This window comes from Trueperaceae bacterium (assembly GCA_002707365.1).
Taxonomy (GTDB): Bacteria; Deinococcota; Deinococci; order Deinococcales; family Trueperaceae; genus UBA6957.
On record PAMQ01000015.1, the window covers coordinates 57,672 to 173,014 of the forward strand.

Annotated in this window: 105 protein-coding genes and 2 tRNA genes (2 of these 107 cut by a window edge); 53 read left to right on the plus strand and 54 right to left on the minus strand. The window is 46.5% G+C overall.

Annotated features, from left to right (window positions below; genetic code table 11):
• From CMO31_07220 to CMO31_07230, 3 genes are all read right to left on the minus strand, one after another.
• On the minus strand, window positions 1-1,133 hold the 5' portion of the coding sequence (locus CMO31_07220) for a cysteine desulfurase NifS (protein ID MAZ53784.1). The gene continues 7 nt to the left of window position 1, outside the view; only the first 1,133 of its 1,140 coding nucleotides appear in the window; it begins with the start codon at window positions 1,131-1,133; its stop codon lies off the left edge, out of view.
• Window positions 1,130-1,579 carry an Rrf2 family transcriptional regulator gene (locus CMO31_07225; GenBank protein MAZ53785.1) on the minus strand — a complete coding sequence of 150 codons (450 nt, stop codon included), beginning with the start codon at window positions 1,577-1,579 and terminating at the stop codon, window positions 1,130-1,132. The genes CMO31_07220 and CMO31_07225 overlap by 4 nt, the downstream gene beginning before the upstream one ends.
• 207 nt (window positions 1,580-1,786) lie before the next feature.
• The gene (locus tag CMO31_07230) at window positions 1,787-3,034 is read right to left on the minus strand and encodes a transcription termination factor Rho (GenBank protein MAZ53786.1); all 1,248 of its coding nucleotides are present in this window, start codon (window positions 3,032-3,034) and stop codon (window positions 1,787-1,789) included.
• Between the two features lie 1,067 nt (window positions 3,035-4,101).
• Between CMO31_07230 and gap the strand changes: the two genes are divergently transcribed.
• Both gap and pgk read left to right on the plus strand, forming a co-directional pair.
• Entirely contained in the window at window positions 4,102-5,097 is a 996-nt protein-coding gene (gap, locus tag CMO31_07235; protein MAZ53787.1) for a type I glyceraldehyde-3-phosphate dehydrogenase, read from the plus strand.
• A 16-nt stretch (window positions 5,098-5,113) separates the two neighbouring features.
• Window positions 5,114-6,310: a phosphoglycerate kinase gene (pgk, locus tag CMO31_07240; GenBank protein MAZ53788.1), complete on the plus strand. Its 1,197-nt coding sequence runs from the start codon at window positions 5,114-5,116 to the stop codon at window positions 6,308-6,310.
• 79 nt (window positions 6,311-6,389) lie between these two features.
• Here the strand turns inward: pgk and CMO31_07245 are convergent, their stop codons facing one another.
• On the minus strand, window positions 6,390-6,683 hold the full coding sequence (locus CMO31_07245) for a hypothetical protein (GenBank protein MAZ53789.1): 294 nt from the start codon (window positions 6,681-6,683) through the stop codon (window positions 6,390-6,392).
• A gap of 58 nt (window positions 6,684-6,741) precedes the next feature.
• The gene (locus CMO31_07250; protein ID MAZ53790.1) at window positions 6,742-8,010 is read right to left on the minus strand and encodes an aspartate kinase; all 1,269 of its coding nucleotides are present in this window, start codon (window positions 8,008-8,010) and stop codon (window positions 6,742-6,744) included.
• Between the two features lie 60 nt (window positions 8,011-8,070).
• Between CMO31_07250 and CMO31_07255 the strand changes: the two genes are divergently transcribed.
• The 6 genes from CMO31_07255 (at window position 8,071) to CMO31_07280 (ending at window position 13,733) form a co-directional block, all read left to right on the plus strand.
• Complete coding sequence (locus CMO31_07255) at window positions 8,071-9,447, plus strand: NADP oxidoreductase (protein ID MAZ53791.1); 1,377 nt, start codon at window positions 8,071-8,073, stop codon at window positions 9,445-9,447.
• A gap of 135 nt (window positions 9,448-9,582) precedes the next feature.
• Window positions 9,583-10,923: a type I glutamate--ammonia ligase gene (locus CMO31_07260; GenBank protein ID MAZ53792.1), complete on the plus strand. Its 1,341-nt coding sequence runs from the start codon at window positions 9,583-9,585 to the stop codon at window positions 10,921-10,923.
• A 27-nt stretch (window positions 10,924-10,950) separates the two neighbouring features.
• The gene (gene ruvC / locus CMO31_07265) at window positions 10,951-11,460 is read left to right on the plus strand and encodes a crossover junction endodeoxyribonuclease RuvC (GenBank protein ID MAZ53793.1); all 510 of its coding nucleotides are present in this window, start codon (window positions 10,951-10,953) and stop codon (window positions 11,458-11,460) included.
• Between the two features lie 263 nt (window positions 11,461-11,723).
• A complete protein-coding gene (locus tag CMO31_07270; GenBank protein ID MAZ53794.1) occupies window positions 11,724-12,554 on the plus strand; it encodes a hypothetical protein in 831 nt (276 codons plus the stop codon).
• A 4-nt stretch (window positions 12,555-12,558) separates the two neighbouring features.
• A complete protein-coding gene (locus tag CMO31_07275) occupies window positions 12,559-13,113 on the plus strand; it encodes a hypothetical protein (protein MAZ53795.1) in 555 nt (184 codons plus the stop codon).
• The gene (locus tag CMO31_07280; GenBank protein MAZ53796.1) at window positions 13,110-13,733 is read left to right on the plus strand and encodes a hypothetical protein; all 624 of its coding nucleotides are present in this window, start codon (window positions 13,110-13,112) and stop codon (window positions 13,731-13,733) included. The genes CMO31_07275 and CMO31_07280 overlap by 4 nt, the downstream gene beginning before the upstream one ends.
• Before the next feature lie 185 nt (window positions 13,734-13,918).
• Here the strand turns inward: CMO31_07280 and CMO31_07285 are convergent, their stop codons facing one another.
• From CMO31_07285 to CMO31_07325, 9 genes are all read right to left on the minus strand, one after another.
• A complete protein-coding gene (locus CMO31_07285) occupies window positions 13,919-14,209 on the minus strand; it encodes a 4a-hydroxytetrahydrobiopterin dehydratase (GenBank protein ID MAZ53797.1) in 291 nt (96 codons plus the stop codon).
• Window positions 14,210-14,678: 469 nt separating this feature from the next.
• On the minus strand, window positions 14,679-15,755 hold the full coding sequence (locus tag CMO31_07290) for an acetyl-lysine deacetylase (protein ID MAZ53798.1): 1,077 nt from the start codon (window positions 15,753-15,755) through the stop codon (window positions 14,679-14,681).
• A complete protein-coding gene (locus CMO31_07295; GenBank protein MAZ53799.1) occupies window positions 15,752-16,900 on the minus strand; it encodes an acetylornithine aminotransferase in 1,149 nt (382 codons plus the stop codon). Before CMO31_07295 ends, CMO31_07290 begins: the two co-directional genes overlap by 4 nt.
• A 7-nt stretch (window positions 16,901-16,907) precedes the next feature.
• Window positions 16,908-17,741 carry an acetylglutamate kinase gene (argB, locus tag CMO31_07300; GenBank protein MAZ53800.1) on the minus strand — a complete coding sequence of 278 codons (834 nt, stop codon included), beginning with the start codon at window positions 17,739-17,741 and terminating at the stop codon, window positions 16,908-16,910.
• Window positions 17,738-18,928 carry a hypothetical protein gene (locus CMO31_07305; protein MAZ53801.1) on the minus strand — a complete coding sequence of 397 codons (1,191 nt, stop codon included), beginning with the start codon at window positions 18,926-18,928 and terminating at the stop codon, window positions 17,738-17,740. The genes argB (CMO31_07300) and CMO31_07305 overlap by 4 nt, the downstream gene beginning before the upstream one ends.
• A 19-nt stretch (window positions 18,929-18,947) precedes the next feature.
• Window positions 18,948-19,988 (minus strand): N-acetyl-gamma-glutamyl-phosphate reductase, encoded by a 1,041-nt coding sequence (locus tag CMO31_07310; GenBank protein ID MAZ53802.1) that lies wholly within the window; start codon window positions 19,986-19,988, stop codon window positions 18,948-18,950.
• Window positions 19,985-20,848: a lysine biosynthesis protein LysX gene (lysX, locus tag CMO31_07315; protein MAZ53803.1), complete on the minus strand. Its 864-nt coding sequence runs from the start codon at window positions 20,846-20,848 to the stop codon at window positions 19,985-19,987. The genes CMO31_07310 and lysX overlap by 4 nt, the downstream gene beginning before the upstream one ends.
• 13 nt (window positions 20,849-20,861) lie before the next feature.
• On the minus strand, window positions 20,862-21,026 hold the full coding sequence (gene lysW / locus CMO31_07320) for a lysine biosynthesis protein LysW (protein MAZ53804.1): 165 nt from the start codon (window positions 21,024-21,026) through the stop codon (window positions 20,862-20,864).
• A gap of 749 nt (window positions 21,027-21,775) precedes the next feature.
• Complete coding sequence (locus CMO31_07325) at window positions 21,776-22,528, minus strand: hypothetical protein (protein MAZ53805.1); 753 nt, start codon at window positions 22,526-22,528, stop codon at window positions 21,776-21,778.
• Window positions 22,529-22,755: 227 nt separating this feature from the next.
• On the opposite strand from CMO31_07325, the gene CMO31_07330 reads away from it, so the two are divergent.
• Window positions 22,756-23,184 carry a hypothetical protein gene (locus tag CMO31_07330; GenBank protein MAZ53806.1) on the plus strand — a complete coding sequence of 143 codons (429 nt, stop codon included), beginning with the start codon at window positions 22,756-22,758 and terminating at the stop codon, window positions 23,182-23,184.
• 75 nt (window positions 23,185-23,259) lie between these two features.
• Window positions 23,260-24,765 (plus strand): IMP dehydrogenase, encoded by a 1,506-nt coding sequence (locus CMO31_07335; GenBank protein ID MAZ53807.1) that lies wholly within the window; start codon window positions 23,260-23,262, stop codon window positions 24,763-24,765.
• A gap of 134 nt (window positions 24,766-24,899) precedes the next feature.
• Here the strand turns inward: CMO31_07335 and bshC are convergent, their stop codons facing one another.
• Window positions 24,900-26,474, minus strand: coding sequence for a bacillithiol biosynthesis cysteine-adding enzyme BshC (gene bshC / locus CMO31_07340; GenBank protein ID MAZ53808.1), 1,575 nt, complete (start codon window positions 26,472-26,474; stop codon window positions 24,900-24,902).
• Between the two features lie 168 nt (window positions 26,475-26,642).
• Here bshC and CMO31_07345 point away from each other — a divergent pair, with 168 nt between their 5' ends.
• Complete coding sequence (locus tag CMO31_07345; GenBank protein MAZ53809.1) at window positions 26,643-27,350, plus strand: 2-phosphosulfolactate phosphatase; 708 nt, start codon at window positions 26,643-26,645, stop codon at window positions 27,348-27,350.
• Between the two features lie 9 nt (window positions 27,351-27,359).
• Window positions 27,360-28,088 carry a glycosyltransferase gene (locus CMO31_07350; GenBank protein ID MAZ53810.1) on the plus strand — a complete coding sequence of 243 codons (729 nt, stop codon included), beginning with the start codon at window positions 27,360-27,362 and terminating at the stop codon, window positions 28,086-28,088.
• Window positions 28,089-28,092: 4 nt separating this feature from the next.
• Here CMO31_07350 and CMO31_07355 read toward each other — a convergent pair whose 3' ends face one another.
• From CMO31_07355 to CMO31_07365, 3 genes are read right to left on the minus strand one after another with little or no spacing between them, the layout of a single operon-like run.
• Window positions 28,093-29,526: an amidophosphoribosyltransferase gene (locus CMO31_07355; protein ID MAZ53811.1), complete on the minus strand. Its 1,434-nt coding sequence runs from the start codon at window positions 29,524-29,526 to the stop codon at window positions 28,093-28,095.
• A complete protein-coding gene (locus CMO31_07360) occupies window positions 29,526-31,808 on the minus strand; it encodes a phosphoribosylformylglycinamidine synthase II (protein ID MAZ53812.1) in 2,283 nt (760 codons plus the stop codon). The genes CMO31_07355 and CMO31_07360 overlap by 1 nt, the downstream gene beginning before the upstream one ends.
• The gene (locus CMO31_07365; protein ID MAZ53813.1) at window positions 31,762-32,451 is read right to left on the minus strand and encodes a phosphoribosylformylglycinamidine synthase I; all 690 of its coding nucleotides are present in this window, start codon (window positions 32,449-32,451) and stop codon (window positions 31,762-31,764) included. The genes CMO31_07360 and CMO31_07365 overlap by 47 nt, the downstream gene beginning before the upstream one ends.
• Before the next feature lie 135 nt (window positions 32,452-32,586).
• Between CMO31_07365 and CMO31_07370 the strand changes: the two genes are divergently transcribed.
• From CMO31_07370 to CMO31_07390, 5 genes are all read left to right on the plus strand, one after another.
• Window positions 32,587-32,671: transfer RNA gene (locus tag CMO31_07370), tRNA-Leu, on the plus strand.
• Window positions 32,672-32,739: 68 nt separating this feature from the next.
• Entirely contained in the window at window positions 32,740-32,961 is a 222-nt protein-coding gene (secG, locus tag CMO31_07375; protein ID MAZ53814.1) for a preprotein translocase subunit SecG, read from the plus strand.
• Window positions 32,962-33,358: 397 nt separating this feature from the next.
• Complete coding sequence (dppD, locus tag CMO31_07380) at window positions 33,359-34,369, plus strand: dipeptide ABC transporter ATP-binding protein DppD (GenBank protein ID MAZ53815.1); 1,011 nt, start codon at window positions 33,359-33,361, stop codon at window positions 34,367-34,369.
• Entirely contained in the window at window positions 34,369-35,382 is a 1,014-nt protein-coding gene (locus CMO31_07385) for a peptide ABC transporter ATP-binding protein (protein MAZ53816.1), read from the plus strand. The genes dppD and CMO31_07385 overlap by 1 nt, the downstream gene beginning before the upstream one ends.
• A 177-nt stretch (window positions 35,383-35,559) precedes the next feature.
• Window positions 35,560-36,558 carry a geranylgeranyl diphosphate synthase gene (locus CMO31_07390; GenBank protein MAZ53817.1) on the plus strand — a complete coding sequence of 333 codons (999 nt, stop codon included), beginning with the start codon at window positions 35,560-35,562 and terminating at the stop codon, window positions 36,556-36,558.
• Between the two features lie 156 nt (window positions 36,559-36,714).
• Here the strand turns inward: CMO31_07390 and CMO31_07395 are convergent, their stop codons facing one another.
• The 6 genes from CMO31_07395 to efp form a co-directional block, all read right to left on the minus strand.
• On the minus strand, window positions 36,715-37,158 hold the full coding sequence (locus tag CMO31_07395) for an acid phosphatase (protein ID MAZ53818.1): 444 nt from the start codon (window positions 37,156-37,158) through the stop codon (window positions 36,715-36,717).
• Window positions 37,151-38,008, minus strand: a complete 858-nt coding sequence (locus tag CMO31_07400) for a bifunctional 5,10-methylene-tetrahydrofolate dehydrogenase/5,10-methylene-tetrahydrofolate cyclohydrolase (protein ID MAZ53819.1) — start codon at window positions 38,006-38,008, stop codon at window positions 37,151-37,153. Before CMO31_07400 ends, CMO31_07395 begins: the two co-directional genes overlap by 8 nt.
• Window positions 38,008-38,457 carry a transcription antitermination factor NusB gene (gene nusB, locus CMO31_07405; GenBank protein MAZ53820.1) on the minus strand — a complete coding sequence of 150 codons (450 nt, stop codon included), beginning with the start codon at window positions 38,455-38,457 and terminating at the stop codon, window positions 38,008-38,010. Before nusB ends, CMO31_07400 begins: the two co-directional genes overlap by 1 nt.
• A 63-nt stretch (window positions 38,458-38,520) precedes the next feature.
• A complete protein-coding gene (accC, locus tag CMO31_07410) occupies window positions 38,521-39,855 on the minus strand; it encodes an acetyl-CoA carboxylase biotin carboxylase subunit (GenBank protein ID MAZ53821.1) in 1,335 nt (444 codons plus the stop codon).
• Window positions 39,856-39,871: 16 nt separating this feature from the next.
• A complete protein-coding gene (accB, locus tag CMO31_07415; protein MAZ53822.1) occupies window positions 39,872-40,366 on the minus strand; it encodes an acetyl-CoA carboxylase, biotin carboxyl carrier protein in 495 nt (164 codons plus the stop codon).
• Complete coding sequence (efp, locus tag CMO31_07420) at window positions 40,366-40,923, minus strand: elongation factor P (protein MAZ53823.1); 558 nt, start codon at window positions 40,921-40,923, stop codon at window positions 40,366-40,368. The genes accB and efp overlap by 1 nt, the downstream gene beginning before the upstream one ends.
• A gap of 457 nt (window positions 40,924-41,380) precedes the next feature.
• On the opposite strand from efp, the gene CMO31_07425 reads away from it, so the two are divergent.
• The 14 genes from CMO31_07425 to pyrF all read left to right on the plus strand — a co-directional run bounded on the left by CMO31_07425 (window position 41,381) and on the right by pyrF (window position 58,729).
• The gene (locus CMO31_07425; GenBank protein MAZ53824.1) at window positions 41,381-42,337 is read left to right on the plus strand and encodes a dihydrouridine synthase; all 957 of its coding nucleotides are present in this window, start codon (window positions 41,381-41,383) and stop codon (window positions 42,335-42,337) included.
• A gap of 57 nt (window positions 42,338-42,394) precedes the next feature.
• Window positions 42,395-43,699, plus strand: coding sequence for an 8-amino-7-oxononanoate synthase (locus CMO31_07430; protein ID MAZ53825.1), 1,305 nt, complete (start codon window positions 42,395-42,397; stop codon window positions 43,697-43,699).
• Window positions 43,700-43,764: 65 nt separating this feature from the next.
• Window positions 43,765-44,820, plus strand: a complete 1,056-nt coding sequence (locus CMO31_07435; protein MAZ53826.1) for an N-acetyltransferase — start codon at window positions 43,765-43,767, stop codon at window positions 44,818-44,820.
• Between the two features lies 1 nt (window position 44,821).
• Window positions 44,822-45,544 carry a hypothetical protein gene (locus CMO31_07440; protein MAZ53827.1) on the plus strand — a complete coding sequence of 241 codons (723 nt, stop codon included), beginning with the start codon at window positions 44,822-44,824 and terminating at the stop codon, window positions 45,542-45,544.
• A complete protein-coding gene (locus tag CMO31_07445) occupies window positions 45,541-46,518 on the plus strand; it encodes a hypothetical protein (protein MAZ53828.1) in 978 nt (325 codons plus the stop codon). The genes CMO31_07440 and CMO31_07445 overlap by 4 nt, the downstream gene beginning before the upstream one ends.
• A 112-nt stretch (window positions 46,519-46,630) precedes the next feature.
• On the plus strand, window positions 46,631-47,812 hold the full coding sequence (locus CMO31_07450) for a hypothetical protein (GenBank protein ID MAZ53829.1): 1,182 nt from the start codon (window positions 46,631-46,633) through the stop codon (window positions 47,810-47,812).
• A gap of 3 nt (window positions 47,813-47,815) precedes the next feature.
• Window positions 47,816-48,823, plus strand: a complete 1,008-nt coding sequence (locus CMO31_07455) for a hypothetical protein (GenBank protein ID MAZ53830.1) — start codon at window positions 47,816-47,818, stop codon at window positions 48,821-48,823.
• Window positions 48,824-48,873: 50 nt separating this feature from the next.
• On the plus strand, window positions 48,874-51,438 hold the full coding sequence (locus CMO31_07460; protein MAZ53831.1) for a hypothetical protein: 2,565 nt from the start codon (window positions 48,874-48,876) through the stop codon (window positions 51,436-51,438).
• Window positions 51,439-51,441: 3 nt separating this feature from the next.
• Window positions 51,442-52,224 (plus strand): ABC transporter ATP-binding protein, encoded by a 783-nt coding sequence (locus CMO31_07465; GenBank protein MAZ53832.1) that lies wholly within the window; start codon window positions 51,442-51,444, stop codon window positions 52,222-52,224.
• Window positions 52,225-52,496: 272 nt separating this feature from the next.
• Window positions 52,497-53,525, plus strand: a complete 1,029-nt coding sequence (locus CMO31_07470; protein ID MAZ53833.1) for a D-alanine--D-alanine ligase — start codon at window positions 52,497-52,499, stop codon at window positions 53,523-53,525.
• A gap of 210 nt (window positions 53,526-53,735) precedes the next feature.
• Window positions 53,736-54,161, plus strand: coding sequence for an HNH endonuclease (locus tag CMO31_07475; protein MAZ53834.1), 426 nt, complete (start codon window positions 53,736-53,738; stop codon window positions 54,159-54,161).
• 195 nt (window positions 54,162-54,356) lie between these two features.
• Window positions 54,357-54,896, plus strand: a complete 540-nt coding sequence (locus tag CMO31_07480; protein MAZ53835.1) for an N-6 DNA methylase — start codon at window positions 54,357-54,359, stop codon at window positions 54,894-54,896.
• A gap of 111 nt (window positions 54,897-55,007) precedes the next feature.
• Complete coding sequence (locus CMO31_07485) at window positions 55,008-57,797, plus strand: preprotein translocase subunit SecA (GenBank protein MAZ53836.1); 2,790 nt, start codon at window positions 55,008-55,010, stop codon at window positions 57,795-57,797.
• A 44-nt stretch (window positions 57,798-57,841) separates the two neighbouring features.
• Window positions 57,842-58,729 (plus strand): orotidine-5'-phosphate decarboxylase, encoded by an 888-nt coding sequence (pyrF, locus tag CMO31_07490; GenBank protein ID MAZ53837.1) that lies wholly within the window; start codon window positions 57,842-57,844, stop codon window positions 58,727-58,729.
• On the opposite strand, the gene CMO31_07495 is transcribed toward pyrF, so the two are convergent.
• From CMO31_07495 to CMO31_07525, 7 genes are all read right to left on the minus strand, one after another.
• A complete protein-coding gene (locus CMO31_07495) occupies window positions 58,713-59,645 on the minus strand; it encodes a hypothetical protein (protein ID MAZ53838.1) in 933 nt (310 codons plus the stop codon). The two genes, pyrF and CMO31_07495, sit on opposite strands and share 17 nt — an antisense overlap.
• A 68-nt stretch (window positions 59,646-59,713) precedes the next feature.
• A complete protein-coding gene (locus CMO31_07500; GenBank protein ID MAZ53839.1) occupies window positions 59,714-61,303 on the minus strand; it encodes a kinase in 1,590 nt (529 codons plus the stop codon).
• 148 nt (window positions 61,304-61,451) lie between these two features.
• Window positions 61,452-61,730 (minus strand): hypothetical protein, encoded by a 279-nt coding sequence (locus tag CMO31_07505; protein ID MAZ53840.1) that lies wholly within the window; start codon window positions 61,728-61,730, stop codon window positions 61,452-61,454.
• A gap of 225 nt (window positions 61,731-61,955) precedes the next feature.
• Entirely contained in the window at window positions 61,956-62,393 is a 438-nt protein-coding gene (locus CMO31_07510) for a (Fe-S)-binding protein (protein ID MAZ53841.1), read from the minus strand.
• Complete coding sequence (gene moaC, locus CMO31_07515) at window positions 62,378-62,839, minus strand: cyclic pyranopterin monophosphate synthase MoaC (protein MAZ53842.1); 462 nt, start codon at window positions 62,837-62,839, stop codon at window positions 62,378-62,380. The genes CMO31_07510 and moaC overlap by 16 nt, the downstream gene beginning before the upstream one ends.
• Window positions 62,840-62,861: 22 nt before the next feature.
• A complete protein-coding gene (locus CMO31_07520) occupies window positions 62,862-63,665 on the minus strand; it encodes a tRNA pseudouridine(38-40) synthase TruA (GenBank protein MAZ53843.1) in 804 nt (267 codons plus the stop codon).
• 3 nt (window positions 63,666-63,668) lie between these two features.
• Window positions 63,669-64,523 carry a hypothetical protein gene (locus CMO31_07525; protein MAZ53844.1) on the minus strand — a complete coding sequence of 285 codons (855 nt, stop codon included), beginning with the start codon at window positions 64,521-64,523 and terminating at the stop codon, window positions 63,669-63,671.
• A gap of 152 nt (window positions 64,524-64,675) precedes the next feature.
• Between CMO31_07525 and trmE the strand changes: the two genes are divergently transcribed.
• Window positions 64,676-66,022 carry a tRNA uridine-5-carboxymethylaminomethyl(34) synthesis GTPase MnmE gene (trmE, locus tag CMO31_07530; protein ID MAZ53845.1) on the plus strand — a complete coding sequence of 449 codons (1,347 nt, stop codon included), beginning with the start codon at window positions 64,676-64,678 and terminating at the stop codon, window positions 66,020-66,022.
• A gap of 216 nt (window positions 66,023-66,238) precedes the next feature.
• Here trmE and CMO31_07535 read toward each other — a convergent pair whose 3' ends face one another.
• Window positions 66,239-66,472 (minus strand): hypothetical protein, encoded by a 234-nt coding sequence (locus CMO31_07535; GenBank protein MAZ53846.1) that lies wholly within the window; start codon window positions 66,470-66,472, stop codon window positions 66,239-66,241.
• 138 nt (window positions 66,473-66,610) lie between these two features.
• Between CMO31_07535 and CMO31_07540 the strand changes: the two genes are divergently transcribed.
• Window positions 66,611-67,498 carry a DUF368 domain-containing protein gene (locus CMO31_07540; GenBank protein MAZ53847.1) on the plus strand — a complete coding sequence of 296 codons (888 nt, stop codon included), beginning with the start codon at window positions 66,611-66,613 and terminating at the stop codon, window positions 67,496-67,498.
• 90 nt (window positions 67,499-67,588) lie between these two features.
• Here CMO31_07540 and CMO31_07545 read toward each other — a convergent pair whose 3' ends face one another.
• Window positions 67,589-68,656 carry a hypothetical protein gene (locus tag CMO31_07545; protein ID MAZ53848.1) on the minus strand — a complete coding sequence of 356 codons (1,068 nt, stop codon included), beginning with the start codon at window positions 68,654-68,656 and terminating at the stop codon, window positions 67,589-67,591.
• A 332-nt stretch (window positions 68,657-68,988) separates the two neighbouring features.
• Here CMO31_07545 and lepB (CMO31_07550) point away from each other — a divergent pair, with 332 nt between their 5' ends.
• Entirely contained in the window at window positions 68,989-69,957 is a 969-nt protein-coding gene (gene lepB / locus CMO31_07550; protein ID MAZ53849.1) for a signal peptidase I, read from the plus strand.
• Window positions 69,954-70,532: a signal peptidase I gene (gene lepB, locus CMO31_07555; GenBank protein MAZ53850.1), complete on the plus strand. Its 579-nt coding sequence runs from the start codon at window positions 69,954-69,956 to the stop codon at window positions 70,530-70,532. The genes lepB (CMO31_07550) and lepB (CMO31_07555) overlap by 4 nt, the downstream gene beginning before the upstream one ends.
• 12 nt (window positions 70,533-70,544) lie before the next feature.
• Here the strand turns inward: lepB (CMO31_07555) and CMO31_07560 are convergent, their stop codons facing one another.
• On the minus strand, window positions 70,545-71,138 hold the full coding sequence (locus CMO31_07560; protein MAZ53851.1) for an HAD family hydrolase: 594 nt from the start codon (window positions 71,136-71,138) through the stop codon (window positions 70,545-70,547).
• Between the two features lie 62 nt (window positions 71,139-71,200).
• Between CMO31_07560 and pgl the strand changes: the two genes are divergently transcribed.
• Entirely contained in the window at window positions 71,201-71,893 is a 693-nt protein-coding gene (pgl, locus tag CMO31_07565) for a 6-phosphogluconolactonase (protein MAZ53852.1), read from the plus strand.
• A gap of 525 nt (window positions 71,894-72,418) precedes the next feature.
• Window positions 72,419-74,530 carry a 30S ribosomal protein S1 gene (locus tag CMO31_07570; GenBank protein MAZ53853.1) on the plus strand — a complete coding sequence of 704 codons (2,112 nt, stop codon included), beginning with the start codon at window positions 72,419-72,421 and terminating at the stop codon, window positions 74,528-74,530.
• Window positions 74,531-74,843: 313 nt separating this feature from the next.
• Here CMO31_07570 and CMO31_07575 read toward each other — a convergent pair whose 3' ends face one another.
• Both CMO31_07575 and CMO31_07580 read right to left on the minus strand, forming a co-directional pair.
• On the minus strand, window positions 74,844-75,386 hold the full coding sequence (locus CMO31_07575; GenBank protein ID MAZ53854.1) for a hypothetical protein: 543 nt from the start codon (window positions 75,384-75,386) through the stop codon (window positions 74,844-74,846).
• 9 nt (window positions 75,387-75,395) lie between these two features.
• The gene (locus tag CMO31_07580) at window positions 75,396-76,460 is read right to left on the minus strand and encodes a tRNA 2-thiouridine(34) synthase MnmA (GenBank protein MAZ53855.1); all 1,065 of its coding nucleotides are present in this window, start codon (window positions 76,458-76,460) and stop codon (window positions 75,396-75,398) included.
• Window positions 76,461-76,651: 191 nt separating this feature from the next.
• On the opposite strand from CMO31_07580, the gene CMO31_07585 reads away from it, so the two are divergent.
• From CMO31_07585 to CMO31_07595, 3 genes are read left to right on the plus strand one after another with little or no spacing between them, the layout of a single operon-like run.
• Entirely contained in the window at window positions 76,652-77,014 is a 363-nt protein-coding gene (locus CMO31_07585; protein MAZ53856.1) for a hypothetical protein, read from the plus strand.
• Window positions 77,015-79,210 (plus strand): single-stranded-DNA-specific exonuclease RecJ, encoded by a 2,196-nt coding sequence (gene recJ, locus CMO31_07590; GenBank protein MAZ53857.1) that lies wholly within the window; start codon window positions 77,015-77,017, stop codon window positions 79,208-79,210. It abuts the gene before it with no gap.
• 23 nt (window positions 79,211-79,233) lie between these two features.
• Window positions 79,234-82,107 carry a hypothetical protein gene (locus tag CMO31_07595; GenBank protein ID MAZ53858.1) on the plus strand — a complete coding sequence of 958 codons (2,874 nt, stop codon included), beginning with the start codon at window positions 79,234-79,236 and terminating at the stop codon, window positions 82,105-82,107.
• A gap of 55 nt (window positions 82,108-82,162) precedes the next feature.
• Here CMO31_07595 and CMO31_07600 read toward each other — a convergent pair whose 3' ends face one another.
• Entirely contained in the window at window positions 82,163-84,001 is a 1,839-nt protein-coding gene (locus CMO31_07600) for an arginine--tRNA ligase (protein MAZ53859.1), read from the minus strand.
• Window positions 84,002-84,204: 203 nt separating this feature from the next.
• Between CMO31_07600 and lon the strand changes: the two genes are divergently transcribed.
• The 3 genes from lon (at window position 84,205) to CMO31_07615 (ending at window position 88,563) form a co-directional block, all read left to right on the plus strand.
• Window positions 84,205-86,661 (plus strand): endopeptidase La, encoded by a 2,457-nt coding sequence (lon, locus tag CMO31_07605; GenBank protein ID MAZ53860.1) that lies wholly within the window; start codon window positions 84,205-84,207, stop codon window positions 86,659-86,661.
• 103 nt (window positions 86,662-86,764) lie between these two features.
• On the plus strand, window positions 86,765-87,520 hold the full coding sequence (locus tag CMO31_07610; protein ID MAZ53861.1) for a triose-phosphate isomerase: 756 nt from the start codon (window positions 86,765-86,767) through the stop codon (window positions 87,518-87,520).
• Window positions 87,521-87,534: 14 nt separating this feature from the next.
• Window positions 87,535-88,563: an aminopeptidase gene (locus CMO31_07615; GenBank protein MAZ53862.1), complete on the plus strand. Its 1,029-nt coding sequence runs from the start codon at window positions 87,535-87,537 to the stop codon at window positions 88,561-88,563.
• Here the strand turns inward: CMO31_07615 and CMO31_07620 are convergent.
• On the minus strand, window positions 88,560-89,987 hold the full coding sequence (locus CMO31_07620) for a phosphohexose mutase (protein MAZ53863.1): 1,428 nt from the start codon (window positions 89,985-89,987) through the stop codon (window positions 88,560-88,562). The genes CMO31_07615 and CMO31_07620 overlap by 4 nt on opposite strands.
• 93 nt (window positions 89,988-90,080) lie before the next feature.
• Between CMO31_07620 and argB (CMO31_07625) the strand changes: the two genes are divergently transcribed.
• The 3 genes from argB (CMO31_07625) (at window position 90,081) to CMO31_07635 (ending at window position 93,795) form a co-directional block, all read left to right on the plus strand.
• Window positions 90,081-90,842 (plus strand): acetylglutamate kinase, encoded by a 762-nt coding sequence (gene argB, locus CMO31_07625; protein MAZ53864.1) that lies wholly within the window; start codon window positions 90,081-90,083, stop codon window positions 90,840-90,842.
• Between the two features lie 90 nt (window positions 90,843-90,932).
• Window positions 90,933-92,816, plus strand: a complete 1,884-nt coding sequence (locus CMO31_07630; GenBank protein ID MAZ53865.1) for a hypothetical protein — start codon at window positions 90,933-90,935, stop codon at window positions 92,814-92,816.
• Between the two features lie 199 nt (window positions 92,817-93,015).
• A complete protein-coding gene (locus tag CMO31_07635) occupies window positions 93,016-93,795 on the plus strand; it encodes a hypothetical protein (protein ID MAZ53866.1) in 780 nt (259 codons plus the stop codon).
• A gap of 24 nt (window positions 93,796-93,819) precedes the next feature.
• On the opposite strand, the gene CMO31_07640 is transcribed toward CMO31_07635, so the two are convergent.
• The 7 genes from CMO31_07640 to CMO31_07670 all read right to left on the minus strand — a co-directional run bounded on the left by CMO31_07640 (window position 93,820) and on the right by CMO31_07670 (window position 100,308).
• The gene (locus CMO31_07640) at window positions 93,820-95,940 is read right to left on the minus strand and encodes a hypothetical protein (protein ID MAZ53867.1); all 2,121 of its coding nucleotides are present in this window, start codon (window positions 95,938-95,940) and stop codon (window positions 93,820-93,822) included.
• An 8-nt stretch (window positions 95,941-95,948) separates the two neighbouring features.
• Window positions 95,949-96,356 carry a biopolymer transporter ExbD gene (locus tag CMO31_07645; protein ID MAZ53868.1) on the minus strand — a complete coding sequence of 136 codons (408 nt, stop codon included), beginning with the start codon at window positions 96,354-96,356 and terminating at the stop codon, window positions 95,949-95,951.
• Window positions 96,353-97,027, minus strand: coding sequence for a flagellar motor protein MotA (locus CMO31_07650; GenBank protein MAZ53869.1), 675 nt, complete (start codon window positions 97,025-97,027; stop codon window positions 96,353-96,355). Before CMO31_07650 ends, CMO31_07645 begins: the two co-directional genes overlap by 4 nt.
• A gap of 233 nt (window positions 97,028-97,260) precedes the next feature.
• On the minus strand, window positions 97,261-98,058 hold the full coding sequence (locus CMO31_07655; GenBank protein MAZ53870.1) for a metallophosphoesterase: 798 nt from the start codon (window positions 98,056-98,058) through the stop codon (window positions 97,261-97,263).
• A gap of 83 nt (window positions 98,059-98,141) precedes the next feature.
• Window positions 98,142-98,504: an arsenate reductase gene (locus CMO31_07660; GenBank protein MAZ53871.1), complete on the minus strand. Its 363-nt coding sequence runs from the start codon at window positions 98,502-98,504 to the stop codon at window positions 98,142-98,144.
• An 83-nt stretch (window positions 98,505-98,587) separates the two neighbouring features.
• Window positions 98,588-100,153 (minus strand): hypothetical protein, encoded by a 1,566-nt coding sequence (locus CMO31_07665; protein MAZ53872.1) that lies wholly within the window; start codon window positions 100,151-100,153, stop codon window positions 98,588-98,590.
• Between the two features lie 67 nt (window positions 100,154-100,220).
• A tRNA-Leu gene (locus CMO31_07670) sits at window positions 100,221-100,308 on the minus strand.
• A 102-nt stretch (window positions 100,309-100,410) separates the two neighbouring features.
• On the opposite strand from CMO31_07670, the gene CMO31_07675 reads away from it, so the two are divergent.
• The 4 genes from CMO31_07675 (at window position 100,411) to crcB (ending at window position 103,596) form a co-directional block, all read left to right on the plus strand.
• Window positions 100,411-101,055 (plus strand): tRNA (guanosine(18)-2'-O)-methyltransferase TrmH, encoded by a 645-nt coding sequence (locus CMO31_07675; protein MAZ53873.1) that lies wholly within the window; start codon window positions 100,411-100,413, stop codon window positions 101,053-101,055.
• Between the two features lie 232 nt (window positions 101,056-101,287).
• A complete protein-coding gene (locus CMO31_07680; GenBank protein MAZ53874.1) occupies window positions 101,288-101,944 on the plus strand; it encodes a lipoyl(octanoyl) transferase in 657 nt (218 codons plus the stop codon).
• Window positions 101,934-102,911, plus strand: a complete 978-nt coding sequence (gene lipA / locus CMO31_07685; GenBank protein MAZ53875.1) for a lipoyl synthase — start codon at window positions 101,934-101,936, stop codon at window positions 102,909-102,911. The genes CMO31_07680 and lipA overlap by 11 nt, the downstream gene beginning before the upstream one ends.
• A gap of 307 nt (window positions 102,912-103,218) precedes the next feature.
• Window positions 103,219-103,596 carry a fluoride efflux transporter CrcB gene (gene crcB / locus CMO31_07690; protein ID MAZ53876.1) on the plus strand — a complete coding sequence of 126 codons (378 nt, stop codon included), beginning with the start codon at window positions 103,219-103,221 and terminating at the stop codon, window positions 103,594-103,596.
• Here the strand turns inward: crcB and CMO31_07695 are convergent.
• The 9 genes from CMO31_07695 to CMO31_07735 all read right to left on the minus strand — a co-directional run bounded on the left by CMO31_07695 (window position 103,586) and on the right by CMO31_07735 (window position 113,373).
• Window positions 103,586-104,170 carry a pyridoxal 5'-phosphate synthase glutaminase subunit PdxT gene (locus CMO31_07695; GenBank protein ID MAZ53877.1) on the minus strand — a complete coding sequence of 195 codons (585 nt, stop codon included), beginning with the start codon at window positions 104,168-104,170 and terminating at the stop codon, window positions 103,586-103,588. The two genes, crcB and CMO31_07695, sit on opposite strands and share 11 nt — an antisense overlap.
• Before the next feature lie 45 nt (window positions 104,171-104,215).
• The gene (locus CMO31_07700; GenBank protein ID MAZ53878.1) at window positions 104,216-105,109 is read right to left on the minus strand and encodes an esterase; all 894 of its coding nucleotides are present in this window, start codon (window positions 105,107-105,109) and stop codon (window positions 104,216-104,218) included.
• On the minus strand, window positions 105,106-107,319 hold the full coding sequence (locus CMO31_07705) for a penicillin-binding protein (GenBank protein ID MAZ53879.1): 2,214 nt from the start codon (window positions 107,317-107,319) through the stop codon (window positions 105,106-105,108). The genes CMO31_07700 and CMO31_07705 overlap by 4 nt, the downstream gene beginning before the upstream one ends.
• An 81-nt stretch (window positions 107,320-107,400) precedes the next feature.
• A complete protein-coding gene (locus CMO31_07710) occupies window positions 107,401-108,336 on the minus strand; it encodes a pyridoxal 5'-phosphate synthase lyase subunit PdxS (GenBank protein ID MAZ53880.1) in 936 nt (311 codons plus the stop codon).
• A 102-nt stretch (window positions 108,337-108,438) separates the two neighbouring features.
• On the minus strand, window positions 108,439-109,410 hold the full coding sequence (trpD, locus tag CMO31_07715) for an anthranilate phosphoribosyltransferase (GenBank protein MAZ53881.1): 972 nt from the start codon (window positions 109,408-109,410) through the stop codon (window positions 108,439-108,441).
• 52 nt (window positions 109,411-109,462) lie between these two features.
• Window positions 109,463-110,311: a hypothetical protein gene (locus tag CMO31_07720; GenBank protein ID MAZ53882.1), complete on the minus strand. Its 849-nt coding sequence runs from the start codon at window positions 110,309-110,311 to the stop codon at window positions 109,463-109,465.
• 3 nt (window positions 110,312-110,314) lie between these two features.
• Window positions 110,315-110,890, minus strand: coding sequence for an aminodeoxychorismate/anthranilate synthase component II (locus CMO31_07725; GenBank protein ID MAZ53883.1), 576 nt, complete (start codon window positions 110,888-110,890; stop codon window positions 110,315-110,317).
• Window positions 110,887-112,311: an anthranilate synthase component I gene (gene trpE / locus CMO31_07730; protein ID MAZ53884.1), complete on the minus strand. Its 1,425-nt coding sequence runs from the start codon at window positions 112,309-112,311 to the stop codon at window positions 110,887-110,889. The genes CMO31_07725 and trpE overlap by 4 nt, the downstream gene beginning before the upstream one ends.
• A 261-nt stretch (window positions 112,312-112,572) precedes the next feature.
• Window positions 112,573-113,373 carry an enoyl-[acyl-carrier-protein] reductase FabI gene (locus CMO31_07735; protein ID MAZ53885.1) on the minus strand — a complete coding sequence of 267 codons (801 nt, stop codon included), beginning with the start codon at window positions 113,371-113,373 and terminating at the stop codon, window positions 112,573-112,575.
• Between the two features lie 367 nt (window positions 113,374-113,740).
• Here CMO31_07735 and CMO31_07740 point away from each other — a divergent pair, with 367 nt between their 5' ends.
• The 3 genes in view from CMO31_07740 to CMO31_07750 are tightly spaced (each overlapping or abutting the next) and all read left to right on the plus strand, a layout consistent with a single transcriptional unit that may run on beyond the window.
• A complete protein-coding gene (locus CMO31_07740) occupies window positions 113,741-114,163 on the plus strand; it encodes a hypothetical protein (protein ID MAZ53886.1) in 423 nt (140 codons plus the stop codon).
• The gene (locus CMO31_07745) at window positions 114,160-114,876 is read left to right on the plus strand and encodes a bifunctional dihydropteridine reductase/dihydrofolate reductase TmpR (GenBank protein MAZ53887.1); all 717 of its coding nucleotides are present in this window, start codon (window positions 114,160-114,162) and stop codon (window positions 114,874-114,876) included. Before CMO31_07740 ends, CMO31_07745 begins: the two co-directional genes overlap by 4 nt.
• Window positions 114,857-115,343, plus strand: partial view of a hypothetical protein gene (locus CMO31_07750; protein MAZ53888.1) — the 5' portion only. Its footprint extends 236 nt past the window's final position; 487 of the gene's 723 nt are visible here — the first part of the coding sequence; its start codon is at window positions 114,857-114,859; the stop codon falls past the right edge of the window. Before CMO31_07745 ends, CMO31_07750 begins: the two co-directional genes overlap by 20 nt.

Below are 115,343 nucleotides of genomic sequence, written 5' to 3' on the forward strand. Positions count from 1 at the left end.
CTCTTAGATCTATTTACAGCCGTCACCACCCTCTCCACCGCCCGGTCTACATCAACTTCTGTAATTCCTCGACCGAATGAAAAGCGGACGCTTGACATCGCTTCGTCAGGAGTCATTCCCATATCGGTTAGAACCTGACTAGGCTTAAAACTGCCGGCGGAGCATGCTGAACCAATACTAGCCGATATACCTTCTAAATCTAGATTCATTAGTAGTGATTGTCCATCTACATTGCGAAAGTATAGGTTCGAGTGTTTAGGACTTCTCACTCCACCCCGACCATTAATCACTGGGGAAACGGCTTTTGAAACATTATTCTCGAATCGATCCCGCAATCTGCGAATCTTGTCAGCCTCGGAATGCACATCTTGGGATGCAAATAACGCTGCTGAACCCATCCCTACTACCGCGGGAGTATTTATAGTACCCGGTCTTATCCCTTGTTCCTGTGACCCTCCGAATAGGATAGGGTCTATCTCGACATCCTCACGAAAATACAATACGCCAACACCCTTTGGACCATAAATTTTGTGTCCAGAAAGACTGAGAATATCGACCCCTAGTTCCACTACGTTGAGATCCAGAGAGCCAAATGCTTGGACCGCGTCACAAAAAAGCAAAATTCCCTGCTTGCGCGTTATTTCTGATATCTTAGCGATGTCTGTCACGACACCTGTTTCACTGTTTACATACATCAAGGCAACTAGAGACGTGTCCGGCTTTAATGCTCTCTGGACAGCCTCAGCAGTAATGGTTCCTGTACTGTCCGGTTTTACATAATCTAGCTGAAAGCCCTTATTCTTAAGCTGCCTGGTGGCCTCTAAAACAGATGGGTGCTCCAACTTTGTTGTCAGGACCCTCCCTGGCGGCCCTTGATGCATCACCGATCGAATTGCGAGGTTATTAGCTTCAGTTGCTCCTGATGTGAATACCACTTGACCACCAAGAGCTCCTATCGCCCTTAAGACGTTTTCTCGGGAATCTTCTACTGCCCGTCTGGCTACCTGTCCCAATCTATGAACTGATGAAGGATTAGCAAAACATTCAGTCCAGAAAGGAGACATAACCTTTCCAACGCGACGGTCCAAGGGGGTTGTGGCCGCAAAGTCTAGATAAATATTGTCTGGTGTCAGGTGACTCTAGCAAACTGCTCAGGTAAGGGACCGAGCTGTAAAAGTGAACCATCGTCCAAAAGGTCAGAAATTTTGGTTTCTGAAAGAACAGACCTTACCGCTGCATCAACCTGATGCCAGAGATCCTCTGTCGAACACTGTCCTACCCGGTCACAAGCCTCTTTATCTTCTATGCAAATGACAGGGGCAAGAGTACCCTCAAGTAATTCTACGACTTCAAGAGCCTCCAATTCTAACGGGGATCTCTTCATTCTGTAACCACCACGTGCACCTCGTACAGATTCTACAAGGCCAGCCTTTCGCAAGACGGAGAAAATTTGCTCCAAGTATTGGTGACTCAACCCCTGGCGCACTGAAACCACTTTCAGGCTCGTTGGACGTTCGCCGCCTTTAGCGATTTCGACGAGAGCCCGCATTCCATATTGAGCACGAGTTGAAATCCACATAGAACCCTCCAATCGCCTAAGGGTTAGGAAAACACCGGACAGTATATCGAGAGCGAGCCGGTTGGGTCAAACAACAGGGGAATCATCTTTTTTCCCTTTAGGCCTTGGCTACGTAATTGTGTCAGGTGGAATTTGTCAAAGAATCTCCTGGATTAAGCAGCTCTTTGTTCCCTTATCCACAGAACTCAACACAAGATACAGAGTTTCTTATCCCTGTCCCAAAGTTGAGAGAAATTCGGCATTAGTATCAGTACGCTCAAGTCTTGATAACAGCATTTCCATGGCTTCTGATACCCCCATATCGCTAATCACTTTACGGAGTAACCACATCTTTGCGAGTATATCTTCACTAAGCAAAAGATCCTCTCTTCTAGTCCCAGACTTCAGAATATCAATGGCGGGGAAAATCCTGCGTTCCTCAAGTCGCCTGGAAAGATGCAGTTCCATATTTCCTGTACCCTTAAACTCCTCAAAGATGACATCATCCATGCGCGAACCTGTTTCCACTAACGCTGTGGCAAGGATAGAAAGAGAGCCACCACCACGAATATTTCTTGCAGCCCCAAGAAATCTCTTTGGCCAATGTAGTGCGTTAGAATCTAAACCACCAGAAAGGGTCCTACCTGTCGCTGGAATCACAAGGTTGTTAGCCCTTGCTAGGCGTGTTATTGAATCGAGCAGAACCATAACATGGCCACCCTCTTCTACTATTCTTCTCGATCTTTCGTGCACAAATTCAGCAACCCGGATGTGATTAGAAGGGGGCTCATCAAAGGTGCTAGCTATCACCTCGACACCATCAACAGATTCCCGAAAATCCGTTACTTCCTCCGGACGCTCATCTACGAGCAAAACAATTACCTTAATATCATCTTCATTGGTAACCACCGAATTAGCTATCTGCTTAAGGAGAGTTGTTTTCCCTGCCTTCGGTGGAGCGACTATTAATCCTCGCTGACCTCGCCCGATCGGAGCAAGTAGGTCTATAACGCGGGCAGAAAGTTCCTTCGGTTCTGTTTCGAGAACAACTCTGTGCTCTGGAAAAGTCGGAATCAGATCGTCAAATCGAGGTCTCTTTGAAGCCTTAAAGGGGTCAACCCCGTTAACCGCTTCAACGCGAATAAGCGTTCCGTACCGTTCATTGTCACGTGGTCGCCGCGATTTTCCAAGAATAAAATCGCCAGTTCGCAACTTAAATTGTTTAATTAGTCCTGCTGAAACAATTACTGAGCGAGTATTATTCTGAAGCAAAGATTCTTGAAGAAACCCGTAACCATCAGAAGAAATCTCTAAATACCCCTTCACTAATTTAAGGCCTTCACCCTCTACGCTTAGCTCCAGGATGCTAATCACAAGCTCATCAGTATCCATTTTTCGGTAGTCTTTAAGATCCATTTCCTTAGCTAAAATGTGCAGCTCTGGGAGAATCTTTGATTGCAGGTCCTTAAAATTCAGACTTTGCTTACGGTTACCACGACCCCGTCTATTACGTGACCGCTCAGACGTTTTCTTATCTTGAGCCTCGCCTTCAACAGTACCTTCAGGCGATTCAGCCTTAATACCTACATCTTCCTTTTCTTGTTCCACTGTTTCTGAAAGCACTTTTTTCTTCTCTGTCGCGCCAGTACCCTCAACTTCAACCTTTGTCCGGTTACGGGACCGTCGCTTGGGCTTTTCCTCACCAACCTCATCGTTTATCGTAGCCGAGGGCCCATCAGTCTTACCACGAGGACTCATTGCAACTTCCTTTCTCACTGTTTGCCTGCTTCATTGCAGCTTCAGATGAACCGAAGTTATCGGTTAAACGCCTGGCTTCCCTTCATGGGACTTGAAGCGGAGGCAGCCCCTTTAATCTATTTTTCTCAGCCAAAAACCCAACAAAATACTTTAGGCATGGCAATTAAAACTGTGGGACTGGTATAGTCTGGAAAACAGGGGATAATTAAAACTATCCATAACTGTTATATGTTGATTATACAGGAAGCCAGGTTCCTGTAAAGCCTTCCGGCCAACAAAGTTATAATTCCGCAGATAAAAGACCTTTCACGCCAGCTATAAGGCCGATTTAACTATCAATCAAAATATGTCTTTACGAGAGCCGTTACCCTTCTATCCAATGATTTTCAAAAACCACACTGTTTGAATCAAGTTGGGTGCGGAGGCGCTCAACAGCTTGCGACCTCGACTTATTGTTTCTGATGTTACATATTTGAGCCAATAAATGTTACTCAGTTTCTTATCTCTAAATTTTAACTTTGGCGTTTCAACCAAGCCTGCTACAGGTACATAGGTTTTGTTTTTGAACTCACTCAATTACGTAGTGCCTTACAAACTTAATTTAGTTCCTGCGGTTAATTGCCATTATCAATACTACTGAATAAATCTTTCGCAAAGAATGATAATCCGCTAGCACTTATAACTTCCCAGTATCTAGCACCTTTGACCAGGGGCAGTATAGAATGTCCAAGGCTCGTTAATCATTAACCAACACGAGACTTCCGAAACCCCTTCAGGAGGAATTTATGCGAATCGGAATTAACGGTTTCGGCCGGATAGGGCGCCAGATTTTTCGCCTTGCTCATGGGCGAGGCCTGAATATAACTATGATAAATGACCTAACGGACATTGACACTCTAGCTACCTTACTGAAATACGACTCCAACTATGGTCGCTTTCCCGGCGAAATTACAGTGGAGGATAAGACCTATATTGTCGTGGACGGTAAACGCATTAAGGCAACCGCCTGTCGTAATCCAAGTGATATCCCGTGGCAAGACGTGGAAACTGACGTAGTAGTAGAATCCACTGGGTTTTTCTCAAAGCGAGATCAGGCTGCCATGCACCTTCAAGCAGGAGCTAGAAAGGTTTTGATTAGTGCTCCTTCTGGAGATGCAGATTTCGATATTATGATGGGTGTAAACGAAACCGAATACAACAGCGATTCAGGAGATGTAATTTCAAACGCCTCTTGCACCACTAATTCCCTTGCACCAATCATGGCTATTCTTGACACCGCTTTCGGGATAGAACGAGCGATGATGACAACGATACATAGTTACACCAACGATCAAAATATCCTGGATAGCCCCCACAGTGACCTTAGAAGGGCCCGTAATGCTGCTTCTAACATCATCCCAACCACGACTGGTGCTGCAAAAGCTGTTGGCAAAGTCCTTCCGCAACTGAACGGCGTCTTTGATGGTGTTGCTGTTAGGGTCCCGACATCAACCGGCTCAATATCTGACGTCACCACCCTTCTGCGTCGCGAAGTTACCGCTGACGAACTCAACGCCACCGTTCATCAAGCTTCGCAAGGTGACTACAAAGGAATCATAGAGTACACAGAAGATCCGATAGTTTCATCAGACATAGTACAGAATCCGGCATCCGCGATTTTTGATTCTCAACTCACAAAAACAATGGGGAACATGGCAAAGTTCTTTGTGTGGTACGACAACGAGTGGGGTTATGCCAATCGCATGGTGGATGTCTTAGAGGTTCTCGGAGATAACCTCTAAGACATCCACCAATAAAGTGCATTACACTGGCAATCTCCGCACGCTAGATGATATAGATCCTTCAGGAAAACGGATATTATGTCGGGTTGACTTTAACGTCCCGCTTTCCAATGGATTAGTTTTGGATGAAACCCGTATTCAGGCTGCACTACCGACTATTCGGGAACTACTTTCTCGAGGAGCTACCCTTATCCTACTTAGTCACTTAGGTAGGCCCACTAAAGTAACTGCTGATCTTCGACTGAAACCGATTGCCCTTCTCCTCAGCAAGTTTCTTGGGCAGGAAGTACGTTACGCCCCTACCGATGGACCTGGATCACCTGAACAGCAAACTTTTGTGGCAAACGCGTCCCCAGGTAGCGTGACCCTCCTTGAAAATACTAGGTTTGATAACCGAGAAATACATAATGATCAAGCACTGTCCCGGATCCTAGCTAGTTATGCTTCGTTCTTTGTGAATGATGCATTTGGGACAGCTCATCGGGCACATGCTAGCACTGAAGGCGTTGCCCATCTATTACCCTCGACAGCTGGTCGACTTTTAGAACTAGAACTGACCAATCTAGGGGGCTTACTTGATTCTCCTCAAAGGCCATTCAAAATGATAATGGGCGGAGCGAAAGTATCTGACAAAATTGATGTTATGGCCAATCTACTCTCACACATCGACGAATTATTTATTGGCGGCGCTATGGCCTATACCCTAATCTTGGCCCAGGGGGGACAGATCGGCAAATCATTAGCCGAGAAAGACAAAATAGATATCGCAAACAAACTTTTACTCCAAGCCAAAAGGAAATCCGTAACGATTCACCTCCCTGAAGATTCTGTTTGTGCTCGTCACATTACTCCGGACGTTACGACAGAAACTTACTCTTCTAATGACATTCCAAGCAACATGATGGGCTTAGATGCTGGGCCAAAGGCAGTAGCTTCTTTTAAAAAGAATTTATTTGGGGCAGGGACTGTCCTCTGGAATGGTCCTTTAGGCGCCTTCGAAACCTCCCCATTTGATAATGGTACCCGGGCCGTAGCAAGAACCGTTGCAGAATTAGATGCATTCACTGTCGTTGGCGGTGGCGACAGTATCGCAGCAATTCGTGCTGCTGGCGTATCCCACAAAATTGATCACATCTCAACCGGCGGTGGGGCCTCTCTAGAATTTCTTGAAGGTAAGATCCTACCTGGCATAGCCACTCTCACCATCAGATAAACCAGTAGCTAGTTAGAAGTACTTGTCACAATGAGAGATCAACCTAACATCAAGTGCGAATGATTCTACTGTCTTCTTTTCACTGCTGTCTTATCTTTAAGAATGCTGCGCTTAAAATTTCCCGAAGAGACTTTTCATCCTCTAGGCCCCTAGTTGTTTCAACACGAACTCTAGCTTTGTGAGCAGAAACAACATCGTGGCGACCTGCTAACCATCTACCCAGCTTAAGAGCAGCTTCTTTTAGATCCAGCGTAGGTATCGGATACACCTCACGGACTGGCAAACCTGATACTGAAACGAAAACCAGTCTAGCTTCAATAACCCCACCACGTGCACTAAGTATTACTTGGTCTAGATCGTGATCGGTTACCATCAGTTAGCAAATCCCAGTCACTAATACTTCGATCTAATATTATAAATATCGACACATTTCACGCAGATTCGTCTCCCAATTCGAAAGCATCATGGACCACCCGAAGCGCTTGAACGGCAAAAGCCTCCGGAATCACAACTGAGACGCGGACCTCGCTGGTAGAAATCATCTCGATATTGGCACCAACAGAGGAAACGGCATCGAACATCTTAGCTGGGATACCGGGCGTAGAACCAACCGCTATACCAACTATGGATAACTTGGCAATTCCAAGATCTACTTCTGCTCTACCCCCAAGACGATGAAGCACGGGAGTAATCGCTTCCATAGCTGCATCAACGTTGTCCTCTCTGACCGTAAATGACATCTGCTGTCGGCTACTATCGGCTCCTGGAACACCCTGGATAATCATATCCACCCCGATACTTGCCGCCCCAAGAGCCGAGAATAGTTCCGCAGCAACACCGGGCTGATCTGGAACTTCTACTACATTTATCCTGGCGTGCTTCTGATCTAATGCAACCCCAGTAACAGACTTATCGGTTTTCACGTTTCCCTCCGCATCGTTACCTAGAACAAGAGTTCCTGGGTTATAACTGAATGATGACCTGACATGTACGGTAACGCCGTATCTTCTGGCATACCACACGCTAACTGGATGGAGCACATCAGCTCCCAAAGCAGCCATCTCTAGCATTTCCTGATAATCAATTCGGTCTAGCTTCTTGGCGCCCGGGACAATATGAGGATCAGTAGTGTAAACCCCTTCAGTATCTGTATAGATTTCACAAACTCTTGCCCCTAAAGCTGCCGCCAGCGCCACAGCTGTTGTATCAGAACCTCCCCGTCCAAACGTAGTTATGTCGCCTTTCTCAGTCACACCCTGAAACCCAGCTACTACAACCGCATCGTATTTCTTGAGGGCTTCTCTCACATACTTAGGGCTAACCTCAATTATCTGAGCTCTACCATGGTTGCTATTAGTCAAAAACCCAGCTTGACCCCCTGTAAACGATCTAGCCGAAATGCCAAGTTCAGATAACGCCAAGACCAAAAGAGCCATGGATTGTTGCTCACCAGAAGCCAGAAGAACATCCAGCTCTCTCAACGTTGGCCGTAACGAAATCTCGAGGGCCATACCCATTAGCTGGTCAGTGCTATGTCCCATCGCTGAGACTGTCACTACTACCTTCTGGCCTTTTTCAACCTCATGAGCAATGCGGCCTGCCACCTTTGTGATACGTTCTATATCACCAACGCTAGTGCCGCCGTATTTTTGCACAACTAACGGAGGAGTAGCGTTTGGTAACTCTTCGGCACGTTCCATAGAGAATGAGGATACCCTCACTCAGTCCTGCCGTAAAGGTGTCCCCATGGAAGGAACAAGATGGTAGCGAGACGAACTTCATCATTACGAGTCGCCGTTATAGGGGCCGGACCCTCGGGGTTTTATGCTACCGAATCACTCCTAAGGCACCATGAGTCGGTAGAAATTGACTTAATCGAACGACTGCCAACCCCGTATGGCCTAGTCCGCTACGGTGTAGCACCAGACCATCAAAAGATAAAATCGGTTACTAAGCTGTATGATCGAACCGCTAACAACCCAAGGGTCCGTTTTCTCGGAAACGTCGAATATGGGAAAGACTTGGATCATATCGACCTAGAACGCTACTACCACGCTACCGTTTTCGCAGTAGGATCCCCGGCTGATCGAAGATTGGGCATCGACGGAGAAGATCTTCAAGGGAGTCTTTCAGCTACCGAATTTGTAGCCTGGTACAATGGTCATCCAGACTATATTAATTTACAACCAAACATGCATGCTTCTTCCGTAGCAATAATAGGCATGGGCAATGTGGCGGTCGACGTAGCTAGAATACTTGCAAAATCGGTAGACGAGCTCAGGGAAACCGACATGGCAAACCACGCCCTCGAAGCTTTAGCTGAAAGCAAAATAAAGCGCATTTACATGATTGGACGTAGAGGTCCAGTTCAAGGGAAATTCACTTCGCAAGAGTTACGGGAACTGGGTAATCTCAAAAACGCAAACCTAATTCTTGATCCAAAACAACTCGAACTTGACCTCGCTAGTACCCAAACAGTCGAAACAAGTCCCTTGGCAAAACGTAACCTCGCTATCTTAAATGAATTGAGTACTTCCTCACAAGAAACAAAATCTCGGGAGCTACACCTAACTTTTCTTGCTTCGCCACAAAAGATTGTAGGTACCAATAACGTCGAAGCTATCAATTTAGAAATCAACCGCCTCGAAACTGGTTCCGAAGGGTATATCCGTGCCATCGGAACAGGGAAAACCTTTCAATTGCAAGCACAGATGATACTTAAGTCCGTCGGATATAAGGGTACGCCGCTTAAGGGCTTGCCATTCGACTTTGAACGCAACATAATCCCAAATGCAAAAGGAAGGATTATTGATAGTGCTGGCGGTAAACCTTTAAGAGGAAAGTATGTTACTGGCTGGATAAAGCGTGGTCCCACAGGTGTAATCGGCACGAATAAAGCTGATGCCCTAGAAACCGTAAAAGGACTTCTAGACGATGAACTACCTTCACCAAACAATATCAACACAAAGCCACAGGCTATCACCGACCTCCTAAAAGCCAGGGGGGTGCTATACGTAGAATTTAGCGACTGGCAAAAACTCGATACGTTTGAAACTGAATTGGGCTCAGCAGAAAATAGACCGCGAGTGAAAGTGACCAATTCTGCCCAGATGTTAAGGATTAGCGGTGTTCAATAAGACATTATTAGAATATTAGGCCTTGCTGAAATCCCTCACTTTCCATTTTGTATGGATGTCTCACCAAAATGTCGTTGACATTGCGTACCCAACCACGTAACAATGTCGTTCATCGGTTTCGCTAGGGAGGTCACAATGGCAACATCAGCAACAGAAATCCGCAACACGCTCAATTCCGAAAACGTACAGTTCTTACGGCTTCAGTTTACGGATATCCTGGGACACAATAAAAACGTCGAAGTTCCCGCATCACAATTCGAGAAGGCGCTAGATGGTGAGATCATGTTCGATGGCTCATCGGTGGAAGGATTCACTCGAATAGAAGAGTCCGATATGTTGTTAAAACCTGATTACCGGACTTTCCTAATTTTCCCTGAAAACATAGAGGACCCTACCTACGGCAAAGTAGCGCGACTAATTTGCGATGTGGCGTATCCGGACGATTCACCTTTTCCTGGTGACCCCCGGGGTGTACTAAAACGGCAAGTAGACCGTCTTGAAAAGCTTGGTTACGATGGTATGTCCGCGGGCCCAGAACCTGAATTTTTCCTCTTCCAGCGTAATGAAGAAGGCGCGCCGACCACGATAACTCATGATGCTGCGGGATACTTCGATCTAGCCCCGGTGGATAAGGGGGAGGAGGCTCGTAGGGACATGGTTAACGCGCTCGTCGAAATGGGATTTGAAATTGAAGCAGCCCATCATGAAGTAGCGCCAGGCCAACACGAGATAGATTTCAAATATGAGGATGCATTAACTACAGCTGATAACATTGCGACCTTCCGATTAGTGGTCAAGAAAATAGCCTTAAATCATGGACTCCACGCCACATTCATGCCTAAGCCGGTTCATGGAATGAACGGTTCAGGCATGCACACTCACCTTTCCCTCTTTAAAAATGGTCAAAATGCATTTTACGATCCTAACGCCGAGCATGAACTTTCCAATATAGCCTTACAATGGATCGCTGGCCTCCTTAAACACGCTGCAGGGATGGTGGCTATTACAAACCCTCTAGTAAACAGCTACAAAAGATTAACGCCTGGGTTTGAAGCTCCTACCAACATAGCTTGGTCAGCTGCTAACCGTAGTGCCATGATCCGAATACCAGCGCGGCGTGGTGTCGGGACAAGGTCGGAGCTCAGGATGCCGGACCCCGCTTGCAATCCTTACCTCGCTCTCGGCTCAATGTTAGCCGCGGGGCTAGATGGTATTGATAAGAATCTCGAACCCGCACCGCCAATACAGCGAAACATATATGACATGAGCGTTCGGGATAGACGTCGACACAAGATCAAAGAACTTCCTGGAACCCTTAGTGAAGCCCTGGAAGCCCTCAAGAAAGACCAGTACATCCAAGACGCTCTCGGTGCTCACATAGCTGAACACTTTCTAGAAGCCAAAACAGTAGAATTTGACGATTACCGAGTAACGGTACACGAATGGGAGCTTGATACCTACCTTTCCGAATACTAAGTTTTGGAGCAGTTAAGCTAAAATTAGATGGCTATGGCCCGGACACCCCGCATTGTTGTCGGATTAGACCCGGGCCTCGCCAATGTTGGTTTAGGGGCAGTATCGCAATCTGGGAAACAGCCTTCCCTAGTCGATTCAACACTAATTCGTACCACGTCCAAAACACCAATTGGAAAGCGCTTAGAAACTATTTACCGCGGCACCTACGCCTTCCTTGCAGACTCAAAACCCGAAGCCCTCGCTCTAGAAAGCCAATTTTTCCACCAACAACGTCAAGTTTCACTAAAAGTCGGCCAAGCCATAGGAGTCTGCCTCCTAGCGGCTGAACAACTAAACATCGAAGTCTTTGAATATGGCCCAATGCAAGTGAAACAAACTCTTGTAGGAACGGGTCGTGCTGACAAGTCCCAAGTAATATTTATGGTACGAGCTCTACTGGGATTAACTACTAACCCTCAAAGTAATCATGTTGCAGACGCTCTCGGGTTAGCTCTCACTCACCTCAGTACCCTTCAATTAGACAAAATTCGAACTTAGAGGCCTAGAAGACTTAAGGGAGACCAATAATTTCGAGTTTAGTTCCACAACTATCCCCGAAGTTGCACCATAAAGTTAAACCAAGGGACTTCCAGAAATGCGAAGTGCGCCCAGTACTAATCTCTGTACCTAGCTTAGTACTAATAAAAGGCTTTTCTGCAGTACACTAGAATAGGATTATATGAACTTACCGTCGATATCTTTTTGCAAGAGCCTATGCCTACCCATAGGTTGATTTCTTCTATTAGTTTAGGATATTGCACGTGGTGAGCACTGTATCCAAAGTAGCTAGAGTGAGTTCCAAAAGAAGGCTGCAGATTTTCCCGGCTTTGGGTTTGTTGTTTTTGGTATTAGGGTCTTGCAGCAGCGATTTAGAAGAATTTGGCTACAACCTAAGAATCTATAGCTCGGCTCTGCCGACAGCCTTTCAAAAAGAGTTTTATCGGACCCAGATCCAAACAACCGGCGGTTTACGACCGTTCAATTTTGAACTTGCAAAAGGGAGTCTTCCTGAAGGCATTAGCCTGAAATCAGGTTGGCTAATTGGGGCCCCAACAATGTTGGGAACTTATTCGTTCACCGTGGTCGTTTCCGACGGTAAGCTCTCTAGGACCTTCCAGGATTTTGAACTTACCGTTGCTAAACCACCACCACCCGAAATTACTCTTAATGTACCTTTAACAGACATCCATCAGGACGTAATAATTCGGGCCCAAGTCAGGAAAGCCCGACTTCTCCAATCTTCAAGGACTTGGGTTAGATGGGATCCCACATTATTTGACCTGGTTGAAGATTCTCCGAGTCCGCATAGTTCAACATATGCATTGCTGTTTGAAACACAACCAGGCATCCTAAAGATCGACTTAGCAGTATTAGGTACCAGTATTTCTGGTGACCATCGCCTGTTCAACTTCGTTCTCCGACCTCGAGGAGCAGGGCCTCTCCAGCTTAGCCATGCAACAGAATACTTTTCTGGACTTGAGAACCATTCCTTCTCCCTTAAAAGCGAAGGCCAAATTATCAACGGAATACAACTTGAGTTCCCGACAGACTTTCTTTTTCCTGCCTCAGTTCCCGGTGGAACAGAGAATTAACGAAATGATTGCCAAAGTACAAACAATGAAAACAGCGCTGCCTCCTCTTATGAGATTCTTCTCTGCGATTGCATTAACTATTGCCTGTTCTTGGGCAGCTGCAACCACGTTTATTGATCTCACTTTAGATCAAATGATTGCGAAAACTGACTTCAGCTTCTTTGGAACCGTGTCTAAGATCCACATTGAAGATCGTGGCGAACCATGGACTGTCGTTACGTTCACCATAAAGGTTCCTTTACTTAACGTAGATGGACCAACAGTAGAGCTTTCTTTTCTCGGAGGAACTTTGGCAACTGGCGAGTCCTTGACAGTAAATCTAATGCCCAAATTTACTGAAGGAGAAGAGATACTGGTATTGGCATATGATGACTCCTATGCCTCACCTATCATTGGTTTTCGACAAGGGCTTTGGCGCCTTAGTCCATTGGGATTTAGAAATGAAGAAGGACTCCTTCTCTCACTCACAACTCCTGGTAGTTTGACCTTAGACGGGGTAGGAGGACAGACAGAAGCCCTCCTAAACAAACTTCAAGATCTTATGTCTAAAGACCCATGAAAATAGCAATCTTCATTGCTACTCTTTGGGGTGTTGTTGCTGCCTCGGAATACTTCGTGGAAGCAGAAGGCGGGCCATCTACTCTTCCCAATGAAGTGGAAATCGCCTTTGAGGCCTGGGCAACAGCTCTAAACAATCCTCTCAAACACATCCTCGAAGATAACCACTACTCAATATTTCGTTTTGCCAAATCTAATTTTTTCGGGCCAGATACGGCCTCGATAACTCTACAAGGAGGGGGAAGTTCTCAAAATCTAGAAATTCGTTTACATCCTCAACTCTATAGCCTATTTCCTGGCACAATATTACACGAGGTAGGTGCGGCCCTGGGACTCCCAGCCGGATCTGGAGTAATGAGTGGTCTTATCAGCCCTTCTAGTCCTTCAGAAATAACAATAACCGACATAGCAGCTTATTGGGATCTAACGAAATTTGCTATAGAAGATCTCAACAAAGACGGTGTAGTAGACTTCTATGACCTCACAATTCTTGCCTCTAGCTTCAGCTCCGAAGGGATCAATCTAGCTGCGGACCTTAACTCCGACGGGACTGTAGACCGGCTGGACCTTAACCTACTTGCTGAGGTTTATTCCTTTACGCCACCAGTCAGAGACCCATAGCCCTCCCCAACCCCAGGGAGTCACGTGGCCCTCCTAAAGCTCAAGCAATGATGCAGAAGATTACGGATTAAGGAAGTTAACCTTCAGGTAAAATCTTATATTCGGAATTGCTTCCTAGCAAGGATCTAAACTTAGAAGTTTAGAAACAACCACTTCGAAGATGTAAATCCAATTCTAGGCTTACCTCAGTGTTTTGAAAAAATATCTTCAAGGCTTTTAGCGAATTCCACATCCAGTCCGGTAATTCCACCAACATCGTGAGTTGTAAGATTAATCAAAACCCGGTTGTATGCGTTAGACCAATCAGGGTGGTGATTAATGGCCTCTGCTAGGAAAGCCACCCTACCCATGAAGGTGAAGGCATCGACGAAGTTTTTGAACGAGTACTCCTTCTTAAGCTTTCCTTCAGTCTCCACCCATCCTGGCAAGCTTTCCAACTGCCTCTTGATTTCTAAATCTCCTAGACGTTTAGCCATTGTTCCTCCCCTGGAACGAATAAGTTAGGGTCTAAATGTAGTAACGATTATCTTCTATATATTAAGCTTAGATCTTAGGTTACTACTTCTTTCTTCAGCTTTCTCTTTGTAATACCAAAGGGGAATCAACGTTCTGCAATCAAATTACCTCAACCAACCCTAATTAGCGCTTATGCATTCCGGGTAACTGAAACACAAGATCGCCTAATAGTTTGCCAAAAATTAACCGGGATCCCCAACCAGGAGCACATTAATTATTTATAAGAGTTTTATTTTTTTTCAATATTTACAGTGTTAACCCTATTACTGTCAACTTTACCGCTGTTCGCCCATTAACTAATCCCCCTAGGAATGCAGTCTCCCTGCAGAGATAAATCCCCCCTCCCGATAGGTCAACTTTTTTTGGGAAAGGCAGCGTCCTAAAAATCATGTAATTATGATTTCGCTAAGCCCTAAGATCTATTAGAGTTTAGGGCTTTTCTTTTTTGTGCATTTCAGCAAGGTAGCGGAATACATCCTGAAGAACTTCAAGCGAGCGTAAGTAATCGTCAATACTGATGTGCTCATCTGGTCGATGATCCAGTTTGGAATCACCAGGACCATACGCCAGCATCGGAACAGGCCAGAAGGGTGCGACAACATTCATATCTGCAGTACCAGTCTTAACCACCATCCTAGGTCGAGAACCCTGAGATCTAATCGCAACCCTGAAAGCCCTTGCCAGTACAGAATCTCTTTCAGCTCTATAGGCCCTCTCGCCCCCGGAGGCAACAATCGTTACTCCATTAAGGTCTAATTTTCCTAAAGACGCTTCGACTTTCTCGGGCGTCCAATGTATTGGAAGCCGAAAGCGTATCCCACATGTAGCTTGGACAAGTAAACCATCACCCTGTACCGAAATATCTTCTAGATGCGTCTGGATGCGATCAAAAACGCGATCACCAGGAGAGGCAGTCCCATTCGCCCAGTCTCTAATCTGAAGCCAAGCATCTACGAGTCTCTCTCCAACAGAAGGAGTTCCTGCTGAAGTGTGTTCATTCGGGGCCTCCAAAGTTAATCTGGCTCGAAGAGTTCCTTTATAGCTCATCGTAATAGCATCCCAGCCGCTGGGTTCACAGATCACAAGGAGGTCTGGCTGAGGCAAAGACTGGACAGCGTACCGGGCACCTTTACTTGAAGAAACTTCTTCCTCGACTGCTCCGATAAGGGTAACTGTAATCTTATCCAGAATATTTTCTGGAAGGTTAGCCACGGCAGCTGCAGCTGCACAGAATGGACCCTTTGCATCAACAGCCCCTCTGCCTGTTAAAATCCCGCCATTCAGATTCACCGAGATATCTCCGGGGACAGTATCAATGTGCCCAAGGAGGTAGCACCTTAAGGGACCGTATCCAACTTTGGCTATCAAGTTACCCGCATCATCTATATTGCACGAATCATAGGCTGATGAGAGAGCACCTTTGAAGTATTCAGCGACCTCTCTTTCGGCTCCAGAAATACTTGGTATCGAAACAGCTCCGACAAGAAGCTGTACAGGATCGATCATTCCGAAAGAACCGCCGTCACCGCCTCTATAACTTGATCAACTTCTGCCTCAGTAATCGTGAGTGGCGGTACAAATCGGATTACGGTAGATCCGGCATTCATCGCAAAGACACCATGTTCCCGAAGTTTACTAATTACCTCGGCTACCTTGATCTTCAACTGCAGGCCTATCATTAATCCCCTACCCCTGACAGTACGGATTTTGTCTGAGTTTATTGACCTAAGACCCTCGCTTAATTGTTGTCCGACCCTTCTCACGTGATCTAAAAGATCAGATTCAACTATCTCGTTAAGAACAGCCAAAGCCGCTGAACATGCAAGGGGGTTTCCGCCAAAAGTACCACCATGGCCACCAACAGGCATGGTCTTTGCAACCTCGTCTGTCATAAGTACAGCGCCTATGGGGAAACCACCCCCGAGACCCTTGGCTAGGGTAACAATATCTGGTTGGATACCACTCGGTTCGAGGGCTAAAAAAGATCCAGACCTACCAACCCCACATTGGATTTCATCGGCTACCAGAAGAGTCCCGTGTTCTCGGCACAGCCGTTGAGCTTCCTGCAAGTAATCGTTATCTGCAGGATGGATTCCACCTTCCCCTTGGATCGGTTCTAGCACTACAGCTGCTACGTCCTCAGTAATAGCTTCCCCCAACGCCTCAATGTCATTATAGGGAACAAACTCAGCCTCGTACCCTAAGGGACCAAATGGCTCCCGATAAGCCTTCTCCCAAGTAAGTCCCAGAACTCCCAAAGTTCTACCCGAAAACCCCCGCTTCGTAGCCACAAACTTAGACCTGCCCGTGGCAACTCGAGCCCATTTGAGGGCGCCCTCATTTGCCTCAGAACCTGAGTTACAAAGGAAAGCTCTGGAAAGTGATGGTCCCACAATTGCAAAAAGTTTTTCCAGGAAAGCTGCACGAGTATCGTTCCCAAGATTCTGTGTGCAAACCATTAGCCGCTCAGCCTGCTCACTTATTGCCTGCAAAAGCCGCGGATGACCGTACCCCAAACTAGCGACGGCAATACCGGCCATACAGTCAATATAAGACCGACCGTCAGAATCCCAAATTCTACTTCCTTCTCCACGAACTATCGCAATATCTACGTTCCACAGACCAGACCCATGACGACGTTCTATGTCCATGATTTCGTTACTGTTGAGATCTGCCACTTTTACTCCTTAACTCGATCACAGTACCTTCCCCGGCAAGAGCCCGCGACACCGGGTGATCCTTCCGCGCGTCGCCAAGCACAACCCTAGGAACCCCACCCCGGATCGCCTCTGCTACACCGAGCACTTTCTTCTTCATCCTTCCTTTTGCAAACTGCATCGACTCGTCAATATCTTCTACCGCAATCTCTGATATGAGACTATTTTCATCAGGAAACCGAGAGAGAAGCCCTGGTACATTAGAGAGAATGAGTAACACCGATGCCTCAAGTTCAGATGCCACCATAGCAGCCGCCCGATCCCCATCAACATTAATAGCCTCACCATCGTAACTTGCTCCTGGTGGCGTTAAAACTGGAAGGTACCCCGCTTGCAACAAAAGAGTGAGTAAATCTCGATTCACCTTATCAACTGTACCTGTATGGTCACCACGAATAATTTTGACTTTCCCATCTTCAACGCTCCGGACGTGAGCCTTTCGGCGGCCTTCAAAAATTCTTCCATCGATCCCAGAAAGACCCACAGCGGGCACATCAAGTTTCTGTAATTCTTCTACCCAGCCCTTATTAGCGAGTCCATAGTACACCATCTCAAAAATTTCAAGTGTTCGCCTATCGGTGAACCTACTCGTCATGCCACTGGGACTGGTCACAAATTTTGGTGGGTGACCTAGGGAGTTTGCAATTCGGCTGGTTTCTGCATTCGCGCCATGAACCAGAACTATCCTTTGCTCCTCTTCCCAAATCGAGGTGATATCACGACAGACTTCGCTGCGGTCAATCCCGTCGCTTCCTCCAACCTTAACGACAATCACGTCTCTTTACTCCTCCCAAATCCTGCCCGGAACGCTTGTTTCGTACTGGCACCCATGTCTCCCGGTAGAGTAAGCCTATCAGCCCTAAGATATGAAGCAAACGAGGCGACTGAGTCCTCCAATACCCTTAGGGTATTATCTCTAATATCGTAACCATCCTCCCAATACCAGGCTGATATGTCCCAATGTCCATCTATACAACGTCCGTCCATGCGAGCCACGAAACGGTCACCCCATATGATGGGAAGAACATAGTAGCCCCATCGCCTTTTCTCCTTTGGCTTATAAACCTCCCAGACATAGTCAAATGAGAACAGATGTTTTAGGGAGCGACGATCCCAGACCAAATTGTCGAGCGCCGCGACAAAAAGCATAGCTGGTTTCAATCGGTGTTGATCCAGTATGGAAGACGGTGCAACGTGGCACAAGTACTCAACGCCGTCAACCATTACACAATGCAGATCACCAAGAGACACCATAACTCGAATCTGCTCTAATCGTTCGGTCGTGCTAACTGGAAGCGACCATAGTGCTCTCTCAGCACGCGTACGCATAAGTCCTGCTGACTGGACCCTACGCCGAATAAGAAATCTTAAAGCCTCTATAGATGTTGGTTGATGAGAAGATAGATATTTCGCTGGCACAACTTCCTCTACTAGGTGATAAGCATGCCTGCCAGCCTCTCGATGGTGAGTAGCCACTTGACCCGTCTCCCAAAGAGCTCGCAGGACATTCTTAACTAATTTAGGACCATACCAACTCCCTCGCCACTGAGAAACCGCACTTTGGTCGGCAAAGCCTAGGGTGGTTAAAGGCCCCTTAGCACTTAGTTCTTCAAGAGTTGCCCGAACCACTTTTTCGTATTGGACAAAAATGCGATCTCGCCAACGCTTGAGAAAGTACTCGTGGTAAATACTACGAAACGGCCAATCCGAAACCAGTGCAAGGCAAGCTTGCTTATCCCAACAATCCATTACCAGGCGCTGCTCGTAGGCAACAGGCTCCCAATCTCCTATCCGGTAATCTGGCACTCGACTTTGTAGGACCAGATCGATATTACGGCCGAGAGGTTTTAGTGGATCATACTGAATAGAACCGAATCGCAAGAAAATACTCTGCAAGGAACCTGGCGTAAAGTGATATTGGGTGAGTAATTTCCGAGCATCACTTTTGCTCAACTCCACAATCTCTAGCTTGCCCCCGGTGTCATGGGTGCAGTCCTTGGAATCCCAGACCTAACCTTTCGTCCCAACCACTTGAAATGTTTAACGCTTGAAGAGCATGACCTGCTGTCCCTTTAACTAGATTATCGATCGCACTCATAATTACCACTCTGCCAGTATTAGAATCATATTGAAAACCTACATCACAAAAATTAGTCCCATCAAGAATCTTTGGATCAGGAACTCGATGTATACCCCGCTTAACTCGGACATATCGCACAAATGGCTCATCAGAATAAGTTTTCCGAAACGCTTCATCCAAGTCACTCTCACTCACACCATCCTGCGCAAAAAGGTGAGCAGTGACAAGGATTCCGCGGACCCTCTCAACTGCTGTAGCTGTTAGATGAAACGCCATATTCTCACTAGGAGCAAGCACGTGAGTTATTTCTGCCTCATGCCTATGGCCAGTTGCGGCGTAAGTACGGACGACACCCATTCGTTCTGGATGATGACCAGATATTGTGGCCCGATTCCCAGATGCACTAGAACCGATTTTCGCCTCGATAACAACATCGCTCGACCTCATTAACCCCGATCCCACAAGCGGAAACAGGGCAAGAATNGCAGCCGTAGCAATACAACCNGCGCCGCTAATTCTAGAAGCTCCAGCTAACTCATTACGATACATCTCTGGTATTGCCGACACAAAGGTTGAAAGGAGTTCAGGACGTGGGTGAGTACGCCCGTAATAACTTTCGTAAAGTCCCGCTGGTACTCGAAAGTCAGCTGACAAATCAACTAGGATTCCTGCCTTTTCGGCTAAAGAATCATAGTGATCGCTTAAGGTGCCATGGGGGAGGGNTGCCACTATTACATCGGAGCTCTCTAGCGCTTCCATATTTTGAAACCGAAGTCGCGTAGCACCCCGAAGATTAGGGTGGACGAGAGCTACAGGCACACCAGCATTCCTCTCACTAGTTACTTGGCGCACTTCAAATTTAGGGTGCGAAAGTGCCAAGCGAAGCATTTCACCACCGGCATACCCAGAAGCTCCTACGATCGACATCGGGATGCGGCTCATCTGCCCTCCAAGGTTGATTCCAGGAATGTTACAACAGCCCCCGGAATGTCTACGCCGGTGGTTGATACCGAGTTACGAAACTCCATCGTGTGGTTGATTTCAATCAGAAGAAGCCCTCGATTAGATTCGACTAAATCAACAGCTAAAATGCCTCCACCAACCGCCTTAGCAGCCATTAACGAGAGTTCTGATATCTCGTTGGTGACTGGACAATTAGTAGCCTCTGCACCTCGAGCAGTGTTTGTAATCCAGTGATTTGAAGCCCGATATATTGCACCGACTACCTTATCCCCTACAACAAACACCCGAATATCACGGCCTGGCTTCTCAACAAATTCCTGAAAGTAGTAAACCTTATGCTGTGGGCCCCCTAATACTTCACGATGTTCAACTACAGCTTCGACGGCGTCACGATCAGAAAGTTTAGACACCAACCGCCCCCACGAACCTACAGTTGGTTTCATCACGACTGGATAACCCAAGCTATCACAGCACTCAATCGCAGTCTCAGCACTAAAGGCGACCGCTGTCCGAGGTGTGGGAATATTATGTTCGGCAAAGACAGAATTAGTTGCCATCTTGTCACCACATACCTCTACAACACGCGAGGAATTAACTACATTGACCCCGGCAGATTCAAGGGCTCTTGTAAGACTCAGCCCTCTAACCTGCGATACACAACGTTGCAATACAACACCCGAACCTTCAGCAAGCTGATCTAAAGCATCAAATATAACAGCTTGCTGANGAGCATAAACCTTAGTAAAAGGAACTCCAAGACGGTTAAAGGCCTCGAAAAGCATCCGTTCTTCCGGCCTCAACCTGTCATAAAAGACAGCTATTTGGGACCGGGTACTCATCGAGCTCAAGTGTTTATTCCCCCCAGTCCTCATCCTCTTTGGGGGCAAGCTCGAAACGTAAAGGCTCGAGATTCACAACTTCAAGCTCCTCACCTTCGTCTGTCACTACGAGCTCCCCAAGTTCTACAGAGGCCAAATCAATCTCAACAGGTCCATAAGGGGTTTCGATTGTTTCCATGAATTTACTCCTGTCTAATGCCTAAAAGCACCTAGAGTCACATTATGCCGTAATGCCTCCATAAATACACAGGAGGAAACATAGGTAACTACCAAAATCACAAAAAAGCCTTCGTTAGTGAAGAGATCCATTTAGAAGCCTTCTCCTCGAAGTCGGCAGAGCCGTATCGTATTCCACAGCTTTTCCCATTGTCAAGTGTCACTAGCAACCTAAAATCGCGTCAGCAAAAGCACTTGTAATACGTTAACCCCTCTACGTTGACGTACGATTCTTATGCCCTTAGTTTGGACATTTCTCAACATGATGCCTGCAGTTTCTGGACAAGCCTTTCCGATAGCGGATCTTGAAAATCTGTACTAATCACATCAGGTTCAAATATCTCCTTGAAGAATAAAGCTTTGCCGAAAGAAAACGATCTAACGGGTCAAAGACTTTACGCCCTCAGATAATGAGCCTATCAAGACCCTATAATACTGATCTAAAGTACTTGCTAAATAATTAACAGAAGGTTCCACCANATAAATTNNGCCCATTAATCNNTAGGTATTACACAAAAGATTTCTCCAGAATGAGCACGGCAGATATTTGATCGTCAAGGCCTCAGGTACAAACTTGAGATTATATTTTCGTTATCAACCTCAAATACCTAATTAGCATTTGAGTGCGCCAACAACTAAACTATGACAGAACCAGCGGTACTCCTCTGGGGACATGCTACCCACATATCGCATCGGCCCATCGATTACACCTCAGGTACCGAGTAAGACGATGCATACGGGTACTTCGTTAACCCCATCAATTTGCAATAGGCTAGAAAGCTCATCATCATAAAAAGCAACTTCGAAGGTAGCAATTAAATCAATTGCACCAGCAGCAAGAGCAGCAGCTTGAGCTGCTGCGCCTGCTTCTTGATATACATAACGGTACGCCCTACTTTTTGCACCTATCTCTAACCTCCCAGGGACTCCGGTAAAGACAACCGCTGCCGGATTTGCCTCAATCTCCCCCTTTGACAACAAAGCCTCTCCTAAAGGCCCACTCGGGTCACACCCTCGTACGTACTCAAGAGTATGCTCCCGTGGGTTGTAGTGATAAATACCCGAAAACATGTCCTCAACATTGTTAGCTACAAGATAGGTTTCTATAGTAGAAACTCTTGTAGCTGATATATGAGTCCTCTGCCGCCCAAACGTAAAACCAGCTGCCGCCCAAAGAATCTGCGAAGCTTGCGGTTGACGGAGGATACCTCCTTCTGATATCTGTTCTCTTGAAGCAGCTAGTGAAGCCCAAAGACCTTTACCACCTACCAGATCAGGTACTGGTAAACTGACAGTCTCAAGGGGGTTTGCGTAAACCTTAAACGCAGCAGTCCCCTGTCCAGAAACACCCTGAACCTGTCCACGCCGGAATTTGGTATGGGCATGGAAGCTAGGCCCAATCTTCTTTTCCTTATTGATACGCACGCTATAACTCCAGACCGCAAGTCTATCACCTCTTGCCATAAATTAAGGACTATATTTAAATTCCCGGCCACTGACACCCTGAATGACTGAAACAATCTTGGTTCCTTAACCATGGCTATCCATTCTCATCTTACTAAGAAGTTAAAGTGTGACAAGGACTTCCGGACATGGCGTGTATCTAAAGCCCGAAAGATCTTTTGTTGCCAATCAANAGTCCCGTAAGTACAAAAAGTTTAGGTTGTATTATCCGGATTGAAGGAGCCTTAGTGAACAAACAAGGCAAGAACAACTGTTCTATAACAATACTGAGGGTTAGGTACAGCGAGACAGATCAAATGCAAATCGCTCACCATTCTTCTTACGTTTCCTGGCTCGAACTAGCGAGAGTTGAATGGCTTAGAGAAAGATCCTTACAATACACTACCCTCGAAGCATCTGGCGTCGCCCTCGGAGTAACCGGACTTAACATTCGGTACCTCAGACCCGCTCATTTCGATGAACTTATCTCTGTTGATAGCTCACTTATAAAAGTGAAAAGCCGTCTCCTAGTATTCGAATATGCCTTGAAAAACGAAAGTGGTTTGCAAATCGCGACAGCAAGTACTAATCACGTACCTATTAACCGGAATGGAAAGATAACAAGCCTTCCAACCACTTGGCAGAATCTACTTGTTGAGTATTTAGAGAATAGATAGGTGGTTTCAATACTGCAGCCCCAATCGGTATACTGCGCCAAGTAAGGTTAAGTTTGTGTCGAATAGGGAGAAGAAATGTCAAAAACGGCCGTCCAAAGAGACGAAAACAATGATAGTGCAAGCGCTAAAATTCGTGGGCCTGCACTCACATTCGATGATGTTTTATTNATTCCCTCACACTCTTCAACCCTACCCAACAAAGTAGACACGAAAACCCGATTCTCCCGATCAATCGAACTGCAAACTCCTCTTGTTTCAGCCGCCATGGACACGGTGACCGAAACTAAAATGGCAATTGCTCTCGCTAGACATGGCGGCATTGGTGTGATCCACAAACGTATGACACCTGACCGACAAGCTGAAATGGTACGTAATGTAAAGCGCTCACAGTCTGGAATGATTGTTGACCCTATCACCCTTCCCAGCGAGGCGACCCTTGCTGAGGCCGAGTCGCTCATGAAAGAACATCGTATTTCGGGTGTACCAGTAGTAGGCGAAGAAGGTCGCCTGGTCGGCATTCTCACCAATCGCGACCTCCGCTTTGAGGAAGACTTATCGTTGCCCATTGCTGACCGAATGACTAAGGACAAACTTATTACTGCTCCTGAAGGTATTACTCTCAATGAAGCTCGAAAAATGCTAAGGCTTCACCGCGTAGAGAAATTATTGATAGTCGATGGTGAATTTCGCTTAAAGGGTCTGATTACTATAAAGGACCTGAAAAAACGTCTTGAGTACCCTCTTGCTTCTAAGGATGCCCTGGGTAGACTCCGAGTAGCTGCAGCTGTAGGCGTATCCGCAGACCTTGAAATTCGATCCTCGGCCTTGGTGGAAGCAGGAGTAGACGCTCTTGTTCTAGATAGCGCACACGGTCACTCGCAGGGGATACTAGACGCTTTAACATACCTAAAGGAATCCTACGAAATTGATATAATTGCGGGTAATATTGCTACTGCAGAAGCAGCGCAAGATCTAATCAACCTTGACGTGGACGCTGTTAAGGTTGGGATCGGCCCAGGTAGCATTTGTACCACTAGGGTGGTCACTGGGGTCGGGGTACCTCAGCTAACAGCGATTTTGGACGTAGGCAGAATTGCTGCTGAGCATGACGTGCCAGTTATAGCTGATGGAGGGATTAAAAACACTGGGGATATACCTAAAGCCATAGCTGCAGGCGCTAATACCGTTATGATCGGATCTCTTTTAGCAGGAACCGAGGCGTCACCTGGCGAAATGATACTTCGTGACGGTAGACGGTTTAAATCATATCGAGGCATGGGGAGTATGGGTGCTATGGGTGGCGGAAATTCGGACCGTTATTTCCAAGAGGACTCGAAGAAGCTGGTTCCTGAAGGCATCGAAGGAATGGTTCCGTACCGGGGTCACGTTTCGGAAGTTATTTTTCAGCTATTAGGGGGCCTTCGTTCAGCAATGGGTTATTGCGGCACACCTACCCTGAGCAATTTACAGCAAGATGGGCGTTTTATCACCGTAACTCAAGCAAGCTTGGTCGAATCTCACCCTCACGATGTAACTATTACTAAGGACGCTCCTAATTACGCTATCTCACGTCGGGGCTAGACGCCGTAACGTCTTGCAAAAACTAAACTAGCTACCAATAGTAATTAGTAGCTAGTTTAGTACTCAAGCCCGGCTTTCCGAACAACATTATGTCGCCATACTCCTGTTCAATTGCTACGTAGCAAATCATGATCTCAAAACTTGACCAACACCTCACCCTTACTGCTAACAGCCTGGAGAGCCTCAATATAGGATTGAACGCCGAATTTAAGCATATAGGAATAACCACTCAGTATTCTCTCCTGTGGCTGACCTGCTGGCCTTAGGTGGAGTCTTAAGCGTTGAAATTGCCTGTTAGTTACCGTGTCGCTCATCAAAGCTGCATGCGCGACCTTCCCGCGCAATCTTGAAACAATCCTGTCGTGGGCCCGGACTGCTCGTGACAAAGGCCTGGACAAGGTAGGTTCTATCGAAGACACTTCGGTAATCAATTCTTCAAAACTCTTCTCTATTTCATCCGACGCCTTCGTAAAAGCAGTTACATGTCCACGTCTTTTGAGAATTATTTCTTCAAATACTGATTCTGACCCCGCTACGATCTCACGGTAGTCTATGTCGTATCGCTTTAGGATACGCTGGACCGGGGGTTCAGCGACTGTAACGGTTGACCGAGGCCATATAAGTGGCATTGAAATTCCGTGACACCGATAGACATCACGAAGTTGGGCCAAGTACCGGAGTTCGCCTGGACCCACCACCGTGGCTATATTTGGAAGGATTGCATCCTGAGTGATAGGACGCAGCCCAGCCGCTGGAGTTATTCGCCCCGGCGATTCTTTAGTGACCAGCTTTAACGCCTCAGTGGAAAATTGCTGTTCGCCAAAACGAAACATCGTCCCGTCAAAACGCAAAAGTGACCTCCGTGGTAGATCACCTAATTCCTCTAAGAACAGGTTAGTTGAATCTACTCCTCTACCGAGCTGTGGCTCAAATCCAGCAAGACGGAGTTCAGACGCCGCAGACATGATTGCTTTTATCGATGCGGCTGGCGACTCTAACTCAGCCTCCAGCACGTCATTAAAGTGAGGAGCTATTCCTATATCGAGAGGATCTAGTAACACTAATCCAGAGTGCCCGAGAAGCCGATACATCTGGCCCACAAACCAGTCAGCATAGGTATTTGATGCCCTGGCCGAAGATTCTAATAATTCCGTAACCTCTGCCAACGCTTTGTCTGGGACCTTAAGTTCCGCTAGGCTGGCCAAGGCCTCTCCGAGAATACGATCTGTCATCGGGATGCGTCCCGAGGGAACATCCTGAGCGAGATCTACGGCAACCCTGTGGAGTTGTTCGTCAAGGTCCAAAAGATACGTATGGTTAATCTCTTCGTGATCATGATCTTGGCTGGCCACCCAGAACACTGGGACAACCGGCTTTTCGGGTTGTGATAACTCCTCCGCCAAGCGAACCGCCGTCAAAGCTTTGGACAACGAAAATGCAGGCCCTAACAACAGTCCAGGTTGCTGTCCCGTGACAACAACACGTGCCTCTGTACCACGTAATATGGCAATATTTTCCATTACTTCTTGTGGCGCTCCGTGCCTCAAAGCAGTCTTTTCCAATGCCTTACAAATACTTGGCGAAACTGCCCGGCTAGGTAGTTTTAGCGCCGATTCTATGTCATTGGGGGGAACTCGAAAAAAAGAATTAAGATCCCCCCTTAGATAACTTTCTAGGAAAAAATCAGACCCTGACTGAGTAGACACCACGCACTAGTTTACAGGGCAGGCGCAAGGCACTGTTGTTTTGTGGTGATCATTGAAAAAATCCCGAAAAGACTAACATGATATAATGAGTTACCGGAGGGGCAATATTAATCTGTCGGATATTGCTCAGTCCTTTAGTATCGGTTCCCGGTAAGAACCTAACCATCTCCCATGCGCATACGCGTTGACCTGCTTCCCTCACCACCCTACGAAGGCACTGTTGTGCTAGTCGATGTCCTTCGTTCATGCACGTTAGCGCCAATACTATTCGACAACGGTCTGAGCCGCTTAACCATAACTTCAAGCGCGAAATTAGCCAGAATGAACCACAGCGAACATCTACTTATCGGTGAACGAGAAGGATTCCCTCTCGAAGGTTTTAATTACGGTTGCTCCCCAAGCGAATTAAGCCAGATTGATTTGAAAGGTCAACGAGCCATCATGGTCTCAGAAAATGCTCCGCGGGCTCTGGAAACAATGGGAAGGCCAAAAAGAGTATTACTGGCCTCTTTGTACAATGTAACTGCTGTAGCTAAAAGGATTCTCGATTTAGCTAGCACCTCGACTACCCTAATTTGCTCTGGTTTCAACGGCGCTGAAGACTTAGACGATGCACTAACAGCAGGTTTCCTAGCAGCACGCTTGAAATCATTGACACCAGAAACCAGCCTCGAAGGCGCTGGGAACTTCTGCGTAAGCCTCCTTAGGGCATTTCCTGACCCACTAGAAGCGCTATGGCAATCAATTGCAGGTCACTCTCTCCGCCGCTTACGTAGGGACGAAGACCTCGCATTCGCTAGTCTAATTGACCAAAGCACAAAGGTGCCCATAATGCAGCACGCTTCGGGAATTAACCGATTATATGAATTCGAAATCTAACACGTTAAGGTGAAAAATGTAATTCCAAAAGTACTCGGTCATCAACTGGACCCCCTATCTCTCGACGAATCAACAGACTGGGTTCTTGAACGGATAAAACAAAACAATAACCCCAATTTAGTTGTTACGATAAACCCTGAAATCATCGTAAGATCTTTGAAAGACAATAACCTTAAGCAAGCGATTAATGACTCCGACCTCACAATTGCTGACGGAGTAGGTATTGTTTGGGCAGCTCGCCTGAGGGGTTATACTCTCCCTGGTAGGGTACAGGGCGTAGACCTAGTCTCAAAAGTACTAAAAATGGGAGGGCCATCTTTACGCGTTTTTTTTCTTGGCGGAAAAAAGGGTGTCGCTGCAGCTGCAGCTGCAGCTGCAGCGCGTCTTTATGGAACCACAATCACTGGTACCCACCACGGGTATTTCGAGAGCCCAAGAATTAAGTCCGACGTCATTGAAGAGATTCGCACTTCCTGTACTCAATTACTGCTTGCCGGCTTAGGGGAATCACAAGAAAAATTCCTAAACGCAAACCGCTCGGCCCTTGGGGTTAACGTAATGATTGGGGTAGGTGGGACTCTTGACATTCTTGCCGGCAAAGTTATACGGGCTCCAATGTGGACACGTCGATTGGGAATTGAGTGGGCTTGGAGAATCGGATTAAACCCACAAAGATGGTATAGAATACCCCGGTTAATTCGTTTCGCCGTGAGGGTAATCCGAGAACCTCGTAAATGACCACTTACCCCTCAAGCTCTGTAAATACCTCAGGGAAAAGGGGCAGTTCGAGTGCCTCTTTTTGGCCAGTCCTACCTGGGTGACCAGCTGGATAAGATCCATCGAAACAGGCCATGCATGTACTAGGCAAACCGATTGAAAGCCCAAGACCCTGCTCTGATAGGTATACTAGAGAATTTGCTCCAATGCGCTCACGGATCTCCTCTACCGAAAGGGTGGCGGCGGCTAATTCCTTGCGGGCAGAGGTGTCTATCCCGTAGTAACAGGGGTGGCGAATGGGTGGACTTGATACCCGGAAATGAACCTCTATGGCTCCAGCCTCTCGCAGGAGGCTAACAATTTGTCCTGATGTTGTTCCACGCACAATAGAGTCGTCTACGAGCACCACCCGCTTTCCGTTCACAACTGAAGTAGGTGCTAGTTTAAGTCGAACTTTTTGCTCCCTCAAACTCTGATTGGGATTTATGAACGTCCTTCCAGCATATGAAGACTTGTAAAACCCCATGTCAAACGGAATCCCAGATTCCCTCGCAAAACCAATAGCTGCAGCCAGCCCTGATTCAGGTACCCCCACTACAACGTCTGCATTAACTGGAGCTTCTTTCGCTAACTGCTCGCCCATCAAAATTCTTGCCTGGTGCACATCGACACCATCAAGCAAACTATCCCCCCTGGCAAAATAAATCCATTCGAATGCACACGGTGTTGGCCGAGCTTCTAGGACCTGAATGGACCTGATGCCGTCGTCGTCAATAACCACTAATTCTCCTGGGGCTACATCCCGCAAGAACGATGCTCCCACAGCATTTAGAGCAGACGGTTCCGATGCCAACACAAAACCTGTTTCTATTTTCCCAATGACCAAGGGGCGGACCCCATTAGCGTCACGTAAACCGATTATCCTGTGATGATCCATCAACACTACAGCAAAACCACCTTCAAATTCCGACATTACACGAGCAGTAGCCTGCTCTAAATCAAGGTGGCTATACCTCGCAATAAGATTAATCATAACTTCACTATCATTAGTTGTTTGAAAAACAGCTCCGGCGTCTAACATTGCACTTCGAATCATACGGGCGTTAGTAATGTTCCCATTATGGGCCAGAGCTATCAAACCTTTATTTGATCGGACAGTTAGTGGTTGAGCGTTAAAGCGAAGCGAAGATCCAGTAGTTGAATAGCGAGTATGACCGATTCCTGTCTGACTTCCCGTCAATCGCAACTGATTTAAACGCTCTTCGGTAAAAACCTCATTGACGAGACCCATGTCCTTTTCGATCTTTATGTCGCTACCATTAGAAATGCATATCCCACAAGACTCTTGACCTCTATGTTGAAGTGCAAACAACCCAAGGTGGCACATCGAGGCCACGTCCGTAGGCTGTCTTACATGAATCGCAAAAATACCGCACTCTTCACGCATTTTGTCGAACATTATTCGAGTGCCTCTCTGATTGGACCCTCATATGCTGAAATGAGCCGTTCAACTGAAACGCGTAATCCTCCACCGTTCCATAAGATTTCTAGTCGATCACCACCTACTAGCCCTAGATTCATTGAAGGTACACCAGATTCTGCAATAAGGTTCTGCGCATCCTTGATAAGACTTTGCGAAACTCCTATGACAATTCGCGAAGGATCCTCGCCAAACAGAGTTTCATCAACTGATATCTCATCGGGGAGAAGTACACGAGCGCCGAGTCCACCACCAATACTCATCTCAGCAAGCGTTACAGCCAACCCCCCGTCTGAACAATCATGAGCAGTTTTAACTAAGCCTAACTCAATAAGCTCTAAAGTCAGATTCTCTACGTTACGCTCCAACTCGAAATCTACCATCGGAGGTTTTCCCACTTCCAGTCCAACGATTTCTGAAAGATAAATACTCCCACCCAAAGTAGCGTTAGTCGGGCCAAGGAGAAAAATTTGATCTCCTTCGCTTTTAAAGTTAATTGTCGCTCTATTTTCTACGTTCTTTAGAACCCCAACCATTCCAATGGTCGGGGTGGGATAAATGGCTATTTCTTCATCACCTGCACGAAACTGATTATATAGGCTAACGTTACCACCAGTAACTGGTGTTCCAAGCTCACGACAGGCTTCTGCAAGCCCCAAAACAGACTCGTTCAATTGGTGATAGACTTCCGGCACAGTGGGGTTGCCGAAGTTAAGATTATTAGTCACAGCAAGCGGCCGAGCTCCCACACAAACAAGATTCCTGGCAGCCTCTGCTACCGCAAGTTTGGTGCCTCCCCTCGGATCAAGATAAACAAATCTCGGATTACAATCCAGGGTAGCTGCAAACCCAACGGTAGAATCCTTTATTCGTAAAACAGCTGCATCGCCTTGACCAGGCAAAATTACAGTATTAGTCATCACTTGATGATCGTACTGTTCGTAAACGCTTTTCTTAGATGCAATTGTTGGAAGAGCCAACATAGCTTCTAGAGTTAAGCCTGGATTGACTAAGGCGGGACCTACAGTGGGCTCATTACGTAGCCTTATCACTTCTTGAGATTCGCTAGCGTCAGGGCGATAGGTTGGGGCGTTAGCCAAATCACCCGCTGGCACATCCGCAACTATTCGACCTTCTTTAAGTATACGTACGTTTCCGTGATTCCTTACCTCTCCAATACGAACTGCATCGAGATCCCATTTACTAAGAAGTGACAACAGTTCCTGCTCTACTTCAGGATCAACTGCCAGAATCATTCGCTCTTGCGACTCTGACAACATCACCTCAGTTGGTGACATCCCCTTCTCTCTGCAAGGCACGGCATCAATATTGATGTCCACTCCACAACCAGCTCGGTCAGCCATCTCTGAAATGCTACTGGTCAGACCAGCTGCTCCCATATCCTGGACCCCAATTACAAGGCCTTCTTCCACAGCTTCCAAGCAAGCCTCCAGCAGCAGTTTCTCCATAAACGGGTCGCCAATCTGTACAGCCGGCCTGTCACTGTCACTAGATTCACTCAGGTCACCAGAGGCAAATACTGCTCCACCTAGGCCATCTCTACCCGTTTTAGAACCCACATACAACAAGACGCTACCTTGTGCTCCTGCTGTTCCAGTACGGAGATGTTTATGACGCATCAGCCCTAAAGCCATAACGTTCACTAATGGATTCTCACTATAACTAGGATGGATAACAATCTGCCCTCCAACGGTAGGCACCCCTATAGCATTGCCGTAATGCGATATGCCTTCAACCACTCCTGAGAGAAGATGTTTAGTCCGACTAACCTCTAAAGGTCCGAAATGTAGAGAATTCAAAACCGCGACTGGCCTCGCTCCCATTGCAAAAATATCGCGGAGAATTCCACCCACTCCTGTCGCGGCTCCCTGAAATGGTTCAATCGCACTCGGGTGGTTATGGCTCTCTACCTTAAACGCAAGGGCATACCCCTCACCTAGATCGACAACACCCGCGTTCTCTCCCGGGCCCATCAAAACACAGGAGCCTTCTGTCGGCAGATTCCTTAGGAGGGGTCGCGAATGTTTGTAACCACAATGCTCGCTCCACATCGCACCAAAGAGTGCTGCTTCTATAGAATTAGGGTCGCGTCCTATTCGGCACACAATCTCATCAAACTCAAGATCAGTTAACCCGAAAGCATTAGCCCTTTCACGGACACTATGCACCGGTTCATCCGATTTTTGGCCTGATTTAGACACAAACAGACTCAAAAAGAGATTGAAATAATGGGATCCCATCAACTGAGCCAGTAAGAGCGTCAGTGGCCCGCTCAGGATGAGGCATCATGCCCAAAACATTTCCACTTTCGTTGATGATGCCAGCAATGTTTCGTAAGCTACCGTTTGGATTTCCTTCAGTGGCACTTCCCTCTTTTCCTGTTCCGTAACGAAACACAACGCGACCCTGATTCTCCAGACGATCTAATGTTTCCTCGTCGGCAAAAAAGCGACCCTCATTGTGGGCGATAGGGATCCTCAAATTCTGCCCTCGACTATACCGAGTCGTAAAAGGTGTATTAATATTTTCCACGCTAATTGTTACATCCTTACACACGAACCGGAGAGAGAGGTTACGGGTAAGTTGTCCTGGCAACAAACCAGCCTCAGTTAAAATTTGAAAGCCATTACAAATACCAATTACCGATCCCCCCCGGTTTGCAAAATCAACAATTGATTTCATCACAGGACTTAGCGCAGCCATGGCACCCGACCTTAGATAATCACCATAACTAAACCCACCAGGAAGAATGACGACTTCGACGCTGGGTAGTTCGTGGTCACCATGCCACACCAATACAGGTTTTACTCCTGCCTGGCTAACAGCGTAACAGGCGTCTTGATCACAATTAGACCCTGGAAACCTAATTACCGCAGCCCTCATACCCTAATTACACACATCCCGGCGCGTAGCTTACCACCCTACCGAGCTAAATGTTGACCGGGTTTTCCGCTCACTGCTATTATGCCTTGCCAGCAGGTGCAAAGAGTTTCAGAGTCTTAAGCCCTGAAACAGTCTGCCGGGATGGCGAAATTGGTAGACGCAGTAGATTCAAAATCTACCGGGGCAACCCATGCGGGTTCGAGTCCCGCTCTCGGCACCAAAGTTTTGTATCGCTATAACGCCTTGGAGATTGATCCAACCCAATCTCAGAAAGGACAGGTTTTAAAAATGTTTTGGATTGTACTGATATTATTTGTTATTTCCTCATTAGTCCTTACTGCCATTATCCTCCTCCAAGAAGCAAAACAGGGAGGCCTAGGAGAGGGCTTGGGTAGTGGAGGAGATTTTTCTACCTCTGGAGGTACGGCAGGCGGGTTACACCGTATGACGATTTACCTAGGAGTAATTTGGGGGATTCTTGCTCTGCTGTTACAACTTGTTCCGCGATAAGCCTAACAAGATCACACCTTAGGCTACCTTATGACGACAGTAGATCACGGATTACTAGCGTAGGGTTTAATATTTTTTAGTTACCTGATTACCAATAGTGACAAAAGATTGGCACTCAACAAACAAGATGATCTACTTTCAGTCCTCCCTTGATTATAATTACATTGGTTTCGTTAGAAATCCATTTACAGCACGGACACATCTTGATTACACATTGATAACCTCGAAGCGTTTCTCTATTCCTCGGTCTCGAGGGTTAAAATGTTGTTCTATAGACCTAGATGCTTTTATTTATGCATCAATCACTGTGAGGGCATAGCAATTTTGTTTCGACCTTACGTATTAAATAGTGTTATATTTGTTAAATCCAAAAATTGCTTGAGGAGCGATTCGGATTATGGAAACTACTGACCGATTATTGGAAGTCAATGACCTCAAAACGTATTTTGATACTGATGAGGGCACAGTTCGTGCTGTAGACGGGGTTTCTTTCCACATTGACCGGGGAGAAACACTAGCGGTCGTAGGTGAATCTGGTTCTGGAAAATCAGTCACTAGCCTATCCGCTATGCGCCTTATCCCAACGCCACCAGGAAGGATTGCTGGAGGAGAAATAATTTTTGAAGGCCGGGATCTCGTAAAACTTTCGGAACCTGATATGAGAAAGGTCAGGGGTAATGAGATCTCGATGATCTTCCAGGAGCCCATGACCAGCCTTAATCCTGTGTACACAGTTGGGGATCAGATTGCAGAAGCAATAGTACTACACCAACAGAAAACTGGTCGCCAGGCCCTACGAATGGCAGCTGAAATGCTTGATTTAGTAGGCATTCCCGAACCTGGAAAGCGAATTAAGAATTATCCACACCAAATGTCAGGAGGAATGCGCCAAAGAGTTATGATTGCGATGGCTCTCTCATGTGGTCCCAAGCTCCTAATTGCGGACGAACCTACCACCGCTCTCGATGTTACGATTCAAGCCCAGATTCTTGATCTAATGCGCAACCTCCAACGCGAAATCGGAATGAGTATTTTGTTTATTACACATGATCTCGGTGTTGTAGCTGAAATGGCTGACCGAGTTGTCGTAATGTATGCTGGTAGAGCCGTGGAAGAGGGACAGGTTCAAGATATATACGGTGCCCCAAAAATGCCTTACACTCTCGGACTGCTTAACTCGATACCTAGGGTAGATACAGCAGCTGAACACCAGGCCCGGCTTGAAGCTATCCCCGGAAACGTACCCAACCCGCTGTACCTCCCCAGTGGTTGTGCTTTTCATCCTCGATGTCGATACGTCAACGACAAATGTAAAACTGAAGTACCCCAACTAGACGATACTGGTGCTGGACACATGGTTAGGTGTATCAGGTGGGATCAATTTAATCTCACTGAGGAAGTAGTCTAATGACCGTACCTAATAACACTTCCAATAAAATAACGTCTCAACCTACTAAAGATAATCTACTTGAGATCAGAAACCTACGAAAATATTTCCCTATCCGCGGAGGCATCTTTTCCCGCGTTGTTAGTAACGTTAAGGCTGTTGATGACATTTCTTTCGACATTGGTCGGGGAGAGGTAGTTGGCCTAGTAGGTGAATCTGGATCAGGTAAGACTACTGCTGGGCGTGCAATCCTTAGGCTGATAGAACCTACCAGTGGCGAAGTAAAGTTCGATGGAACAGATGTAACCAAGCTCGGGAAATCACAACTTCGTGAATATCGAAAAGAAATGCAAATTATCTTTCAGGACCCGTTCGCAAGTCTAAACCCACGGATGACAGTTGGCGACATAATTGGAGAGGCTTTACAAATACATAATCTTGCTCGAGGTAAAGCCCGCGAAGAGAGAGTAATAGAACTTCTCGAAAAAACCGGTCTTGCAGCAGCACATATCCGCCGCTATCCGCATGAGTTTTCTGGTGGACAGCGCCAGCGGATCGGCATCGCCAGGGCCCTTGCTGTTAACCCACAATTCATAGTTGCCGACGAACCGGTTTCAGCGTTAGATGTATCCATCCAAGCGCAAGTGGTAAACCTCTTACAAGACCTCAAAGAAGATTTAGGGCTAACGCTCCTTTTCATTGCACACGACTTAGGCGTTGTGGAATACATCAGCGATAAAGTCATAGTTATGTATTTGGGCAAGATTATGGAGATTGCTCCTTCCAAAGAGCTGTATTCAAATCCCGTACATCCGTACACTGAAGCCCTTTTATCGGCCGTGCCAATACCTGACCCGACTCTTCAACGAGACCGTGTTATTCTTCAAGGCGACATTCCAAGTCCAATTAATCCGCCTTCAGGCTGTGTTTTCCGTACTCGGTGCCCTATAGCGGTTGAGGATTGCAAACACATTGACCCGCCACTAGAGGAAATTTCTCCAGGTCATTTCAAAGCATGCATCAAAAGACCTTAAAGTACCCTGAATAATGAGGGTGATGAATACCAACTCAATGAGCCAGAAGCGCGGACAAAAATACCTTATGGCTAATGGGCCTCTTTATCGTTAATTGTGCTCTTATTACTCACCCTTCCCGCAATCACTTTTCCATAAACGTTGCTCACGTTTGGAGGATTGGCGTCCTCATCCGATATGACTAGTGATGCGATCGAAGCAATCCGCTCTACCCTACTTGACTTTCTTCCTGCTCAACACAAAATCAGAGCCTTGCAATCCTTTTATGAGCTCATCAGGAACTATCCGAATCGTCCAGGGAAAGGGCTTCGAGGACTGGCAACCCTAAAGTCGACAGAAGCCCATGGAGTAAGTTGGAAGAAAGGAATTCCGGCCGCTGCTGGAATTGAAGCCTTTCAAAACTGGGTTTTAATTCACGATGATATAGAAGATGACTCCGAATCTAGACGAGGCCTCCCTACCCTACACAAAGAAGTTGGTATCCCTGTAGCGCTCAATGTTGGAGATGCTCTTCACGCATATATGTGGGACCTCTTAATTTCCTTAACCGCCGACCTCTCATTGGGGAGATCGATCCTAGAAGAATTCGTATGGATCATTCATCGGACATCAGAAGGTCAGCATCTAGACTTAACCTGGATTAAAGAAGCTCGTTTTGATATCGCCGAGCAAGACTACCTCCAAATGGTCTATTTAAAAACGGCTTGTTATACGGTTGTTGGGCCCCTCCGCCTCGGATCTCTTTCAGCTGGCATTCAACCTCCAGAAGAATTTCTAGAGGCAGGCAAACTCCTAGGATGTGCCTTTCAGATTAGAGATGACATCCTGAATCTAATGCCTGATCTGACAATTGGAAAAGAGTTTGCCGGTGACCTGTACGAAGCTAAGCGAACCTTGATTCTAGCGCATTTGTTCAGCCATGCCACAGCCGAGGAGCGCCAAGAAATAATAGATCGCCTATCCCGTCCAAGGCAGAAGCGTAACGAAGAGGACATAGCTCGGATTCTTCTCTTAATAACGAACTACGGCTCTCTCGATTATGCTCAGGATTGCGCTAACCACCTGGCTAAAACAGGCCTTTCAACGTTAGACGATGCCTTCCGTAATCCTGCAAATCCCATTGCATTTAACCAGCTTAGATCTCTCTTCAGATCACTTGTCACCCGAGATTCGTAAATTGTATTTCGAAGCTCGAAAGGTCACACGCCACCGCGAAACCGCTGCCATGCGACTTCTCTCTCTTCGCGCTGCTACCCTAAAACATCGATAACGGTCAATAAAACCTATTGAGTTAAATAAAGGATGGTCCAGCTCAGTAGCTTATTAGATCTATTACATAGCCAGAAGAAAACCACATGCCGCACCGATTAATGACCCTACGATCACCTGTGGATAGGTATGCCCCAAAAGCGTCTTTAGTGCTTGAGGACGAAAACCTTCGTCAAACAAATGGGCAAGCTCGTTAACCAACTGATTTATCATCTTGGCATGCAAACCAGCCGCTCTCCTGATGCCGGTTGCGTCGTACATCACAATTGAAGCAAACACAGCAGCTATCGCAAAGTAAGGGCTTTGCCAACCATGAACTAGCCCGAGATTAACAGCAAGAGCAGTGACTGCAGCAGAATGGGAAGAGGGCATGCCTCCAGTATCAAGAAGGCGATCAAAAGCCCAACGCCTTTCAGTCACTAAAACCAGCCCAACCTTAAATACCTGTGCAACTAAGCTCGCAATGAGCGCTCCCCATATTGGGGTATCTTGTAGGAAGCTACCCAACTCCAACACGCCTTAATCTAGCGGCCTCAACCGTGTTGTGAATAACCATTGCCACAGTCATCGGCCCAGTTCCCCCAGGAGTAGGAGTCATTGCCGAAGCTACCTCAGCTACAGTAGGATCGACATCACCGAGGAGGTGTTTTCCCACCATTGATTGGCCAACATCTAGAATAGTTGCGCCCTCATTGACCCACTCTTTAGTAATAATTCCGGCCTTCCCAACTGCAGCGACGAGGATATCAGCCTGCCTTGTTAATCCTGGTAAATTTCTAGACTTGGAATGGGCTACGGTCACGGTTGCATGACGCCCCAAAAAAAGAGCTGCCGCTGGTTTCCCAACCAGATTACTTCGCCCAACTATTACGACATGCCGACTTGCGATCGGAATTTCAAAATGATCTAAAATCCTGATCAATCCCATTGGAGTTGCTGGTACAAGGCCAGCTTCTCCTGACCACAACCTCCCAACATTTTCAGGGTGAAATCCATCGACATCCTTCGAAGGATCGATCGCTTCCAAAACTTCCTCAGCATGCAAATGCCGGTATAACGGAAGCTGCACTAGGATCCCATCTATATCAGGGTCCATATTTAATCTGTATATAGTATCTAAAAGCTCCCGCTGAGTAACATGGGATTCAAGCATCACTGTTTCGGCACGAATACCGGCCTTGACCGCCAATCGCGATTTTGAACGTACGTAAGAAGCGCTGGCAGGGTCGTCACCTGCCCTAACAAATACCAAGCGCGGTACAAAAGGCAAAGAATCTACCTGCTGTGCTAATCCACCTATAGTTACCCTGGAAACCTCTCTTCCGTTAAGGATCCTAGCTGTCACATTACTCTCCATTATCTGATCGCGGGAGTTTGGTCACGGTAAAGCTGAGCTAGAACACCATTAACAAAACGACCGGAATCGGTTCCCCCATATTTTTTAGCGGTTCTTACAGCCATCTCAATTGTGACCTCGGCTGGTGTGTCAAAACCGTGTACCATCTCTGCAACAGCGAGACGAAGAATATTGAGATCTGTTTGGGCCATTTGAGAAAAGCTCCAACCCTCTACCAGCTCCTCAATCCTCTGGTCAATCTTTTCACGATTTACCGAAACACTGTCAAGAAGGCTTCTAGCAAATTTTAGAGAATCCTCAGTAAACGCTTCTTCCAAAGTTTCATTATTCTCAACAGGGAACTCTACTCTTAGCTGTTCCCATACTTCAGTAACCGGAAACCCACCCTGCTCTGATTGAAACAAAGCCCGAAAAGCCAACTCCCTAGCACGTCTCCTAGCCACCGACATCCTCAAAATAATGCTTAGATCTAATTGAGAAGGAAAAATTAGGAAACCATGAGCTATCTCGTCTCATTCCATTCTCCGCTCGATAAAATCAGTATTGATTTCTCCACGCTGAAAATATTCGTTATCAATAACCTTTAGATGGAAAGGAATAGAGGTCTCGACCCCTTCAATAACAGTTTCTTTTAGGGCACGCCGCATCCGGGCGATAGCCTGACCTCGAGTTGGCGCCCAGGCTATGACCTTTGCGATAAGGCTATCATAATTCGGGGGGATAGAATATCCAGCATACGCGTGAGAATCTACCCGGATCCCGGGACCTCCGGGCCAGTGCAGATCGGTGATCTTTCCAGGACAAGGCCGGAATGATTTACTAGGGTCCTCGGCATTAATGCGGACTTCGATAGCGTGACCTACAGGATTAATATTCTTCTGAGAAATACTTAAACCCAAACCAGCTGCAACGCGAAATTGTTCTTGCACCAGGTCAAACCCAGTAATCATCTCTGTAACAGGATGTTCTACTTGGATGCGGGTATTCATCTCGCTAAAATAAAATCTCCCGTTGCCATCAACCAGAAACTCGCAGGTCCCTGCACCTCTATATTTTATATGCTTGGCAAGCCTTACTGCAGCCTGCGCCATCGCTTCCCTCACTTCTAGAGATCCGATGCTTGGTGCCTCTTCAATAATCTTCTGATATCTCCGCTGAATCGAACAATCTCGGTCATAGAAATGTAAAACCTCGCCTTTACCATCACCAAAAATTTGAATTTCTACATGTTTTAAATTTTCAAGGAATCGCTCCATATAAATTTCGGAATTACCGAAAGATATTCGCGCCTCCTCCTGCGCATTCTGAATATTGACTTGCAACTGATCCGGTGTTCGCACGATCCGCATTCCCCTACCACCGCCACCAGCTGAAGCTTTTAGCATGATTGGATACCCAATAGCATTAGCCATATCATGCGCATCCTCGATCCGAGAGAATGGCGATGAACCTGGAGTCACCGGAACACCTGCTTCCACAGCTATAGCCCTGGCGCTAGCCTTATCACCAATCTGACTAATATTCTGCGGTCGCGGTCCGATAAAAATAAGATTGTGCTCCTCACATTTCTGCGCAAATTCGGAATTCTCAGAAAGAAATCCATACCCTGGGTGAACCGCTTCTGTTCCGGTCAGAATTGCGGCAGATAGAAGATTACGAATATTCATGTACGATCCTTTAGCTGGAGCTGGCCCGATACAAATCGATTCATCCGCAAGAAGTGCTGGTAGCGAATTCTCGTCCGCCTGCGAATAAGCAACAACTACTTGCACTCCTAATTCTTTAGCAGCCCTTAGCACCCGGAGTGCTATCTCTCCTCGGTTTGCAATCAGGATCTTCTTAAACATGACAGCCAGGACTTAATTAATGTACGGGATCGATGCGAAAAAGAAGCTGACCATATTCTACGGGCTCTTCATTTTGCACAAAAATCTCGGCAATGATTCCTGCGCTCTCAGCTTCGATCTCATTCATAAGCTTCATAGCCTCGATGATGCAGAGTACGGTTCCCTCCTCCACCTGATCACCAACTTTCACATAGGGTGGTGCCTCTGGGGCAGGAGATAAATAAAAAGTCCCGACAATAGGGGCCGTTACCTCGTTAACTAGGCCTCCCCCGGGAACTCCCACTTCGTCGACGCTAGAAGTAAGCCCATCTTGATCGCGCACGGCTGGGGACTGAGTAATCTCGTGAACCGGCGTAGGTGCAGATAGTATCGCTTGACTCCCATTCTCATAATTTGATTGCCCGGTTTGTCTCTTGATCGCAACCCTAAAGTCTCCTTTCTCATAGCTGAACTCGCTAACATCAGAATTAGAAATTGCGTCAAGAAGCCGTTTTATATCCTTTATTTCCATTAAGCCCTACCTACGTAATCGCCAGATCTAGTGTCCACTCGAATTATCTCTCCATTATCGATAAATAATGGGACATTTACGGTAGCCCCCGTCTCTACCACCGCTGGTTTGGATCCTCCAGACACTGTGTCACCTTTTACGCCTGGGTCCGTCTGTGTTATTTGTAGCTCAACAACTGTTGGCAACGTAACCTTTAACGGGCGCCCTTGAAAATAATCGACAGTGACCTCTAAGTTCTCTTTCAAGTAAATTGCCGATTCGCCAATCTGCTCTCGATTAAGCGTTGGCTGTTCAAACGTTTCTAAATCCATAAACGTGAATACAGAACCATCAGAGTAAAGGAATTGCATAGTGCAGTAGTCTATGAATATATCTTGTAATTTTTCTCCTGAATTAAAGGTCCTCTCGACAATTGCTCCTGATTCAAGATTCTTGAATTTAGCCACTACCTTTGCCCCGCCCCGACCTATCTTTTGGTGTTGATACTCAAGGCACTCCCAAAGACCATTATCTAATTCCACCTTGGTTCCATTACGCAAATCGGTAACGCTGATCATAAATTGGCCTTTCTGTTTGGCATCCCCAAAGTGTAACACTTTCCCCAGCTTCACAAACTTCTGGAAAACCTAACTTCGGTCCATAAAATTCGTAAATCCTATAACCGATTCCTTTCATAGGTTGATACATGTCAGGAATTGCGGTTGCTTTTCGAAAAAAGATAGGGCATCGAGTCTTGATAGGGTAACAAGGAAGTCGTCCGAACCTTTATTAATTTAGGATGAGCCTTTACGAACATGTATTCTCGAGAAATAAACCCACAGAACACAAAATGGAAAAACAGCCTCCCGTATAACCGATTAAGCGTTATAGTGCATTTAAGAATGGTTGAATGCATCAGATTCACACTGCAAACCTAAAGAGCTCATAGTTTCCTGTGAAGAGGTCAGATATTACTTGTATAAACACCAAACAATTTATTATTAATCAACTATGCTCTGAGCTAACTTTCTGCTCGTGACAAAAACCGCAACGTTTTTCCAAAATCGAATCAAGAACGGGGCTATCCTAGCCCCCATGGCAGGATTTACTGACGCTCCTTTCAGGAAAATCTGCCGAGAGTTCGGTAGCTCGTATGCAGTAACGGAAATGGTAAGCGCAAAGATGTTAGTTTCCGGACAACAAAGTGGAATTAAGGTCGGTGCACCTTATCCCGGGGAGCCAGATCTAGTTATACAAATTTTTGCCGCCGACCCACAACTAGCAGCTGAAGCTGCTAGGATTTTATCAAAAAAGTACAATCCGGTTGCTTTCGATTTGAACATGGGCTGCCCAGTGAAAAAAATAGTCAACAAAGGTTGCGGCTCAGCTCTCATGCGTGATCTTGGCCTCGCTAGTTCTATAGTACGAGCCCTGGTAAACTCAGTAGACATCCCAGTCAGCGCCAAAATGCGTTTAGGGTTTGACGCTGTTAATGTTATAGAAGCTGCGAAAGCGGTTGTAGATGCAGGCGTTTCAGCTATTGCCGTACACGGCAGAACGGCCACTCAGAAATACTATGGTGAAGCTAATTGGGACGAAATAGCCAAGGTTGCTGAAGCAGTTAATGTACCAGTCATCGGTTCAGGCGATATAAACTCCCCTGCCAGCTTTAAGGAACAACGAAAGAAGGGACTGGGCGTAATGATTGCCCGGGGAAGTCTTGGGAGGCCCTGGATTTTTGGTGAAGTACAAGGTGACGCGGCTCCAACCTTGGGGGAGGTAGTCCGACTCGCATACCGCCACATTCGATTAAACGCTGATTGGTATGGCGAGCAGCGTGGCGTTAAAATGCTTCGCGGACAACTGGGTCGCTACTTCTCCTCTTTTAGAGAAGGGCCGTCCCTCAAACCTCATCTAGTCCGGGTGTCGTCAATTAATGACTTTGTAAACCTGATGAAAAGTCAATTTTCAACTAACCTACTCAGCGATTAATAAACCGTAAGCCGACCCTAATTTAGCGATCACGCCTAAACAATTACTCCGTAACCGTTGCATGCTATAATCTCTGCCAATATACCTATTCTCGCGACATTGGAGGGGCAGTTGTCGGACGCGACCAACATCAAAACACGGGATGCCTTGGAAGCTCAATTCCGTCACGACCTAGATAATCACGAAGACGTTTTCCGAAAAGCTTTCGACTTCACGCGAGCTGAGGAATTAGAGGCCCTGGGGTTGCACCCTTATTTCAAACCTATCTCCTCGCAAAATGGCGGACTCGTAACCATCGATGGCCATGAGATGGTGATAACCGGATCGAACGACTACTTAGGCCTAACTCAAGACACTCGCCTCAAAGAGGCTGCCCGCGAAGTGCTAAATGCCTTTGGAACTAGTTGTACGGGATCACGATTCCTGACTGGCACATTAAGCCTACACGAAATCCTTGAAGAGAAACTTGCAGGTTTTCTGGAGAAGGAATCTGCCCTTACTTTTAGCGCTGGATATTTAGGCTGCTTATCAGTATTGAGCGCTCTTGCTGGCCGGCGTGACATCATGTACTTTGACCGCGAAAATCATGCTTCTCTATACGATGGGGCGAGACTATCTTTCGCAACTTTACGAAAATTCGACCATAGCGACCTAGACCATCTAGAAAGCTTGCTCAAAAAGGACATTGCCAAGCCAGGTGGTCGACTAATTGTTACCGACGGAGTGTTCTCGATGATGGGACACATCGCTAATTTACCGGGGATAATTGAAATTGCCCGGCGCTACGGCGCACGTGTAATTGTAGACGATGCTCATGCCATCGGAGTTCTCGGTAACAAGGGGCGTGGTACAGCTGAGCATTTTGGCCTGGAGGAAGAGGTTGACCTCATACTAGGTACGTTTTCAAAAAGCCTTGGAAGCGTAGGGGGCTTTATGGCAGGCGAGAAAAAAGTTATTAGCTTCGTTAAACACCATTCTCGGCCTTTCATATTCACTGCGGCTCTCCCTGCAATGCAAATGGCTGCAGCCTTAAAGGCCTTAGAAATAATGTCATCTGAACCCGAACACCGCAAGATCCTGTGGACTAACGTCCATTTCTTGCAAGACGGATTGTCCCAACTGGGTTTTGATACTTTAGGAACTGAAACCCCGATAGTGCCCGTCCTTATTGGAGACGATGAAATAGCGTTCAAGGTTTGGCGGGGCTTGTGGGAAGAAGGCATCTTCACCACCCCAGCGGTTTCACCCGCTGTTGACAATGCAATCATACGAACCAGCGTTAACGCGAACCACACTCAAGATCAACTAGATAGGCTACTTAATGCCTTTGAAGTAGTAGGGCGTAAGTACGGGGTTATTTGAGCTTCGAGGCCACTGTGACAAAAGTTCAGCCGGTAACTACGCGGAGGGATCTTAACCGCTTTGTTATGTTTCCCTACGAGTTCTACGCTTCTGACTCAGCCTGGGTCCCCCCATTAAGGATGACTGCATTCGACACTTTCAGGCCGAACAAGAATCCGTTTTACCAATACGGTTCGATGGAGCTTTATCTGGCTGTCCGAAACAACAAGGTCGTAGGGCGTATTGCTGCTATCGAAAACCCCCGCCACAACGATACGCATGGGGAAAATATGGCTTTCTTTGGCTTTTTTGAAGCACAAGATGAAACTGCTGCACAAGCATTATTGGAAATAACCGAGCATACCGCTCGTCAAAAGGGACGACTCGCAATCCGCGGCCCCGTTAATCCAACGATGGACGAAGGAGCGGGATTCCAAATCAATGCGTTCGACACTACCCCGTACCTTATGACGCCACATAGCCCTGAAGCCTACCTAGGTTATATGGAAATGTTTGGTTACAAAAAGACCAAAGACCTTTACGCATGGCGTTACATCAGTCTCGGCGGCATGGGAGAACGATTATCACGCCTTGCCGAAAGAGTTAAAAAGCGCTATGCAGTGACTGTACGACCTGCAGACCTAAAGAATTACAAAAGCGAGGTGGCCTTGCTTCGTCAACTCTATAACAAAGCCTGGGAAAAAAACTGGGGTTTTGTCAAAATGACTGAGGCTGAACTAGACCAACTGGCAAACGATTTAAAGTTGATTCTTGACCCCAACATTGCCCTGTTCGCTGAATATGAAGGCGAGGTGGTCTGTTTAGCAATCGCATTGCCTGACATCAACCTCGTATTAAAACGCATGGGAGGACGATTGTTGCCATTCGGGTTTATGCACCTACTCAATCGGAAGAAGATCATTAACCGAGCGCGTCTCCCTATCCTGGGTGTGCTGCCAGAATACCGTCAGCGAGGATTCGAATTGGTGATGATAGACGAGATAGCTAAGCGGGGGCAAGCAACCTACCATGAAGCTGAGTGCTCATGGATACTCGAAGATAACGATCCGATGAATAAGGGGATAGCTGCCACCGGAGCCTCTCTCTATAAAACATACCGGATATTTCAAAAAGCCCTTTAGCGTGCAAATCTTTAGGGATCTAGCACAAGATCTGAGTCAATTATTCCCTAGAAATTCTTCGAAACTTTGGTACACGTTATTAGCAGCAATCTTGCTTCAAATCGCCTTCTGGTATCTAGCTACACCAGGACCGAACCTAATTAGTTTTGAACCACGCAACTTTAGGTCAGCGATAACTAGTGTGGCTTGGAGCATACTTTTACTATGGTTTGTGCCCAAAATACTGACTGGACCCCTAGGACTAACCCGCAAGCGTCTCGGCTTGGCCTTAGGCGACTATCAAGCAGGATCAATTATAGTCTTTTTTGGCGGGGGTTTAGCCCTTGTACTTATGAGACTCGCTTCAGCTGACCCCGCCATACAAGCTACTTACCCCTGGCCAGGAAGCTCCGCTGGTAGCTCCCTGCAAGCGCTCGTCATTTGGGCTGGATTCTATATCCTCTACTACGCTTCTTTCGAATTCTTTTATCGTGGGTTCTTACTTAGGACTCTCGAGAGAGCTCTCGGACTTATACCGGCAATATGGCTCCAAGCTTTTGCTGCTACCGTCGTTCATTTTGGAAAACCGTTTGCTGAAACAATTGCGGCATTTCCGGCAAGCCTACTGTTTGCTGTGATAGCAGTCAGAACAAAATCCTTATTCTACCCAGTAGCCTTGCACTTCATTGTTGGAATCAGCATTGATATTTTCTCTCTCGCTCGTAAGGGCCAACTTTTTCCATGAAGATCCTAGTTTCAGGGGCCCACGGTTTTATTGGAAGCCATATCGTCCAACACCTTCTCAAAGCTGGCTCTGAGGTTATAGCCCTTGTATCTCCTTGGGGTAGTACGAGAAACCTCGAAGCAGACTCATGCCACCCTGCTCTAACTATAGTTTACGGTGATATCACTGATCCCATATCACTCCGTAACATACCGAAACACACGGTTGTTATACATGCTGCAGCTCGAGTTGCGGATTGGGGAAGCAGTAATCTCACCGAAAAGGTTAACGTTAATGGGACCTGGAACCTTTTGCGCCGCGCTGAAGAATTAGGGGTCACTCGATTTGTACTCATCAGTAGCGTTGCGGTACACAGATACACTGGCTTTAAGAATGCTGATCCTAGATCAGTTCCAAGGGATCGCCACTCTCTCCCTTATGCGCGCTCTAAAATCCAAGCTGAAGATATCGTACTGACATCGCACTCGCTCGAAGGGGTAGTTATTCGTCCTGGCTTATGGCCATTTGGCCCAAGGGATCCTCAGTTTTCTCGGATCCTTTCCGCCTTACAGAAAGGACGACTCCCTGTAGTCAATTCAGGAAAAGCAGTGATTAATACGGCTTACGTAGAAAATCTCGTACACGGAATAGAACTAGCGACATATCGCCCTGAAGCAGTTGGAAAAACTTATGTAATAGCAGATGAGGGAGCGCCAAGCTGGGCGCAACTCTTTAAGAATATTGCTGATCAAGTTGGCTGCCCAACCCCGCAAGTTTCGATCCCCGGATGGCTAGCAAGTCCAGCTGGCATTGTAATGGAAAAGTTGTTTGCACTTGTTAGTCCATCAACCGAGCCCCCACTTACTGGCTATCGAGGACAACTCATGCTACGGAACGTGCACTTTGATATAACCTGCACAAGGAGGGAACTAGGTTATCATCCAAAGATTCCCTGGCAAGAGGGAATAAGGAGAACCTTGGAGGCAGTCATTTAAGAACTATTACTCCGAATGAACCCTCTATGGATATTTAGTGTTTATATTTCGACGGACAACGCGATTGAATGGGGATAGCTTAATCACCTAAAAACTTTGATAATTTCACCCTATGAACCGACCCAAGCCTCGCATCCTTTTCGCTACAATCTCTGCTGGCGGATCACACGTCAGTTCCGCAACAGCTATGGCCGAAGCCGTCAGCCGTGACTACCCTCAAGTTGATGTGCAAGTAGACGAGTTAATGATCGATTATGGCTTTCAAAAACAGGATAGACGACACAAAAATGCTTGGAAATACGCCCTCATGAATCCTTGGTCAATTGTATGGGGTCAGCTCCTTGTAGATCGCTTTCCTTCTGCGACAGTTTCTATTCAAAGGAGACTTCTTCGTTCTTTCGCAGAGGTAGCCTCCCAACGTCTCGCCACTGATCAGCCAGACTTGGTGGTGGCTAACCACGCCTGGCTTACCGTGGCCCTTACTCTTGCACAAACAACTTTTGGACTTAACCTTCCCGTCCTAACCTTCGAAACATCAACCATAAATGCCAATGGCCTTTGGGCTGATAAAAATGCAGAAAGATTCATAGTGGGTAGTGCAATATCTAAACAAAGACTCCATCACTTAGGAATTAGAGAAGACCGTATCGATGTGGTTGGGTACCCTGTAAGAAGAGCTTTCCTTGAAGCTCCTGGAAAAACCGAAGCGCGAGACGCTTTAGGCTTGGACAACCGATTTACCATCTTGATAGCATTAGGTGGAGAGGGTGTTGGAGGAAAATCTGAACGTTTAGTCGAAATCCTAATGAACATACGTCCTAACCTTCAGATTGTAGTGGTCGCAGGACGCAACAAAGCTCTATGCGAAGTTCTGGAAAAAAAGTATCTTGGGAAACCGGACTTACGGGTTACAGGATTCACCGACAATATGGCTACCTACGTCGCTGCAAGCGATATCACCATCGCCAAAACAGGACCAGCGACAGTATATGAAATCCTTGCTGTCGGTCGTCCGATTATTGCCACATCGAGGTTTGGCGGGGTTGAAAACGTATTAATAGATTTTCTCGAACAAAAAGGACTAGGTCACTATGCTCCCGACGCGAATACTTTAATCTCAACAATCAATAATTATCAAACCTCACTAGAGACACGTAAGGCCTTTGCCTCTGGTGCTTCAGCCCTAGATTTCGGTGGGATGAGCTCACGTATAGCCCAATACATTTATCACTATGCAGTCAACCGTAGAGTTGACATAAGTGTAGTCGGGCAGGGCCTTCCATTGGTACGGTAACTCGTGCTACGTCTATGGCAAGCAATATCCATATCCCTGGTTCTGGGGATTCTTAGTCTATGGATAGTACTACCCAATCTTTCCCTCACGGAAATTCGAAACTCAGTAGCTGATTTCGACATCCGCCTTATACCCGGAATCATTAGCTTAATAATTTCTTGGTGGATTACTGCTGGCCTTAGAACCATCGCACTAGCTTCGAGAGTTGGTAATCGCCTCAACTTATGGCAGGCAGTACAAACACACGTTTTTGGTGTCTTCAGCTCCACAATCACGCCAGCTGGCGGAGGAAATTCATTCGGAATCGCTTTCCTCTTAAATCGTTTTGGCCTAAGCCCCCAAAACGCTACAGCCGTAACAGTCATGACCCTTGTTGGTGACATGACATTTTTTGCCTGGGCAGTTCCTGCGGCTTTCGTACTTTTAACAAAAAGGGGATTAAGCCTCCCAATAGACAACCTACCCCTCTTTATTCTAGGTCTATCCGCACTATCTCTCACCGTAAGCTATATCCTGGTATTTCGACTTCCGCTTACAACCCGGCTCGTAGCCCGATTAATTAGTTTTCCTTTATTTAGAAAATTACAACCACGAAGCAATGTTTTTCTCACGCAATTAGGATTGGCTAGCGAACGATTTTCGACTGTCTCCTGGACTTGGCACGTAGGGTTTCACGTTCTCTCAGCTTTCACAAGATTGCTGTACTTTTCGATATTTATCCTAATCCTCATCGCTCTAGGCCTAAACATTCCCCATCTATCAATTTATGCGTTACAGGTGGTAATTCACAATTTTGCTTTTGTTGTACCTAGCCCGGGAGCTAGTGGTTATCAAGAAATAGCTATGACTTATGCCCTAAAAGGGCAAGTACCCTCAGGACTGCTGAGTGCCACAATACTGGTTTGGCGCTTATGCAACCACTATCTTTACTTTCTCATTGGACCACTATTAGGAGGCCTTGCTCTCCTAACTAAGCGATCCATTAAAACAACTGACCCTACTTCTACCTAACTTCTGATGTTATATGGGTACCTATCGCCTTGTAGAGTAAACTGCAAACCATGAGGGTTTTGCTTCGCCTTGCGGTACGCAACCTTGCTCGCCACCCTTGGCGAAGTTCAGCCACGATCCTCGGGGTGGGACTAGGCATTGCTGCGGTTCTAGCCACGTTGTCAGTTGGCGCTAATATAAAGGCTAACCTTGGTAGCGCACTCGAGGCTGCTGCTGGGAAAACAGACTTGCTCGTTGTACCCGGTGCGTCAGGTCGCGCTTTCTTCGAAAGCGATGAGATCATAGCGGCCATAGAACTTGATCCTGAAATATCAGCTATATACCCGGTTCTGAACTATAGAGCTGAACCTATTCGAGAAGTAAAAAATTTCAAGGCCCCAATAATTCCTGGTATAGACTCAGGTTTTCAATTGTCAGGACGGATAACTGAATCAGGCGAAGATCTACCCGTCACCCTCGCTAGCGGTAAACTCCCAACACAAGGAACAAACGGCATTGCTCTTTCAAATGGATTTGCAAAATCTCGAGATTACGATATTGGTGAAACCATAAATTTCGCTACACAATTCGGCGAAATTCCCTTCTACATCACTGGGCTACTTGATGAAGGCCATGGACTGGCCTCAAATAATGCGGGACGCGTGGGTTTAGTGCACATCGACGATCTTCAAAAAGCCGTACGACTCTCTGGACGAGCCTCCTTACTGGAACTCCACCTAACTTCTGGAGCTAACGTCGAAAAAAGTCAGGATCGCCTATTAAAACTATTAGGGCCAACCTCTACAGTTGTCCTCACAGCCTCTATAGGCAATTTTGCAACTGGCCTTAGCGATACTCTTCAATCAGGACTGACCATACTCGCGGCAACATTAATGGCCCTTGGAGCATTCATGGCTTACAACACGTTCACTGCCGCAGTCATCGAACGTACAAGGGAATATGCACTCCTCCGCACCGTTTGTCTGCTCCGCCGCGAGATTGGTTTAATAGCTATATTTGAAGCTGTCATTGTAGGTATTTTAGGAGTTTTATCAGGAATAATCTTGGGCGTTATTTTGTCCTACACCATAACTAGATTTAACGCCTGGGCTCTAGGGTTTGAATATCGGACACTAGTCTTTCCCTTAGATGCTGTCCTCCTAGCCAGCATTGTCGGATTAGCCTCATCACTAATAGCTGGATGGCTCCCAGCGAAAGTTGCTTCACGCACATCCCCGCTTGCGGCTAATCGAGCGGCATACCTCACTCACGAACCTACCACCCCCTCACTTTTTCTAGGTTTGATTCTCTTGTGCTTAGGGATTGGGATTGCGGTAACTCCCTGGAACGGAATATGGGCAATCGCAGCAAGTGCATTCGCTATGGCCCTACTTTTCGCAGGCTTGACTTTACTTGCACCTATTTTTCTTAATCCCTTAATTAACGGTTTAACTCCCTATATTGCCGTCTTTATCGGCATGCCAGGTCGCCTCGGTGCGAATTTTGCAAAACGCAATGCAGCTAGAAACAGTGTAGCGATAAGTTCGGTTGTCCTAGGAATGGGGCTCACCATCGGCGTAGGCTCTATGGTTACCGGAATCCACCGCTCAATAGAGACGTGGGTAGATACTACAGTAGTAGGCGATTTATTTGTGACCACACCAGTAAACTTTCCTGACAACTTCGTATTAGAGGCCACCCAACAAGTACCTGAGGTTAACGTAATATCTGGCGTCGGTATCCGTGCAATCCGATACTTACCGGAAGGATTATCTAACGGACGAACTGTTGCGCTTGTACTAATTGACCCGGAACGCTTTAATCCTGATGGGGGATTCGGCTCATTCCAACACATTCGTGATCAAGGTAATGCCCTAACAAGTTACGAAGCTCTTAAGCAAGGAGGATCTGTGCTAGCTGCCAATACGATTCGTGAGAAGTTCAGAGTTGAACTCGGATCAAACGTAAAGCTACGAACCTCAGAGGGGTTCCGTGACTTCCCCGTATCAGGCATAGTAGTGGATTTTACTGGCGGTGGAGAAACATTCGTAGGCAGCATAAACGACGTCGATTTATTTGGCGGGGGCTCACCCGACCTCTTTGTCATGACCGTCAAAGAGGGTTTCTCTCATGAACAGGTCCGGGAAGACCTCCTCAAATCTTTCCCACACCTGTTCCTTGACATCACCCTAAACCAAAGCTACCGCGAACAAATACAATCTCTTGCTAGAAGGTCATTCCTAACAACTAATGCCCTTCTCTTCTTGACAATCTTCGTGGCTGCCTTAGGCGTCTCTAACACCCTTGGGATGAATCTCTCCCACCGTCAGCACGAAATAGCAGTATTACGGACATTGGGGCTTACTAGAAAAGGGGTATCCTCCATGATTGCGACAGAAGGGATAATAATAAATTTAGTAGGGGCTTTAATCGGAATAGTCGTCGGTATGTTACTTGCTCAAACCATAACAACCGGAGCTTCAGAATTAACCGGATTTTCTATACGAGCTATTTTCCCCTGGCGCTTAATAATTGTCGCATTTCTTTCCTCACCACTTATAGGCTTACTGGCAGCATATTTTCCAGCGAAACGAGCTAGTAAACTTCCTCCTAACCTCGCATTAAATTCGGAGTAACTTATGCATAAACAAGTCTCGAGAAAATCCCAGCCCACTGCCCAAAAGAAATGCCAAAGTCCCGCAATCACTGGTGAGAATTTAGTTAAGCATTACCTTCTAGGCGGGGAAGTTGTTAAAGCACTTGAAGGGGTCAGCTTGACAATAAACAGCGGAGAATTCGTAGCAGTTATGGGTCCAAGCGGAAGCGGTAAGAGTACCCTGCTCCATCTGCTAGGACTTCTGGAAATACCGGATACGGGCGAAGTACTCATTGAGAATCAGCGCACTTCCCTACTGAATGACGATGATTTGACCATGATGCGACGAAATCGACTCGGCTTTGTATTTCAGAACTTTGAGTTGATCCCTAATCTGTCGGCACGTGAAAATATCCTCCTTCCTGCAGAAATAAGCGGCAACCAACATGAGGCTGCAGATCGCCTTAAACAACTTTCCATCAATCTTGCAATCCATGATCGCTTACAACACAAACCTCGTGAACTTTCCGGAGGCCAACGACAGCGAGTTGCTTTAGCTCGAGCCTTAATTAATAGTCCCGCAGTTATATTGGCCGACGAACCCACGGGAAATCTTGACAGCCAAACAGGCACAGATGTTCTACAAATACTCCGCGAAGGGGTAAATCTCCATGATTGGACTGTCCTAATTGTCACCCATGACCCAAAAGCCGCTCTCTTTGCTGATCGTATAGTTTTCTTGCGCGATGGCAACCTCTCAGGTGAGGTCAACACCCTCGATAGTAACGTTAGAGAGGTGATCGAGACCTTTATAGGGAAGTCATAGTCCTTCTTCAGTCAACCTAAACAATCTGTTAAAACCCGGCCCACCTCAGCAATATATTGTTTGAATCATAATTAGAATTCCTGAAACACAGGTGACCAAACTACTTGATTTCTCTAGCTATCTTTCCTACCATCTCTCACACCAAGATCTTTTCCCGAATCTAGTACTGTCAAGTCAAATTGTCGAACACTACAATAACCGCAGATTATTGACCGAAACAGTCAGGCAGATCTATACTACACATATTGTGTAATATACTCATAGGGGGTTGCATGTCGGCTTGCAAGGTTTTGCTGTTATGCGGTGGTCGATCCGAAGAACATGACGTTTCTCTCTCTTCGGCGCGATCAGTCCTAAAAGCTGGCATTACAGGGATCGAAATAACTCCATTGGTTGTAGACAAGAATGGAACGTGGCTTTCTCTTAAACAGTCTATCCAACTATTAGACGGACAAAATCTTTCCGTCGTAGACCCCGATTCCAAAGTCCGCTTAGATTTCGGGTTACTAGAAAACCAACAATACGACGTCATCTTTCCTCTTTTTCACGGCCCGTATGGTGAAGATGGGAGTATCCAGGGTCTCCTGAAATTGCTTAATTTACCCCATGTTGGTACAGGAACTCTAGGGAGCTCTGTGGGGATGGACAAGATCATAATGAAACAAGTATTCGCCTCCTGTGGCTTACCACAGGTAGATTTCAGGACGATCTTGTCCATCAATTGGCGCAAAAATCCAGAAGCAGTTCTAGTTGATCTAGAATCACTAAGAATGCCAGTTTATGTTAAGCCAGCTAACTTGGGCTCTAGCATTGGTATTTCCCGAGTCGATACACCAAAGCTGCTGTCATCAGCAATTGAAAACGCCTTAGAACACGATCGTCGAGTCATAGTTGAACAGGGCCTAACAGGAATACAGGAGCTAGAAGTTGGCGTTCTCGGTAATGATGAGCCGTCTACAAGCGTGGTGGGGGAAGTAAGTTACACCTCAGACTTCTACAATTACACATCCAAATACACAGACGGCCTTACGAATCTTATAATCCCAGCACCTGTAAGCCAAAAGATTGCAACTAGCTGTCGCCAACTCGCATTACAGGCTTTTCAAGCTATTGACTGCGCAGGTCTAGCTCGAGTGGACTTCTTCTACGATTCGACACGTTGCCAGATCTACGTCAACGAAATCAACACGATGCCAGGCTTCACTGATACTAGTATGTACCCCAAGCTCTGGAAAGCTTCGGGACTTTCCTACAAAACGCTAGTTGCCAACTTAATTAATTTAGCAATGGAACCTCGATAAGGAAATCACCAAGGGCTATACTAGAAACAATCCCAGTTGGAGGTACTTGCCGCCAAGCCAAAAACCACTTACAACGTAGAGCACACTTTAAGATCAAACTCCGCGCCTCAGGTACCCCTCCACAGTGTTAACGGAGCACAGGTTCTGATTTTGAACGCCAGCTACGCGCCACTTCATGTTTGTTCAGTTAAAAGGGCGGTATCCCTCCTTATGCACGAAGTGGCAGAACGGGTCGAGGATGCCGAAACCGTTCTCCGTTCACCGCAAACAGTGTTTCTGGTCCCTAGTGTCATTAGGCTTAAACGTTACGTGCGAAGGCCGATCAAGCATCGTGTTACTTTCAACCGAAAAAATGTCTTTCGGCGAGACAACCTCACCTGTCAATACTGTGGTAGTCGAACTAATCGTCTTACCCTTGACCATGTTTTCCCAAGAAGCCGCGGCGGCATAACCGCCTGGACCAATGTAGTTGCATGTTGTTTTCGTTGCAACTCGCGCAAGCGTGATCGTACCCCACAAGAGGCAAATATGGAGCTCAACAAACGACCTTATGCGCCACGTTTCTTCTTCACCTCTTCGTATGGATTTATGCCCGATCTAGACCCAATATGGAAAAAATATCTTCCCATGTCCTAACATCACTTGGTTTCGCCTTCGGAACAGTTCTAATCCTTAGGCATAAGAAATCCAAAGATCCCCTTAATCTCCCTCTAACTAGCCAGATTATTTACTAACTCTGAATAAAAGCCATACAGTCAAAACAGGTCCTAACCATCACCATGAAAGACGGTTATCTGGCTCCCCATAGTGATCTGTATCACGCTAGACGGTATGCTCCGATATATGGCTGCACCACGGATCATAGGGGGACGGGCAAAAGGAGCCCAGCTAACTACTGTTAAAGGTAAAACCAGGCCAACACCGAGTCGATTACGAGAAGCATTATTCGATATACTTGCATTCAAATCTAAAGGTACTTTTCTAGACCTTTACAGCGGCACTGGAGTAGTCGGACTCGAAGCAGCCAGTCGAGATTGGAACGTTACGTGCGTAGAGGTTGACGAAACTATAGCCCGAACAATCCGCCTTAACGCGCGTAAACTGAAACTAGATATCTCTGTAACCTGTGCCGACGCCCTTTCGTACGTCCAGGAGAACAAGTTCAAGCCCGATGTAGTCTTTGTGGACCCGCCTTACGAACTAAACCTCATAGAAATCTTCACAAATATCGAAAGCTATCTTGGAATGGGAGTGCGAATTATTGCCTTACAATTTCCATCAAATCTAGATATTTCTCAATGCAATTGGAAGCAGGAAAGGCATTTCGAAATACGGCGTTATGGCAGTAATTCGCTAGCACTGCTCCACTAGCAGTAAGTAACTACACGCTTTATGAGGGTATTAGCACCTCATGCTAAAGTGGGACAATGCGGAATAGTGACCTCATGGTTGATATGGGTCGCTTGGCAGAGAAAGGCTTCAATGCTCGGTTTCCTCCAAAACATTTTTGATAACAATTATCGTGATGTACGACGCCTAGAAGGCGAAGTAGTTGCCGCGGTCAATTCTCTTGAAGAAAAATCACAAAATTTGGATAATCTCGCTGAAGAATTTAGCGTTCTTAAGCGTCGCCACCTCGAAGGTGGCGAAACGCTAGAAACTCTTCTCCCGGAAGCATTTGCGTTGACTAGAGAATCTATGGTCAGAAATATGGGAATGCGCCATTACGATGTCCAGCTTATCGGTGGCGCCGCTCTGCACTACGGGCGAATAGCTGAAATGAAAACAGGTGAGGGAAAAACTTTTGTTGCCACGCTTGCACTTGCGCTTAATACTCTTCCCGGTAAGGGTACCCATCTCGTAACTACAAATGATTACCTTGCTCGCACAGGTGTGGAGTGGATGGGACCTATATTCCGGGGGCTTGGCCTTAGAGCCGCTGTTATTGAACACTCTACTGATTCAGAATCTCGACGTGATGCGTACCGAGCTGACATCACTTATATCACCAACAGCGAATTGGGGTTCGATTATTTGAGGGACAATATGGCTTTCCAGCCGGACCAACTCGTATTGCGAGAAGTTAACCCACTACACTATGCCATCATCGATGAAGTCGACTCTATTCTCGTTGACGAGGCTCGCACGCCGCTCATTATCTCGGGCCCAACTGAAGTAGCTACCGATATGTACTTTACGATGGAGAAAATAGCTCGTAAGTTGGAAAAGGGTGAACCTGGCGAAGGCGAAACGCCACCAACCGGTGACTACACAACAGATGAAAAAAGCAAAGATATCCACCTTACAGAGTCAGGAATCACTAAAGCCGAATCCTTGCTTGGGATCGAAGATATCTTTAGCGCACAAAATATGGAGACGGGTCACATGTTACGGCAGGCCCTTAGGGCAACTGAACATTATCAACGCGACCAACAGTACGTGAGGGATGACACTGGCCAAATCGTAATCGTAGATGAATTTACTGGTCGATTAATGCCTGGACGTCGCTTCGGCGAAGGCCTCCATCAAGCCATCGAGGCGAAAGAAGGCGTAAAGATCGAGCGTGAAAATCAAACTCTCGCGACTGTAACCTATCAAAACTTCTTCAAGCTTTACGACAAGATCTCTGGAATGACAGGCACAGCTAAGACAGAGGAAAAGGAGTTTCAAGAAATTTACGGTAGTGATGTACTTGTTATCCCAACGAACATGCCGATCATCCGGACTGATTTCGAGGACGTAGTCTACCGAACTGTTCCTGGAAAATTCAACGCTGTCGTCGAAGAAATAGTTCAAATCCATAACAATGGCCAACCTATATTAGTCGGTACAGTAACCATTGAGGCGTCAGAAACCCTCTCTAAAATGCTTAGTCGGAAAGGCGTTACTCATGAGGTTCTAAACGCTAAATTTCATGACCGTGAAGCAGAGATAGTTGCCCAGGCAGGCAGAAGTGCTGCAGTAACAATTAGCACAAACATGGCTGGGAGAGGAACTGATATCGTACTTGGCGGAAATCCCGAGATGCTTGCTCGTCAACTGCTTGAGCGAGAAGGGTTTGAACGATACGACACGAACACTGAACTGTTCATTAAAGCAGTGATGCTTGGAAAATCCGAAGAAGCCCGTTCAATCGCATCAACACTTACTGACCTACCAGAAAACATTATCCTCCGTCTTGAGAAAATTCGGGACGAAGCCCAAGCCGACCAGGCAAAGGTTATAGAGCTTGGCGGCCTGCACATCATAGGAACCGAAAGGCACGAGTCGCGGCGTATAGATAATCAACTCCGAGGCCGTTCCGGTCGCCAAGGAGACCCAGGATCCAGCCGCTTTTACGTCAGTTTCGACGACGACCTGATGCGCTTGTTCGCAAATGAACGGGTACTGGGAATGATGGACCGCCTTGGGATGGACGACAACCAGCCAATTGAGGCGAAGATGGTGACGGGTGCAATCGAACGTGCCCAAAAACGAGTTGAAGACCGTAATTTTGGCATCCGAAAGCAACTACTCGAATACGACAACGTAATGAGCAAGCAGCGGGAAGTAATCTACCGTCAAAGACGTGACATTCTACTTGGGACCGACATTAGCGAAGATGTGAAAGACATGATTGCTGAATACATAGACTCACAAGTACAGAACTATCTGAATCCTGAACTTGAGCCTGAAGAACAAGACATCGGCACTATGAAAGCTGGAGTGTTAGAAGCAGTGCCATCACTTGAAACATTTGACTTCGAAGCGCTTCGTGGTAAGACCCCAGACGAGGGTACCCAGGAATTAATCCCGGTCTTGGAAGAAGCATACTCGACGCGTGAACAAGAGGTCACTCCCGAACTACTCAGACAACTTGAACATTTTATTGTTCTCCAGGTAGTCGATCAACACTGGAAAGAACATCTTCATAACATGGATATTTTGCGTCAAGGTATCGGTCTTCGTGGTTATGGACAGAGGAATCCTCTTCAAGAATACGCGTTTGAGGGTTTCAATCTCTTCGAAGAAATGAAATCCTTAATACGCCTTAACGCTGCCAAGCTCCTTTTCCGAGTCCAAATCAATACCGACAATAGACTAGAACGTCGTAAGCACCAACGTGGCGTCAACTACAGTACAGACCAGATGCTCCTTGGAGATCCTAACCTCGGAGCTAAAACTGGACCTGTCAAACCAGTCCAGAGAGAAGAGAAAGTTGGCCGTAACGACCCTTGCCCTTGTAATAGTGGAAAAAAATATAAACACTGCCATGGGAGGGCAGCCGCCTAGACTAATTAACGAAACCTTACTATTTTTATTACGAATGTGAAATTATGAAGCCCTTTCTTGACCAACTCCAAAAGCGCATCGACCATCACGATACCCGTGTGTGCCTAGGTATCGATCCAAGGCCCACTCAGCATCCTTCTACCAACCCAGCTAACCATGACGGTGACCCTGCCCAGGTAGCTCGGGCCGTCGTTAACTACTTTAGAGCTATACTCGAAGAAACTGAAGATTTAATCGCATGCGTTAAACTACAAATTGCCTTTTTCGAAGGCATGGGCGTCTCTGGACATATAGCTCTAGCACAACTACTTGCCGATTGTCGTTCCCTAGGTATACCTACAATCCTAGATGCTAAACGAGGTGACATAGGGTCTACTGCAGAAGCTTACGCAGGTGCCTATCTTGCTGATGGCGTATTCTCAAGTGACGCTCTAACGGTGAACCCATATTTGGGGTTTGACAGCTTAGATCCTTTCGTAAGCTCGGCGGTTAGCAATGGTCGTGGTTTATTCGTCCTAGTAAAGACCTCGAACCCAGGAAGTCGCGACTTGCAGGATCTTGTTTTGGCATCTGGAAAGCTAGTTTATCGTCAACTTGCTGAAGAATTGCATAAACTAGCAGCCAAGTATGGGACTGACCACACGTTCTCCCCCATTGGGGCTGTTGTAGCGGGTACGTTCCCCGAAATCCTTGCAGAAATTAGGGCCATATTGCCTAAAAGTCTTTTGCTTGTACCTGGATTCGGTGCTCAAGGAGCAGGCCCAAAAGCTGTTTCAGCTGCTTTTATGCCTGGGGGTCAAGGAGCTATCATCAATGCTAGTAGATCTCTAACGTATCTGGGTGAACACACTGACTTCTGGGTTCAATCAAGGCAGGCAACCCTCGACATGAGGGATGCCCTTAATCGCCAGATTACTACTGCGAGTAGTTAGGTGTAACCAGATAGTAGAAGATACGGTGTGGGGAAAAGTTAATCTGCAAATGAGGCAAGATCTTAATTAGAGTTAGAACATCCAGTTTTGGACCACTAAAAACAGTTGAATATGCCTCTAAATTAGAAACCTCGGGAGCGTCAAAAGAAAACACCCCAATCTCGTCCCCTGCGTCAACAAGTCTTGGTAGATAATCTCCACGATCGGGGATTCCAGAAACTATGTACATTTCTGTATTGTCTTGTAAAAGAAATAGTTCCCGGGCTATTTCTTCGGTAGCTGATATCCAGTCTGTGACGCCTATGGCACACGTCTCTAAGTGCTGCACAATCGAATCAGGCGTGACAGGCGAAGGGACACCTTCAGGTGGACGGAAGACTATTAACCTAGGGTATCTGGTCCAATTCCAAATGAGAGCCATAAAGCCTACCCTTGTAGAATCGTTAGTAAGCGTGGTGATAACTGCGAGAGGCCGTACTACCTTAGCTACACTTTCCAAAGCTAATGCCAAGTCTTTAACAAGATCAGCATTTGTTAAAGATGGCCCCACAAGGACTTCCGACACCCCATACCACCCTACAAAAGACGAGATCATGTTACGCCAGGATGATGCATCAATTACTCCTGGTTCCCAGTCTTTTGGTAACAGGTGACGTTTCTCTAAAAAAACAGCTTCCCGGTATTTTGGATCAGCCTCATCAAATTTCAAAGATTGCTCAAAAACGAACGGTGGGAGAGCCGGCTCGACCATTGCCACTGCCCGGGTCAACGCATTGGCTGCAAATACACCAGTCGCCTGGGCTTGCAACTCCTCATCATTGTATATACCTAAAAGCTCGTCCTCGCATATTTGCGCTATGCCAGACGGAAAACCTATAAGAATAATAGTCGCAGCAACAATCTTACTCCTCATCATTGGATAAGATCCTAACCGTATCTACAAAGTCCTCGGCAGAGGAAAAGCCATGCCTGTATTTTTAATCGTTATTCCAAAACAAGAAGATACGGATACAGGTCCGGAGCCCCGGAAAGGAGTTGCATCTCTAATTCTGGGAAATCCTTCTCGATTTTTTCCAATAGCTCCTGTGCGACCTCTAATCCTGAACCCGCACTAAAGAAAAGGGTTCCTATCTCAAATTCAGTAAGATCAATCTTCCTCAGGAGCCCCAACAGGCAATCTTTCGTTTCACTATCACTGTACTGCAATTCACCATTTACTAGACCAATCGCTTGCCCTTCTTTAACGGAAATATCATCTATATCAGCATCGCGACTAGCAACGGTTATCTCGATCGTTAGCGAAAGATTAGCTGCAGCCCTCATCTCATCAATCTGAGAACTAGCTTCCTGATTCTCCTGAAAAAGCACGGCTGCAGCTAATCCAGCTCCAAGGGTATTAGTTGGGATAACATAAATTTCTTTATCGGGCAGCAACTCGGTCACACGCTCTGCAGCCATAACGATATTCTTATTATTAGGGAGTACTATCACCTGATCAGCCCCGACACTCCGAACAGCATCCGCAATATCCTCAACACTAGGGTTATCAGTTTGCCCTCCACCAACAACACGGGCTCCGAGTCCTCGAAACACCTTAGTAATGCCGTAACCACTACTCACAGTCACCAAACCACTCCGACTAGGCTCAGCATCGGATAATTCAGCCCCCGCTAGGATCTCAGAATGTTGTTCACTCATGTCTTCAACCTTCGCTCGCACCATCTTTCCAAACTTAGCGACAGTTGCCAGCAGACGTTCTGGATCTTCAGTGTGAATATGACCTTTCACAAACCCCTCAGCCCCAACAACCAGAAGAGAATCGCCAAACGGCCGGACAATTTCCTGAATTGTCTTTGTTGGGGCCTCAACTTCAGAAAGAAGAAACTCTGTACAAAACCCAAATTCTTCCTCTTCAAATTGTTCTTGGGCGCGCCGAGTGATGATTGGTGGTAATGGTAGTTCTGTCCCCTCCTGAAAGGCTATTAATCCTTCAAGTAACCTCACATATCCAAGGCCACCAGCGTCAACAACCCCGGCCTGTTTCAATACTTCAAGTTGCTCAGGAGTCTCTTTAAGAGCAGCACGGGCAGCCTCAAGAGCCGATCTGAGAACCTCAACAGTAGCTCCTCGGCTACCCTGGGCTTCTTCTGCAGCTTTTCGCACCACGGTAAGAATAGTACCCTCGACAGGTTCAATAACAGCTGCGTAAGCAGCTTTAGATGAGGCAGATAGAGCTAACTTTAGCTCTGTTGGGCCAACGGAATTACATGACTTTATGCTTTCAGAAAACCCTTTGAGAACCTGACTTAAAATCACCCCCGAATTTCCTCTAGCACCAAGCAAAGAACCGTAGGCGAGAGCATGAGCTAACTGTGCAAAGTTGCTAATTGTCTCTTCGTTCAACTCTCTCCGGACAGATTGCATAGTTAGGTGCATGTTCGTTCCAGTATCACCATCGGGTACTGGGTAAACGTTCAGAGCATTTATTTCATCTGTAAAGACCCCGAGCCATTCTGTGGCATAAAGAAAAGCACTCGCAAGGTCAACAGCGCTCAAGTTATCTTTCGTAGCCACGCGTCACCTCCGAGCAATCCGAAATGGGTACAGAGGGGAAGCATTAATTCTCAACCCGACTTCTCATAATCTAAGGCCCTCCTTCAATTTGAACAATCTATCCTTAAAGAGTCTACCCTGAACCTCACTAAGTTCCCGATCCTGAGAATCATTCTTCCCCTACCTCAACACCAATTGAGGTTGAACCAACATAAGCCTCCCCAGATATAGCAAACCTCCTTGCGCTCTCGAGGACTTTTTCCAACCAGTTTCGGTCACTACTTATCGAAACCACGCCAAGGCGCTCGCAATTCCGATTTTCCGCCCCAGCAAGGCGGGCGACCGATACGGGAAAGCGAGAACGAAGCTTCTCGACTACGGGTACGACTATTGACCGTTTCTCCTTCAAGGTCTTTACCCAAGACAGGTCCAACTCAAGAAAGGGCACACCGAAATAGGTAGCTTGACTCACTACGGCTCGTACCTCAGATTCCAAAGTTAAAAGAAATTAAATTGGATCAAATATAGGACCAAACCAAAGACAGTGATAACCTGCGGAAGCCAGTATTTGGCGATCTAGCTTTCAATACTCCCCTTAGGCAATTGACTCTGGACCTACCTATCCAAAAGCTTCAGCTTACCCCAATTATATGGCTTTTGTTAGACAACTAACTCACGGCCTAATCTGAGAACCAAGGCGCCTGCCATACAGTGCCATAGGCCTCACTTCGAACCCTTTTTCCTCTAAAACGCTCAGGGAAGCTTCATCGCTCAACACAAGTTCAAGTTCAATGCTATAAACTCCTGAATCGTAGGCACTTTTAATTACTGCCTCTAAGAGAGCCGCTCTTACATAAGATTGATTTTCAGACGAAACTACTCGCCGAACACGAACTGATGGTTGTGAACCATCCCACATAGCATGACCTAGTATAAAACCGGTAATCATGCCTGTTTCTTCTGCTGTGAAAGAATGTCCCGTCCTAGAATAGAATGACAACTGCGCACGACCGACCATCGGGTCAAGCAAGTGAGCAGTGGAATAGGAAACATCTATCGGGATCAAAGCGTACTCATCTTCAGGTCCCAATGGCCTTATGAGCGGAGCCACGTTCCCGATCTCCCTCCACTCTTTGAGAGAAGCCGGATGGCCTGAATCTCGATACCTTTGTCCATGCCTTTAAGCATGTCGTAAAGGGTCAAGGCGGCTACCGAAACAGCAGTCAAAGCCTCCATCTCAACCCCAGTTTGAGCTGTAGTCTTACAAAGAGCTTCGAAGCGTACTAGAGGAACATCTAACTCACCTTGCACTTGTACGGACGAAAGAGGTATTTGGTGGCATAAAGGGATAAGATCCGAAGTCTTCTTAGCTGCCATTATCCCAGCTAACTCAGCAACCGAGATCGGATCGCCCTTACTCATTGATCTTTCCTCAAATACACCAGTTGCATCTTTAGACAGAACGACTACAGCCTCGGCAACAGCTACCCTGGACGTGGCAGATTTATCACTCACATCGACCATTACTGGGTGACCTTCTTTAAAGTGATTAGACATAGCGTCTATTATAGAACTGTCATTAACCAAGTACATTTGCGATGCGCTCAAATGCCAACAAATCAGAAATCGACTGGTCCCACGTTGTATAGCCTGCCTCAACAAAGTATAGACCCCTCGGCGATACATTTTTCCCGGCTTGAGAACGATCCTTCGATTCGAGAATATTATCAACTTGCTCCACCGAGATTTTTCCACTACCTACCAAGATTAAAGTTCCTACGATGGCCCTCACCATATTCCTAAGAAAGCCGTCTCCCGCTATATGAAGCCTGTACTCGGCATGGGATCTTTCAAGTGTGCACATGTGTACAGTCCTAATCCTAGACCTGGTTTCCTGAGTAGCAAGCGCAGAAAAATCACGGGAACCTTCAAATACCTTGGCAGCCCTGGACATAGCACCCTGATCTAATTGAGAAAAAACTGGAAAAACTCTAGCCCGGTTTAGCGCCAAACCAAAACGCTCTTCTCGACAAACCCAAAAGCGGTATAGGTACCGTCGATACTTGCATCCAAATTGCGCTTCAAATTGATCATCAACAGTCTCGACCTTTAGCACAACCACATCGTTGGGCAAGTAAGCGTTAAGGGCCTGAGACAACTTCTTATCTGGGATTGTAGATTGGACATCAATATGGCCCACCATTCCCAAGGCATGAACCCCAGCATCTGTACGACCAGCTCCAGAGATACTACTTCGCTTACCAGGTAATTGGTCAAAAGCCTTCTCAAGAACTGCCTGGACGGTACGTTCGCCAGCAGCTTGGCGTTGCCACCCTGAAAACTCGGTACCGTCAAATTCAATAGTCAATCGAAGGCGCCGCATTATCTACGACCGCCTTAAACTTAATCCCCAGGAGCGGGCAACAACAGGAACTAACACAATGCCAACATAGGCAAGAATAAGGTATCTAATAAACCCCAGAACCACATGATCTTTAACTACCTCAGAGAGCAAAATGCTAGTGCCAAATAGATAACCAAAGACCATTACGAGGCCTAATCCAACAACAATAATCCGAGCTCGAGACTTTTCCGGTAGCTGGTGATTAACCAACATCGGTCCAGTCAGGAAGCCCGCCAAACCACCGAGAATTACATGAGAGTCTGTAGACGTAAAAATCAGATGGGCTAAGAAAGGTAAGGCCAACCCCAACACAAATCTCAACCAAGAAACAGAGTCCTTCCAAACTCTGTCAAGACCCAACCCCAAACTCATAATAGCTAACCCAATCAGCAGGCCTCCCACAACATCCACTGGCAGATGCAAACCCAAATATATTCTGCTAAAAGCAATTGCCAGAACCACCACCAAAGCAACAATCGTGAACATTCTCTTCTGGATGTAGATAGAAGCAAGGCCCCAGAAAGTTGCAGCACTCTGTGCGTGGCCACTGGGGAAGCCAGACCCTAAAGATCCCTTATCGACATTTTCTAAACGTAAAACTGTTTGGTCTAACTCAAATGGCCTAGCCGTATCAAAAAGAATTTTTAATTGCTGATTTAAAAAGGCTCCTCCAAGAAAATAGACGGCGATGCGCCGACCTGTCGCAGGATTAAATCCCAAATACCAGATCAGTAGAAAGGTAATATAGGCTTCCTCAGATCCAAGCCGGGTAACCCCTGACATCACAACATCAAGAACTGGCGAAGCAAATTGTTGGACTAGAGTGATAATTTCCAATAAACGGCCCTCCAAGTTCTGAATCGATGGTAATTGTAGCAACTTCCGTAGGCTAGGCGCCTCTCATCTTGACAAGAACATGCCACCATAGGAGTGGCAACCCTTACTGACTATCCTAGTAACAGTTAGCCGTTGCCACCCTGGTACCTAAAATGGCCCTACCCAATATTGAAGACACTATCGCTGCGATCGCAACCCCACCAGGTACGGGAGCAATTGGCGTAGTACGGCTTTCCGGACCTGAAAGCTATGTTATTGCTGATAAAATTTTCCAGCCCCAGAAGAAGTCACTACCAAGCTTAGAAACACCCAACACCGTCCTGCTCGGTACAGTTTATAAAAACGAGGAAATGATTGACCAAGCTCTCCTCCTAACTTTTCGAAGCCCCCATTCCTATACTGGACAAGATGTCATCGAACTACAAACCCATGGTGGGCCTGCTGTTCTGAAAGGGGTGCTCGGTGCCTGCATCGAACAAGGGGCCCGACTCGCCGGCCCAGGAGAATTCACGCTCCGGGCATACCTTTCAGGCCAAATTGACCTGATTCAAGCTGAGTCCGTACTTTCCTTAATAAATGCACAGACAGACCAAGCCCGTCGCCAAGCAATGCGCGGTCTAGCGAAAGAATTGAGTAAAAGAATTGACAAAATCCAAACTTACCTAATGAGCGTATACGCAGCTATCCAGGCTACCCTCGATTACCCAGAAGAGGGAGTTCCAGAGGCGGAAAAACAGATTCCTCTCGAACATGCTGAACGGAATCTTGAGGAATTACTGGCTACCGCCCAAGCAGGAGATATTACACAACGAGGTGCCCGCCTAGCTATTATCGGTAAACCCAACGCTGGTAAATCGAGCCTCCTGAATTCATTACTTGGGTACAAACGCTCAATAGTGAGCCCTCATTCAGGAACCACAAGGGATTATCTCGAAGTCCCCTTGGAATTTAATGGACTTCAAATTACTGCAATCGATACAGCTGGTATCCGAACTACGTCAGACCCGGTTGAAAAGGCTGGAGTTGAAAGTGCGCTCGATATCGCTGAGACAGCTGACCTTACACTATTAATTTTAGACCGAAGCGAACGTTTCTTGGAGAGTGACGCTGAATTTTACGGCAACCTCATTAAACCTTCTGTAATCACAGTTGCTACGAAGGCAGACCTTCCCCCGGCTTGGACCTCACTGCCCTGGATAGAAAAGCCACTTAAGGTATCATCTCAAACAGGAAAAGGACTTGAAAGTCTACGACGGGCCATTAGCGAAACTCTTTTGGCTGGATCTCAAACCACTGAACTATGGATTACTCTTGATAGACACAAAGCCCTCTTAGAGGACGCTCTTAAATTGGTCTATCGTGCAAAAGAAGCTCCAGAGGATCTCGCAGCACTAGATCTAGAAGTAGCTCTCACGAAACTGGGTCAAATTACAGGTCGCTCCGAAGTATCCGAAGAAACTATAGCCTATATATTTGCGCAATTCTGCGTAGGGAAGTAAAACCTAGAAAAAAAGTTTTTGTACTGTGCGTAATTAGCTCGGCACACCTATGGTTAATATCCCACTAAAGAGGTACCTTCTTCAAGACAAATTTATTTAGCAACGACCTCCAAGAACATACACTGCTCGGTAAACACGCAATCCATGCACGAAGAGGAAAAGACTGGCCGACCCTAAATCGGGAAACTATTCAAGCGTTCTCGTAATTTAGAATGTTCAACTAGGTATTTGGCCAACCCATTCAACCCGGAAGTCTTTAGCCTCAATGGCTTCAAGTATCTCAGCTTCCGACGAGTTCCTCATCCTCGGTAGTTCCGAGAACATATTCGCGTCAGAAGCTAGACCAACACGCACCGTCACAGGACCATCATCGCTCAAACGACCTATCCTCCAGAGCAAACTACCTGCGAGGTTAGTCAAATGCGACTCCGAAAGACCTGAATCCTCCAACGCTTCTGCCACTAAGCCGTTTAACATTTCTTCAGACATGATTTCCCTCAAAACTCACACATCAAGATTAACCTAACTGGCTTATGATCATTCAATATCCAGAGCTTGACAACTTTTTTTCTATGCTACCGTTGGTCCGTGAACCTTAAACCTGCTTTTCAGAGGTACGTAACACTTTTCTTCAAAGGCTTCGCCGTAGGTGGAGCCAACATTGTTCCAGCAATTTCTGGTGGAACAATGGCTCTTATCCTCGGAATTTATCCCAGACTTATAGGCTCCCTTGTCAGTTTGACGCGACCTGATTTCTTGAGGCTCCTAATACGTTTTCGGATTCGTAAGGCTCAACAATCTATAGACACCATATTCCTGTTAACCCTTGGGCTTGGCATTATTACGGCTGTATTAACTTTATCTAGGGGCTTAGAATGGTTATTAACAAATCACCATACTCTCCTCTTCAGCTTTTTCTTTGGCCTAGTACTCGGATCAGTAGTAAGTATGCTACGTAGCGCCACAAAATGGTATTGGACTCAATATACCTGCTTTGCCAGCGCAGCTCTGGGAGCATTTTTTTTGTTTAGCCTAGCACCAGCAAATACACCAACAACTCCTTGGTTTTTATTTCTTTGCGGGGGCCTATCCATCTGCGCCTTAATATTACCTGGCATCTCTGGGGCATATGTGCTGGTACTCCTAGGTAAATACAATCATCTTCTTGTTGCCATTAATTCTGGAGATCTTAGTGTATTGGGGCCAGTAGCTGCCGGATCACTTATTGGGTTACTTAGCTTTGTTCGCCTTTTGTCATGGCTCCTCAAGCATTACCAACACACTACACACGCAGTCTTGACAGGGTTAGTAATGGGCAGTCTCCGCAAATTATGGCCTTGGAATCTTACCGGAAACAAACTTTTAGACACCACCCCTACAGCACCTCAACTGGAGCAGATCAGCGTCGCTCTTATTTTGGCGCTTATAGGTTTTTTGACAGTGCTGGTCTTAGACCACCTTTCTGCCAAACAATAGATAAACTACACTCCCTAGGGACATTAGAAGTGATTACTTGTGTTCCGAGTGGACTATTAAAGATCATGTGCTCAAGCAATGAGCTCTTAATCAGGTAATCTTAAAAGCTTGTTCGTGCCTCATCTTCTTATCGGCCTGTTTGGGCAAAACAACAGTTTTCACATGTTCCCTTGAGACTAAAGACACATTTTCTACATACCCTTCTAAATTCACACTTCTCGTAACAAGCGAGTCAACTTTAATTCGACCTGAAGAAATAAGTTGAAGCGCAGATCCAAACGTATCACTGAAAGACCTACCCCCAACAAGCTGGATTTCCTTCTTCCACAGCAGGTGTGGTTCTATTGAGACTGTTTCGCCAGCCTTTGATACCCCGTAGCACAAAATCCTTCCCCCTGTTGCACACAAATCAATAGCGTGCCGAGTATATTCTGTGGCCCCCCGAGTATTGATAATGATGTCAGCTCCTTCTGGCAAACTCTGGTGAACCTCTGGAAAGCCATCCGAAGAAACTTGCAACACCTCATCTGCGCCAAGAGCCTTCGCCAACTGAAGCCTGAACGGAATGTTGTCAATTACAGTTACTCGCCGGGCACCACTAATATGAGAAAGCTGTACAAAAAGCTGAGCATTTACACCCCCACCTAAAATAGCCACCGACTCCCCTGGTTTAATAGAAATCCTACTTAAGGAGTGGAGGCAACAAGCCAGAGGTTCAACTAGGGTAGCCTCAACGAAACTAATGCTCTCGGAAAGAAGGTAACACTGCTCGGAAGTCACCTTGATTAGTTCGGCAAAACCTCCGCCGAAGGAAAGATCTGGGGCGAGTCGGTTTGGACAAAGATGAGCATTTCCTTTCCGGCAAGTGGGACAGTACCTACAAGGTCGATTCGGACTGACCACCACCCGGCTACCAACTGATAACCCCTCTGATCCCAATCCACATTGGATTATCGTACCAACGACTTCATGACCACCGATAACGGGATTCTGTAGTTGATGCATGCCCTGGGTTTCTACCTGATGCATACTGTAATCACCGCCACAGATTCCGCAGGCCTCAACTTGCGCAACAACCTCACCAGGTCCAGTAATTGGCACTGGGATGGATTCAACTCTAATATCTCTCGCACCGTAAGTTATAGCTGCACGCATCATCTAGAGCAGTATAAGGAACATGTGAGACGGTTGTAACCCCACGCACCGTAATGCCCAAATGTTAAATCCGCCTTCCTTATGAGTACCCGGTAAGTTAATAACGCATAACCACCCTAAATACCTTGGTAAGGTCCAATCACCTGCCAAAATTGTGCCCTAAAATCAGATCTACGAGATACGATAGATTCAATAACTACTGGAACAAAATGCTTGATATAGGTTGTTTGAGGATCCCCAAACGTTGTTTATCAAACACACCACCCACCTCGTACGGGCAAATACAGGATCTCGCGTGATTCGGACGCCCAATAATTAGGGCCAAACCTCCTACGATGGTAACGGTTAGACTAGTGTGGATGGCTCAGAACAAAGGAAAAACAAAACCTAGTGTCTCCGGAACAACAAAGAAGTCCTTTAAGAAGCGACTCGTGGAAGAGCTTCGGGGGTACATCGAAGCATTCGTTATTGCCTATTTCGTAATTACTTTTTTGTTCAACACTGTTGGTGTAGTCGGAAGTTCAATGCAACCTAATTTAAACGGCGGGGTAGGTAGCGGGAACATACTCAAATCCCTATTAACCGGTGACCGAGTATTCATTCCTAAATATGATAATTGGCTTAGGCGCATGAAAATCCTCGGCCCCTATCGGCGTGGGGAGATTGTGGTAGTACGCGAACCCCAGAACTCCCCTACCGCACAAGAACGAGATCGTCGTCCTTTTTTTATCAAACGAATTATTGCCGTTCCAGGTGACGAAGTGCGGATAGAAGCTGGTCAAGTATACGTTAACAATCACCCAATTAATCAGGACTTTATTTCCGCCACCGGACTGATAACACCTGACGCTATAGACTTTCCACTCGTGATAGTTGAGAACGGTGAGGTAACTAAAATGGCTGTCGATTTTGGCTACACGCCCCGAGGTACACCAATTCCACGACTGGCCCGCACCTATTTACCTTCTACGCCAATGGACGTTAGAGATCCGCGGATTCAGCTTTATTACAGCTCAACAATTAAAGCTCTCGCAGCTCCCAACAGCGACTTTTCTGTTAATACTCCTGTTGTCCTCAACATTATTGTCCCTAAACACCACTATTTCATCATGGGAGACAACCGGCAAAGTTCTAAGGGTGGTAGCGAGGATTCACGTTTCTTTGGGCCTGTTCGGTCATTAACAGTTGCCGGACGTGCTACAGCTGTAATCTGGCCACCTCAACGTGAAGGCATTTGGAATTGGCGCGTCCTCAAACCCCCAAAAGCTTTTGATGCTATTCCAAAACCAACAAGTCAGAATTGATCAAACATCCATATCGACTCAGAAATACCTGGTGGCGACTTGTCGTAAACTTCATTCTCTTGTTGGCCTTCGCGCTTGTATTTACAAACTTTGTTTATTCAATAGTAATCGTCCAGGGAAATTCAATGGTCCCGACGCTTCTCCCTGGTGAAATCGCCCTAGTCCCAAGGTACGAAACTTGGCTCCATCGCCTCGGGATTAAAAATTTTGGACAAAGGGATGTTGTTTTCTTCCGATCACCCATCGACCAAAAGCGCCACCTCATTAAACGAATCGTAGCAACTCCTGGTGACCGCATAATAATTAAAGATGGCCTGGTTTACATCAACGGTGATCTTTTATTCGAGCCTTATCTTAACCAGCTAACTGTAACCACTAACCTCCCTGAAATCGAAATATCCCCTGGTAAAGTGTTTGTCCTAAGTGACAATCGTCGTCCCTTAGAGTCACTGGATTCTAGACACTTTGGTCAAATTCCTTTTGGCTCAGTTGAGGGCCGGGCAGGCATAATCCTGTGGCCTCCGTTCGTGAACTTTGACAACCGCTTACACCGGAATATAAGGGTTATTAAATAGTGTACTAAATCACTACTTTTGGATTAAAGACCCATCAAGCCCTAATTCTGCAGCTTTAGCTTGCATAGCTTTGAGTACAAATTCGACGTGTTCCCATAGTTCTAAACCTAATTCTTCAGCTCCACGGCGAACATCGTCTCTTACAACACCCCGGGCAAAACCCTTATCCTTGAATTTCTTCTTTAAACTCTTGAGGGTTTGGTTAGCAATATCCTTGTCTGGCCTAACTAGTACTGCCGCAGTAATCAACCCAGTAATCTCATCGCAAGCATAGAGTACCTTGGCTAGGTCAGAAGTCCGCTTGACACCCGTATAATCAGCATGCCCTAGAATTGCATCTGCAATCAATTTGGGGTATCCGAGAGTTTGTAGATTTGCAACTCCTATATAGGGATGCCCCTTCTTATCCTCGCCATCTGCAATAGGATAACGTTCATAATCGTAGTCGTGTAATAGAGCTGCTATTCCCCAAATCTCCTCAGGAGCTCCTCTTTCACGAGCGTAGGCTGTCACGGCAGCCTCAACCGAAAGCATGTGCTTTCTTAAGCTTTCCGATTGCGTCCATTCCGTCATCAAACTGTAAGCCGCGTCTCTACTTAAATTCATTAATAACAGCATACATAGACCAGAACGGACAAGCTAGTCTCGTTAGAGATATAATTCTCGTGATGAAATCTTCAGATTTGATTGTTGTTCCAAACGTAGCAATCGCTGGCGCAGAACTATTCAGTAAAATAGCTAAACAGTCAGTAAGAGACCGTGGTCGTTTCATAGTCAATTTATCTGGCGGATCAACCCCATTGCGAATGTATGAGAGCCTCCTAAGGCAAGGTGATTTACCTTGGGAAGCAACTTGGGTAACTTGGGGAGATGAACGATTTGTCCCTCCCGAAAGCAAAGAAAGTAATTATGGCTTGGCGAAAAGACTACTTTTGGAGAAGGTGCCAATCCCATCTAACCAAATCCTGTCGTGGCCGTGGGATCCGAAACTAGCTGCACCCAAAACCGCTCAAATATTTGAAGACTTACTCAAAAACACCTTTGGCAACCCGCCAATATTTGACTTAACTTTTTTGGGCTTAGGAGAAGACGCCCATACGGCAAGCTTGTTCCCTGGTAGCGAAGCTATCTATGCGCAAGGCCTTACGAGTGCCGTTAAAACCGCCAATCTGGGTTGGCGTCTAACAATGACCCCTCGTGTTTTAAGCTCAAGTCTTACTGTAGCTTTTCTAGTCTCAGGAAAGAGCAAACTCACAGCATTACGAAATACGATATCTGGCGAAGGGGATTTAGATAGCTTTCCTGCTCGGGCTATAACAGCTCGTAATGATCAACTAGTCCTTACGGATCAGGTTTTATAGCTGTACTGTCTCTGATAGTTGTACTGTAAATTTTGCCAAATATTTCTAAGGTTCCGATAATCTCACCCAGGATTCCTTAAGCCTGAACCAAGCCATTGAACTGTTTTTACCTCTGGCAACAAACTCTAACTCCCTTGACTACCAAGGCAACCCTTACTAATCAACGAGTCCACACAAGCATAGTCTTTCCTGAGATCTGCCGTAATTGCCAGAATCGTTTTCACAGGCAAGTTAAGTTTCGCTCCTCCCACACGACAAATTTATTTTCGAAGCTAAAAGAGGCATAAGGTTGCCAGGACACCTCTGATTGTGCTTTAATGACACTCCGCCGCGTGAAATTTCCGCAAGGAGGAACCCCTAACAATGAGTAGTGATAAGCCGAAACCGGCCGTGGATACCCCTGCCCCGGCCACCGACCAAGTCAATAACGAAGACTCTAGCCCGGTTCAGGAAACAGTTGGTGAGCAGGGTGCCACCGCTGCTAATGAAGAAGCAAACACCCACCCAAAAGGTGAACAAGCGGAAATGGATAACCCGATTCCTCCAGTAATCGCTACCGAATCTACGGGGGTTGAGGCAACAGAAAAACCAAAAACCGGTTTTGCTGAAACCTCTAACCAAGAATCTAGCGAGACATCCGAACAAGACGAACTTCCGTCTAAAACATCTAGTAACATCACTATGGAAGATGTCCTTGCAGCTAGTGACGAGCAATTAGCTAGCAAACACGTACATCGGGGTATGGTTACCACTGGCGAAATAATTATGCTCTCAAAAGAGGGAATAGTTGTCGATGTTTCCTCAAAAATTGAGGGACTACTCCCCTATAATCAATTATTCGAATATGAATCTAATCCTGAGGACGCTGCGAAATATTTCAAGCCTGGTGACAAAATTCAGGTTTACGTCATTCGCTCCGACATACCCAACAACACAATTGTTTTGTCGAAAAAACGAGCGGATCAAGAGCGAGCTTGGAATTTGCTACAGGAAATCCACGACAAGAAAAAACCTGTAGAAGTAGAAATAGTGGACAAAGTTAAAGGTGGCCTCGTCGGCAATCTGGGAATACGAGCTTTCCTGCCTGCTAGCCACGTAGATATACGGCGGGTAACTGACCTCGCACAATACGTCAACAAGAGATTACGCGTGAAGATAATTGAATTAAATAGGAAGCGAAACAGGGTAATTATCTCGCGTCGTTCAATACTTGAAGACGAAGTATCAGAAATAAAAGCAGAAACCTTGAAAAAACTGGAGCCCGGTTATAAGTCTGAAGGCGAAGTTGTAGAGATTACTGACTTTGGCGTATTTGTCAATCTTGGGGGCCTCGATGGATTGGTTCACAGGAGCGAACTAACACATGCTCGGTTTACCCACCCGCGTGAGGTCGTTAACGTTGGCGATAAGGTGAATGTACAGGTTTTAGACATGGATATTGAGAGAGAACGGATAAACCTCTCGATCAAGAGGCTAGCCGCTAACCCTTGGGAAAATGTTTTGAACAATTATGTGATAGGCCAGAAAATTTCCGGTACTGTTACAAATCTTACCCAGTTCGGAGCCTTTATAGAAATTGAACCTGGCCTAGAAGGGCTAATCCACGTAAGCGAAATGAGCTGGACAAAGAGAGTCAGGCACTCTAAAGAACTTTTGTCTGAAGGCGATGAAGTAGAAACCATGATCTTAAAAATAGACACGGACCAACAACGTATTTCGCTTGGCTTACGCCAGACCCAACCTGACCCATGGTCAAGTTTGCCGGACCGATTCCCCCCTGGAACCGAAGTTACGGGACCTGTAACAGGAGTGACGGAATTTGGGGTTTTTATGGAGATTGATGCGGGCATCGAGGGGCTTGTCCACATTAGCGAATTAGCACACGAGCACATTGAGGATGTAACCCAAACCTTCTCAAATGGAGACGAAATTACGGCTGTAATATTAAACATTGATCCGGTCGAACAACGCGCAAGCCTATCTCGTAAGAGACTATTGCCCTACTCAGCTGGAGAAGGTGAGTCTGCTGCTTCTGGCGAAAATCGATCCAAATCCGGAAGAAACACTGGTGGTAGAAGAGGCAGACGTGGCCGGCGCAACAATGACATCGACTACGATTACAGTTACGCATCAGAAGAACCAGGTAATAAAGCAACTCCAAAATTAGGAGATGTTTATGCTGACCTTTTTGCGCAATTCGGCTTAACCGAAACTAGTGAGGATAAAGAGGTTTTGGGAGACAATGAAAACCCAGATAAAGCTGTCGAGGCCTCAGAAAATTCAGATGCTCCTTCAGAAACAGTTGCCTTAGAAACTTCTGTAGATGAACAATCAAACGAAGAGGTTGTTGATAAATCAGATACCGATATTACTTCTTCCAATGATATCGAGACTAAGTCCGAAAAATCCACAAAAACTGATGAGCCTGAAGTGGACCCAGAAAACGCTATCGATGCTATTGAGGCTGCAGCTTTACTCACAGCAGCATTCCGCGAGGGCAAACGACCTGCTGTCGCCGATGAAAATAGTGAAGCCGATAAAACAATAACAACCGAAGAAATTCCAGAAACCAGTGATAACATCGCCAACTTAGAGGAAGAGGAGTCAGGGGTAGAGGAAGAACAAAAGCCCTCCTAAGGCTTGTACCTTAAGAACTTAATCAGAGCTTGATTTGCTCTGTTGCGTGCCCAGATTCTAGTTCGTTTTTTAAAACGAACTAGAATCTTTCTTGGCGTTACGGAATAATTTCCTCAATCTACTTATTTAAACTTATGGTTTTTTCTTACGACCTTTCCAAATTTTATAAGGATCAAAAATCGAAAAGCTAACCAACTAATCGTTACCCTCCCCTAATTAACAGCGGGACCCTCCACAACGCTAGGATGCTCGCCAAGCCATATATATGCCAGGCTTAATTAGTTGACATTCGTAACTCTTAATCATCACTGTACTAGCTTGCTGTAAGTTCAAAGTACGGTTGTTCGGTCCTCTTCAAAAGCTTGGCTATCAACGAGCCAACTGCGGTGTCAATAACACAGTTATAACGAAAAGCAATATCATTGTACAGTTGACGCTCTAACGATATTCGGTTATTCACAACAGACAACTTCGTTCTAAAATTTTTGAAGTTGTCTAGATTCCTAATCTTCGGGTTGCCTTCTTCGCCCTTTATGAACCGATTGATAAGATCTCTACGTTGATAAAAAGTACCAGCGCATTCTGGTAAAGAATCTGAGGTTAAATTCTCTAATCGCAAATTACTGATTATCCCAAACGCCTCATAACCACTGTCTGGATGCCCCTTAAGCATATCACCAAGATCTTGAATTAATTCAGTTTGCAAAGCGAGCTGGGCACCAATCTTTATCAGGTATTCATCTAAGTCGCTCTCAAGTTCCATAATTCGCATATAAGTACTAACCGCAATTTTCAGTACCAACAAAAGAACCAGGAGGATAAATAAAACAGTCACAAAACCCCCTCCAAGACCCAGTTTAACCGCCTATTGCCCCTCTTGAGGAGTTCCACCTCTATAAGTTATCACTCCACCACCGAGCAGTCTATCATCCTCGTAGAGTACGGCTGATTGCCCTATAGTGACAGCAAAAACAGGCTCATCAAATTGAAGTTCGAAACCCTCGGCCCATTTCCGCACTATTGTAGCTGGTAACGGACTCTGCCGATATCTAACCTGTGCCATCACTCGCCTTGGCAATGAATCAATATCAAGTAGATAATTAGCCTGCTCTGCGATGAGGCGATCCCAGTGACATATATTGCGTGTTCCCACAAACACGGTGTTCTCTTTTTTGGAAAACCCCACGACAAAGCGGCTTTGATGAGATTGGAAAAGTCCGAGATGGCGCTTTTGCCCAACCGTATAATATTGAATCCCTCTATGTTCCCCAATTACGTCACCAGACGCGATATCGACTACAGGACCTGGGTTGAATGATGTTTCACTATCCAGATAGTGTCGGACAGAATCTGTAACAAAACAAAGACCGCTAGATCCAGGTTTTTCGGCTGTCTCTAATCCTCTTTCCCGTGCTAACTTACGAACAGTGGGCTTGTCTAATTCACCTAAAGGAAAAAGTAAGTACGGAAGAATTCCTCTTGGTAAGGCCCATAAAAAATAAGTTTGATCTTTCCCAGAATCTACTCCCCGCCAGAGTTCAGGGCCACCTTGTCCGTCAACACGTCTTACATAATGCCCAGTAGCCATGAATTCGCAGTCGAGCATTCGAGCTTTTTCAATCAAAGAACCAAACTTGATGAAACGATTACACCAAACACAAGGATTCGGCGTTTCGCCCCTAAGATAAGTAGGGACAAATGGTTCAACAACTATCTCCTCAAACTCTTTACGATGATCTAGAAGATAAAAGGGAATTTCTAGGCGATCCGCAATGCGCCTGGCATCATAGGCGGCTTCTGGACTGCAACAGAGACTAAAAGCTTCTGAAGGACGCTCATCAGACCAGAATCGCAACATAGAACCAACTACTTCAAAGCCTTGTTCATTGAGCAAGGCGGTTGCTACTGACGAATCAACTCCACCTGACATGGCAGAGAGAACTCTCGGGGACTTTAATTCCTGGGCTGACTCATTAACAGCGTCCACAGCTTTACACTTTACTCTTTAAGAAGGTTCAAGTGGCACTTAAGGTCTACAGGATCAAATAGGAGCCGGTCTCAGGTTAAAACAAGTAGCGCAATAGTTCTTGACACGGTAGAGTTAAGTTCGGGAGGTACAGCGTGAAACCCCCACATATCATTCTGGCCCTTTTCGTAATAACACTAGTTGTTTATCTTGCTCTGCTACAAAATTCGGATCCGAATCAAGGTGGGATCTACCTGCCTTTCCTAAGAGCCAGACTTCAAACTGGATGGGTTTTGGCCTTTTTGATCACTTCTAGTTGGTTGATTGGATGGATACCTGGCAAAATCGCACTATGGCGAAAAGGGAAAGAAATTCGTACTCTAAATAAGAAAATTCAAGACCTTGAGCAACACGTACCTAGTTACGATCAAGACATCCTTGGAGATAAACCTGTTATCCCAGACCGTAATCAAAGCACTCCGATACCCGCTATCCCACCCATCAAAGACGAAACATAAGTGAAAGATCCTCAGCTAATTGGCGAGCAGGCCGGTCGCCACGAAGTTTTGTGGTCCCTTCCGCCACCGGCACCACCAGACGCCATAATCCCCCTTTGTCGTGAACTAAGAATCCCACCAATAATAGCGAGCGTTCTTTGGACACGTGGGTTCAAGGAAAAAGCTGCTGAGGACCTCTATCCTAAACTGACACCCTGCCCATTACCAGGTATCGAAGAGGCTGTTGACCTTATCCAACACACCTTGCAATCGCATAAACGCATTCTGATTCATGGAGATTACGATGCAGATGGTATCAGCGCGACAGCTATTCTGAAGCTAGGCTTGGAGGAACTCGGCGGAAATGTCCAGATTCATATTCCTAACAGATTGACTGAAGGCTATGGAATACATTTGGACCGAGTCGAGGAGCACATTTCGCGAGCAGACCTAATAATTACTGTCGATTGTGGAATCTCTAATATTGAGGAAATTAATCAGCTTAAGAGGTCTGGAGTGGATGTAATTGTCACTGATCACCATCAGCCAGGGCAACAACTACCTGATGCGATATTAGTACACCCACTCTTAGCTAACCAAAGTAAAATTAATGATGCTTTACTAACCGGCGCAGGCGTAGCTTTCCACCTTTTATGGGCGCTCCACAAAAAACTTGGCCTACCCGACCCACTCAAGTACACTGACATTGCGGCTCTAGGCACTATTGCTGATGTAGCACCATTGCTTGGGGACAACCGCGCCCTGGTTCGCGAAGGGCTGGAATGCCTAGGCAACACTACATGGCCAGGTTTACAGGCGAGCCTGAAAATAGCAGGAATCCAAGGTGCGCCAACTGCTAGAGATATAGCATTCACAATCGCACCGAGAATTAATGCTGCAGGTAGGCTAGGAGAGGCAGATCTTGGCTTAGAATTACTTACTACGAAATCAACACGAAGAGCGCATGAACTATCAACCTATTTGGAAGCCCGGAACTCAGACCGACGTCACCTGCAAAATACAATGTATGACCAGGCCCTGAAGATGGTCGATCCAGATGCTCCAGCAATCGTTCTCGCTGATGAAACCTGGCACCCAGGCGTCATAGGGATAGTCGCAAGCAAACTTGTAGACCAATATCTTCAACCAGTTTTTCTTTCCGCGAAAGGGAAAGGTAGCGTACGTTCTCCTCCCGGCATTTCAGCTGTAGCCGCTCTCCAAGAAGCTAAAGACCATTTAACTCGCTTTGGCGGACACGAACAGGCAGCAGGATTCACAATAGAATCAGCAAAGTTTTCCGCTTTTAGAGAAGCTATATACGGTTATACGAGAAGCCGCCCAACCCCAAAGCCTACCCTAGATCTAGATGCATTTATCGGACCAGAGGATATTAATCGAGATCTGTTGAAGGGAATCAAAAAGCTAGAACCTCTTGGAGAAAAAATTCCCCCGCCCAGATTTGTACTTACTGGCGCGCTTAGTAAGGTAAAAGCTGTTGGCAAAAACCTTAATACGCTCCAAATTCAGTGCAACAACCTCAAAGGGGTAGCTTGGCAAAAGGGGTTCCTTGCATCAGAATTAAGCGAGGGTTCCAAGGTGAATCTCGCAATTTCACTGCGAGAAAATTTTTGGCAGGGGAAATCAACTATCGAGTTTACAGCTGACCAAATTCGCCAAGAATCCCCCTTACTCCCCCGCAGCAAAACAAAAACACCCAACATCCGACGTGGTGCTCCTATAGACTTATCAGGAAGTTTGGCAGGATCAGCTGCCGCTCCAGTTGAAGGCAAACCCATTTGCATCAAAGATCTAAACTTTAGCGACCCTTTCAGCGCTTCTCTTTCTATACAGAAAGAGGTCTTGAAAGGCACTACGATCTTTTTCGACCTCTCATCGGTTGTTATCACAGCTATTAAACAGCATGCTTCAGAACTCCCGACCTTGGGCGAAGTCCGTACGGGCTTCGTACGACTGCAACAGGGAAAAAAAATTAGTCCTAATGACCGCAAACAAACGCTTATCGGAAAAATTCTTGGGGAGCTTCGGCTCATTGACGAAAAAGGGTTTGCTCGAAAGGGCCAAAAGCGGAACCCCTACGATTCAGAAACTCTTTTAGCAGCACTCCTTGAAAAATATCGACTACAAGGCCTGGTCAATGCTTATCTTTATGCCGATGATGAAGTTTTTGCTAGCACGGTAAAATCACTCTTTTCATAGAGGCCGTGCGATACTTAGATCTTATGGGTGATTTGGCACTCCCTCAAAAACTCGCTGCTGCCCTTAAACCCAATGTACGTGGCGAAATCCGCTTCGACGATCTAGCCCGCTCTCTGTATGCGACTGACGCAAGCCCGTACGAAATTCTTCCCTATGGAGTAGTTATCCCAAAAACTCCAGAAGACGTAAGGGTTGTCCTCGAAGTCGCCCGTGAGTTCAGCGTACCCGTCCTACCCCGTGGTGGTGGAACTAGCCTGGCAGGCCAAACCGTAGGAATGGCTATCGTAGTTGACTTCTCAAAGTACATGAATCAAATTGTAAGCTTCGACCTCGAAAATCGTACTGTGCGCGTGCAACCGGGAATAGTACGTGATGAACTGAACAAGTTTCTTGCGCCTCACAATCTGCACTTTACGCCAGACATCACACCTACTAATCGAGCCAATGTCGGCGGAATGATTGGAAACAATAGCTCAGGTACAAGAAGCATAAAATACGGCAAAACCATTGACCAGGTCATAGCTATGACAGTAATGCTCCCAAACGGTGAAATAATAGAATTACACGATTTGGATCCAGATGAACTCACAAAGAAGCTTACTCAAACTGACACAGAAGGAGCAATTTACCGAACAGTTCAACAAGTAACTTCAAATCTGAAAGACGAAATCCTAAACCGTTATCCAAAGGTAATGCGCCGAGTCGGTGGTTACAACCTTGACTCCTTTGTGCAAGGCAAACCCTTCAATCTGGCTAACCTCGTAACAGGTAGCGAAGGGACACTAGCTTTTATCCTTGATGCAACCCTCAGGCTACACCCGCTACCTAATCACCGCATTCTAGCCTTAGCCCATTTCGACACTATGCAAAAAGCATTGGAATCGGTCCAACACATTAACCGTCATAATCCCTCAGCTGTCGAAATAATGGACAATGTGCTCTTTGAACTTGGCTTCAACAACCCCACTTTAGCTCCCTTGCTTGAATGGGTAAATGGTAAGCCAACGGCCGTGATGATGGTCGAGTTTTATGGAACCAGTAAAGATGAAATTAATCAGGATCTAGAAGCTTTCACGTCAGATCCAGAAATCAAACGCTTGAACTACCACATTTACGTAGCAAAAACTACTACGGAACAGGCTAAGATACTAGAATTTCGTCGAGCTGGCTTAGGTACATATGCAACCATAAAGGGAGATCGCAAACCTGTTCCTTTTATCGAAGATGCTGCGATCCCAGTGGAGAACTTGCCGCAATACATACCTGAGGTCTTGGAATTATGTGAACAACGGGGCGTGGAGGCGGTAATTTACGCCCATGCTAGTGTTGGGGTAATCCATGTTAGGCCCCTGCTCGACCTAAAGAACCCTATTGATATTGCCTTGTTCAAAGAGATAAGTGTCGAAACATTTAAACTAGTGAAGCATTATGGGGGCTCGTGGAGCGGTGAACATGGAGATGGCTTAATTAGAAGTTATCAGAATCGCAACTTGTTTGGGGATAAGATCTATCAGGCTTTCCAAACAATAAAGCTAGCATTCGACCCTGACAACTTGATGAACCCTGGAAAGATAGTTAATGCCCCTGAGATGACCGAAAATCTCCGTTACGGGCCTGGATACCCGGAGGATAAAACAAATACAATATTTGATTTCTCTGAAACCGGTGGTTACTTGGGAGCAATAGAGATGTGCACAGGCGTCGGGGCCTGCAGAAAAGTCGGGACTGGAACAATGTGCCCTAGTTATATGGCCACGCGCGACGAAGACCACTCCACCCGAGGCCGAGCAAACGCCTTGCGAGAAGCAATGACTGGGAAAATGCCAGGTGGCTTAACGAGCCAAGAAGTATTTAACGTTTTGGACCTCTGTCTTGAGTGTAAAGCGTGCAAAGCTGAATGCCCAAGTCAAGTGGACATGGCAAAAATAAAATATGAATTCTTGCAGCAATACTATGATGATCACGGTACCCCCTTGTCTGCACGAGCCCTAGGCGGTGTGGCGCAAGCAGCGCCATTAGGACAAGCATTTGCGCCTTTGGTCAATGTACTGATGCACCTCAAACCTGTACGCTGGGTAATCGAAAAAGCTGTTGGAATAGACCGCCGCCGAACCCTACCACGGTACTCTCAAAAATCATTCGCAACGTGGTTCAACAACCGTAAGAGCAAAAACAGAGGAACCTTTAAGAACAATGTTGCGCTTATTGTCGACACTTGGACTATGTTTAATGAACCGCATATTGGTAAGGCAGCCACGCGAGTCCTTGAAGGCCTTGGATACCAAGTAGAATTGGTCCCTTATAAATGCTGCGGTCGCCCTCTAATTTCGAAAGGTTTGTTGCGTCAAGCTAAGAGACAAGCACAAGCTAATCTCGATTCCCTTGCACCCTTTGTGCACCGGGGAATCCCATTGATTGGGCTGGAACCCTCATGCGTGACTGCTTATAGAGATGACTACCTAGATTTGATTCCAGGTACCCTCTCCCAAGCCACATCCAAACAAGTGAGCATGATTGATGAATTTCTAGCAAAAGCCTGGACTTCAGGACAAATTGACCCAAAAGGTGCCTTCATGTCTGACTCAGCACCAATCCTTCTTCACGGCCATTGCCAACAGAAAGCAGTTATTGGAACTTCACCAACAAAAGCAGTTCTACAGTGGTTAAGTAACAATGTACAAGAAGTCGACGCAGGTTGCTGCGGAATGGCTGGGAGCTTTGGTTACACTCATTATGACCTATCTTTGGAAATAGGTAACCAACGCTTATTTCCAAAGATAAAGGCCCATGACGGCAGTTCTGTAGCGTGTGGATTCAGTTGTCGCCATCAAATAAAAGATGGTACTGGGATAAACTCACGCCATTTAGTAGAAATCCTTGATGAGGCCCTAATTTAAGAATGGAAACCTTATCTAACTTAGAAAGTAGTAAAAATCAGATCTAGTAAGCTTCTCACATACGCTCCGGGGCTTCAATTCCAAGGAAAAAAAGAGAAGATTTTAGAGAGTAACTAACCCGTTCAACTAGACCGTAACGAGCCTCTCTTAGCCCAGGGGCCGCACGTATAACTTGGGTATCTGATTTTCCATCCAGGCCTTTGTGATTGTAGTAGCTATTCCATGCAGCAGCGAGATCGAGGGCATACTGGGCAACTAAATGAGGAGCTAGATCACGAGCAGCGACTTTAACCACCCTAGGCAACCGGGCTAGAACCTGGGCCAATTTTACTTCCAGTGATCCTATTTGATTCCAATCAGCCAATCCTATATCTAGGCCGACCTTTGACCCAGCTCGGAGGATGCTACAAGCACGAGCATGGGCATACTGGATATAAGGCGCAGAATCTCCCTGCAAGGAGAGAGCAAGATCCCAGCGAAAGTCTATAGCTCGCCTAGCTTCACTCTTAAGCAAGCTAAATCGAAGGGCGCCAACTCCAACTTGCCGAGCTACCTCATCAATACAATCAAGATCAGGTGTTTTTTCCTCCATCAATGCCCGAGCTCGATAAATCGCTTCAGAAATAACCTCATCTGCGGCAAGCGAAATGCCCTTACGACCACTCATTGCTTGACCTTCGAGAGTAACCAGTTCATAAGCCAAATGCCGTGAGCCTTGACATGCCGCAGTTGCCTCCTCAGTACCAGATAGACCCAAGGCTGCCCTCACAAGGATTTGTGGGTGAGATTGTTCTACTCCAATAACATTTATGATCTGGTCACCATGCGCAAACTTACGACTGTCAGGTGAGGTTGCACCCTTCGGGACACTGGTGTAAATCGGTCGACCCGAAGGTTGGTTGTAAAGGCGTGAATATTGGAGCCCCTCGAATAGACCTGCTTTCCAAAACTGGTAACCGATATCTTTAGCAACGTACATAGCATTACCATCACTTCGTACTAGAACTACATTAGGCTCCTCAAGACCCGGAATGAATTCGCTTACGTCCATCACCAAAGCTCCCGCGTATTTACCATCGATTGGGCGGCTGACATATTGGCTTTCAGAGACAATTGAAAGACCTCTATCTAGAAAACCAGCCTGAATTACATCTGACTCCCAGACCAACAGATCGTATTCGACACCAAGTTTGTGACATGTCTCAAGCTGAGAACGGACCACTTCACTAACCTTATCCCTCAATTCGCCTCTCTCAAGGCGATCCATAACCGCCTGCACGCCGACATTTATAGCTTCATCATCTTCTGCCTTGGCCTGACCAAGTCGGACATATAATTCGCCAAGCCAGTGATCATATTTCTGAATACCGTCATACGAACTATCAAAATAATCTATTGCAAAAAGACTCTCTGCTGCTTGTCGCCCGGTATCGTCAATATAGTTTTGCACCTCTACGTCGTAACCAACCGCAGCTAAAATCCTAGCGGTAGCGTCTCCTAAGACAATATTCCGTAGGTGACCAACATGAGCCTCTTTATTTGGGTTGACGCTTGTGTGCTCGACAATGACTTTACCCTTACTCTCCGAGTCAATGATTGCTGTACTGATTACAGATGGCACGTAAATCCTTGGATTCACAAAAACGTTGATATATGGGCCGCTGGCTTCCACCCGTTCAATTCCCTCAGGTAATTCAAGGTGAGCAACAATTTCTTCAGCGATTAAGCTTGGGTTCATTTTTAGGACCTGGGCAAGGCTGAAAGCAACGGGAGAACCAAAATCCCCTGGCTTATTCGGAGGCACTTCCTGGACAAGAACCTCTATTTTTTGCGACCATTTATTACTGACAACCTTTATTAGAGCCTCTTCTAGGGCCTTCTGGACATCTGGCATGGGTGGCACGCTATCACACTCAGCGTCATACAAACACTTTATTTATTCCACAACGACACGCGGCAGAGGTCCCGGGGCAGCGAAGGCTATGTAACCTAGCCTTCATGTTTCTGCTACCCATATAATTAAAATTGATACACTGTGACTCAAGTTTATGGGCGCCATGTTGCTACCATTTGTGGGCCCTGATTCAGGAGATGCTAATGACCGAAGCGAACGAACCTCCCGATTTTGACAAGGTCATCCCTGTATGCCCAGTACGGGCATCAGTTCTTTATCCAAGTATGGTCATGCCTATCGATGCTGGGAGGCCAATATCGATTCAGGCGATAAACGCAGCTATTGATCGGGAACACACTATCGTGATTGCGAGCCAGAAAGATCGGGAGGTCGAAGAGCCAGGGCCAGAAGATCTATTCCGCATTGGTACTGTCTGCAATATCATGAGAATGAAGAAAAACCCAGATGGTGGAATACAAATGCTAGTGCGAGCATTTGCCCGAGTACGGATAGTAGACTATATAACCTCAGATGGATTAATTGAGGCTAAAATCGAGAGTCTGGATATACCTGATGGTGACGATGTCATCCTCGAAGCTGCTTACAGAGAGCTAAAGGAGAAATTCGCAGAGTTGGTCGAAGCGGGTAGCCGCAACCTACAAACAGATGTGGCCCAGTTTGTACTTAATTTAGAAGACCCTGGACAATTTGCGGACTACATTTCTTTCCACCTAGACTTCCGTATCGAAGACAAACAAGCAGTTCTTGAATCTGAAAGTGTCGCAGAACGACTAAGGAAAGTGCTGCTGCTCATAGACACAGAGCTAGAACTGCAAGAAACACAACGGCGTCTACAACGCGAGGTTAAGGACGAAATAGACCGAAATCAAAGAGAATATTTTCTTCGGGAACAAATCAAGGCCTTGCAAAAGGAACTCAACGGCTCGGCAGAAGAAGACGACGAGATTGAAGCATTCAACAATAAACTTACTGAACTAGACCTTCCTGAGGCAGCTATGAAGGAGGCTCAAAGAGAACTTAATCGCCTAGCAAGAATGCATCCAGACTCTGCAGAAGCGTCGGTTATCAGGACGTATCTCACAACGATCATAGAATTACCATGGAACATCCGGAGTGAAGATGTTCTTGAGATGACAAAGGCGGGAGTGATCCTTGACGAGGATCATTATGGCCTTGACAAAGTTAAGGACCGAGTCCTTGAATATCTTGCCGTCAGAAAACTGAAAGCCGACCAAGCGGAACGTGGTCAACTAGATGACAATGAAATCAACAGAGGCCCAATTTTGTTATTTGTTGGGCCACCTGGAGTAGGAAAAACGTCCATAGCCAAATCAATTGCTAAAGCACTGGGTAGGGAGTACGTACGAATATCACTAGGAGGCGCTCGTGACGAAAGTGATATTCGAGGCCACAGAAGAACATATATCGGCTCCATGCCTGGACGAATCCTACAGGGCATAAGACAAGCCGGCACAAAGAATCCAGTATTTTTACTCGATGAAGTAGATAAGCTTGGAATCTCGTATCAAGGAGATCCCTCGAGCGCTCTATTGGAAGTGCTTGACCCTGCACAGAACAATAGCTTTGTTGATCACTACCTAGGAGTTCCATTCGATCTTTCAGAGGTACTGTTTGTTTCTACGGCAAACTTCGCACAACAAATCCCGGAAGCACTGATGGATCGAATGGAACTAATCGAATTCTCGAGCTATATCGAATACGAAAAGCTTGAAATCGCTAAACGCTATCTCGTTCCACGACAAATCCGGGAGAACGGTCTCGAAAAGCGTCAGATCAGAATCAGCGATAGCGCTTTATCTAGACTAGTTACCGCATATACTCGCGAGGCTGGAGTGAGAAACCTTGAGCGTACTATAGGCACGGTTGCTCGAAAGGCAGCCCGTAGGATCGCTGATGGGAAAGTAAAACGCGTGCGAATAACCGAACGAGGTTTAGAGAGTCTTCTTGGACCAGAACGTTTTACCCCTGAAAGCGAAGCAGAAGATAACCTTGTCGGGGTAGCTACGGGCATGTATTACACGCCCGTTGGAGGCGACATTCTCTTCGTTGAGTCTTCGGTCACGCAGGGCAAGGGTGGATTAGTCCTTACTGGCCAACTCGGTGAGGTTATGAAGGAATCCGCGCGAGCTGCGTTAACCTATGCGAAACGTAATGCTCAACGTTTTGGCATAGGGCAAGACCTTCTCGACGAAAACGAACTTCACATTCATCTTCCTGCTGGAGCGGTTCCCAAAGAAGGGCCTAGCGCAGGTCTGGCCCTTGCTACTTCCTTAATAAGCGCTCTCACGGATGTTCCAGTCCGAAAAGACGTAGCAATGACTGGAGAAGTCACTCTCCGAGGCCGAGTCCTGCCTATCGGTGGTTTGAAAGAAAAGATTCTTGGGGCTAAACGAGCCGGGATCCGTCACATCCTCTATCCAGGGAAAAACCTTCCCGACATGAAGGATATTCCTAACCACCTTAAGAAAAGTCTACATTTGCATAATGTAGACCATCTTGACGAAGTCTTGGATTACGCACTAGTCGGTGGCCTAAAAGCATTAGAAAAAAATGCCAAGACGAAAAATAAAATATCTCGAAAAAAGCCCGAAAAGCCCCAAGCTCCAGCACAGGCCTAATAGTCAGCTTGCGGCCATAATGATGCTTGCCTCACCGGATGATAAGTATTCATACTTATTCCAGCAATCGCTTTCAGATGGGTGAGGTATCCTGAAGCCCATGATTACTCCACTCATCGCAGGTAACTGGAAAATGCAAAAATCTCCCAGCGAAGCCTTGGCTTGGCTAGAAGGGTTCATCGGCGACCTCACAAAAATTAACTATAGCCATGCCGATATCCTCCTTAACGTCCCTGCCACCCATATTGCATCCTTAGCAAAGTGTTTGGGGGAATCCCCAGTAACTTTAGGTGGACAGGACCTAAGCGAACATGACGAAGGTGCTTTCACAGGAGAAATATCGGGGTCAATGCTAAGAGATGCGGGTGCTACATTTGTTCTGGTAGGACACTCCGAACGGCGACAGTATCATCATGAAAATGACGAACTAGTAAACCGCAAAATACAAGCCGCACGCCGACATGATTTAGTGCCAATACTATGTGTCGGAGAAACGAAATCCCAGCGTGATGAGGGTCACGCAATCCAAGTCGTATTGAAACAGTTGCGCACGGCGCTAAACGGGGTTGAATTGCGTCATCATGACGACTGTGCCATTGCTTATGAGCCGGTTTGGGCCATAGGCACAGGCCAAACCGCCACTGCAACTGATGCGCAAGAAATGCTATCTGTTATCCGCAACGACCTTAAAGGACTATTCCCTGACCTAGCAGACAAGATTAGATTGTTGTACGGAGGTAGCATGAATCCTGAAAATAGCCACGAGTTGCTTGATATGGACGACATTAATGGCGGCTTAATAGGAGGATCTAGTTTAGAACAAGAGTCACTATTAGCGATTATACGGTCAGCTAGATGACACTAATCACTGATATGTTCAAGGAGGTTCAAAAAGAGGGTGCAGAAGCTCTTCTAGTAACTAACCCTGCCAATATTCGTTATCTTTCTGGGTTCACCTCACCTGAAGACGCTATCGTGTTAATCCTCCCTCGTCGTGCTGTCTTAGTCACTGACGGGCGATACATTGCACAAGCTGCTGAGGAATCTAGCCTAGAAGTTAAAATTACTCGACCCTGGCTTGAGTGGGTAATAAAAGAGCTTGATGGAAAGACGCTTGCCATAGAATCTGAGCATATGGCAATTGCCACTTTTGATGAGTTAAGAACACATTTAGAAGTAGAACCTGTTCGCGTATCGGGCCTTATAGAGAAGCAACGCCTTAACAAAAATGACTCAGAGTTAGAATTTTTAAAACAGGCAGCTGAGATTACTGATGCTGCCTTTTCACATATACTCGGGTTTATTGAACCTGGACGTCAGGAAATCGAAATCGCTTTAGAGCTTGAGAGTTTTATACGATTAGCAGGCGCCACGACAAGCTTCGAAATAATCGTAGCAAGTGGACCACGAACTGCCATGCCTCACGGCCTTGCATCCCAACGAGTTATGGAATCAGGAGAACTCGTAACTCTTGACTTTGGAGCTAAAGTATCAGGCTATCACGCAGACATGACTCGAACAGTTTCCCTAGGTAAACCATCAAACTCACACCGCGCTATTTACGAAGAGGTCTTGAAAACCCAGCTTGCGTCTTTAGAGGCAATCGCCTCAGGTGTCAGCTGCGCACATCTTGACCAATTAGCCCGGAGCCAATTCAGACAAGCAGGTCTTGCGGATCAGTTCTCACATAGCCTTGGACACGGCGTCGGCTTGGAGATCCACGAAGCTCCTTTCCTATCTGCAAACTCCTCTGACATGCTCGACTCCGGCATGGTGGTGACAGTTGAACCAGGCGTATATTTTCCTGGAGATGTAGGTGTGAGAATCGAAGACTTGGTAGCAATCACGAATTCTGGAGCAGAAATTTTGAGCAAAAGCGAGAAAAATCTTTTAGAGCTTTAATTGTTACTAACAGTACTGAAAAATTGCTTAGCCCCGTCAAGGATCCGTTCGACCTCACCCACAGTCTGAGCTTCACAATAGATTCTAAGTAGCGGTTCAGTTCCACTAGCCCTCACAAGCAACCAGGCCCCGCCCTCTAAATTTATTTTAATGCCATCTCGCCTTTCAACCGAATTGATTGCCCTCCCCAAAAACGAATTTGAGAGCTGACTGAGGCTAGACATAGCAAGATCTTTGTTTAAATTGGTGGTTAGTTTTAAATCCAGTCGATCATACGCGTGTACCCAGCCAACTTCACGTTGAATAGACTCAAAAATCTCATTAAGGGGAACGCCAGCTCTGCCAACAGCTTCGATCAGTAGAAGGCTATTAGCAATACCATCTCGTTCTGGAATGTGACCTGTCACCCCTATTCCACCAGACTCCTCCCCTCCTACCAAAACGTCTTCCTTAAGCATAGCCTCGGCAATATATTTAAACCCGACCCGGGTCTCTAATACGTCTAAACCCCGGGCATGCGCCAGAAGTTCTACCACTCTCGATACAGAAAAGGACTTCACTACCCTTCCAGTAGCGCCTCTACGAGCGAATAAGTCTACAAGCACAGAAAATATCTGATGGGAATTAAAGTAAGCTCCACCAGGAAGAACTAAGCCTAAACGGTCACTATCACCATCGGTAGCAGTGGCAAACATTATATTACGACTTGGCTCAATAGATAATTCAGTCGTAAGCGATACCAGATTAGTTGGAATAGGTTCTGGATTAACCCCGGAAAACATTGGATCGGGAGAGTTACGCCTACCAAGAATACGAATGTTTTCAAGACCCAGAAATTCGATGAACTCGGCAATCCATACCCCACCTGCCCCACCCATCGCATCATGAATCACAGTTCCATAAAGCGTCGAAATCACGTCTAAATCAACCAGTTGAGACAAGTGCCGAAAGTACGATTCTTTAATATCTAAATGTTCGAAGTATTGTTTTCCCTGTTCGCGACGGACATCTTCAGGACGAGTGGTTGTAACCCTCCTAGCAACATCTTGATAAACGTTATCCGTCGCAGTTCCACCATAAGCCCCTTTCAACTTGAAACCATTATAAGAAGGGGGATTGTGGGAGGCAGTTAGCATAACTCCTCCCCCAGCACCGTGTTGAACCACTGCAAAGGACAAAACAGGAGCTGGAATTGGACCATCCGAGATCAAAACTTCAAGACCATTAGTCGCCAATACTTCTGCAACTCGTTGAGCAAAGAGATGTCCATTAAAACGGGTGTCGTAACCTACAATTACGCGAGAAGCCCCGGACTCAACCAGGTGGTCTGCGTATCCCTGAGCTACACGACCAACATTGACAAAGGTAAACCGGTCACCAATAACGTCACGCCAACCGTCAGTACCAAATACCAATTCATCCATGCCCGAAAACTCCTTAACGACATTCTGCACTAATTTGACTGTAAAGCCAGTAATTTACCTAGGTGACTCTGCTAACAAGGATAAAATGGACTAATGTCGTGGGTTATTAAATACGGTGGTAATGCTATGACCAATATAACTATTAGGCGTCGGGTCGCTGGTGAAATAAAAATCTTAGCCGATCAAGGGAATAAGCCTTTGGTGGTCCATGGTGGCGGTCCATTCATTCATGCGGCCCTCGAGAAATCAGGCGTAGCCTCCAAACATATTAGAGGGCTCCGGATTACCTCGCCTGATAGCTTAGAGATAATTGAAAGCGTCCTGACCCTCCTAGGCAAAGACCTCGCCAAAGATATTGGGGGTGCTATAGGCCTTACTGGTAAAGATGCAGGGATATTACTAGCCGAACGATTCGATAAGCAGTTGGGTGAAGTAGGAAAAATAACTTCTGTCAAGACTACTGTACTTGAAACATTGATCAACGATGGATTCGTCCCTGTGCTGGCCTGCCTTGCCTTAGACTCCCACGGAAACCTACTAAACGTAAACGCAGACGAAGTTGCGGGAGCCGTAGCTGGTGCACTTTCATCGCCTATAATCTTTCTTACGAATGTACCTGGAGTGCTTGAAGACCCGTCAAATAATAATTCGGTTCTCCCCCATCTCACACAACGCACAATTAAGAAGCTAGTTCAGCAAGGCATAATAGCAGGTGGGATGATCCCGAAGGTAGAAGCTGCTTTACATGCCCTAAAGAAAGGGGCGGCTTCTGCTGTGATAGCTGATGGACGCGAAGAAGGAGTATTAGATGACGTCATTCAAGGGAAAATCGGTACGGTGGTGACACTCAATTGAAACTGTTGATTACTCCTACGCAAAAAGTTCAGTTAATTTTGAACTCTCGTAAAAGCGTGAGGCCACCTCCCCCAAGTCAAGGCAAAAGGTTTGAGTAGCGTTAAACAAGTTTTGGTAAATCGGGTAAAGCTACATTGGGCCATCTTCTCAGTTGGCTGGGTATTAGCGTCACCAATTTTCGCGAGCGAAGTAATCGTTTCTCCTGGCGATACCCTCTGGTCTCTGGCTAAAAGCCACGGTATCACAGTCAGCCTATTGAAAACTTTTAATAGGCTGGAATCAGATGAAATTATTGTCGGAATGGTGCTGGAACTTCCTATACCGGAAGGGTTGACAACAGAAAATGACTTTGGAGAAGAGACAAATGAAGGGGCTTTCGATCAAAGCACTCCCGTCTCCGTCATCACAAAAGATATCGTTTTATCCTTATATCGGGTCAACCGTGGAGACAACCTCTTAGGAATTGCTATAAGTCATGGTACAGAGGTAGAAATCTTAAAAACCCTAAACGGATTAAGCTCTGATATTGTCCAGGCTGGAGTCATCCTTATATTGCCAAAAAATATCCAGACAGTAGCCCAAACGGTAAATGATTCTCCTCATCAAGAATCTTTTTCCCCTGAATCAGGATTAGGCCCAGTGCATGCCAGTCCAGTAACTAGCGAAACAAATGTATTGGATCTCGAAACTACGCTTTCGGAAACTGGCCTAATAAATTCTAATCAACCAAATTCACCAAGCACGCTAACCTATTTCGTTAGACACGGAGATACGCTCTCCGATATTGCAAATTTCCATGGAACTACCGTTGAACATCTCGTTACTGTTAACAAATTACAATCAGATCTAATAAAACCAGGGACCATGCTCAACCTCGATCACCCACTAACAAAACATCGAGTTCAACCTGGAGAAAACTTATCTGATATCGCAAAGGCATACGGCACTGACTTAGATCTGTTACTTAAAATCAACCGTTTAGACCTGGACATCGTTAACCCCGACACCGTTCTCATAATCCCTTCCCCAATCCGCAAATCACATACTCATACCGTGATTAAAGGTGACACCCTTTACGACATTGCTATGGTGCACTCGATATCAATAGAAGATTTAATTGACTTTAATAACCTCGATGGGAATGTAATCCATCCTGACCAAGTATTGATCTTATCTTCAACTCAACCGCGTACGAAAGATTATCTTGAAGTTACAGTAAATGCTGGAGACACCGTCTGGGAAATTGCTCAGACCTATAACAGTACAGTGTCTGCTATAGCCATAACTAACGATCTGACCGACACGGCCCGAATCCGTCCCGGTGATATCTTGAAAATTCCTGGGACTTCAACGAGCATGTTAAGCTCCAAAGCTACCTCTAACCAACAAACACTCATAGCTCAAAGAGGAGACACTTTAAGCGAAATCGCTCAACGATTCAATACTACAGTGGCGGCACTTATCTCTACTAACAATTTAACAAGCGATCAAATAGTTATTGGCCAGATCATCAAAATCTTTCCTGGCGAGGACTTTCTTTCGCCTCGAACAACAGGTAACGCCGTAGATTCACCGGGTAACACCAGCCTCGTATGGCCACTTATCGGACCAATAACCTCCCGATTCGGCTACCGTCAATTGAGATTAACCGGAACTAACTGGCATAGCGGCCTTGATATTGATGGCGTAACAGGAGATCCCATTCGAGCTGCAGCGGCTGGAGTGGTCAGCTACAGTGGCTGGAAGGGCGGGTACGGCAACCTAGTGATAGTTAAAGCCGGCGATACCGAATACTATTATGCTCATGCCTCCACTTTGCACGTATCGGAGGGAGAATTTATACAGACTGGCCAACTACTGGCACGAGTTGGAGCAACGGGCAGAACAACCGGCTCGCATCTCCACTTTGAGGTCCGTATAAGCGGTACCCCAGTCGATCCCCTTAGTTTATTGAAAGTTACTGCAGCTAGGTAATATCTAACTTAGGGCCCAATAATGCCTCTTATATGACCTAATTAACTTAGTAACGGCTTAGACACGCTATTGCCTGGAGAAATTTCTTACCCCCGTAACCTCCCCAGGTAGGCTAGCATCAAACCGATCGTATGAGATCCTCTTCGCCCGGACAACTTAACCAAAAGCTTGCTATGATCACTCAGAAAAGGTGTGGCAAATGCGCTTGATAGTCATCGGGGATATTCACGCACAGTTCGGAAAATTCTGGCAAATTATGACCGAAGCCAACCTTTGCGATCAACATCACCAGCCATCCAAATTAATTGTCGAAGAGGATGTCCAACTCGTACTACTGGGAGATCTAGTCCACGCAAAAAGTAGAGAACGTTACAGTGAACTTACTAAACTCAACTCCTACGATGAATTTAATCCTCAGCACCTGCGTAAAGCAGAAGTTACACAAGAACACTTCCTTCACGAAGTGAAGGGCTTTCAAGAAGCTATTCCTGAAGGAAAAATGACTATCCTTATGGGAAATCACGATTTTAATGCAGTCAACTTACAACAAGGACCTTTGAGGACAGATGATGTGTCGCACCTTGAATGGAAGGGTTCGTCAGGAAGTGTATTAGAACCTTGCCTTCTGGACTGGATCGCCACCTGGCCTGTAGAGTTAATAATAAAGGGCCTTCATCTTGCTCACGTAGGACCTAATGTGCAACACAACACATACGACGATGGTTTCTATGTTGAAAATCGCCGCCGGTGGATTTATGACGACCAAGATTACTTGAAAGACACCCCTTACGAACTTGGAGTTTATGGGCATACACCAGTACGAGGTGGAGTTAACATTGCGTCCCAAGGAAAAGCTATTCTCCTTGATTCAAACGGCTTCCAAGACGAGTACAGCTGGCTAGAAATAGAAATACATCAGAACCAATATCGCCTTCGAATGCGAGGTTTATTTTTTGACGAATGGGTACCTAGCCACTAATATAGGCAAAAACTTAAAATTCGCCTAGCGCACTATCAATTCACTGTAAGTTGGCGTTAAAACTACCCAGGTCTTCAACGACCTAAGATCAATAAGCTCTCCATTAGCAGCCACAAATTGGATGCCTATGCCGTCCTGTTTATACCAGTAGCCTAATATCTTCACTCCACGTAAAAAAAGAGATGCTCGGTAGCGAGTATTATTAAGCGGTATATCTAATCTACCCTCAAGATCGCCCGATCTTCTGGTAGCCGTAATTTCTCCTACTAGAACAGCCTCCACCAATACTGGTTCACCAGTTGAGTCCACTGCCTTCTGGCCATTGCGCAACAAACGATACTGGTTCTCGCTTTTTAGATAATCAAAAGCACTTGTGTAATCGCTGCTGAATAGTATCTCTATCCCATTAGCTATCGGCGTATCGTCGCTCGGCAAATATTTAGAAACGTTAATCACTTGAAAGCGCTCGAGCCCTAACTCCTTGATAGCTGTCCTTAGTTCTCCGCCAAAAGAATATAGATTATAAGGAGCCTCACGCCCCCTCTCTCGGACAAACAGATCACCCCGGTCTTGTGCATTAATCGTCCGAATACCACTATCACCTTTAGCTATTGCCATTAATACATCAGGAGACCCACCGGCATGAATCAGAATTCCGCGCATCGAAGTAGCTAGATTCAGAAAATAATCGCGTGCACTGCGAATTGGCCCAACTTTATAGGGCTCCACTTTTTCATATATAGTCATTAGCCTTGTCAAACCACCCTCAACTGGTATCTCTACTACTTGACCAGCCTCAACTAGCCCAGATTGGGGATAGCCGCCCACATTGTCAAGCAATGCAATCAGGGGACGTTTATGAACCTCCGCGGAATTATTTCCGGAAAGCATCTTAGAAGATCTGTCCGCCGCATCCATAAAGTCGGAACTAGCAACCGCGCCTGGGTCATCTGGTGCTGCATCTGGGCCTAAAGTTACCTGCACAGATTGCGAGGAATCGGTCTCCCCCACCTGGTGATCAATTTGTTTTTCCCCTAGAGGCATTTTTGTTTCAGGAGGTTTATCGTTAACCTCAATCCCACTAATCTCGGTAAGCTGCGGGGACCCGTCAACGTGTGGGACAATATTTACGTCTCGATTACTTTGCACAGAAACATTAAAATAAGGCTCCGGAATATTTTTTTTGATTGACACATCTAACTGAATATTTGGGTTACCAACAGCTATAGTTTCAGTAATAACAGGAGTAACTTCTGGATTTGGCACGACGATTTTTGAAAAAGTGCCAGTGTTAACTTCAGGCTGCGGAATAGAAAGTTGATCCAAAATGATACTAGTCAATTCAGGTAGAGGTACATTGCGTACACCAGGTAATTCAACGGTGGGACTAGACGATGCAATGATCTCTTCAGGGGTAACAAGAGTTCCAACCTGTGGGATCGGCACCTCGATAGGATTAGAAGTAACGACTTTTAATTCAGGGGTTAGGATTTCCTGATCAGTTAGCACCTTTTCATTTAGTAAGACAAGAGTCGGCGATATAGCAATCACTTGTGATTTAGGTACCTGTTCCATCAAGACTGGTATTGGAATATTGATAAGTTCTTTAGAAACCATCTCAGCCAGTTCTTCAGATTCGATTTCTGGAAGTGTAGTTGTGGAAATACTATCTCTGGGAAGATCGAAAGGTAATGGCTCCAATTGACGTGATCCGTCCATGAAAGTTAGTGAATCCGAAGTATCTCCTCTAGTACTGGTCACGACTTCCTCTTCAATGAGACTGTCAGTCGTTTCTCTTCCGCCCCCAACTGGCACTCCTCTAACACTAGGGTTGAATGCCGATTCTGAATTAGCGGTTGTAGGTTCGAGCTCTGAAATTATCCTAGTTTCAAGTATAGGCACTTCGGAAACAACTACCTGGGGCGAGCTAGGCTTCTCAGGCAAAGAATCTGCCTGGGGGACATCTACCTGAGACGCTGCTTGATCAGGCACTCCTACCTCAACAACAATCAACCTCTCAACCGGTGTCTCTTTAGGAATTGTTATCCATATTCCTAGACCCAACACCAACAATAAATGTAGTGTTATCGATAGGAGTATGGCTCTGCGGCGATCAGGATCCGACCATAATGATTGGGTTCCCATAAAGCTGCTCAACCACCGGTGGCAATTGCGATTCGCTCTGCACCAGAGCGCTTAATTAGATCCATCACACGAACAACAAACCCGTGCGGAACTTCGCGATCAGCTCGAAGAATTACGACTGACGCTTCAAGAATTGCCATCTGGGATTTAAGGGCTTTGACAAGATCCTCTTCCTCGATGGAAGAATCTCCTAAAAAAACCTGCTGCATTTTGTTGATAGTTACTGTCGGTAACTCCGCTGTCTGAGACAAGGAATTCTGAGATTGAGGAAGATCTACGGGCAATCCAGCCTCAAAAGTTATGAAGGTAGTAGAAACCATAAAGAAGATAACTAATAAAAAAACCACGTCAATCATTGGAGTAAGGTCGAGTCCAGCGCTAACTCGCGACAATTGTCGCCCACTCCGAGTCCTCATAGGGGATTCGTTAATGCTGAAGACTCGTTTTCATTGGTATCAGCATCTTTGTGTTCTGCCCGTTTAATCGCTGCTACCTGCACAACATTCCCCATAAGCTCCTCACGCCGCCGGTCAATCTCGAGAAGAATACGATCGACCTTGTTAGCTAGATAATTTTGTCCGATGACGGCAGGAATCGCAACAATTAGACCCGCAGCTGTTGTAACCAAAGCCTGGCCGATTCCATCAGCTAGGACCATAGGGTTGCCAGTACCTTGGTTGGATATCTCGGCAAAAGCAATAATCATCCCAGTCACCGTACCTAGCAATCCTAGAAGTGGAGCAACCTGTGCAATAGTTGCTAGCGGTCTAAGTCCACGGGTTAGGCTTTGCTCTTCCTCTAGTGATGCTTCTTGGAAGGCTGCCTCCACTGCTGATCTTCCATAAGGGAGCCTGTTAAGGGCCGCCTTTAAAACTCGAGCAACCGGACCTCCATGCGCATCACAAACCGAAAGAGCCTTTTCAAGATCTCTTTCTTGCACTGCCCGATTAACTTTGGCCATCAGGACGTCAGCCGCAAGTCTCTCCTTAGATAATTTAAGAAATCTAGCGAAAAACAAATATGTCCCATATAGCGATATAAGAAGAATAGCAACTAAGACAGGGCCTCCACTGAGCAAAAGTTTCATGCCGAGCCTCCTCCTTTATCTGTATCCATTCAGGCCATCCTATTGGGCATGGGTTAAAACCTGATGAATTAATCCACGTGCTAAAAGCATTACACGACACATAAATTTAGTTTCAGATTTACATCCACTTATCGGTACTTAACCTCAATGTCAAATCCACTATAGGCCTCCCTGAAGCACTTCTAAGCTTAACGAGCCGATGACCAGCGAATTGTAATAAGTTGGTCATCGGCTTAATATTCAATTACTTCCTGACCAATATCGTTATTTTTGTGCCCAGCTTGGATCCTCCGGATTGCCCGAGTTTTACCCTCTTGAAGAACAATCGCTACCGCCCGTATCTCTCCAGGGGTGGAAGACGGTCGGAATCGTTTTGGTAGTCCGGAAGTTAACCGATAGTGTACCTCGTCAAAATTCATTCCTAATGAAGAGTTTTGAGGACCAGTCATCCCAACATCGGTAATGTAACCTGTCCCAGATAGAATAGTTTCATCAGCGGTCTGGACGTGAGTATGAGTACCAATTAACGCACTGCATCGACCAGCTAGGTGGTAACCCATGACCTTTTTTTCGCTCGTCGCTTCAGCATGAAAATCCACTAGAACGTTAGCTCCTATCGGCTGTTCAGTAAGGACCCTATCGATAGCTCTAAATGGGTCGTCAAGTGGCTGCATAAGAACACGACCCATAACCTGAGCTACAGTCACCCTCTCTCCATTTCTCACAGAGAAAGTACCTGAACCAAGACCAGGCGTACCTGGCGGATAGTTTAGAGGCCTAATTAGATGTGGAGTCTCTTCTACTAACTTGAGAGCTTCTGCTTGGTCCCAACTATGATTTCCCAAAGTAACTACATCCGCACCAGCTTCACGAAGTTGGCCAAACAGCTTACGGGTTATTCCACGACCGGCAGCAGCGTTCTCACCGTTCACTACAACAAAATCATAGTCATCTCGTACTTGGCGCAAATAACGACGAACTACCGTCATCCCCGACTGACCAAACACGTCTCCCACGAATAAGACGTTCACGTAGACAGTTTAAAGCAAAGTTGACCAGAACTTTGTAGGTCCACGATAGGTCGTAGGCTTTGAATTAGAACAAATTATGCTAGTTAGTGACGACTTGCCTTGTCTTGGTACCAGGTGCGCCAAAAGGACTCATCCCAACCTAGGCCTAATGTCCCGTTTGCGGCCAACAGGGGTTGCACAAGTAAACTAGGCTCTTCTATAAGTAATTCGAGAAGCTCTTTCTCAGTAAGCTTTAAGTAAGGTAATCCTTTACTCTTATATTGAGGACTCTCAGTATTGATCAGCCTTGCTTGACCGAACTTACTTCCGAATCGCCTTAGCTCACCAGGAGCAACTTTGGCTTTATGTACATCAAGAAGATGTGGCCGGATACCTCGCTCTCGAAAAAATCTCTCGGCCTTCCGAGTATCCTTAGATTTAGCACTACCGATGATGCGTATCTGCACAGGACGAGGGTATCATTACTCAATGACCCAAACCAAGGAGAAGACATTTTTCGCCTAAAGCAATTAGGTCTATTTAGCACTATTTATTCCACCTGTATAGCGTCAAGAAACCATCCCGGCAAACGATCAGCTTGCTTTGCAGCAAAAGCAGAAAAGTCAGCATCGAGTATATACGTCACCGCAAAATCATTTGAACTCCGGATAGAACGACCATAGGCTTGGACCATTGTTAGGCAGGTCCGCCATTGGTACCAGTCGGGGTCCAACTCTTTTCTTCGGGCTACTTGTGGATCACCTAAATACGGGTAAGGTATCTTGCAAATTACCTGCCACCGTGCCAAATGATCAAATAGATCTATCCCCTCGGTCATACTAGGAGTAAGAAGAACAGTTGGTTCACTACTGTTCAAATGTTTGTCTAGAGTAGCCTCCCTACCTTCAGGACCAGAGTGGGTAAGTAACCGCCAATTCAAAGACCTGGGAAGATTATCAGCTATGTGCTGGGCAATCCTGTAGCTGTGTGCATGGATCACGCCCTTGTCGTTAGGATGAGAGTCGCAAAGATTTTCAATCTCATTCACGAGATACGGAAGTGTTCTATTGAGATGCATTCTGGTAAGTTTTCCTACTGGTCGTTGTAAAAGTGGTCGATTCTTAGGGGGAAAATCCGACTCTATCCGAATGAATTCGGCTTGATCTCGCGTAATACCTAAGGAAGAGAGGAAGGTTTCAAGATCCAAAATGGTTGCCGAAAGCATGAGTATCCTTTGGCTAAATCCGAAAAGCAGGTCCTTCGCCAAACCTGAGACCCCAACCGGCTTGAAGTTTATTCCAAGGCCTTCGGTGTTCCGCCAACGCTCAATCACCCATTCATCGTTCATTTCCTCACGGCTCTTTTCAAGAAGATCTAACCGTCTGACCTGTTGATCGAGCCATTGTTTGGTCTGCATCAGCGTCAACGCTAATCTAGATGCCAAGGGAACCTTACGTAATTGGTCTTGAATGATATCGCTTCGTTCCTTGAGATAAGGGGTAACGTTAGCTGCGAAATCATAATAGCTCTCATCATCGAATCCATTAGGGATGCGTTCAAGAATCCCTGCTTTAGCAAGGCTTTGGTCTGAAAGCGTAATTTCAACATAATTCATCAAAGCTGCCTCAGCATTATGTGCCTCATCAAGTACAAGAAGCTCGCGTTCCGAAAACCCACCCTCATTGTTTAACTCTGCTAAAAAGTACGCGTAATTTAAAACAGCACTTTGTGCAGCAATAGCGGTACCTTTGGCAGAGAAGTAACCGCATGATTCGCATTCTGCAAATCGATGACCCGCAATGCAAGGAGCTGCCGCCGCATTAGTCGGGGCAACCTCACACGAATAATTAGCTCGACCTTTCATAGTCGCCAGATCAGGGAAATCCCGGAAATATTGATCTTGGAGTATCTTCTGAGCGGTTAGCACATAAGCACTTCTAGCCTCACGCGCTAAAGTTACGGCGATTGCAGTTTTTCCAGATCCCGTGGGCGCCTCGATTACGACAAATCGCTTCCCATCCTCGAAGGCATCCCGTGCTTTTTCAATTGCTTCCTGCTGACCAGTCCGGTAATTGCGGAAGGGAAATTTGGAGTCCACCACGGTCAACGCTACCATGCCATTTACCCCGAATTAAGAACACAAAACGCAGAATTAGAATTATTAAAGAGCCATATCAATATTCTGGTGCCGAGGATGGGACTTGAACCCACACGACCTAAGCGGTCACTAGCCCCTCAAGCTAGCGCGTCTACCAATTCCGCCACCTCGGCAAGTAAGGCATGGAGGATGATACTGTCCCTTTGAGGAGGTGTCAAGGTGTGTGTAGGCCGAATACTAGAGAGCTATCTATCTCACGGTTTATCCTAGAGTAAGTGACAAAGTCTCGGTACCAAAGAATCCTGGCAGTACTACAGCGGCGACAACCTGACCTGACTGTCCTTGCTGAAGACGTATATAAACCCCACAACTTCTCAGCTATTATGCGCAGTTGCGATGCGGTGGGAGTTGGCACTGTCCACGCAGTAAACCCTACCGGAGGTATCCCAACATTTAGCGCCACTAGTGCAAGTGCCGATAAATGGGTTGAGGTCAAAGTACACAACAATATTGAGGAAGCAATTAAGGGTGTTAGAGGTTCGGCAAAACAGATATTAGCGGCTCACCTCTCAGATGAAGCCCTAGATTACCGGGACGTAGACTACACAATACCAACTTGCATCTTATTAGGAAATGAAAAAGCTGGGGTGAGTGTAGCAGCAGCCCAACACGCTGACCATCACATTGTTATACCCATGCTTGGAATGGTTCGCTCGCTCAACGTTTCAGTAGCCGCTGCTGTAGTTCTTTTCGAAGCTCAGCGCCAACGTCGTGAGATCGGATTTTACAAAATACCCCGTTTGCATCCTGACTCTATTGCTCGTAAAGCGTTTTCTTGGCTATATCCAAAAGAAGCTCGCCGTCTTGACGAAATTGATGAACCATATCCAGAACTTGATGAAGCCGGCGAATTCTACTAAACCAACTCAGTTTCTCTAACTTATTGAGGTCTTTTTCGACAGAGAGTTCAATGTATGCCTGTTAAATACTTGTTTATACTCAATAATCTCACTAAATTCTAGAAGTACATTGATCAACGGTCATTATATGTCACAACTTAAGAATTTCGGTTTACGGTTGCCTGAGTCCCAACCAATGCACCACTCACTATCTATTGCAACAACCGCTGGTATTATTCCTTTTATGGACGAGATGTTCGAGGTACGTGAATTAGGACTGCTCCCTTACCAGGAAGCCTGGGACATACAAAAAGAAATACATTCTGCGATTGTCGCCGGGGAATCTGCTCCTACGCTACTACTAGTTGAACACCCGCCAGTGATAACTTTCGGAAAGGGAGGTGGTCGTCAAAACCTCTTATATAGTGAATCCACGTTGGCTGCCCGGGGATTCGAGCTTTACGATGTTGAGCGTGGAGGTAACGTAACTTATCATGGTCCAGGCCAATTAGTCGGTTATCCCTTATTTCCTGTTGGCAGACGGGTTCTACGCTTCCTCCGAACGCTCGAAGGGGCCATGATAAGTGTTCTTTGCAAACTTGGGATAAACGCCACTGGTAGCCCAGGCTATGCAGGTGTATGGGTGGGCACCGAAAAAGTAGTTGCCATAGGCGTTGCAGTGCGTAGGGACGTTTCTTTGCATGGATTTGCTCTTAATGTTGCAACAAATTTACAACACTTCGAAACAATCGTTCCTTGTGGAATTCCTGATAGGGGTGTAACTAGCCTAACGAAACTATTAAGGCGCTCCGTTACAATCGAGGAAATCTGTCCTCTGGTAATCGAGGCGATGCACGCTGCGTTCAAAAAGCCTTCGACAGACCTAAAAAGGAGATCTCATGAACTCTAGAGACTTAAAACATCTCATACGGTCCGTTCACGGCGGCATCGCTAAATCCAACCCGACAACATTAAATGACAAGAAGCCTAGCTGGTTGAAGGTGCCGCTACCGACTGGTAATCGGTATCAAGAAATCCGCAAAACGGTAACCGAGAAGCGCCTTGCTACTGTCTGCGAAGAAGCGCGCTGCCCCAATTTAGCTGAGTGTTGGGATGCTGGTACAGCAACGATCATGCTGATGGGATCCGTCTGCACTCGGGCTTGCCGTTTCTGTGCTGTAGCTACAGGAAATCCTCAGCGCTTTCTTGATCCGGACGAACCTAGATTAGCTGCGGAATCAGTGAGATCCATGGGCCTGAACTACGTGGTTCTTACCTCAGTAGACCGTGATGATCTCCCTGACGGCGGAGCTAATCACTACGCTAGTTGCGTCAAAAGCATTAAAACCCTAAACCCCGCCACTGCCGTGGAAGCACTCACACCAGACTTTAGCGGTGATGTTCAGGCTGTCCGAACGGTTGTTAAGTCAGGGATAGAAGTCTTCGCGCAAAATATTGAAACTGTCCGACGACTCACACATCCAGTACGTGATCCCCGTGCCAGTTACGAGCAGACTATAGAGGTATTGAAGGTAGCTAAGACATGTCGCCCGGATGTTCTTACCAAAACAAGTCTCATGCTTGGATTAGGAGAAACAGATCAAGAGGTATTGGAAACCATGGATGACCTGCGTCTAGCTGACGTCGACATTCTTACGCTAGGTCAATACCTGAGGCCCTCTGCTAGCCACCTTCCCGTAAGTCGTTACGTACATCCGGATACCTTCAATCGTTTACGCTCAGAGGGGCTTAAACGGGGGTTTCACGAGGTGGTTTCGGGACCGCTAGTAAGGTCGAGTTATAGAGCTGAACGTGCTCTGGAAAAGAACAACGTGGGTCTTGGCAATTACCAGCCCATCAAAACCAATAGAACCTAATTATCCGCATCTTATCCAGTATAGTTCTACTCATAGCATTAGAATCACGACTATAAATCTCGAATGGTATTATGTTTGGGGCTTTACGGGAAAGCAATGTAACCAAAAAATTTCAATTCACCACTATTACAGTGAGATAAGACCCTGAATGCACCGTACCCACCCTTAACTCTCGACAGAGAAGAATCTCAGGAGATTCCTGACATCTACAACCTCAAACCCTCTGAACACCGCTACCACTAGCCTCAACGATGATACACTCCGCCATGATATACGTAATCTCCTGTAATTCGGATATTTACCACGAATGACTCTCCTAGGCTTAGCGTTGGGAGGAGCTCTCGGCACTTTGTGTCGATATGGCATAAACATATTTTTCCAGGGCCTTCTCAAGCCAACTACTTTAGCTGGATTCCCTTTAGGCACCTTAGTTGTCAACGTAGCAGGATCATTTCTGCTTGCTCTTCTTCTTTTTCAATCAAAAATTGAGCTACCCGGACCACTCCGTATTGCGATCGCTGCAGGATTCTTGGGAGCCCTTACAACCTTTTCTACCTTTGAATTTGAAACTGACCAATTATTAAGAAGCTCGAAAGTTTTTCTAGGCATATTCTATCTATTGGGCAACTTATTATTTAGTTATGCTGCTATCCTTATAGGAAGAGTATTGGCGATCAAGTTATAATTGGCTCTCCACATATATGGTTGGCAAAAAGTGCATGGATACGGTCGTCTCCAGTGAGCTCTGGGTGAAAAACCGACACGAGCACTCGATCAGACTTCACTAGTACAGGGCATTCCTCAAAACAGCTCAATACTTCTACCTGCTTGCCGATTGAAACAATCTTTGGCGCCCGGATGAAAACTCCAGGGAACAAGCTTTCAAAGCCTGAGATTTTCAGAGCTACTTCAAAAGAATTTACCTGACGACCATAAGCGTTTCGTTCCAACGAAACAGCAAGAAGTCCAAGTCGGGCCTGGGTTATATGACCAGGAAGTTGGTTAGCAACTGTGATCGCGCCTGCGCACGTACCCCAAATTCCACCACCTGCCCGGTGAAAATCCTTAATAGCTTTATCTAAACCATAGGTTGTCATTAATTTAGTTATTGCGCTCGATTCTCCTCCGGGAATAATAAGGCCCGTCAAGCCCTTAAGATGCTTCGGAAGACGGACTTCGACACTGTCAACTCCAAGACGCTGAAAAGCTCTTCTATGCTCACGGAATGCTCCCTGAAGAGCTAGGATGCCAACGGTCATTATCAGTTATGTTGCCACGAAGATTACAGGGAGCAGTAGCGGGCGCTACTCTGGGAGCCTTACGGACGCCAATATAGCAGCTCCGACAACAGTTTGAATTGCTACCGAGAGCTCTATCAGTGGTACATGCGGACCACTGCCTGTGCTTAAAGCAAAACATGTGTCACCATCAAACAAAGTGACTGGCGTAATAGTCCTAGCCAGTCCAGACTGAGCACTTCCAGCCAGAAGCCTTGCCTCGGCTTTAGATATTGGTACATCTGTTGCGACCACCACGAGGGTTGTGTTCGTCACAGGAGATCCCTGCAATCCTGCTGATAATTCTCCGGTTTCTCCGGGAACGCCAGCTACGAAATGACCGGTCTCGGGATCAACGATATTTCCTCCCGGATTTACCACGGCAAGAGCAGATACTACCGCACCATGGACATGAGTACAGGCCGATCCCAATCCACCGTAAGAGCTTTTATCGACTCCCTTAGATGTCCCAACTCGAGCTCCTGTACCAGCACCGATTCGACCCATTAAGACTGGCGAACCAGTCGCCTTGCTAGCAGCAATATAACCTTCCTCGACACCAGGTCGCGCACACGAATTACCTGTCCATCTGTCGAAAATTGCTGCTGCTGGAACAATGGGAATTGGACCGTAATTAGTCTCAAAGCCAATCGCGCGCTCCTCGAGCCACCTCATAACACCTCCTGCTGCTTCCAGTCCGAAGGCACTTCCTCCACAGAGTGCAACCGCGTTAATCCGCTGCACACTTTTCTCAGGTTCAAGAAGAGCCGTCTCGCGAACACTGGGTCCTCCGCCGGAGATAACAACTGACGCTACACATCCCTCAGGAGGACACAAAATCACTGTACATCCAGTGGATTGCTCTGAATCAGTCCAGTGGCCTACCTCAATTCCTTCCACAGCAGTCAGAGTGTCATTCATGGCTCTATAGGATTTTCCGGGCGTGGCGAGAGATAGCGTTGAAGATCTTTAGGCTTAATCTCGATAACCTCAATAAACTCAGATGAGGTCTCTAAAGTTGCTTGATAACCCGTTCGGGAATCTATGGCGACCTCTAACTTGATCGGATTTAGAGGGGAAGTAGTAGATGGTTCTCTTCCTTCTAAAAAAGCGCCAATGGTCCCTTCGGAACTTGCTTCGCCAGAAATTCGATCAAAACTCCTAAAGACAATACCGTCTGGTACTGGAAATCCTCTCGGATCACTTGGTCTTCCCAATAGAGCGTTTTCTACAAAATCGGTCCATGCATAAATAGGTTGCCTTGAACTATTAACGGTATTTTGCGTACCGTCACTACGCACCATAGTCTTTGGAATGGGCTGGGGTTCGTCATAACCTATCCAAACGGCCGCTACCATGCCGGGCGTAATCCCTACGAACCAAATATCTTTCTCGTCGTTAGTTGTCCCTGTTTTACCAGCCACCCAACGCCCCTCAACTGCCGCTCGCCAACTAAAAGCAGTAGGGTTAACATCTGTCACATTGCCATGAAGAAGGTCAAGGACAACATATGCAGTCTGTTCGCTCCAAACACGCGTCAATCTAGGGTTAGCCTGGTATAGGATGTTGCCCTCTGCGTCAATTACACTCCTAATAAAGTGGGGTTCAACCTGAGTACCTCCGTTTGCAAACGCGGAAAATGCCGCAGCATGTTGTAATGGAGTCACTTCAAAAGAGCCTAGTGAGAGAGAGAAAAAGGGCTGGACATCGGAATACCCCAGTTCTGAGGCTCGCTGGGCTACCGCCTGTGGCGTAGCAGCCTCCAGTGCTTTTACCGCTGGTATATTTCTTGACAAATTAAGATGCTCTCTAACTGTTGCTACACCTATAAACTCATCGTCATGGTTTGTTGGTGAGTAAACCTCTTGACCCTGCTGGTCGAAGATTGTCTCTTCATCTACCAGTATAGTCGCCTGATGAAGCCCTCCTTGTTCTATAGCCGTGGCATACACAATTGGCTTAAATGAGCTACCAGGCTGTCTACGAGCCTGTGTCACACGGTTGAATTCAAGGGCTTCAATTCCCGGATCAAGTTTCTCCCCAACCATTGCTAGCACCTCTCCGGTACCGGGGTCGATTCCAACAATAGCTAACTGAGCATTTTGAGGTACCTCAGCTCTCTCAGAAGCTGAGTTAGCTGCTCTTTGTGCCTGCATGTCAATAGTTGTATAGACATTTAGGCCTCCTGCCCCAAACACCACGCTTTCACCAAAACGGTCTGTCAGCCAATTACGAACTGCAAAAACCACATGACTAGAAAGCTCTGAACTTACACTCTCCTGAACAATTACCTCATCACCAGTACGCTCAAGGGAAACAACATTGCCCGTTCTATCGTAGGTTACCTTCCAACCTTTTGGTTCTAATCGATATCGCCAGGCTCTATCTGCCTCAGCAGAACTTATCATTCCTCTGATAACCATCCGATTCAAAACCCTTGCCATGCTTTCTCGGGAGTCATGAAATTCTTCATGATAGGAGTTAGGGAGAGGGATCAGACGAGCTAGGTAAAGTCCCTCTGCAAGATTTAACTCTATAGGATCCTTACCAAAATATGCTTGCGCTGCTGCTCGAATACCGTAAACGTTTCCTCCCCAATAAATCACGTTTACATAACGTTGAAGTACTTCAGCCTTAGTGAGACGGCGTTCGAGTTCAATCGCGAGCATCACTTCTTTTGCTTTGCGTTCTAACGAACGATTCGCACTAAGCTCTGCAAGAATCGTGTTCTTTACAACCTGGGTGGTAATAGTAGAACCACCGCGATCGGCCTGACCAAAGAATTCTTCGTAGAATGCCCGAGCTATACCTGGCAGATCAAATCCATAGTGGTCAAAAAATTGATCATCCTCGTAAGCGATAATGGCTTGCAAAACAGCGGGAGAAACTTCGTCTAACCGAACGGGAATCCTGTTTATACCTGCACGATCTTCCCCAAACACAGGAACAATCGAACCGATCTCAGTTCCATCGCTAGCAAAGATCTTAGAGGTAGCCGTGAAATCTAGAGCATCTATACCTTCAAGGCTGGGTAATTCCTGAGCCCACTGCAAGGCCGAGGCACCAAGAAGAGCCGATACTGACAAAATCACTGTCAGTAGTACGAGGAAGGCACCGCGGACAATCCTCACGTCGACAATTCTACCAGTTCAACTTCAAATATTCTTTGCTAACAAAGATCTTTCCGCGCGTCACCCTGAGCCCCCCAGAAATCACCATCCGCGAGTAGCAAGAAGTTGTTCCTCTTCAAGTAGATCGCTATTAATTCCAACCATAGCCTCACCCAATCCCCGGGATACTTCAGCGAGAATGTCAGGGTCCTCAAAGTGACTAACAGATCGGACAATAGCCTGTGCCCTCTCGAACCAGGCCTTTTGTTGATCCTCTTGAGAAAGGTCAGAAGCTGACTTAAATATTCCCGAACCCACGAATACTCCATCAACTCCAAGTTGCATCATGAGAGCTGCGTCAGCTGGGGTGGCTATTCCACCGGCAGCAAAGTTTACCACTGGCAATGTACCGCTCTGATGAACGTCACGAACTAAATCGAAAGGAGCTCCGATATTCTTAGCGTACGCCATCAGTTCCTCTTCAGGCTTTGCGCTAACCATTTTCACGTCTCCTAACACGCTTCGGGCATGGCGGACAGCTTCTACCACATTTCCAGTTCCAGCCTCTCCTTTAGTGCGAATCATACTTGCACCCTCTCCAATGCGCCGGAGAGCTTCTCCTATATTGGTTGCCCCGCATACGAATGGGACCTTGAACCCGTGCTTATTAATGTGATGGCTTTCGTCAGCTGGAGTCAATACCTCTGATTCGTCAACAAAATCGACCCCCAGAGATTGCAAAATCTGAGCCTCAACGAAGTGCCCGATACGCGCCTTAGCCATAACTGGTATTGAGACAGCCTCTATGATCTCGACAATCATATCTGGATTGCTCATTCTAGCAACGCCACCTTGGGCCCGGATATCAGCAGGTACCCGTTCCAAAGCCATGACAGCGACAGCTCCCGCATCCTCTGCTATTTGCGCTTGATCAGAATTAACCACATCCATAATGACGCCGCCTTTAAACATTTCGGCAAAACCGGTCTTTACGGCTGTGCTACCAACCAATTTAGTTGAAAGTCCCTTGTCATCCATTCTGTTTCACCTCTTAGCAATCAATCTTTCCTTGAAAAGCAGCTTCTCTTCTTTACGTTACCCCAAGAATCCGAAGGCTTGAGAAGGAGTTTACACCGTGAATTATTGATTGAAAGCCACATACGCTTCCAATCGTTCTTGGGCAGCCCCAGAATCAATAAGATTTGCCGCCAACTCGACCCCAGCCTGCAGGCTTGATGCACAACCGCCCAGGTAGAGTCCAGAACCTGCATTAAATAGCACAACATCTCGTTTCGCTCCTACCTCTTCACCTGATAGAACAGCACGAGTAATTACTGCATTATCTTGAGGATCACCGCCAGCGAGGTCATTTAAAGAATACTTTGAGAGACCGACGTCCTCAGAGAAAATGGAGTAAGAGGATACTTGACCATCTGAACCTAATTCACTAACAAAGTTCTCTCCTGTAACCGAAAAATCATCTAAGCCATCGCCGTGTACCACTAGTGCCCTTTCAACGCCCAGTTTTCCCAGAACATGAGCCAGTAGTTCAGTCATGCTTGGATCAAACACCCCCATCAACTGACGATTAGCGCCAGCAGGGTTCGTAAGGGGGCCGAGAACATTAAAAACAGTTCGAGCCCTTAATTCAGCCCGAACAGGTGCGACAAAGCGCATTGCAGGATGATGACTCCGAGCAAAGAGGAAAGCGACACCAGTAGCTTCTAGGCTTTCCGCAAGAACCTCTGGATTTTGGTCGATATTGACCCCAAGCGCTTCTAAGAGATCTGCTGACCCAGACCGTTTTGTAACCCCCCGGTTTCCGTGCTTTGCCACTCGTACCCCACCAGCAGCGACAACGAACGCTACAGTGGTACTAATGTTCAACGTGGATTTCCCTGTACCTCCGGTTCCACAAGTATCCAACAATGGAGTGTCCATTGGGACGGAGAGTTTTACTGACCGCTCTCGCATGGCTTCAGCGAAACCGGTAATTTCTTGAACCGTTTCACCACGGGTCCGAAGGGCGGCTAGTAGGGCTGCTACCTGGACCTTAGAAACTCTGTCGTCCATAATCAATCCCATGACATCTTTCGCCTCCGACTCACTCATTAAGATCCCATCAAAGAGTCGGTTCAATAGAGGTGAAAGGTCTTCTCTTGTGTCAGCTTCGGTCACCGTGAATCTCCTTCCATTTTGCTATTGCTCCCTCACAATAGGCTTTTTCGTATGCCACCTTATCTGTACCTAGAAGAAACACCAGGGGGCTAATCGGTGGGCTCAATAGAAACCATTTTATTGTCAGCATCCAGGGCTTAACACCGAGGCGAAAAGCCGTCTTTGGATAACGCTTAGCAATCTCGACTGCATTTGATCCAGCACTGCTGGCTTTATCGACTTGGGCAGTCATCGTAGGATCTGGCCCGATATGATCCGTTACTACACTAGTCAATGCCACAAGAGGGTACCCTGCCTCTCTCAATTTGAATCCTAGCAAGACGTCCTCGTGACCGTATCCGCCCAACCACTCTGGGAAACCGCCAACTTCCCAGAATTGTGTTGCCGAAATGCTAAAATCAGTATGTAAGTTCCAATATTGAAATCTTTGGGGTCGTAAATCTCGGTAGCGCCCGTCCCGATGGTGCCAACGAATTCCGCCCTGATAGACACCCGCCTTTCCAGCGTGAGCATGGACGTGAGTTTGCAGGTTTTCTTGACGAAGTAAACAGTCGTCATCTGAAAAGTATAGTAACTGGCCTTTAGCCAGACGAGCGCAGGCATTACGGCCAGCCGAAACACCACGGTTTTCTGGAAAGGTTATGAGCTTAATTGCGAATGGGGTGCTGACCTGTTTAATCGCCTCAAGAGTGCCTTCCTCATCACCATTGATACACAACACCAGTTCAAATTGTTCAGGAAACATTGTTTGTTCTGAAAGGGATTTCAACTTTCTCAGTAGTAAATCACGGCGATTCCGCGTAACAGTTATCACCGAAATGGTTGGGGACTTCATAAGTTAACAAATATCAAGGAAGTTCTGGAGCATAGCGTGGCCCTCCTCGGTCAAAATGCTTTCTGGGTGGAACTGGACTCCCCATATTGGCCACTCTACATGACGAAACCCCATTACTATCGACTCTCCCGCGTCATCAGCCCAAGCATTGGCTGGAAGCTCGGGCGGTAGGTTATTGACTATGAGTGAATGGTAACGAGTCGCTTGAATTTTATCCTTGAGACCTCGAAAGGTACCTGTACCATCGTGCCGAATCATACTTGTTTTCCCATGCATTATAGTCTCGGCCTTATCAATCTGAGCTCCGAATGCTGCTGCAATGACTTGATGACCCAAGCAAACGCCGTATATGGGATACCGGCTTGCTACTGTACGGGTTAATTCCACTGCAACGCCAGCTTCGTTAGGGGTACACGGCCCCGGAGATATCACGATCCCATCTGGCTTAAGCTGTTCAACCTCGCTTGGAGCAAACTCATCATTCCGCCACACCACAACTTCAGCTCCAAGCTCACCAATATATTGGACCAGGTTATACGTAAACGAATCGTAGTTATCAACTACAAGTATCCTTTTCACCGGAGGCCCTTTGTAGCCATTTCTACGGCTTTTCTTAGTGCAGCAAGCTTATTGAGGCTTTCCTGGTATTCGAATCCTGGATCACTATCAGCAACAACACCGCCACCAGCTTGGAGGTGCAATCTCCCACCTGTTACCACCACAGTTCTAAGGGTTAGAGCCATGTCCATTGCCCCGGTCACTGAGACATAACCAAAGGATCCTGCATAGGGGCCACGTTTTACAGGCTCAAGTTCGTCAATGATTTCCATAGCTCTTATCTTTGGAGCTCCACTAGCCGTCCCCATAGGAAGCGTACTAGATAAAGCATCCAACGGTGTCTTATCGTGTGCTAACTCCCCCGAAACAGTTGATACAATATGCATAACATGGCTATATCGCTCTATCCTCATAAGGTCATCGACTTGTACGGATCCGTAACGGCAAACCCTGCCTAAGTCGTTACGTCCCAAATCAACGAGCATAATGTGTTCAGCCCTCTCTTTTTCATCCCCTAAAAGCTCTTGAGCTAACGCATCGTCCTCAACAGCGGTACTACCACGTGGCCGGGTTCCAGCAATAGGTAGCGTTTCAACTCTGTTTCCTCGGGTACGGACTAAACTCTCTGGACTCGAAGCTACTAAGGTCACTGGACCTAAATCAAGGTAGCCGAGATAAGGACTAGGATTTATCGCCCTTAACGCTCGGTAAACAGCGAAGGGATGTACGCCAAGGTCTGCAGAGAGGCGTTGGCTAGGAACTACCTGAAACACATCGCCAGCTTGGATATATTCTACTGAACGACGCACAGCTTCCATATAGCTGTCCCTACTGAAATTGGATTTAAACTCTGTCATTTCTCCAGCACGATCACCCGGTACGCCAGGTAAGGGGCCCCTAAGGCGGTCATGAGTCTCGTTGACGATTGAGGCTGCCCTGGACTCGTCAGAAGAGTCCCCCTCAATAGCGGGAGCAACAATGTAGACTCGTCTTGCCAAGTGATCAAAAATTACAAGAACCTCTGGCTCAATAAACAAAAGATCTGGGGTATTTAACTCGTCAGGATTGTTATTTGGGAGGTCTTCGTAAAGCCTAATTAGGTCGTAAGAAGCGAAACCTACAGCCCCAGACCAGAAATCGGGCAACTCTTCGGGTGTATCAGTCTCTGCAACCGTCATATCCCACAGGATCCGAAGTGGATCTTTGGATTCAAAGGTTTCAATACCATCTGGCGTTGTCACCGTTACCTTTTCACCCCGGGCCTCAATTCTTCGTCGCGCACCCGTGCCAATAAATGAATACCGTGCAATTCGCTCACCCTGCTCTACACTTTCGAGCAGAAAGCTCGGGTGACCCCCAACCTTTAAATAAGCACTGAGGGGAGTTTCTAGGTCGGCTAACATTGACCTGTATACTGGCTTAATTTTCGCTGCCTTATTCATCGGAACTAGTCACGATTTCCGCCCTCGTTTCATCCGGAATCCGCGAGCATTGCTCCCGAAAATCCAATTACCGGTTCATTGCTGGAAGCCTACATCCAGAAACCGATGAGTTCAAGCCCTAACTATGTAGAAAACCTGTACAGAAGGACCTCGAACACATAGTGTCAAGTATACCCGCAATTCGTATTAAAGGCCGGATCATAATCAAGGAAACCCGCTGCCTTCTCTCCCGTAGACAAGACAGTACTCTGATAACTAGCTTTACTCTTCTAGGCCTTCTGGCAAGAACATACCCATTGCATGGTATCCGGCATCTACATAAACCGTTTCACCCGTAATGCCACTACCTAACCGATCGCTGATCAAAGACAATGCTAGGCCACCGACTTCTTCGTGGGTAATATTCCTGCGTAGCATTGACATCTTACCTGCTTCGGAATACATATCTCCAAAACCAGCTATTGACCTCGCCGCTACAGTGCGCACAGGGCCAGCACTGATGGCATTGACGCGAATTCCGTGACTACCGAGGTCATAAGCTAAAAACCGCATACTTGCCTCAAGGGCCGCCTTAGCAACGCCCATCATGTTGTAGTGAGGCACTACCCGTTCTGCAGCTAGGTAAGTCATGGTTACGATGCTTCCCCCGTTTAGCATCAGGGGTGCAGCCCTATTAGCTACTGCCACCAGAGAGTAGGCACTGACGTCCATGGCAGTACGCCAGTTTTCACGGCTGGTCTTTGAGAACGGATCTGAAAAAGTCTCTTGAGGAGAGTAAGCTAATGAATGTACTACAAAATCAAGGTGACCGAATTCCTCCTCAATAACTGTGAAGAGGGTGTCTAGCTGTTCATCTTGCTGAACATCACACTCCACTAAGACAGGGTCTCTAAGCTCACCCGTAAGCTTTTCTAATCCCGGTCGCAGGCGCTCCGACTGGTAACTAAAAGCAAGGCGGGCTCCCGCCTCAGCAAGAGGACTCGCAATAGCCCAAGCTATTGAACGCTGATTAGTTACCCCGAGAACAAGTCCGTTTTTCCCATTAAGGTCGATCGCTACCATGCCACTCCTCACGTACTACAATTGTTACAAGTTTCCATCCACCGCTATTGTACCAGTGTGAGAGTAAACACCCTATCCCGGGCTGAAAGATGCTGGTAACCACACTCCTAGCAAGACAACATTGGTATTTTTCCAAAAGCATAGCTCTGACCCCTCTTGTAGTTGTTCTTTGGGCCACCTGTACCGTTAGGCAATGGTGGTAGCAACTGATTGATAAAGACGATCCCTGTGATAGTAAAAATGCATGGTACTGGTGGTAGGATCAATGCCTCATGGGGAACATTTTGTTTCAAACAACAATTCATTCAGAATTGGTAACAAGGTTTCAAAAAACCAGGAGTGTTGTATTACTGTGAATGTGGCCAAAATGCCCCTGTCAACTGTCGGGGCTCTAGTTGTCAATCCCTCTGATAAAGTGCTGCTGGTCCTGACCCATAAATGGAAGAATACTTGGGGTGTGCCTGGAGGAAAAATTAATTATGGAGAGAACCTACGGGCGGCACTAGTGCGAGAAATACGCGAGGAGACTAGCCTTGAAATTAATAACATACGCTGGGCTCCTACGCAGGAAATGGTTTTGAGCGAGCTCTTTTATCGTCCTGCCCATTTTATTTTGCTTAATTTCATTGCCTGCTCAAACTCAGAGAAAGTAACGCTAAATGAGGAGGCTCAGGACTATGTTTGGGTTTTTCCAAACGACGCACTTGCGTACAAGCTTAATGAACCAACCCGGTGCCTAATTAATTACTTCATTGAACACGGTCACACAGGAAATAGATTAGACCCATGAAATTAAGATCAGCGCTGATCACAGGTTCGGCAAAAGGCATTGGCAAATCTCTGCTCCTTGCTCTAGCTAAAGACGGACTTGATGTTGCGTTGCATTACCAGAATAGTTCTGCGGAAGCTGAAAGTACCGCCAAGAAGGCTAAAACTTATGGGGGAAAAGTAGTTAGCCTTCAAGCTGATGTGACGGTGGCATCTGAGGCTCGCAAACTAGTTGACGAAGCTCACGAAGAGCTAGGTAGTCTCGACGTACTAATCAACAACGTTGGAAATTATTTTCGAGGACCACTTTCTAGAATCGATGATGATTCTTGGCATGACATGTTCAATAGTAATCTGCATGCCACGTTTTATACATGTCAACAAGCAGTGTCTTTGATGCGAGAAACAGGTTTCGGGCGAATAATAAACATCGGTTATGCCGGAGCTGAATACCTAAAAGCCCGACCCGGAATTGTAGGCTATCAAATCGCTAAAACTGGAGTAATCCTATATAGCAAAGCCCTTGCGCATACCGAGGCAGCTTCTGGTATCACTGTGAACGTAATTAGTCCTGGAGTGATGGAAAATAGTACATCTAAGCCGGTAACGGAAATCCCTGGCGGGAGAACTGGCAAACTTGGGGAGCTGGTGTCTGCAACCCGTTTCTTACTCTCAGAAGAAGCTTCTTACATCACGGGCGTTACCCTAGAGGTAGCTGGTGGTTGGAATCTGTAACATCTTTCAAAAACCCCTATCTGAACAGGATGGCATTTTTGATGCTGAGCCCCAGATAGGGGACTTACCTTTGGCCCTTAAAATCAACCTGTGGACACCAGTAGCACTATTTTATGAAAAGCTGTGGCGCTGGCATTCTATAAGCATCCTCAGTTTCGGTAGATACTCAACTAAACAGGAGCTCGACCTAATGATCCAGCTCCTACAATTACAGTCTGGCCAAAGAATATTGGACGCCGGATGCTCTGCAGGACTCTACAGCCGCCGCATCCTAAGTGCTAAGGCAGACGTGGAGGTCCATGCAGTCGACTTTAGCCTCCCCTTTTTAAAAGAGGCAAAAAGAACTAGCCCGCATGATGGGATTCCAATATCCTTCACTCGCGCTGACCTACAGAATCTCCCTTACCGTGACAATACGTTCAACATAGTAGCCTGTGGGGGAACACCAAACGAGTGGAGAAACCCCA

What these genes read in the sequence shown, in the direction of transcription:
- CMO31_07225 (MAZ53785.1), bottom strand. Translation starts at nt 1,579, where the DNA reads ATGTGGATTTCAACTCGTGCTCAATATGGAATGCGGGCTCTCGTCGAA.
- gap (MAZ53787.1), top strand. Translation starts at nt 4,102, where the DNA reads ATGCGAATCGGAATTAACGGTTTCGGCCGGATAGGGCGCCAGATTTTT.
- CMO31_07245 (MAZ53789.1), bottom strand. Translation starts at nt 6,683, where the DNA reads ATGGTAACCGATCACGATCTAGACCAAGTAATACTTAGTGCACGTGGT.
- CMO31_07250 (MAZ53790.1), bottom strand. Translation starts at nt 8,010, where the DNA reads ATGGAACGTGCCGAAGAGTTACCAAACGCTACTCCTCCGTTAGTTGTG.
- CMO31_07255 (MAZ53791.1), top strand. Translation starts at nt 8,071, where the DNA reads ATGGTAGCGAGACGAACTTCATCATTACGAGTCGCCGTTATAGGGGCC.
- CMO31_07260 (MAZ53792.1), top strand. Translation starts at nt 9,583, where the DNA reads ATGGCAACATCAGCAACAGAAATCCGCAACACGCTCAATTCCGAAAAC.
- ruvC (MAZ53793.1), top strand. Translation starts at nt 10,951, where the DNA reads ATGGCTATGGCCCGGACACCCCGCATTGTTGTCGGATTAGACCCGGGC.
- CMO31_07275 (MAZ53795.1), top strand. Translation starts at nt 12,559, where the DNA reads ATGATTGCCAAAGTACAAACAATGAAAACAGCGCTGCCTCCTCTTATG.
- CMO31_07280 (MAZ53796.1), top strand. Translation starts at nt 13,110, where the DNA reads ATGAAAATAGCAATCTTCATTGCTACTCTTTGGGGTGTTGTTGCTGCC.
- CMO31_07285 (MAZ53797.1), bottom strand. Translation starts at nt 14,209, where the DNA reads ATGGCTAAACGTCTAGGAGATTTAGAAATCAAGAGGCAGTTGGAAAGC.
- CMO31_07290 (MAZ53798.1), bottom strand. Translation starts at nt 15,755, where the DNA reads ATGATCGATCCTGTACAGCTTCTTGTCGGAGCTGTTTCGATACCAAGT.
- CMO31_07295 (MAZ53799.1), bottom strand. Translation starts at nt 16,900, where the DNA reads ATGGACATAGAACGTCGTCATGGGTCTGGTCTGTGGAACGTAGATATT.
- lysW (MAZ53804.1), bottom strand. Translation starts at nt 21,026, where the DNA reads ATGGAAACAATCGAAACCCCTTATGGACCTGTTGAGATTGATTTGGCC.
- CMO31_07325 (MAZ53805.1), bottom strand. Translation starts at nt 22,528, where the DNA reads ATGGCAAGAGGTGATAGACTTGCGGTCTGGAGTTATAGCGTGCGTATC.
- CMO31_07345 (MAZ53809.1), top strand. Translation starts at nt 26,643, where the DNA reads ATGCGCATACGCGTTGACCTGCTTCCCTCACCACCCTACGAAGGCACT.
- CMO31_07355 (MAZ53811.1), bottom strand. Translation starts at nt 29,526, where the DNA reads ATGTTCGACAAAATGCGTGAAGAGTGCGGTATTTTTGCGATTCATGTA.
- CMO31_07360 (MAZ53812.1), bottom strand. Translation starts at nt 31,808, where the DNA reads ATGGGATCCCATTATTTCAATCTCTTTTTGAGTCTGTTTGTGTCTAAA.
- CMO31_07365 (MAZ53813.1), bottom strand. Translation starts at nt 32,451, where the DNA reads ATGAGGGCTGCGGTAATTAGGTTTCCAGGGTCTAATTGTGATCAAGAC.
- secG (MAZ53814.1), top strand. Translation starts at nt 32,740, where the DNA reads ATGTTTTGGATTGTACTGATATTATTTGTTATTTCCTCATTAGTCCTT.
- dppD (MAZ53815.1), top strand. Translation starts at nt 33,359, where the DNA reads ATGGAAACTACTGACCGATTATTGGAAGTCAATGACCTCAAAACGTAT.
- CMO31_07385 (MAZ53816.1), top strand. Translation starts at nt 34,369, where the DNA reads ATGACCGTACCTAATAACACTTCCAATAAAATAACGTCTCAACCTACT.
- CMO31_07390 (MAZ53817.1), top strand. Translation starts at nt 35,560, where the DNA reads ATGACTAGTGATGCGATCGAAGCAATCCGCTCTACCCTACTTGACTTT.
- CMO31_07400 (MAZ53819.1), bottom strand. Translation starts at nt 38,008, where the DNA reads ATGGAGAGTAATGTGACAGCTAGGATCCTTAACGGAAGAGAGGTTTCC.
- nusB (MAZ53820.1), bottom strand. Translation starts at nt 38,457, where the DNA reads ATGTCGGTGGCTAGGAGACGTGCTAGGGAGTTGGCTTTTCGGGCTTTG.
- accC (MAZ53821.1), bottom strand. Translation starts at nt 39,855, where the DNA reads ATGTTTAAGAAGATCCTGATTGCAAACCGAGGAGAGATAGCACTCCGG.
- accB (MAZ53822.1), bottom strand. Translation starts at nt 40,366, where the DNA reads ATGGAAATAAAGGATATAAAACGGCTTCTTGACGCAATTTCTAATTCT.
- efp (MAZ53823.1), bottom strand. Translation starts at nt 40,923, where the DNA reads ATGATCAGCGTTACCGATTTGCGTAATGGAACCAAGGTGGAATTAGAT.
- CMO31_07435 (MAZ53826.1), top strand. Translation starts at nt 43,765, where the DNA reads ATGTTTCCCTACGAGTTCTACGCTTCTGACTCAGCCTGGGTCCCCCCA.
- CMO31_07445 (MAZ53828.1), top strand. Translation starts at nt 45,541, where the DNA reads ATGAAGATCCTAGTTTCAGGGGCCCACGGTTTTATTGGAAGCCATATC.
- CMO31_07450 (MAZ53829.1), top strand. Translation starts at nt 46,631, where the DNA reads ATGAACCGACCCAAGCCTCGCATCCTTTTCGCTACAATCTCTGCTGGC.
- CMO31_07460 (MAZ53831.1), top strand. Translation starts at nt 48,874, where the DNA reads ATGAGGGTTTTGCTTCGCCTTGCGGTACGCAACCTTGCTCGCCACCCT.
- CMO31_07465 (MAZ53832.1), top strand. Translation starts at nt 51,442, where the DNA reads ATGCATAAACAAGTCTCGAGAAAATCCCAGCCCACTGCCCAAAAGAAA.
- CMO31_07470 (MAZ53833.1), top strand. Translation starts at nt 52,497, where the DNA reads ATGTCGGCTTGCAAGGTTTTGCTGTTATGCGGTGGTCGATCCGAAGAA.
- CMO31_07475 (MAZ53834.1), top strand. Translation starts at nt 53,736, where the DNA reads ATGCACGAAGTGGCAGAACGGGTCGAGGATGCCGAAACCGTTCTCCGT.
- CMO31_07480 (MAZ53835.1), top strand. Translation starts at nt 54,357, where the DNA reads ATGCTCCGATATATGGCTGCACCACGGATCATAGGGGGACGGGCAAAA.
- CMO31_07485 (MAZ53836.1), top strand. Translation starts at nt 55,008, where the DNA reads ATGCTCGGTTTCCTCCAAAACATTTTTGATAACAATTATCGTGATGTA.
- pyrF (MAZ53837.1), top strand. Translation starts at nt 57,842, where the DNA reads ATGAAGCCCTTTCTTGACCAACTCCAAAAGCGCATCGACCATCACGAT.
- CMO31_07495 (MAZ53838.1), bottom strand. Translation starts at nt 59,645, where the DNA reads ATGATGAGGAGTAAGATTGTTGCTGCGACTATTATTCTTATAGGTTTT.
- moaC (MAZ53842.1), bottom strand. Translation starts at nt 62,839, where the DNA reads ATGTCTAATCACTTTAAAGAAGGTCACCCAGTAATGGTCGATGTGAGT.
- CMO31_07520 (MAZ53843.1), bottom strand. Translation starts at nt 63,665, where the DNA reads ATGCGGCGCCTTCGATTGACTATTGAATTTGACGGTACCGAGTTTTCA.
- trmE (MAZ53845.1), top strand. Translation starts at nt 64,676, where the DNA reads ATGGCCCTACCCAATATTGAAGACACTATCGCTGCGATCGCAACCCCA.
- CMO31_07545 (MAZ53848.1), bottom strand. Translation starts at nt 68,656, where the DNA reads ATGATGCGTGCAGCTATAACTTACGGTGCGAGAGATATTAGAGTTGAA.
- lepB (MAZ53849.1), top strand. Translation starts at nt 68,989, where the DNA reads ATGGTAACGGTTAGACTAGTGTGGATGGCTCAGAACAAAGGAAAAACA.
- CMO31_07560 (MAZ53851.1), bottom strand. Translation starts at nt 71,138, where the DNA reads ATGAATTTAAGTAGAGACGCGGCTTACAGTTTGATGACGGAATGGACG.
- pgl (MAZ53852.1), top strand. Translation starts at nt 71,201, where the DNA reads ATGAAATCTTCAGATTTGATTGTTGTTCCAAACGTAGCAATCGCTGGC.
- CMO31_07570 (MAZ53853.1), top strand. Translation starts at nt 72,419, where the DNA reads ATGGATAACCCGATTCCTCCAGTAATCGCTACCGAATCTACGGGGGTT.
- CMO31_07580 (MAZ53855.1), bottom strand. Translation starts at nt 76,460, where the DNA reads ATGTCAGGTGGAGTTGATTCGTCAGTAGCAACCGCCTTGCTCAATGAA.
- CMO31_07595 (MAZ53858.1), top strand. Translation starts at nt 79,234, where the DNA reads ATGGGTGATTTGGCACTCCCTCAAAAACTCGCTGCTGCCCTTAAACCC.
- CMO31_07600 (MAZ53859.1), bottom strand. Translation starts at nt 84,001, where the DNA reads ATGCCAGATGTCCAGAAGGCCCTAGAAGAGGCTCTAATAAAGGTTGTC.
- lon (MAZ53860.1), top strand. Translation starts at nt 84,205, where the DNA reads ATGACCGAAGCGAACGAACCTCCCGATTTTGACAAGGTCATCCCTGTA.
- CMO31_07615 (MAZ53862.1), top strand. Translation starts at nt 87,535, where the DNA reads ATGTTCAAGGAGGTTCAAAAAGAGGGTGCAGAAGCTCTTCTAGTAACT.
- CMO31_07620 (MAZ53863.1), bottom strand. Translation starts at nt 89,987, where the DNA reads ATGGATGAATTGGTATTTGGTACTGACGGTTGGCGTGACGTTATTGGT.
- argB (MAZ53864.1), top strand. Translation starts at nt 90,081, where the DNA reads ATGTCGTGGGTTATTAAATACGGTGGTAATGCTATGACCAATATAACT.
- CMO31_07635 (MAZ53866.1), top strand. Translation starts at nt 93,016, where the DNA reads ATGCGCTTGATAGTCATCGGGGATATTCACGCACAGTTCGGAAAATTC.
- CMO31_07640 (MAZ53867.1), bottom strand. Translation starts at nt 95,940, where the DNA reads ATGGGAACCCAATCATTATGGTCGGATCCTGATCGCCGCAGAGCCATA.
- CMO31_07645 (MAZ53868.1), bottom strand. Translation starts at nt 96,356, where the DNA reads ATGAGGACTCGGAGTGGGCGACAATTGTCGCGAGTTAGCGCTGGACTC.
- CMO31_07650 (MAZ53869.1), bottom strand. Translation starts at nt 97,027, where the DNA reads ATGAAACTTTTGCTCAGTGGAGGCCCTGTCTTAGTTGCTATTCTTCTT.
- CMO31_07665 (MAZ53872.1), bottom strand. Translation starts at nt 100,153, where the DNA reads ATGGTAGCGTTGACCGTGGTGGACTCCAAATTTCCCTTCCGCAATTAC.
- CMO31_07680 (MAZ53874.1), top strand. Translation starts at nt 101,288, where the DNA reads ATGTTCGAGGTACGTGAATTAGGACTGCTCCCTTACCAGGAAGCCTGG.
- lipA (MAZ53875.1), top strand. Translation starts at nt 101,934, where the DNA reads ATGAACTCTAGAGACTTAAAACATCTCATACGGTCCGTTCACGGCGGC.
- crcB (MAZ53876.1), top strand. Translation starts at nt 103,219, where the DNA reads ATGACTCTCCTAGGCTTAGCGTTGGGAGGAGCTCTCGGCACTTTGTGT.
- CMO31_07695 (MAZ53877.1), bottom strand. Translation starts at nt 104,170, where the DNA reads ATGACCGTTGGCATCCTAGCTCTTCAGGGAGCATTCCGTGAGCATAGA.
- CMO31_07700 (MAZ53878.1), bottom strand. Translation starts at nt 105,109, where the DNA reads ATGAATGACACTCTGACTGCTGTGGAAGGAATTGAGGTAGGCCACTGG.
- CMO31_07710 (MAZ53880.1), bottom strand. Translation starts at nt 108,336, where the DNA reads ATGGATGACAAGGGACTTTCAACTAAATTGGTTGGTAGCACAGCCGTA.
- trpD (MAZ53881.1), bottom strand. Translation starts at nt 109,410, where the DNA reads ATGAGTGAGTCGGAGGCGAAAGATGTCATGGGATTGATTATGGACGAC.
- CMO31_07720 (MAZ53882.1), bottom strand. Translation starts at nt 110,311, where the DNA reads ATGAAGTCCCCAACCATTTCGGTGATAACTGTTACGCGGAATCGCCGT.
- trpE (MAZ53884.1), bottom strand. Translation starts at nt 112,311, where the DNA reads ATGAATAAGGCAGCGAAAATTAAGCCAGTATACAGGTCAATGTTAGCC.
- CMO31_07735 (MAZ53885.1), bottom strand. Translation starts at nt 113,373, where the DNA reads ATGGTAGCGATCGACCTTAATGGGAAAAACGGACTTGTTCTCGGGGTA.
- CMO31_07740 (MAZ53886.1), top strand. Translation starts at nt 113,741, where the DNA reads ATGCCCCTGTCAACTGTCGGGGCTCTAGTTGTCAATCCCTCTGATAAA.
- CMO31_07745 (MAZ53887.1), top strand. Translation starts at nt 114,160, where the DNA reads ATGAAATTAAGATCAGCGCTGATCACAGGTTCGGCAAAAGGCATTGGC.